The sequence below is a fragment of the Variovorax sp. PAMC28562 genome (assembly GCF_014303735.1).
GTDB lineage: Bacteria > Pseudomonadota > Gammaproteobacteria > Burkholderiales > Burkholderiaceae_C > Variovorax.
On sequence record NZ_CP060296.1, the window covers coordinates 1927467 to 2042809 of the forward strand.

A 115343-nucleotide genomic window follows, 5' to 3' on the forward strand; every position below is an offset into this window, starting at 1 on the left:
CCGAGAATGTGAATGTGCATCGACTGATTTTATGGACGGCGCCCGCAGCGCATCTGCGGGGCTTCTTCGGGGCTTCTTCAAACGGCACTCTCCGGGCAAAATGATTCGATGGACATGTCCAAGCGCGAAATCGCAGCGACCGCGGCCCGCCTCGTCGTCGAGGAGGGGCTGGAGTACGGGCCGGCCAAACGCCGTGCCTTGCGCGAGATGGGTTTGCCGAGCCGGACTTCGCTGCCCAACAACGACGAGGTCGAGGTCGAGGTTCGTGACTACATCCAGCTCTTTTGCGCCGATACGCAGCCCAAAGAGCTCCATGCGTTGCGCATGCTGGCACTGGAGTGGATGGAGCGCATGTCGGCTTTCCGTCCGCACGTAGGTGGTGCGGTGTGGCACGGCACGGCAACGCGCCTTTCGGATATTTATGTCCAGCTTTTCTGCGACGATTCCAAGTCGGCCGAGATCGCGCTGATCGACCATCACGTCGACTACCAGCCCCGCACGGTTACCGGCTTTCACGGCGAGCAAGTCGAGGCGCTCAGCGTGCACGCGTCGAGCCTTGCACTTGGCGAAGACATCGGCGTGCACCTGCTGGTCTACGATCTCGACAACTTGCGCGGCGCACTGAAGCCGGATGCGCAGGGGCGTACGCCGCGTGGCGACGTGACGGGATTGCGGCGCCTCATTGAAAAGGATTCGGGATGAAGACGGATTTGAGCCGGCGACGCTGGCTCTACGGTGGCGTGGCGGTAGTGGCTGCCGGCGCGGGTGTCGGTGGCGCATGGCTCAAACATGATGCCAATGCGGCGAGCACTGCAGGGAGCGTCGACGAGGGCGACCCGGCCTTTTGGTCTCGCAGTTTCACGCGGCCTGAAGGCGGAGAACTCAAACTGGCCGACCTTCGGGGCAAGCCGCTGCTGGTTAATTTCTGGGCGACCTGGTGTCCGCCCTGCGTCGAGGAACTGCCGATGGTCGATCGTTTTTTTCGCGATCATGCGACATCGGGGTGGCAAGTGATCGGATTGGCAATCGATCAGCCAAGTTCAGTGCGCAAGTTTCTCGAAAAGACGCCGGTGAGCTTCCCGGTCGGATTGGCTGGTCTTGAAGGCACCGAACTGGTCAAGCAGTTGGGCAACACGGGCGGTGGGTTGCCCTTCACCTTGGTAGTGCAGGCCGATGGAAAAGTCGCCGCACGGAAAATGGGAAAGCTCGAGCCCGCTGACCTGGAGGCATGGCGGCGTGCATATGTTCACGGTTAGAATGCGGCCGGCCGACGGCGAGCCCGACGCGCTGACGTCGCAAATCGCTGGAATAGACTGACGTAGCTGCCAGTAGTCGGTAATAAGTTGCTATTACACGCACTACACCGATTCCAGGCGAGTTGATTTCCCGAATGACCGGCCCCGCCGGCAATGGAGCCCCATGGACCTGCGCAAACTGAAGACACTGATCGATTTGGTGTCTGAATCCAACATTTCCGAATTAGAGATCACCGAAGCAGAAGGCAAGGTTCGCATCGTCAAAGGCGGTGAACCCGCACCGGTTCAATACGTGCACGCGATGGCAGCACCGTCCGCAGCAGTTGCTCATGCGCCTCCTGCAGCAGCGATTCCTGCGGCGCCAGCGGAAGCAGCGCCAGCTGGCCACGCGATCAAATCTCCGATGGTCGGCACCTTCTACCGCTCGTCCAGCCCGGGTGCCGCCGCTTTCGTGGAAGTCGGCAGCAAAGTGAATGAAGGCGACACCGTCTGCATCATCGAGGCCATGAAGATCCTGAATGAGATCGAAGCCGACAAGTCGGGCACTGTCACGCAGATCCTTGGGGAAAACGGACAGGCAGTCGAGTACGGCCAGCCGCTGTTCATCATCGAGTGACCATGTTCAAGAAGATTCTGGTCGCCAACCGCGGCGAGATCGCGCTGCGTATTCAGCGCGCCTGCAGCGAGATGGGCATCAAGGCCGTCATGGTCTATTCCGAAGCCGATCGCGAGGCCAAGTACGTCAAGCTGGCGCAGGAAGCGGTGTGTATCGGCCCGGCGGCATCGGCGCTGAGCTATCTCAATATGCCGGCCATCATTTCGGCGGCCGAAGTGACCGACGCCGAGGCGATTCATCCGGGCTACGGCTTTTTGAGCGAGAACGCGAACTTTGCCGAACGCGTCGAACAGAGCGGATTTCAGTTCATCGGCCCAACGCCAGAAAACATCCGGACCATGGGTGACAAGGTCATGGCCAAGCAGTCCATGATCAAGGCCGGAGTGCCTTGCGTGCCCGGCTCCGAAGGCGAACTGTCGGACGACGCGGCCACGAACAAGCGCATTGCGCGTGCGGTGGGCTATCCGGTCATCATCAAGGCGTCGGGCGGTGGCGGTGGGCGTGGCATGCGCGTGGTCCATACCGAAGCCGCGCTCATCAATGCCATTCAGATGACCAAGGCCGAGGCGGGTGCTGCTTTCAGCAATCCGGCGGTCTATATGGAGAAGTTTCTCCAGAATCCGCGGCACGTCGAGATCCAGATCCTGGCCGACAAGTACAAAAACGCGGTCTATCTTGGTGAGCGCGACTGCTCGATGCAGCGCCGCCACCAGAAGGTGATTGAAGAGTCGCCGGCACCGGGCATCCCGCGCAAGCTCATCGAGAAGATCGGTGAGCGTTGCGCGGCGGCCTGCAAGAAGATCGGCTATCGCGGCGCCGGCACCTTCGAGTTTCTATATGAAAACGGCGAGTTCTATTTCATTGAAATGAACACGCGGGTGCAGGTCGAGCATCCCGTAACCGAGTTCACTACCGGCATCGACATCGTCAAGACGCAAATCATGGTGGCCGCAGGCGAAAAGCTTCCGTTCACCCAGCGTCAGATCCAGATGCGCGGTCATGCTATCGAGTGCCGCATCAACGCCGAGGACGCGTGGAAGTTCACGCCTTCGCCAGGCCGCATCACGATGTGGCATCCGCCCGGTGGCCCCGGCGTGCGGGTCGATTCGCACGTCTACACGAACTACTTCGTGCCGCCGAACTACGACTCGATGATCGGCAAGATCATCACGTTTGGCGACACGCGCGAGCAGGCCATGGCGCGCATGCGCACGGCCCTCAACGAGACGGTGGTCGAGGGCATCAACACCAACATTCCGCTGCACCGCGAATTGATGGTCGACGCCAAGTTCATGGCGGGCGGCACCAACATCCACTACCTCGAAGAGTGGCTCGCGGCGCACAAGCGCTGAGCCGGCCGGTGACGTCCATGTTCGAGCTGCGTTTGTTGGTCCCTGAAAGTGGTGTCGAGTCGGTCAGCGATGCGCTCGACGTGCTCGATGCGCTCAGCGTGTCTGTTGAAGATGCAGACGCGGCGACCGATGCCGAACAGGCATTGTTCGGTGAACCCGGCATGCCGCCGCCAAAAGAAGGATGGCAGCGCTCCCGCGTGATGGCGCTGTTCCATACCGAGGCGCGAGCGCACGAGGCGGTCGCTGTGCTCACACCGCAGGAATTCTTTGACGGTTGCGAGGTGCTGGGTATCGGCGCAGTACCGGACCAGGATTGGGTGCGCCTCACGCAATCGCAGTTCGCCCCGGTCGAGATCACGCCCGACTTCTGGATCGTGCCGACTTGGCACGAGCCTCCGGCGCAAGCGAGCAAAGTGATCCGACTCGATCCGGGCCTGGCTTTCGGCACCGGCACGCACCCGACCACGCGCATGTGTCTGCGCTGGATCGCGACCCGCGGTGGCCTCGAGGGCCAGCGGGTCCTCGACTACGGCTGCGGCTCCGGCATCCTCGCCATCGGTGCGGCCAAGTACGGCGCGATAGACATCGATGCCGTCGACATCGACGAGGCGGCCGTGACGTCGACCCGGCTCAATGCCGAAGCCAACGGCGTGCAGTTGAAGACCGGATTGCCCGACGCTGTCGATGGTCGCTATCAGACCGTGCTCGCCAACATCCTCGCCACGCCCCTCAAGGTGCTGGCGCCGCTGCTCTGCGAGCGCATGGCGCCGGGTGGCGCGCTGGTGCTCGCAGGCATCCTGGAGCGGCAGGCAGACGAGCTGAAGGCGGCCTACGCGCCGTACGTCGAACTCACGGTCAGCGACAGCGAAGACGGCTGGATCCTGATGACGGCGCGCACCTGAGCTTCCGGTGCGCGGGGTGCGACCCTACAATTCGCGCGACATGAGCCTCGTCACCCGTTGCCCCTCCTGCGCGACCACCTTCAAGGTGGTGAAGGATCAACTGCGGATCTCCGACGGATGGGTGCGCTGCGGTCGTTGCAGCCATGTGTTCGATGCGTCGCTCGACCTGCAAGAGTTGCCTGAGCCCGCAGCTTCTGTGCCTGCAGTGCCTGCAGTGCCCGCGTCGGCGGCGTCCGTGCCATCGCCGCCGCCGCTTTCAGACGATGCGGATTTCTTCGACGACGAGCCTCTGCCGGAGCCCGTCGCATCGGCGCCTGCGCCGCTCGAGATGCCCGAACCCGACTTCGACGACGACGGCGACGACGACGACGTAGATAAAGTCGAGGCAGATGAAGCAGATCAAGGACATGAGTCCGACCTGTCGCGCGAACTGGACCCGTCCGGCGAAGCGCCGGAAGAAGAGCGCCAGCCGTATGTCGTGGCGTATAGCTCGGAGACCGTGTTCGAGGGTCGGCCTATGCCCATGCCAATGCCCGCCGACGAACTCAACCTCTCCGAGCCGGCCCGGAGCGCAGAGCCGGCGCCCTTTAAGCCCTCATTGCATGCGGGTGCCATCGTGCTGCCGCGCACGTTGCCCGGTCTGCCGTCGATCGGGTTGGTGGCGGACGAACCGTGGCCGCAAGTCGTCACGCCGCAGTCCGATAACAACGGCGACGCACCGACGACGAAATCTCCTTTGATCGTGCCGTCGCATCTCAGGGAGCAGGCGGACAACGCGAGCCAGGTGCAGTTTCAGAAGGCGTTGCGACGTGCGCGCGACAAGGCCGCCAAGATCGCGCGTTCGCGCGAAAAGAGTGCTGCCGCGCAGGACTCCAACCCGATGCCGCTGGTTCAGTCCGAAAGCGATGCGATGCCGCTGGTTGTCATGTCGGCGACCGCAGAGAGTGCACCGGTGACCGGCTCCGAAGGCGTCACCTTGCCCGGGCTTCTTCGTGCCGCCTCGGCACCGGCCTTCTGGCGCGGTGTCAAAGGACGCGCATTGCTTGTCGCAGGCATCGTGCTGGGCGTGCTGTTGCTGACGGTGCAGGTCTTGCACCGGGAGCGCGACGCCATCGTTGCGAGACAGCCCGGCATGCGACCGCTGATGAGCGGTGTGTGTGCCATCACCGGTTGCCAACTGTCGGCACTGCGTCAGATCGGGGATATCACGATCGATGGCGCCGCATTTGCCCGCGAGAAGGTCGGCGACGGCTATCGGCTCAGCTTCACCTTGCGCAACGCCGCGTCGGTGCCGCTTGCGATGCCGGCCATCGAACTCTCGCTGCTCGACACGCAGGAGCAGGCGGTGATCCGGCGCGTGTTGCTGCCGGCCGACTTCGGTGCCCCGGCAGAGCTGGCCGCGCGCGGCGAACGCGTGGCGTCGATGCCGCTGGCGCTCGACGCTGCCCAAGCTGCGAGTCTGGCGCCGGTGGCTGGTTACCGTCTGGTGGCTTTTTATCCCTGAAGCGGCCGAGCGGCGCCGACTTCTTTTCTCCTTTTTTCTTTCCCAATAACGGTTTACCCATGGCAGCAGTGATTTGCGGTTCCCTCGCGTTCGACACCATCATGACGTTCGAAGGTCGGTTCGCCGACCAGATCCTTCCTGATCAGTTGCACATCCTCAACGTGTCGTTCCTGGTGCCGGCGCTTCGGCGTGATTTCGGCGGCTGTGCGGGCAACATCGCCTACAGCCTCAACGCACTGGGCGGCACGGCATTGCCGATGGCTACGGTGGGCAGCGACGGCGCCGACTACGTCGCCCGATTCAAGGGTTTGGGCATCGGCACGGAGTTCGTTCGCGAACTCTCCGACACTTACACCGCGCAATGCTTCATCACGACCGACATGGCCAACAACCAGATCACGGCCTTTCATCCTGGCGCAATGCAGCAAGCCCATCTCAACAAGATCGCGGCACGCGATGACATCCGTATCGGCATCATCTCGCCCGATGGGCGTGACGCGATGCTGCAGCATGCAGAGCAGTTCAAACAAGCCGGCATTCCTTTCGTGTTCGATCCGGGCCAGGGGTTGCCGATGTTCAACGGAGACGAGCTGGCACGGTTCATCGAGCAGGCCGACTGGGTCACCGTGAATGACTACGAAGGCAAGATGCTGAGCGACCGCACCGGCTGGAGCGAGGCGGACATCTCGCGTCGCGCGCGCGGGCTGGTGGTCACGCTTGGCGCCGAGGGTTGCGACGTATGGGTCGACGGGCAGAAGGTGCATGTTCCGGCCGTCAAGCCTGAGGCAGTTGTCGACCCCACGGGTTGCGGCGACGCGTGGCGCGGTGCGTTGTTGTTCGGGCTGGAACAAGGGTGGGATCTCACACGGTGTGCAGCGCTGGGCAACCAGATCGGTGCGCTCAAGATCGCGCAACGCGGGCCGCAGAACTACCAGATCGACTTGAAAGCGATCGGCCTCTGAAAGCGCATTCGTCAGAGCTCATTCGCTGAGCGAAAAAAAAGCCCGACACCGTGAGGTGCCGGGCTTTTTGCCTTAAGGCCGCTGACCGACTCAGGGCTTGCTGGCCGTCGGAAACGGCCATGCAGCTTGAGGGTTCAGCGTCGTCTGCGCGGCGGGCGCAGGAGCGGGCGCTACGGCTGCCTTTGCAGGAGCCTTGGCGGCTGCCTTCTTGGCGGGCGCAGGTTTCGCAGCAGGGGCAGGCTTGGCAGCGGGCTTTTTCGCTGCTTTCTTGGCAGCGGTCTTTTTAGCCGCGGCCTTTTTCGCAGGAGCCTTCTTGGCGGGGGCCTTCTTCGCAGCTGCCTTTTTCGCAGGAGCCTTCTTGGCGGCAGCCTTCTTAGCCGGGGCCTTCTTCGCAGCTGCCTTTTTGGCCGGAGCCTTCTTGGCTGCTACTTTTTTAGCCGGGGCCTTCTTTGCTGGAGCCTTCTTGGCAGCGACCTTTTTGGCCGGAGCCTTCTTGGCTGCTACCTTCTTCGCGGCTACCTTCTTGGCGGGAGCCTTCTTAGCAGCCACGACCTTCTTTGCCGGAGCCTTCTTTGCAGCGGCTTTCTTAGCCGGCGCTTTCTTTGCAGTTGCCATTTCTATTTCTCCTTGATCAAGTTGAAAAATCAACCTCTTGAAGCACTTCGCGTCCGCTTGTGAACGTGAAGCGATTCATGGTGTTGGATCAAGCCCAGCACCATGAACACCTGCGCTTTCGTCCGTGCCGCGCTCTATGGCGTGATCGGCGGCGAAAGCAATTCTTGAACTCATTTATTCTTATCGAAAAAAATTCAATCCCACGACAGCGCACCACCCGACTGGTATTCGATGACGCGGGTCTCGAAGAAATTTCGCTCTTTCTTCAGGTCGATCATTTCGCTCATCCAGGGGAACGGATTTTCTTCGTTCGGGAAGAGCGTTTCGAGGCCGATCTGCTGTGCACGCCGGTTGGCGATGTAGCGCAGGTAGCCCTTGAACATGGAGGCGTTCATGCCGAGCACACCACGCGGCATGGTGTCTTCGGCGTACTTGTATTCGAGCTCGACGGCCTTCATGAAGAGGGCCTTGATCTCGGCCTTGAACTCGCTGTTCCAGAGGCCGGGGTTCTCGAGCTTGAGCTGGTTGATCAGGTCGATGCCGAAGTTGCAGTGCATCGACTCGTCGCGCAGGATGTACTGGTACTGCTCGGCGGCGCCGGTCATCTTGTTCTGCCGACCCAGCGCCAGAATCTGCGTGAAGCCGACGTAGAAGAACAAGCCTTCCATCAGGCATGCGAAAACGATGAGCGACTTGAGCAGGGTCTGGTCGGTCTCGTGCGTGCCGGTCTTGAAGAGCGGATCGCTGATGGCTTCGATGAACGGAATCAGGAACTGGTCCTTCTCGCGGATCGAAGGCACTTCGTTGTAGGCGTTGAAGATCTCGCTCTCGTCCAGACCGAGCGACTCGACGATGTACTGGTACGCGTGCGTGTGAATCGCTTCTTCGAAGGCTTGGCGCAGCAAGAACTGGCGGCACTCCGGCGCGGTGATATGCCGATACGTGCCCAGCACGATGTTGTTGGCGGCGAGCGAGTCGGCGGTCACGAAGAAGCCGAGGTTGCGCTTCACGATGCGACGTTCGTCTTCAGTCAGACCGTTCGGGTCTTTCCACAACGCGATGTCTCGCGTCATGTTCACTTCCTGCGGCATCCAGTGATTGGCGCAAGAGGCCAGGTACTTTTCCCACGCCCATTTGTACTTGAAGGGCACGAGCTGGTTGACGTCGGTTTGACCGTTGATGATTCGTTTGTCATCGGCGCGCACGCGGCGAGCGACCGGAGCGGCGGCTGACGCGACAAATGACGCAGCGACCGATGCTGTTGCAGCAGAGATGGCCGGTGCAATTTTCGGCGTCGGAGCCTCCATCGAGCGTGCATTCAATGCGCCGCTTTTCGGTGAGTGCTGCAATCCTTGTTGCATGTCCTTTGGCAAGGAGGGCTTGACTTCTTCGTCCCAGGTCAACATAGAAAAATCCAATGCTCAAATTATCAGAGCAACGATGTAAGTTGGAAAGTGCTCGTTCACATCGCGCTCCATTTATCTCGTCGTTATGTTGCTCACATGCATCGCGTTGTGATGTCAGGCGATGCCGCGAACATCAAACGCGCTTCATTGACATGCTTCGCACGTCGGATCGTCGACACCGCAAAACGCGATGTCGGTTTGCGGCATCGAACTCAACTGCAATTGCGCAGCGAGTGCAGCAGCATCGAGTGCGCTCAAGCCTGATGCACCCGACATGCTCGATGACATGTTCGACGATGCATCGCTGCTCGTGCTGCCTGACGACACAGCATTGAGACGACCGGATTGCACCGTCGATTTTTCAGCGTGCGTCGCGCTCTGCGTGCGGAGGTAGTAGGTCGTCTTCAGGCCACGCAACCATGCGAGTTTGTACGTGTCGTCGAGCTTCTTGCCCGATGCACCGGCCATGTAGATGTTGAGCGACTGCGCCTGGTCGATCCACTTCTGGCGCCTCGAGGCGGCTTCGACCAGCCACGTCGTTTCGACTTCGAAGGCGGTGGCGTAGAGCGCCTTGATGTCTTGCGGCACGCGATCGATCGGACGCAGCGAGCCATCGAAGTGCTTCAGGTCCATGACCATCACGTCGTCCCACAAACCGAGACGCTTCAGGTCGCGCACCAGATAGTGATTGATGACGGTGAACTCGCCCGACAGGTTCGATTTGACCGACAGGTTGCCGAAGCAAGGCTCGATCGATGCGTCGACGCCGATGATGTTCGAGATGGTCGCGGTCGGAGCGATGGCCGTGCAGTTCGAATTGCGCATGCCGTCGGTCTTGATTTTCTGACGCAACGCGTCCCAGTCGAGCGTGGTGGAGCGGTCGACTTCGACGTAGCCGCCACGTGCTTTTTCGAGCAGGTCGAGCGTGTCGATGGGCAGCACGCCCTTGTCCCACAGCGAGCCCTTGTAGCTCGAGTACTTGCCGCGCTCCTTGGCGAGATCGGTCGATGCCCAGTACGCGTGGTAGCAGATGGCCTCCATCGACACGTCTGCAAATTCGACGGCTTCTTGCGAAGCGTACGGAATCCGCAGCTCGTACAGCGCATCCTGGAAGCCCATTACGCCCAGGCCGACCGGACGATGGCGCAAATTGGAGTCACGCGCCTTCTTGACGGCGTAGTAGTTGATGTCGATCACGTTGTCGAGCATGCGCATCGCGGTCGAGATCGTGCGCTTCAGCTTCTCATGGTCGACCTTGCCGTCTTTCAGATGCTGCAGCAGGTTCACCGAACCCAGATTGCAGACAGCGGTCTCGGTGTCGCTGGTGTTGAGCGTGATCTCCGTGCAGAGGTTCGACGAGTGCACGACGCCCGCGTGCTGCTGCGGCGAGCGCACGTTGCACGCGTCCTTGAAGGTGATCCACGGGTGTCCGGTTTCGAACAGCATCGTGAGCATCTTTCTCCACAGGTCGGCGGCCGGCAGCGTGCGGCTCGGCTTGATGTCGCCGCGAGCCGCCCGTTCTTCGTAAGCGACGTAGGCGCGCTCGAAGTCGGCACCGAAGAGGTCGTGCAGGTCGGGCACGTTGTTGGGCGAGAACAGCGTCCAGGTGCCCTTCTCCATCACGCGGCGCATGAACAGGTCGGGGATCCAGTTGGCCGTGTTCATGTCGTGCGTGCGGCGGCGATCGTCGCCGGTGTTCTTGCGCAGTTCCAGGAACTCCTCGATGTCGAGGTGCCAGGTTTCGAGGTAAGTGCAGACCGCGCCCTTGCGCTTGCCGCCCTGATTCACCGCGACGGCGGTGTCGTTGACCACCTTCAGGAAAGGCACGACGCCTTGCGATTCGCCATTGGTGCCCTTGATGTGGCTGCCGAGTGCGCGAACGCGGGTCCAGTCGTTGCCCAGGCCGCCGGCGAACTTCGACAGCAGCGCGTTTTCCTTGATGGATTCGTAGATGCCGTCGAGGTCGTCGGGCACTGTCGTCAGATAGCAGCTCGACAGTTGCGAGCGCAGCGTGCCGGCGTTGAACAGCGTCGGCGTGCTCGACATGAAGTCGAAAGACGACAGCACTTCGTAGAACTCGATAGCGCGCGCTTCGCGGTCGATTTCGCCGAGCGACAGACCCATCGCAACGCGCATGAAGAACGCCTGGGGCAGTTCGATGCGGTCTTTGCGGATGTGCAGGAAGTAGCGGTCGTACAGCGTTTGCAGGCCGAGGTAGTCGAACTGCAGGTCGCGCTCAGCCTTGAGCGCGGCGCCCAGGCGGGGCAAGTCGTACTGCAGCAGCTTCTCGTCGAGCAGTTCGTTGTCGACGCCCTTCTTGATGAACTGCGGAAAGTAGTCGACGTAGGCTTGCGAGCGCTCGACCGGCATCACTTCGCGGCCGAGAATTTCCTTGAAGATCGTGTGCAGCAGCAGGCGCGCGGTGGCGAACGTGTAGTCCGGATCTTTTTCGATCAGCGTGCGGGCTGCCAGGATCGATGCTTTGTAGACCTCGTCGAGCGGCACGCCGTCGTAGAGGTTCCGCATCGTCTCGGCCTGGATCGGTGCCGCAGTGATGCTGTCGCCCAGACCTTCGCAGGCGGACTCGATCAGGCCCTTGAGTTCATTCAGGTCGAGCGCGACACGCTCGCCGCGGTCGAGCACATGGATGACCGGCGCGACCGGGGCGTCTTGCGCACCTTGCTTGGCGCGCTCTTGCGTGCGGCGTTCGCGGTACAGCACATAGGCACGCGCGATTTCATGGTGACCGCCGCGCATCAGGCCGAGTTCGACCGAATCCTGCACGTCTTCGATGTGGAAGGTGCCGCCGCCCGGACGCGAGCGCACCATGGCGCGGACGACCGCTTGCGTAAGGCCGTCGACGGTTTCGCGCACGCTGGCAGACGCCGCGCCTTGCGTGCCGTGCACGGCGAGAAAGGCCTTCATCATCGCGATGGCGATCTTGTTCGGTTCGAACGGGACCACCGCGCCGTTACGGCGAATGATCTGGTAGTGCGCGAGCGCATTGCCGGCGGGCGATCCGGCGGTGTCGCGAGCGCTGCTGGTGGCGTTGGGGCTGCCGTTGGTAGATAGCGCGTTGCGCGATGCGGACGGTGTGTTCTGGGCTGTTTGCATTCGGTCCTCGGTTGGCAATTCTTGTTGGAGACGCGGACATCGGTGGTCGGCGTTCGATTCCGGAGCCATTCAGGCATTTGTTCCAGACGGCACACTATATCTAGGGTCTGAGGGGCCTACAACCACTAGATGTAGTGTTTTCGACGAACTTCAATGTTTGTGAAAAACTGCACATCTTGTCGCTTTGCGGTGTGCGTGGCGTCGTAGATGCCGGGCATGCGGCGTGGTTGCTACCCTACGTTATTCCAACCCAGCAGCCATGCGGTTTTCGGCCGCTTTTGCACCTGCGAACCGCATGGTTGCTGCGATGCGAAAGAGCGCCGCGCGCCATGTTTGCAGTGCGATATCAAGGTCCGATGGCGACCTCGGGAAACATATCTTTTTTCCAACCCGTTGCGTCGCGCAGACGCCGCCATGCGAAGCCTGGCCCCGGGTCTTGTTTGCGTCCGGGTGCAATGTGCTCATGGCCGGCGACGAAGGCGATCGGGTAGTGCTGTGCGATGGCGGGGCAGAGGCCGGCAAGCGCCTCGTATTGCGCGTCTTCGAAGAGCGCACCTTCGAGCCCTTCGAGCTCGATGCCGATCGAATCGTCGTTGCAGTTGGTGCGGCCGCGCCATGCCGATGGACCTGCGTGCCAGGCACGATCGTCGCAACTGACGAACTGCCAGAGTTCGCCGTCGCGCCGCACATAAAAATGCGACGACACCTCGACGCCGCGGATGCTCTTGAAGTACGGGTGTGCGTCCCAGTCGAGGCGATTGGTGAAGAGCTGCTGCACCTCGTCGCCGCCGTATTGCGCAGGTGGCAGGCTGATCGAATGCAGCACGATCAGATCGATCTGCGCGCCGGCAGGGCGTGGGCCGAAGTTCGGCGAATGCAGTTGCCTGGCAAAGCGGTACCAGCCTGTGTTCCACATCGCTGCGCCGTTCGCAATTCCATCCCCCGCACCATCCACGCGAACCCCCTTATTCATCGGTGGCGACGCCATGTCCATCGTCGCCGTTCGGTGTCGCAATGCCGAGACGTGCAATGCGATAGCGGATCTGCCGCAAGCTCAAGCCGAGTCGCGCCGCCGCTGCGGTGCGATTGAATCCGCTTTCATGCAGCGCGCGCACGAGGATCTCGCGCTCCTGTTGATCGAGATAGGTCTGCAGGTCGGACGGCACCGCGGGCGGAGGCGCCTTCGCTTCCTGCGGCATTGGTGTCGCGCTGTTCGAGCCGATGGGGGCGTCGTGCAGATCAGCGGTGCTCGCCACGCGCGCACCACCTGCTGCATCGTTCGCCACATCGGCCGTGTCCGAAGCCGCAGAACTCGTCATCGAAGCCAGGCTCGCCAGTCCGGAATCAGACCCCATCAGATCCAGATGCAGCTCATCGCCATCGTTCAACGCGACGGCGCGGTGCAACAGGTTTTCAAGCTCGCGCACGTTGCCGTTCAGCGGATGCAGCGCGAGCCGGCGCAGCACGTCGGCCGACAGCGTCGGCACCGGCATGCCGGCTTCGTGCGCGATGCGTTCGAGCAGAGCGGTGCACAGCGCCGGCAGATCTTCGCGCCGCTCGCGCAGCGCAGGCACCGCGATCTCGATTACGTTGAGCCGATAGAAAAGGTCTTGCCTAAATCGGCTCGCCAGCACCTCGGCGTGCAGATCCTTGTGCGTCGCGCTGACGATGCGCACATCGACCGCGTCTTCCTGCGTCGAGCCGATCGGCCGCACGTTGCGCTCCTGAATGGCACGCAGCAACTTCGACTGCATGGCGATCGGCAGGTCGCCGATCTCGTCCAGAAACAAGGTGCCGCCACGCGCCGCCTGAAAGTAGCCGTCGCGGTCTTGCGAGGAGCCGGTGTACGAGCCCTTGCGCGCGCCGAAGAACTCCGCCTCCAGCAGGTTCTCCGGAATGGCGCCGCAATTGACCGCGACGAACGGGCCGTCGCTGCGCTGGCTGCAAGCATGCACGGCGCGCGCGACCAGTTCCTTGCCGGTGCCCGACTCGCCGCGCACCAGCACCGGCGCCATGCCGCGCGCGACCTTGGCTATGCGCGACTTGACGATCCGCATCGGTTCCGAATCCCCGACCAGCCGGGCCAACGCGGCCAACCCGCTCGCAGCCACGACCGCCGATTTGCCTGCACCCGTATCGATACTGGCTGCCGTTCGCACCACCTTCACCGGCGACGCATGTTGCTGGACGGCAGAGGCCACGACGGCTCGAAATTGCTTCAGATCGACCGGCTTGGTGAGGTAGTCGAAGGCGCCGGCTTTCAAGGCCTCGACGGCGTTTTCGGCGGAGCCGTAGGCCGTCATGACGACGCATCGCTCGCTGCGCTGGTCGTTCTGGATGCGCTGCAGGATTTCCATCCCGAGCCCATCGGGCAACCGCATGTCGGTGATCACCGCATCGAAGCGCACGGCCGCCAGATGCTGCATCGCCTCGGCTACGCTGCCGGCCGCGTCGACCTTGTAGCCCTCGCGCAGCAGCGTCAGTTCGTAGAGCGTGCGCAGGTCGGGTTCGTCGTCGACCACGAGGATGTGCGCGGGTTGCGCGCTTTGCGCATGCAACGCGGACGCCGTCGACGATGGGGTGGGATTGCTCACCCGCCTATTGTGTCAGCCGCGTTTCGGCCGGTGCAAACGAAACGAAGAAATCGTTGCCTTCAGGCCCGTTCGCGGCAAGCGCGCGACGCTCGTAGCCGATGGTCGCGCCGTGCCGCTCGCACAACTCGCGGCAAATAAAGAGCCCGAGACCGCTGGACCGACTCTCCGATGAAAAGAAGGGTTCGAACAGATGTCGCTGCACTGCCGTCTCCAGCGGTGCGCCGTCGCTCCACACTTGCAGATGCGCCCGGTCGCGGCCATCGGCCAGCGTGCTGACCTGGATCGAGCCATCGCGCTCGCCGGCGTAACGCGCAGCGTTGTCGAGCAGGTTCACCAGGATGCGCCGGAGGTGTTCGACATCGAAGCGCACGTCGCGGCCGCCTGTTGCCAGCATCACCAGCACGCCATTGCGCTTCGACTGGCGCACCCACTCTTCAGTGAGCATGCGCACCGTGGTGTCGAGTTCGACCATGTCGCCGAGCGGTTCGATGCGTTGCTGGCGCGCGCGTGCGACATCGAGCACGTCGTCGACGATGCGTGCGAGGCGCTGCGCGTTGTGCTGCACCATGCTGGTCAACTTGCGGTGCGCGGGGTCGACCAAGTCTTCGGCCAGCAGTCCGCTGGCTTGCGTGATGGCTGCCAGCGGATTGCGGATTTCGTGAGCGACGGCAGCCGACATACGGCCCATCGCGGCCAGCTTTTCGGTGCGGATGCGGGCTTCGAGTTCGCGCAGGTCTTGCAGGAACATCACGCACAGGCTGTCGAAGCCGCGCTCGCTGGGCGGCGTCAGGCGTGTGCGCACGCGCACCTCGCGCGGCGCGCCTTGTACTTGCGCTACCGGTACCTCGTGCGATTGCGGAGCGCGCCGCAAAAATGTCTGAGCTGCCAGTGCCGCCAGCGGTTGCCATGCCGGATGGGTGTCGAGCGGAAAGGGCAGCGCCATGCCAGCCAGCCCTTGCCCAAGGATCTCGTCGGCCGCCGGATTGGCCGCATGCACGCGGCCGAAGCTGTCGATCACCAGCACGCCTTCGGTCAGCGTTTCGATGACCAGATCGTTGACCTGCGCGTGCATTTGCGCCGAACTGCGATTGCGCACCGCCAGTGCCTCTTCGCGCGCCAGCCGGCGCGACAGTTCGTGCGCCAGCAGCGCCACCACGAACAGGCCGGTGCCGGTGAGCGCCGCCTGCACGAAGCGGGTCGACGAATCGGATGGTTGCTGCAACCAGTTCCAGGCCGCGTCTGCCAGCAGGAGCAAGGTCACTGCGGCGGTGGTCCCGAGGCCGACCGATACCGTGCCCAGCACCGCACCCAGCAACACGGGCAGCGCGAACAGCGGTGTGTAGTTGATGCTGCCAATCTGCAGCAACTGCAGCAGCGTGAAGGTCGCGAGATCGATGCCGACGGTCGCGAACCAGGTCGGGCCCATCCCGCGAATCGGCGGCTGGAATCGGGCGTAGCGTGAGCCCAGTAGCGTTGCAACGAGGTACGCGATCGATACCGCGATGGCGGCGCGATGCACCGGCTGGCCGATCGTCAGCGTGATGACCTGCAGCACCAACAGCACGGCCGCGACGAAGTAGCGTGCGGTCATGAAGCCACGCCACAAGCGCAGCAACGCAGAGCTTTCTCGCGTGGCAATTTCGAGGCCGCCCCAGTCAGTTCCCGGTTCGCCGCGGGACCAGAGGAGGGGTGCCATGTCGCTCAACGCGCGCTTTCGGCGGCCCGTCGGTGCGCGACGCTGCAATAGACGCCGTCGGGACCGGCGATGGCGTCCGTGGCAGGCAGGTGCAGCCCGCACTGCGCGCAGCGGAGCATGGCCTGCGGCGCGCCGACGGCCGGCGGCGCTTTCGGTGGGACAGGCCGGGCCTTGCGCGCGGCCTCGCGTTCTTCTTCGCGCTGGCCCTTCCGAAAGAGCCAGATCGCGATGAACAGAACGATAAAAACCAGCAGGTACTTCATGGCGCGCGTCCCAAAACCACTTCGAGCACGAATCGCGAACCTACATAGGCCAGCACCAGCAATGCCGCGCCCGCATAGAGCACCCGACGTGCCTTGCGCCCGCGCCAGCCGAAGCGCGCGCGGCCCGTCAACAGCACGGCGAAACAGAACCAAGCCAAGATGGAGAACACCGTTTTGTGGTCCCACTTCCAGGCACGGCCGTACAAGGTTTCGCTGAAGAGCAAGCCGGCCAGCAGCGTCGCCGAGAGCAGTACGAAGCCCGCGGTAACGAAGCGGAAGGTCAGTCGTTCCAGCGTGAGCAAAGGCACGCCGGCTTGTGCATCGGCGGCCAGCCGAATCTGTTTTTCTGCGCGGCTGATGAGCCATGCGTGCACGACCGCGGCGCCGAACAGTCCATACGACGCGATGCCGAGCGCCAGATGCAATGGGAGCCACGGCGAAGCGGAAACGTGGAGTGGCACGCCGGGGAACAGCACAGCCAGCAAGACAGCGCCGGCACCGAGCACCGCCAGCACCCGGCGCACCGTGAGCTGCGGATACATGCGGCTCTCGATGGCGTAAACCGTCAACACGAGCCAGGCGGTGACGGAAATGGCGGGCGCGAACCCGAAGAGCGGGATGCCGCCGACCAGGCTCCATGCCAATGTGAGCCCGTGCAACAGCCAAGCCAGGCCGAGCAACCAGCGCGTGCCCTGTCGCCCGAGCCGCGATGCGCCGGCGGCGGTCACGGCATAGGCTGCGGCAGCGGCGATGCCCAGTGCCACGCCGAGCGGGGAGGGGCTCGCTAAAATCATGGGCTGAGTTTAGCTGCGCCCCTGCAGCGGCTCGCGCTTCACGGCATCTCCAAGGCATCCCCTCATGGCCACCGCCCTCACAGAAAAATTCTCCCGCCTCGTCAAGCAGATGAGCGGGCAGGCCCGCATCACCGAAGCCAACGTGCAGGACATGCTGCGCGAAGTGCGGATGGCGTTGCTCGAAGCCGACGTCGCGTTGCCGGTGGTGCGTGACTTCGTCGCCCGCGTCAAAGAGAAAGCGCTCGGCCAGGAAGTACTGGGCTCGCTCAAGCCGGGGCAGGCGCTGGTCGGCATCGTCAACCGCGAGCTCACCGCGACCATTGGCCAGGGCGTGTCGGACATCAACCTGGTGGCGCAACCGCCAGCGGTGATCCTGATGGCCGGCCTGCAGGGCGCGGGCAAGACCACCACCGTCGCCAAGCTGGCCAAGCACCTGATCGAAAAGCGCAAGAAGAAAGTGCTGACCGTGTCGGGCGACGTGTACCGGCCGGCCGCCATCGAGCAGCTCAAGATGGTCACCGCCCAGGCTGGCGCCGAATGGTTTCCAAGCACGCCCGACCAGAAGCCGCTCGACATCGCGCGTGCCGCGCTCGACCACGCCAAGCGTCATTTCTTCGATGTGCTGCTGGTCGACACGGCGGGCCGCCTGGCCATCGACGAAGCCCTGATGGCCGAGATCAAGGAACTGCACGCCGCGCTGAATCCGATCGAAACGTTGTTCGTCGTCGACGCTATGCAGGGGCAGGACGCGATCAACACGGCCAAGGCCTTCAAGGACGCGTTGCCGCTGACCGGCATCATCCTGACCAAGACCGACGGCGATTCGCGCGGTGGCGCGGCGCTGTCTGTGCGGCAAGTGACTGGCGTGCCTATCAAGTTCGCCGGCACCAGCGAGAAGATCGATGGGCTCGAGGTGTTCGACGCCGAGCGTTACGCCGGCCGCATTCTCGGCATGGGCGACATCGTGGCGCTGGTCGAGCAGGTGACTGCCGGTGTCGACGTCGCGGCGGCGCAAAAGCTGGCGGCCAAGGTCAAGAGCGGCGCCGGTTTCGACCTCGACGACTTTTTGAGCCAACTGCAGCAGATGAAGCAGATGGGTGGCCTGTCGAGCATCATGGACAAGCTGCCGCAGCAGATGGCCGCCAAGGCGACCGAAGCCGACATGACGCGTGCCGAGCGCGACATCCGCCGCAAGGAAGGCATCATCCAAAGCATGACGCCGCTGGAACGCCGCAAGCCGGAATTGTTGAAAGCCACGCGCAAGCGCCGCATCGCGGCTGGCGCCGGGGTTCAGGTGCAGGAAGTGAACCGCCTGCTCAACGAGTTCGAGCAGATGCAGACCATGATGAAGAAGATGAAGGGCGGCGGCCTCATGAAGATGATGAAGAAGATGGGCGGCATGAAAGGCATGCCAGGGATGGGCGGACCCGGCGGTGGCGGCGGCATGCCGCGCTTCTGAGCACGGTCGAAAAATCGCCGCAGTGCCATAAGACAGGCAACAAAAAAGCCCGCATCGAGCGGGCTTTTTTGCGGGTACGCGACGAACGCGCCATGCAAGGGTCTTAGACCCCAGCCAGCGCCGGACGGGCCAAGCGCACCGCGTGCATCCAGGCACGGCGCAGAACGGCCGGCGAACGTGACTCTTCCGGGATCAGCAGCCAGCCGCGTTCGCGGAGCGAGGTACCGAGTGCGATCTGGCTGGTCAACACGGTGAGCGGGATCGCGAGCAGCAGCGGCAGGCCGACCGGCATCAGCCAGATCAATGCGCTCGGGTCGATCATCGCGATACCGACTGCCAGGGCAGCGATCACCAGCGTCATTGGCGCGAGTTGCGAAGCAGCGGTCTTCCACGGCACGGCATTGGCTTCACGCGGGGGTGACTTCCAGTCGAGCTTGATGCCGGTGAGGGCCACGACGACGAAGAGCGAATGGGCCAGCATGCGCACCGGAGCTTGCACGATCGCGAGGGCACTCTCGAGCACAGTGCTCTTCAGCAGGCCCCGAACGCCACCGTACTGACGTTGCTCACCGCGCATCAGCACAGCGGTGATGCCCAGGATGCGGGGCAGGAACAAGAGACACAGCGTCCACACCCACAGGCCAACGAGTTCGGAAGGCAGCACGTTCCAGGTTGCGACCAGGCTGGAGCCCGAGAGCCAAAGAGCCGTACCCAACGTCAGGAAAGCCAGCCACAGGGGCGCTGAGGCATACGCCATCGTGCCGGTCACGAACATCGCGCGGTGCACCGAGTGGATGCCGGGCTCGGCCATCAGACGGGCGTTTTGCAGGTTGCCCTGGCACCAGCGGCGATCGCGTTGCAGTTCTGCCAGCAGATCTGGCGGTTGTTGTTCATAGCTACCGACCAGGTCGGCGACGAGCCACACGTTGTAGCCGGCACGGCGCATCAGCGCAGCTTCGACGAAGTCGTGCGACATGATGCCGCCGGACATCCCGCCGGTACCCTTGATCGGGGCCAGCGCGCAATGCTTCATGAAAGGCTCGACGCGGATGATGGCGTTGTGGCCCCAGTAGTGCGATTCGCCCAGTTGCCAGAACTGCATGCCCAGCGTGAACAGGCGGCCCGTCACGCGGGAAGCGAATTGTTGAGCGCGGGCATGGAGCGTGACGTGGCCGATGGCCTGCGTCGCGGTCTGGATGATGCCGGCGGTCGGGTTGGCTTCCATCAGCTTGACCATGGAGGTCAGGCAGTCGCCGCTCATCACGGAGTCGGCGTCGAGCACCACCATGTAGCGATAGTCCTTGCCCCAGCGACGGCAGAAGTCGGCGACGTTGCCGGCCTTGCGGTGTGTGCGGCGGGTGCGCAGGCGGTAGTACACCTCCACTTGAGGCTGGTTCGGGCTGGTGGCGAGTGCGGCGCGGAGGTCTTCCCAGGCGGCGCGCTCGGCGGCGGCGGTTTCAGGCGAGTAGCTGTCCGACAGCACGAACACGTCGAACTGCTTCGCATGGCCGGTGGCCGCAACCGATTCGCAAGTGGCGCGCAGGCCAGCGAACACCGTCGACACGTCTTCGTTGCAGATCGGCATGATGATTGCCGTGCGGGCTTCGGGGTTCATCGAATGACCCGCCACTTGCTTGACCGACAAGGAATGCTTGTCGCCCTTGACGGAAACGTAGAAGCCCATGAGCGCGGTCACGAAACCGGTCACGACCCAGCCGGACAGCAAGCCATACAGGCCGATCTGGCCGTACTCGAGCCAGACGTTGTCGTAGTCGGGCTGGATCCGGGCAAACAGCGTTGAAGCGATCACCGTGCTGATCAGCGTCAGCAGCATGAACGCCAGGCGCCGTTGCTTGGCCGCACGCTGCCAGGGTTGCGTCAATTCTGCTTGCTTGTGTTCTTCCGCAGCTTTGCCGACGTCACCAGCGCCGAGCTTGACCAGCGCAGCGGTGCCGAGGCTGTTCCAGAAGCCGCGCCAGGGGCGAGGCGTCATGGAGCCGCGGTTAACCGGCGGTGCAGTCACTGCGTTGGGATGGCGCTCTTCGCGCAGGTCGCTGCGTTGCGTCGCCACCACTTGGGCAGCATCAGCAGCATGCAGAACGTTGCTGTCGGCCAGCACGCGCAATTGGGAGAAATCGTTCGGCTTCATGGATACCTCAAGAGCGTTGCTTGTCGAGGGAAGCGATGTCGCCAATTGCCGGAAAGCGTTTGAATACGCAATCCGGCGCGACACCGTGAGCGGCACTGAAAGCGCCGAGTTGCTGGCTCGCGGCACGGGGCCGTGAGAGGGAAAACTGTGTTTGACGGACGGCGTCGCGCTGCTGGCGCAGTGCGAAAGAGGGACTGTTTTGTGCTGTCATGCATCTACAAGGGCAAACCCTGTGCCAACATGGAAAATTCGTTGTGCACCAACGACTTGCGGGAGATGAGAGCTCTTTTTGGGTTGTTCAAGCCTGCCGCATGCTCGAAAACCCTCGTTTTTGTCGCCGAATCCCGACAGGCCGGCAGACCTGCTAAAAAATCCCCAACAAAATCAACGCTTAAGCCACGTCGCTAGTTTGCGACAGGATCGCCGGGCGTTGGCGACACATCTGCCTTGAAGTGTCCTGGCGTCAGTTCGTGCTTCTGCAGCAATCGGTAGAACTCGGTCCGATTCCGATCCGCCAAACGGGCTGCGTCGGCCACGTTGCCGTCGGTCAGTTTCAGCAAGCCAACCAGGTAATCACGCTCGAAGCGCTGCTTGGCTTCGGCATAGGTCTGAACCTCGACGCTTGGGACGCGGAGCGCCCGCTGGACCAGCGACAGTGGAATCAGCGGCGAACTCGACAACGCGCAGACCTGTTCGACCACGTTGAACAACTGACGCACATTGCCGGGCCAAGACGCCGTCGTGAGCGCCTTCAGCGCTTCCGGCGCGAAACCGGAGAGCCGCTTGCCGTATTTGACCGACAGGCGCTGCAAGAAGTGATTCGCCAGCAGCGGAATGTCTTCGCGGCGTGCACTCAGCGGCGGCAACGTCAACGTCACCACGTTCAGGCGGTAATAAAGGTCTTCCCGAAACTGATGCGCGGCCATCGCCGCATCGAGGTCGCGGTGCGTCGCCGAGATGATGCGCACGTCGACGTCGATCGACTGGCTGGCACCGAGCGGACGCACCGCGCGCTCCTGCAGCACACGGAGCAGCTTGACCTGCAAGGCAGGCGGCATGTCACCGATTTCATCGAGCAGTAGCGTGCCGCCGTCGGCTTGTTGAAACAGGCCCTTGTGGTTGGCCACCGCGTCGGTGAAGGCGCCCTTCATGTGGCCGAACAACTCGCTCTCGAGCAGCGCCTCGGGAATGGCACCGCAATTGACCGCGACGAAAGGCTTGGCAGCACGCGCACTGGCCCGATGAATCGCGCGGGCGAGCAGTTCCTTGCCGGCGCCGCTGTCGCCGCGCAGCAGCACGCTGGCGTCCGACTGGGCGATCATTCGTGCCTCTGCCAGCACTTCTGACATGCGGTTGCTGCGGCTGACGATTTCGGCGCGCCAGCTTTCATCGCCGCCACCCTTGCTGGTTGGCGTGACGGGAGAGCCGAGCGCGAGCGCCTGCGAAATTTTCTCGAGCAGTTCGCGGCTGTCGTAGGGCTTGGTCAGGTAGGTGAACACGCCGCGCGCCGTGGCCTCGACAGCATCGGGAATGGTCCCGTGTGCGGTCAGCAGGATCACCGGCAGCGTCGGATGGCGCTTGCGAATCTCGTCGAACAGCGCCAGGCCGTCGCGCCCCGGCAAGCGCACGTCGCTCAGCACCAGTTGCGGATGTTCGATTTCGAGCTGCGTCAGTGCCGATTCGGCCGACGTCACCGCCGTCACCTGGTAGTTGGACGAGGCCAGCCGCATCGACAGGAGGCGCAGCATGTCCGGGTCGTCGTCGACCACCAGCAGCTTGGCGCCGGTCGGTTTGGCGGGAGGCGCTTCGGTCATGGTGTCAATCAGTCAAGGCGCAGGCTTCGCGCCGTTGCCGGAGTTGCCGGAGTTGGCGGCGGGTGCGGCACCGCCGGCCGGCGTGCCCGAGCCGGTCGGCGCATTGGCGGCAGGGCGCGCAAAGCTGCGTTCGATGGCGCGCAGCGCCTCGATGCGATCGTTGAGCTGGTCGATGCGGCGCTGGGCGTCGCGCAACTGTGCAACCTGGCGATCGCGGTCGTCTTCGACACGGCGCTGTTCGTTGTAGCGCGATGCCAGAGCGCGGGCCAACGGTTGAAGCGGCTTTGCGTCCGATGCGTTGCTGGTCGAAACCCGTTGCAGCAAACCCATGGCGCGGGCGAGATCGGCCGGCACGCGCGTCTGCGCAAGCACCAATGCAACCTGCATCTGCGTCGTGGGCGAATCGCCCGGGTCGCCGATGCGTTGCAGTTCGGTCGATAGCTCGCCGCCGCTCATGCCCCGCACTTTCTCGCTGTACTGCAGCATCGCCGCGACCGGTCCTTGAGTCATGAGCGTGAAGATCGAGGCCGGCTGCGTGGCGGGCGGCGTGGGTTCCACCTCGACCGGCTGCACCGCCGGCGGTGACGGCTGCACCGCGGCATGCGCCGGAGGGCTGACGCTGGCTTCGGCAGCGGGCTGCCTCGGCGCGACGGTACAGCCTGCCAGCCACAGCGGCGTGACCAGCGTCACGGACACCATCAAAGCGGTGGATGACCAGCGGACGATCGAAAACGACATGGGCTTGAGACGGCGCGTGAGAACGTGCAAAACGGAATGCAAGGTGTGAAGTTCGGGCGTGAAGGTACGGGTGAATACCGGCGTGGCGTCAGACGGTCAGCGGCAGCTCGATGCGAAAGCGGGCGCCGGGGCCATCGGGCAGCAGCGAGATGCGACCACCGTGAGCCGCAATGTACTCCTGCACGATCGAAAGTCCGATGCCCGTTCCCTTCACCGCGTGCTCAGGTTGACGCTCGCCCCGGAAGAACGGCTCGAACACGCGGTCGCGATCACCCGGCGCGATGCCGGGGCCGGCGTCGCCGATGTCGATGCGCGCGAATTCCGGCGTGCTCGACACCTCGATGGCGATGGTGCCGCCGCGGCTCGAAAACCGAATGGCGTTCGACAGCAGGTTGGCGATGGCGGTGCCGAGTTTGACCGGGTCGACCGTGATCATGAGCGGCTCGCCGCTCGCCCGCACAGTGAGGCCCTGGCCTTGCCACTGCAGGCGCTGCGAATCGATCTGCTCTTCGATCAGCGGCAACAGCGCGGTCCGCTCGCGCCGCAGTTCGCGTGCCTCGAAGGCCGCTGCGTTGAAGCGGAGCAGGGCTTCGATCTGCCCCTGCAACGCCACTGTGTTTTGTTGCAGGATTTGCGCGACTTCGCGCTGCGCTGGATTAAGCGCGCCGGTCACGCCGTCTTCCAGTAACGACACGCCTTCGCGCAGCGCGGCGAGTGGTGTCTTGAGTTCATGCGAGACGTGCCGCAGGAAGCGTGCCTTGTCGGCGTCGAGTTCGGTCAGCCGCAAGCGCAACCATTCGAGCTGCTGCGATACGCGGCGCACGTCGGCCGGCCCGCGAATGTCGATCGGCACGTCGAGCCGGTTTTCGCCGAGCCCGACGATGGCGCGTTCGAGCCGCTTGAACGGTCGCGCCAGCCACACGCCGAACGCCAGCGCCAGCGACACCGCCAGCACGCTGGCGGCGATGACCTGGCGCATCAGCCGCTTGCGGGCGTTCTCGATGCGCGTCGCCAGCGCGCTGTTTTGCGTTTCGATCAGCAATTGCGCCTGCTGCGCGATGTTGGTGTTGAGCGCATCGAGATCGCGAAACTGTACCGCCATCGAGCTTTCGCGCGTGAGGGCGCTGTCGGGGCTGCCGTTCATGAGGTCGTTGATGACATTGAGCTGCTGACGCCAGGCGTCGGCGGCGGGCACGCCAAGGTCGTTTTGCACCAGCTTGTCGAGCGCGTTATTCGCGTCGTGCTCGGCATCGGTAAAGCGGCGCCGCAGCACCGCGTCGTTGAGCACCAGCGACTGGCGGCCGGCACGCTCCATCGCGGCGCTGCGCTCGGCCAGCGACTGGGCGGCGCCCGACAGCGTGACGGCGCGCGCCGCCGCGTCGCGGCTCTGCGTCATCAACAGGTCGTACTGGAATACCGAGCGCACCGCCACACCCACCAGCAGAGCGGTGATCAGCAAAAACGCAAAGAGCAGCAGCTGCTGGAACGAGCCGCGCGCCGAAGGCAATTTCGCCATCAGGCGGCGAGCACTGCGTGAGCTTCAGGGGTCGGCATCGCGGCCCCCGATTCACGCGTTGCCACCTCGCCACGCAGCGTGTAGGCCAGCGACCGCGTGATGGTCAGGTCGAGCATCTGGCCGACCAGCAACTCGGGCATCTGCAGGCTTCGTGGCGGCGCTTCAAAATTGACGACCCGATTGCACTCGGTGCGTCCCATGAGTTCGTTCGCATCCTTGCGCGACCGGCCTTCGACCAACACCCGCTGCGTGCTGCCCACCATCGCTTCGCCGAAGCGCCGCACATTGCCGTCGATGACGGCCTGAAGCGTTTGCAGCCGCGCCAGCTTGACTGCGTGCGGCGTGTCGTCGTGCAATTGCGCTGCCGGCGTGCCGGGACGCGGGCTGAAGATAAAGCTGAAGCTCGCGTCGAACCGGCAGTCGTCGATCAGCTTCATCGTCTTGGCGAAGTCGTCATCGGTTTCGCCAGGGAAGCCGACGATGAAGTCGCTGCTCAACGCAAGCTCGGGACGGATGGCGCGCAGCTTGCGCACCGTGCTTTTGTATTCCATCGCCGTGTAGCCGCGCTTCATCGCCATCAGGATGCGGTCGCTGCCGTGCTGCACAGGCAGGTGCAGATGCGAGACGAGCTTCGGCACCTTCGCGTAGGCCTCGATCAGCCGCGGCGTGAACTCGTTCGGATGACTGGTCGTGTATCGGATGCGCTCGATGCCCGGGATCTCGGCGATGTATTCGATCAGCAGTGCGAAATCGGCAATCTCGCTGGTGTCACCCATCCTGCCGCGGTAGGCGTTGACGTTCTGGCCCAACAGAGTGACCTCGCGCACGCCCTGGTCGGCCAGCCCGGCGACTTCGACAAGCACGTCGTCGAGTGGCCTGTTCACCTCCTCGCCACGGGTGTAAGGCACCACGCAGTAGCTGCAGTATTTGGAGCAGCCTTCCATGATCGATACGAAGGCGGTGACGCCGTCGACGCGAGCCGGCGGCAGATGGTCGAACTTTTCGATCTCTGGAAAACTGATGTCGACCTGCGGCCGGCCCTGCACCGCGCGCTGGTTCAACAGTTCGGGCAGGCGGTGCAGGGTTTGCGGGCCGAACACGATGTCGACATAGGGCGCGCGCGCGATGATGGCTTCGCCTTCCTGGCTCGCTACGCAACCGCCCACGCCGATCTTCACGCCCTTGGCCTTCAGGTGCTTCACGCGGCCGAGATCGCTGAAGACCTTCTCTTGCGCCTTCTCGCGCACCGAGCAGGTGTTGAAGAGGATGAGGTCGGCTTCATCGACATCCTGGGTTTGCTCGTAACCCTCGGCGGCGTGCAGCACATCGGCCATCTTGTCCGAGTCGTACTCGTTCATCTGGCAACCGAAGGTTTTGATAAAGACTTTTTTGGACATGGAATGCGCGATGCAACCGCTTTGAAGGAGGGAAGCTGAAGACGGATGAGGGCTGAGAGCGCCGCACGGTGGGCGATCGGCGTTCAGCAGCAAGAACAGTAGGGCGGGTAGAGCGGCGCGGGAAGCGCGGGAAGCGCGGCCTGATTCGCCGGCGTTATTCGCCGGCTTTATTCGCCGTACTTGGGCAACCGGTCGAACGGTGTCTTGCCGTCGTCCCGCGGGCCGCTGTTGGCCACGAAAGGCCAAAAATTCAGAAAGGGCTTTTCAGCCGATTCGCGGTCGGCGCGCGCTTCGTCGGGTGTCAGGATCCACACCTGCGACACGAGGTTCGAGGCGTCGCGCGTGTAATTGACCAGCAAGTTCTGGCCGACGATCGCGCCGGGCATCACAAGCATGTTTTGCGCACTGCGAACGCGCGCACCCGGCGACATGCGCTCCAGGTCACCGTCGAGCTTGATTTCAGGCGGATTGAGCACCATGAACTTGCCGCGCAGCGTGCCGATCGGAAAGTTGCGGCCGCCGGCTTCTGCTTCGAACTGGGTCTGTGGCACCGGCACTGCCTGAGCATGCGCATCGACAGTAAAGAGCGCCGCAGCAGGCGCCAGCACAGCGCACAGCGCTATTAAAATGTGAGCATTCAGGGAGTTTTTGCAGCGTTTCATGGGGTACATCCAGAGGCTGTGGGATGCGGAGATTCTAGCGGCGCCGATCTTGCATGTTCCCTGGTGAGATGGTCAGGTCCGTGTGCTGGTTCACATTTCGCCAGACTTATAAAGAAACCTTTTGTGGACGGGTTGCCGGGCCACTGCTCCAATAGCAGGCGCCCTTGCCCATGCCCGCGAACGCCTCCTTTCGACTCTATGAAAACGTCCCCATGAAGAAGAATGCCTCCCGCGCCCTGACCGGTGTGCTCGTCGTCGCCGTCGCAGGGGCAGCCTGGTGGTGGTCGGGATCGCATTCGCGCGACACCGCCGCGAAGGCCGCGGCCACCAGCGTACCCGGCGCAGGCGCGCCGGCCTTGGTCACAGTCGCTGCCGCGCTGAAGCAAACGGTGCCGGTCACGGTGCAAGTCAACGGCAGCGTGGTCTCGCTCAACAGCGTCGATCTGCGGCCCCAAGTCACCAATACGGTGAGCGAGGTGCACGTCAAGGAAGGCCAGTTCGTCAAAGCCGGCCAGTTGCTCTTCACGCTCGACCAGCGGCCGGATCAGGCCAATCTGGCCAAGGCCCGTGCCCAGCAGCAAAAAGACGAGGCGACGATGGCCGACCTGGAGCGCCAGTACAAGCGCAGCCAGGATCTGGTGGCGCAGAACTTCATTGCCAAGAGTGCGGCCGATTCGACGCTGTCGCAGCTCGAAGCCCAGCGCGCGGCGGTCGCGGCCGACCGCGCCGCAGTGCAGTCGGCGCAAGTCGCGCTCGGCTATTCCACGCTGCGAGCGCCCATCGCCGGGCGTATCGGTGCCGTCAACATATACCCGGGCACGCTGGTGCAGCCGGCCGGCACGCTGGTGACGATCACGCAGCTCGACCCGATCGCTGTGAGCTTTCCGGTGCCTGAAGGGCAACTTCAGGATTTGCTGGCCGCCGCCCGCGCGAAGACGAGGGTCGAAGCCGTGGTCAAGGGCCGCAAGGAGCCGCTGGCCGGCGCGCTCAGCTTTGTCGACAACACAGTCGATCCGCTGATCGGCACGGTGCGCGCCAAAGCCGTTTTCGACAACGCCGACCAGGGCCTGTGGCCCGGGCAGTTCGTCGAAACGCGCGTGATCGTGCGCACCCTGCCCGATGCGACAGTGGTCCCTGCCGCGGCCGTCATGATGCTGGCCGAAGGCAATGCGCTGTATGTCGTCAATGCCGATCAGACGGCCACGCGACGCAAGGTGCAGACCATCTACACCTTCGGCACGCAGGTCGTGGTGCGTGGCGTCGAGCCGGGAGAGATGGTCGTCATCGAAGGCAAGCAGAACGTGCGTCCCGGCGGCAAGGTGCGCATCGAAGCAGCGGCTGCACCGGCCGCTGCGCCGGGCCGGTCGCCTGACAAGTCGCCCGATAGGTCATCGCCCGCGTCCTCCGGCTCGGCATCGCCGGCTGCGCTGTCGCCCGCACAAGTCGATCCCAAGGAGAGGGACCGCGCATGAACATTTCCGAGCTGTGCATCCGCCGTCCGGCGATGACGGTGCTGCTGTCGGCCGCGGTGGTGGTCATCGGCATCTTTGCGTACCTCAACATTCCGGTCGCCGCGCTGCCCAGCTACAACACGCCGGTCATCAACGTGTCGGCGCAGTTGCCGGGGGCGAGCCCCGACACGATGGCGTCTTCGGTCGCGCTGCCGCTGGAAAAGCAGTTTTCGACCATTCCCGGCCTGCAGACCATCAGCTCGGTCAACACGCAGGGTGTGACCTCGCTCACGCTCGAGTTCGTCAGCTCCCGCGACATCGATGCCGCGGCGGTGGACGTGCAGGCTGCGCTGTTGCGCGCACAGCGGCAGTTGCCGATCGAGCTCACGCAGATGCCGTCGTACCGCAAGGTGAACCCGGCCGACGCACCCGTGCTGTTCATCGCGCTGGTGTCGCCGTCGATGAACCCGGCGGAGCTCAACGACTACGCCGAGAACCTGATCTCGCCCACCCTCTCGACCATCGACGGCGTGGCGCAGGTCGGCGTGTACGGCCGCAAGGCGTTCGCGGTGCGAATCAAGGCCGACGCGAACCTGCTCAACGCGCGCAACATCACGCTCGACGAGCTGGCGAAGGCGGTGAACTCGGCCAACGCCAACACGCCGGTCGGCGTGCTCGACGGCCCGCGCCAAACGCTGACCATTCAGGCCAACCAGCAGCTCATGAAGGCGGCCGACTTCGCCAAGCTCATCGTCGGTCAACGCGACGGCGCACCGGTGCGGCTCGACGAAGTAGCGACCATCCAAGACAGCTTCGAATCGGTCAAGACGGCCAGCAGCTTCAACGGTCAAAGCTCGATCTCGCTCGCGGTGCAACGCCAGCCCAATGCCAACACCGTGCAGGTGGTCGACGCCGTGCGCGCGCTCATGCCGCGCTTCCGTGCCGAGCTGCCGCAGTCGGTTGAAATCAATCTCGTCAACGACCGCTCGCTGTCGATTCGCGAAGCCGTGCACGACGTGCAGCTCACCCTTATCGGCACCATCCTGCTGGTCGTGCTGGTCATCTTTTTGTTTTTGCATCGCATCGTCGCGACGCTGATTCCGGCGGCGACGATTCCGATCTCGCTGGTCGGCGCGGTCGCCTTGCTCTATGCCTTCGGCTACAGCCTGGACAACGTCTCGCTGCTCGGCATCACGCTGGCGGTCGGGCTGGTGGTCGACGACGCGATCGTGGTGCTCGAAAACATCATGCGATACGTCGAGAAAGGCATGGAGCCTTACGCAGCTGCGTTGCGCGGTGCACGCGAAGTGGGCTTCACCATCGTCTCGATCTCGATCTCGCTGGTGGCGGTGTTCATCCCGGTCTTCTTCATGCCGGGCGTCATAGGCTTGCTGTTTCACGAGTTCGCTGTGGTCGTGGCGCTCGCCGTGCTGGTGTCGGCCATCGTGTCGCTGACACTGGTGCCTATGCTGGCCAGCCGCTTGCTGAAGCAGGTGGCGGTGAAGGAAGGCGTGCTCGATCATGAAGAGCAGCATCCCGAGCCTGGCACCGCCATCGGCCGCGGCTTTGAGCGTGGCTACCAGTGGGTGCACCGCAACTACATGCGCACGCTCGACTGGACTTTGCTGCACCGCCCGGTGATGCTCTGCATCGCCGCATTGACCTTCGTGCTCACCGCGTGGATGTTCGTGACGATTCCCAAAGGCTTCTTCCCCGAGGAAGACATCGGCCAGATCCAGATCACGACCGAAGCGGCCGAAGACATTTCCTTCACCGCAATGAAGGTGCTGCAAGACCGCGTGGCCGAAACGCTGGGCAAAGATCCGAGCGTCGATTACGTCAACTCGTTCGTCGGCGTCGGTGGCCCGACGGCTACTCAGAATTCCGGTCGATTGTTCGCCGTGCTCAAGGCCCGCAGCGAGCGCCCGCCGATGGCACAAGTGCTCGAATCATTGCGAAAACGCTTCCGTGAAATCCCCGGCATCGCCGTGTACATGCGGCCGGTGCAGAACCTGCAACTCGGCGGGCGCCAGAGCAAGGCGCGGTTCCAGTACACGCTGCAAAGTGTGAGCGCTGGCGAGATGAGCGAATGGGCCAACAAGCTCATGGAACGCATGCGCGGCGATGCGGCTTTTCGCGACGTCACCAGCGACTCGCAGAATCGCGGTCTGCAGGCCACGCTCGACATCGATCGCGACAAGGCGGGCGTGCTCGGTGTGTCGGTCGGCGACTTGCGCACCGCCCTCTACAACGCCTATGGCGACCGGCAGATCGGCAGCATCTACAGCGCCAGCAATACCTACCAGGTGATTCTTTCGGCCTCCGACGACGACCGTCAGTTCGAGGACGACATGTCGCGTTTGTCGGTGCGCAATCGCGCCGGTCAGCTGGTGCCGCTGTCGGCGTTTTCAACCGTCAAGCGCACGGTCGGGCCCACCTCGGTCAACCACCAGGGTCAGCTGCAGGCGGTGACGGTGTCGTTCAACCTGGCGCCCAACGTCCCGCTCGGCGATGCCACCAACAAGATCGACCGCTTCACGGCGGAGATCAAGATGCCGCCGTCGATCATCACCAGCTACGGTGGCGATGCGGCGGTGTTCCAGAGTTCGCAGTCGAGCCAGGCCGTGCTGCTCATCCTGGCGGTGCTCGTCATTTACGTGCTGCTCGGAGTGCTGTACGAGAGCTACATCCATCCGCTGACGATTCTGGCCGGGCTGCCTTCAGCGGCAGTCGGCGCCTTGTTGTCGCTCAAGCTGTTCGGTTTCGACCTGACGTTGATCGCGACCATCGGCATCCTGCTGTTGATCGGCATCGTGAAGAAGAACGCCATCATGATGATCGACTTCGCACTCGACGCGCAGCGCAATGAAGGCATGTCGCCGGTCGATGCGATTCGCGAAGCGTGTCGGTTGCGTTTTCGGCCGATTCTGATGACGACGCTGGCCGCCTTGATGGGCGCCTTGCCGTTGGCGCTCGGACTCGGCGCCGGTGCCGAGCTGCGTCAACCGCTGGGCGTCGCAGTGGTCGGCGGGCTGCTGTTCTCCCAGGTGATCACGCTCTACATCACGCCTGCGATCTACCTGGCGCTCGACCGCTACAGCGGCACCGGACCAATGCAGACGCTGCCGGGCGAGGCGGCTCTCAAGCCAGCGCCTGGCGTTGTGGTCTGACGCGGGACCAAGGGCTTTAGAGGCTTGTCGCCATCGCACGCGACGCCGTGCGCTTTGGGTTCGGTATCGCGGTGAGTGCGCCGAAACTGCTGGTGCTCGACTCTGACTTCGCTGCAGGCCTCACCGCCGCCGAGGTCAGGCCGTGCACGGCGCGCATTGTCCAGTCGCCCACCACTTTGAGAAACATTCGCTGCGTGGCCTGCGTGGTCAGGCTGTGGTCCATCTCGCCGATGAAAACGTATTCGACGTGCTTGGCGAACTTCTCGTTGGCAAAGGGGCCGAGCTGGTCAAGATGCCGATCGACCGAATTCAGGGTGCCGGTGTACAGCAGCAGCGTCGGAATGTTGCGCTCGGCCACGATATTCATGCAGTCGACAAAGACCTTTGCTTTGTCTTCAAGCGTGCCCGTGGTGAAGATTTCGCCTTCGATTGCGCCTGGTCCGGCCAGCTTGCGTTTGATCCAACGCACCGTCTTCAGAATCATGATCGGATTGGTTGGCACCACCAGTGCGCGGCGCAGTGCGCGTTCCCACCGTGCACGGCGCCCCGGAAACGCGTAGCCGTCGAACTGAAGCAGCCCCACCACGCGAGGATCGGCGACGGTGGCTTCGAGCGAACTCGGCGCTCCCGAGCACAAGCCCATCAAAATAAAGCGCCTGATGCCGAGCGATTCCTGGACTTGGTCCATGGCCGCCTGGACGTCGAGGACCGCTCGCGCCATGAAGGTTTGGGAGCCGGTCACCGGGCCGCTGTCGCCCAAGCCGGCAAGGTCGAAGCGAATGCTGCTGACGCCAGCACGTGCCAGTTGGCGCGCCAGCTTGACATTGATCCGCCGCGGCCCCACGCGGTGGTTGCCGCCCATGTTGTAGAAGATGCAGGCGACTGGTTGAACGGGCCCATCCACCGGCACCGAAACCATGCCAAGCAACGAACCGTCGCTGCCGAAGAGAACCGGAAATTCTTTGATCTCATTCATTTATTTCTGCCAGTAAACGTTGGATAGCTTCACCGGGAACCACTGGATTCTCAGCATTCGGATCTGTAGTCCAATCCAGGGAGTGACGAAAGCTGGCCACGCGCAGGGGCGCATGGTTGGCGACGGCCGATTGCGCCCACTTGTTCGCCGTGTGGTCGGCCGGATCGGCCAGCATCACCGTGCGGTGTGTTGGCGCCTTGATGGCTTCCGGCACGAGCGAACGGAACTGCTGGCGCAACTCAGGGGATATGGCGACACCGAGGACTTCGTCGGTGTAGGCCTCCGCTTCGTTCTCCAGACGACGGCGCCATGCACGGTCGGGCATGAAGTAAGACCGCTCGAGCGCTTCGACATGCGCGAGTCGCAGGCTTTCCATGTAGCGCGCTCCGTCGAAAATCGGGTCCCACAGGACGAGTCGGTCGGGGTCGCAACGACCACTTCGGTCGGCTATGGCCGCAAGCGTCGCCCCCATCCGGGAGCCGAGCCAGACTACACGTCGGCCGGCTGTATGCCGCCGCAGTTCGTCGTGCGCCGTACAGACGTCGCGCCACCAGCCTTCAATGTCCCCATCCAGGTCGATGCCAGCCGAGTCGCCACTGCCATAAAGGTCGAAGCGCAACACCGCTGCGCCGCCGCGCGCCAGTCGGTCCGACAGCACACGAAAGAAGCGGTGGGTGCGTATGGCTTCCTGCCCGAAAGGCGGGCAGATGAGCACGGCTAAGTCACTGCTTTTTTCGGGAGTGTGATACAGCCCGAAAAGCTGTCGTGACGGTTGCCCGAAGAGCAATGGGATCACGCGAATTCCCTTTCTATCAATGCATTGGTGGGAATCATTTTGGAGGTCGTTTCGACGATCACTTTGGCGAACGCGCAAACAAGGGCGAGACCATGCCGGAACGAGTGAACCCGCAATGTCTCTGTCCTGCCGCCGACCACCATATCGACGTCTTGGGCCTCGAGATTCACGCCTACCTCGAAAGAACGGGTGTCGATACTCAGGCCAAGTCCGAGCGCCTTCGCGCAGGCTTCCTTGCGCGTCCAGCAGGTGAGGAACGCGAGGTCGCGATCCGGGGGGGCCGTAGCCGCCAGGCCTTGTTGCTCAGCAGCAGTGAAGTATTCCGCCGCCAGCGCTGCGGAATAGGACAACGGCCGCAGCACCTCGACGTCGACACCGATCTCCGTAGCGCTGTCGCTGTCGTCGATCGCGATGAGGCCGGCGCCCGCGCTGTGGCTGAGATTGAAGCGGAGCGCCGACGGCGCAGCGAGCGATGGCTTGCCGAATGCGCCGATATCGAATGCCAGGTCGCAAGCGGTCGAGCCCGTCACCGTCGAAAGCGTTTCGCGCAGTGCGACGTGCGCCGCCACGTAGCGGCGACGGTCACGCTCGAAAACGAAGCGCGCCGCGCGGGCGCTTTCATCGCCCGACAAGCACTCATGCGCTTGTGACGCGGCGGCAGCGTCGAGGTCGACGTGCCACAGCCGGCACTCCGCAATCGATGGAAGCTGCGCGATGGTCATGTGCCTCAACGTTTGCGGGACCAGCCGCTGAAAACACGACCCAGCAGGCCACGTTTGGGTTCGTCGTCGTTTGACGTCAAAGCCACTGAATCAAGTGCCGTGCCCGATGCGGTCACAGCCAGTTGTCCGAGGTTTTCAAAGACATAACGACGTGGCTCGATGCGGAAGCCCATGACCTTTTCGGCCTGCGCGATGACGCGCATGGCGAGCAGCGAATCGCCGCCCAGATCGAAGAACGTGTCGCTTGCACGGATGTCGTTGACGTCGATGCCGAGGGCGCTGGCCCAGACCTGTGCGAGATGCGCCTGCTCAGGCAGCAGCAGGTCAGGAGCAGGCCGTGCGCGTGATTCGGCGGCGCGCTGGGCGTCGGCGATCATCGCGGCTGCACTGCTCGGTGCCAGGCGGCGCAGGTATGTCGCGCTGGCCGAACCTTCGGACGAGGCCAGTGACTCCAGCGTGCTGTCCGGGTGTTCCGATACGCGGCGCAGGAGTTCGGCATAGCGTTCGTTGAAAGCGTCCCCGGTCTCGTGGCGGTACACGTCGGCGTTGTAGACGATCGCGCCTTCGAGGCAATCGCCCTTGTCCATCAGCCACATGCCGAGGTCGTCGGTGGCGCCGCGCTGCAACAGGTGCATCTGGCGATAGGCCAGACCACCGATTTCGCGCGGCCGCTCACGTGCATCCTGGAACGAGAAGAGACCTTGGTACAACCCGACGCGTTGCGCACGTTCGGCAAATTCAGGTTCGGTCACGAGGCGTTCGAATGGCACCTCCTGATGATTCATGACCGACAGCAATTCCTGCTTGATGTAGCGCATGAAATCGCCGAAAGGCAACGATCGATCGATCTGGAACGACAGCGGCAGCGTGTTGTTGAAAAAACCCATCACCGATTCGGTCTCGGGCGCTTCTCGGCCTCGCACCGGCGTCGCGATGACGATGGAACGCGTGTCGATCACGTCACTCATCATCAGCACGTAGACGCCGAGCGTGAGCATGCTCAACGTGACGTCCTGGTTGCGACCGATGTCGCGCAGGCGCGATGTCAGCGCCTTGTCGATCTGGATCCAGTGCGTGCCACCTTCGCCGCTCATGCCGGCCTTGCGCGGCATGTCGGTGCGCGGTGCCTTGGGCAACGGCGCGCTCGCAAAGCGCTGCTTCCAGTAGCGCAGGTGCGCATGGAAATCGGGCTGCTGCAGCCAGTGCGCGTACCAATCGGCGTAGTCGCCGTGGTTGATGGGCACCGGCGGCAGGCCGTGCGGGATGCCCTTCGTCATGGCGCCGTAAATCGCGTTCAGCTCGGTCTGCAGGATGTCGAAAGACCAGCCGTCCCAGATCAGGTGGTGCGGCACGAAGACGAACACATGGTCGTCATCCGTCAGCTTGTACAACGCTGCGTTGAAGAGCGGCGCTCGATGGATGTCCATCGGCCGGTCGGCCAGTTCCTGCATGCGTGCGGCCAGCTCGGCCTCACGCTGCTCAGCAGGGATGGCACCCAGGTCGATCACCGGCAGCTCGTAGCCGATGTCGTCGATGATGGTTTCGACCGGCGCGTTCGTTTCCGGGTCGATGCCGATCTGCGTGCGCATTGCGGGCTGGCGACGAATGATCTCGCCGAGCGCTGCTTTGAAGCGGCCCACATCGAGCGCGCCACCCAGGCGGTGCGCCGACGGTGCGTTGTAGACAGGACGGCCCGGGTGCATCTCCTCGATGAAGCGGATGCGCTCCTGCATCGGTGTCAGCGGCGCGCTGCGACGATTTGCGACATGAACGATCGGCTCGCGGCGCGGCGCACCCGAACTGACGATCGCTTCGACCGCTTCGTTCAGTCGTTCCGCCGTCGGCGCTTCGAACAAGGTGCGCAGCGGGATCGTGATGTCGAACTCGCGACTGAGCAAAGTTGCGAGCCGCGCGGCCAGCAACGAATGCCCGCCCAGCGCGAAGAAGTCGTCGCGAATGCCGAGGCCTGGGAGGTTCAAGACCTTTTCCATCACCTCGAGCACGCGGCGTTCGCCGTCGTTGCGTGGCGCCACGCGTTCTGCTGCGTCGTGTTGCGGAGCTTCGGGTTTGGGCAGCGCCTTGCGGTCGACCTTGCCGTTGGGCAACAGCGGCAGGGCGTCGAGCACCACCACGTGCTGCGGCACCATGTATTGCGGCAGGCGGACACGCAGGTTGCGGTCCAGTTCGGCCAGGTCGATCGATGCGCCCGGCGACGTCGCCAGGTAGGCCACCAGACGCACGTCGCCCGGCTGGTCTTCGCGCGTGATGACCACGCTGCGTGCGACGCCGGCGGCCTCGTCGCAGCGCGCTTCGATCTCACCGAGTTCGATGCGGTAGCCGCGGACCTTTACCTGGAAGTCGAAGCGGCCCATGTGTTCGAGCAGGCCGTCGTTGCGCCAGCGACCGCGGTCGCCGGTGCGGTACATCGTGCCCTCGGTGCCGCCGAGCAGATGCGAGACGAACTTTTCCGCCGTCAGTTCGGGCCGGTCGAGGTAGCCGAGCGTCACGCCCTTGCCGCCGATGCAGATTTCACCGGGGATGCCGACGGGGCAGGGCTGGCCTTGCGCATCGACGATCCATACCGTGGTGTTGGCGATCGGCTTGCCGATCGACACGCTGCGGCCGGCCAAGCCTGCCGCAGTCACGCGCCAGAGCGTCGACCACACGGTGGTCTCGGTCGGGCCATACATGTTCCAGACTTCGCCGCAGCGCAGCAGCATTTCTTGCGCGAGGTCGGCAGGCAGGCTCTCGCCACCGACCAGCGCGCGGAAGCCGCGTGGGCCTTGCCATTGCGCATCGACCAGCAAGCGCCACATGCCGGGCGTGGCCTGCATCATGGTTGCGCCGGTGGCGTCGAGGAGTGCGGCCAGCGCGTTGCCGTCCATGGCGGTTTCGCGCGGCACCATCACGACTTCGGCGCCGGCGATCAGCGGCAGCATCAGCTCGAGCACGGCGATGTCGAACGACAGCGTGGTTACGGCGGCGAGCTTGTCGTCAGCCGTGATCGAGGGCTCGCGCCGCATGCTCTGCAAGAAGTTGGCGACCGCGCCGTGCGGCACGCAAACGCCCTTCGGCTTGCCGGTCGAGCCCGACGTGTAGATCACATAGGCCGGGTCTTCAGGCAAGGCGTCTTTGGCGCTCGGCGTCAGCGCCTCGCCCGGCAGATCGAGCCACGAGGTGTCGCTGTCGATCTCGAACAGACGATCGCCTGCATCGGCGCACCACGCGCGCGGCGCGGCTTCGGTTTGCGAGTCGGTCACCAGCAGCGCGAGCTTGGCGTCTTCGGCGTAGTAGTCGAGCCGCGCCTTCGGAAATTCAGGATCGAGCGGGATGTAGGTGGCGCCCGACTTCAGAATGGCCAGTACGGCGACGACCATGTCGGCGCTTCGGTTCAGGCACAAGCCGACGTGCTGGCCGCGCTGCACGCCACGAGCGCGTAGCGCGTGCGCCATGCGGCTGGACCGCTGGTCGAGTTCGGCGTATGTCCACTCCGTCACGCCTGCGCGCAACGCGGCGCGTGTCGGTTGCTGAGCCGCCTGCGCGACGAAGCCTGCGTGCATGAGCGCCGGACCCGACACCGGCGTTGCAGCGGGCTGCAACGCGCGTAGCACAGCCGCTTCGGTCGCCGGCAGCATGTTCATGCGAGCCAGGCCTTGCGAAGGGTCTTGCACCGCCGAGCGCATCAGGCACTCGTACATCGCAAGCCAGCGGCGCACGGTCTGCTCGTCGAACAGGTCGGCGTTGTATTGGGTCTCGACCTGCATGCCGCCGGTGACGGGCGTCACGTTCAGGAACAGCTCGAAGTTTTCGAAGCGGCGCGCCACGCTGCTCGCCTGCGCCTCGAGGCCCGGGAAGGTGCCGTTGCCCGGTGCTGCGTCGCGGTCGACGTTGAAGAGCACGTTGACCAGCGGCAGCCGGCTCGGGTCGCGCGGCACGGGAAGCTTCTTGAGCAACGTGCCATAGGTCAGCGACTGGTGCTCGAAAGCGTCGAGCAGCGCGGTACCGGACTGGCGCACCAGTGCATGGAACGGCAACTGTCCGTCGACTGCCACGCGCATGGGCAGCAAGTTGACGCAGTGCCCGACCAGCGTCGGCATATCGGCGGCCATTTGCCCGGCAGCGGCAATGCCGATGACCAGATCATCTTGTTCGGTCAGGCGGTGCAGCAGTGTGGCGAAGGCGCCGAACATCGTCGCGAACAGGCTGGTGCCCGATGCTGCGCCGACCTTGCGGAGTGCGTCGACGAGTTCGCGGTCGAGCAGGTGATCGATGCGCTGCGAGGTGAAGGTGCGCACCGCAGCGCGCGGATGGTCGACGGGCAATTCGAGCACGGGCAGCGTGCTGCCGCCAAAGCGCGAGAGCCAGTAGTCGACGTGGTCCTGCATCGCAGGGCTGGCCGTTTCGGCCGCTTCCCATGCGGTGTAGTCGGCGTATTGCGCCGCGGCCTCCAGGGCCGGCCCTTCGCCGATTTGTTCGGCATACAGCTGGCCGAGTTCATCGGTGATCACGCCCCACGACCAGCCGTCGCAGACCGCGTGGTGCGCGGTCATCAAGAGCACGTTGTCGATCGGCGAAAGCCGGTACAGCGCTGCGCGGAAAAGTGGACCTTCTTCGAGGGAGAACGGCTCCGTGACTGCGGCGACGCACTCTTCGTCGAGCGACTTCGCCTGCGCCTTGGCATCCAGATGCGCCAGGTCGTGCTCGCTCATCGAGAGCGGAGTAGCTTCGCCGATCAGCAATTGCGTGCCGTCCGGCGAGATCGTTGCCCGCAGTGAGTCGTGACGTGCGATCAGGCTGTCGAGCGTGGCAGCGAGTGCGCGCGTGTCCAGCACACCGCGCAGGCGCAGCTTGACTGCTTCGTTGTACGCCAGCGAGGCCTGCTGGCTCAACTTGTCGCCGAGCCACACTTCGCGCTGCGCTTCGGTGGTCGAGACGATCTGCGCGATCGCGCCGCCTGCAAAGGGATCGAATTCGGCTGCAGCGGATGCGGCTGGTGGGACTTCCATGTCGGGGACTTCCATCACTGCGCTGCTCATGCCTGAATCTTCATGAATTTTCCGTGGGCGGCCGGGTCTGGCACGAACCAGGCGGGCTGGCCGTCTTTGTCGCGGCCGAGGCGTGCGTTGGGCACGGGCGGATGGGCGGCATCGAAGCTCGATTCGGCCGTCACGCGGCGCGGCAGGAACTCCGCCTCCTGCATCTCCGCGACCGATTCCTTGAAGGCCGACTTGATGCGCGCGATGTCTTCGTGCGAATGCGCCGTCGTCATGAAGCACGGGAAATTGTCGAGGATGTGCACGCCGCGGCTGCGCATCATGGCGAACATCAAATCCTGGAACGGGTGGTCTTCGAGCCAGCTGATGCGCCAGAGCGAGGTGAAGTAACGAATCTCGAGCGGCGCGCCGACCTCGCGGCAGAAGGCGGTGAGCTCGTCTGCCATCGCGGCGGTGTGCAGATTGAGCTGCGTCTGCAGGCCTTCGCCCGATTCCTTCAGATGATCGAGCGATGCCTTGCAAGCAGCCAGTGCCAGCGGATGGCGCACGAAGGTGCCGGCGAAGTAGGTGACGCCCACGGTCGGGATCGAGTCGTCGCCGTACTGCCAGGCGCCGCCGTCGAGCGAGTCCATGTACTCGCGCTTGCCGGCGACCACGCCGACCGGGAAGCCGCCGCCGATGACCTTGCCGTAGGAAGCAAGGTCGGCGCGAATGCCGAAGATGGCCTGGCAACCGCCGAGGTGTGAACGGAAGCCGGTAATGACCTCGTCGAAGATCAGGCAGGTCTTCGATTTCTCCGTGATGGCGCGCACCTCGCGCAGGAAGTCGCGCGGCTGGAAGTCGGGGCGACGGCTCTGCACCGGCTCCACCAGCACGGCGGCCAGGTCGTCGGCGTTGTTCCGAATGAATTCGAGTGCTTCGGGCGTGCCGTAGTCGAGCACGCGCACGTCGCCGAACATGCCGCGCATGATTCCCGGCGCGGCAGGCATGCCCTTGGCCTCGCGCCCGGCACGCACCAGCACTTCGTCGAAGGTGCCGTGGTAGGAGCCGGTGAACACTACGACGGTGTTGCGACCCGTCACGGTGCGTGCGATGCGAATGGCGGCCATCACGGCTTCGGAGCCGGTGTTGCACAGTGCTGCACGGTCGTGGCCGGTGAGTTCGCAGATGGTGCGCGACACGTCGGCAGCCAATGGATGCTGCGGGCCGATTTCGTAGCCGAGGTCGAGTTGCTTCCTCACCGCGTCGTTCACGAAGTCGGGCTGCCAGCCGAACAGGTTCATGCCGAAGCCGCTCAGCACGTCGACGTATTGGTTGCCGTCGATGTCCCAGAACTGAGAACCCTTGGAACGCTCGACCACGATCTGATAGACCATTTCCTTGGTCGCCGGACGGAAGCCGTTGACCACACGCGGGTCGGCCATCACAGGCCGGTTGGCTTCGGTGAAAGCCTTGCTCTTGGCGGTGCGCTCGGTGTAGCGGCGGATGAACGACGCCAGCCGTGCCTTTTGCCGGTCGGTCGGCTCCTTGTACTGCGTGTGGATACGGGCGATGGCGCCGAACGCTTTCTTGACGTCGTACTTCATCGTGCCTTCGGTCTCGGCCGATGGCGTTTCAGAAGCGATGGTTGGGACAGGTATCGCAACGACGGGCGCCGCCGCTGCAACCTGCGCCACTGCGGCGGGTGCTGCCGACATGGCTGACATCGCGACCGGCGTGGGCAATGAAGGCGTGGCCGACAACAAGGCCAGCTGTTGCTGCATCAGCTGCATCTGTTGCGCGATGACCTGCTGAACGAGCGTGCCGGTCGCCGAGTCCATGGCGATGGGAGCGACAGGTGCGGCGTACGTCATGGCGACGGACACGGGCTGCGCCACCACCGCAACGGCTGCGACGGGAGCAGGGACCGCAACCGGTGTCGCGATCGGATCGGGCGGTAGCGTGGCGTCGAGGTACGCGGCCAACGAATCGAATGTCCGGTAGCTCTCCATCAACTGCCTGAAGCTTAGATTTGTCTTGAACTGCTTCTTGACCTGGAGGGCGGCCTGCGTGAGCGTTAACGAATCGAAACCCATTTCGACGAAAGGCGTCGAGCCGTCGGCGCCGGCCATGTCGATACCCGAGATGTCCTCGAACAGAGCTTGCAAACCAAGGGTCAGGTTGCTGCGTCGCGGGGGCGCCGTGAGAGCTGTGGAAGCGGCGGTGGTCATGGACGACTCCGGTAAGGCAATTGAAGAAGGAGGAATAGACGGAATGGCGGAAGCAGTGGGCTCGATGTCGACCCAGAAGCGCTTGCGCTCGAAGGGGTAGGTCGGCAACAGCAGACGGTGCTTGCGATTGCGCGTGTCGAGCTGGTCGAGCGCGATGTCGGCACCGAGCGTCCAGAGTCGGCCAGCGGCCAGCCGCCACGCGTCGCGTTCTTTTTCGGGTCGGTCGCCGAGCGAGGACAACGCGGAGGCGGGCAGTGCTTTGCTGGCGTGCTGGCGTACCAGCGTCGCCAGCGTGTTGCGGGGACCGATCTCGACGAACACGGCTTCCGGTATTTGTGCCAGCACCGCTTGCACTGCCGGCGAAAAGCGCACGGTCTCGCGAAGATGACGTGCCCAGTAGTGCGGATCGATGGCTTCCTCGGGCTTCAACAAGGCGCCCGTCAAGGTCGAGTAGATCGGTATCGTGGGCGCCGACAGCACGATGCCGTGCACCAGGGCTTCGAACGGCGCCACAGCCCGATCCATCATGGCGGAGTGGAACGCGTGCGAGGTCTGGAGCAGCTTGGCGGCGACGCCATCTGCTTCGAGTTGTGTGCGCAGGCGTTCGATTTCGTCGGTGGGCCCGGCCACCACGCTGGCGGTCGGTCCGTTGTCGGCGGCCAACGAGAGGCCGGCGGGCAAGCGCGCCTGCATTTGGACGGCTGACAGGCGAACCGAGAGCATCGACCCCGATGGCAAGGCTTGCATCAAAGCGCCGCGCTCCGCGACGAGGCGGGCAGCGTCTTGCAGTCGCATGACGCCGGCCAGCACCGCGGCCACGAACTCGCCCACGCTGTGACCCATCAATGCGACCGGCGTGACCTGCAGCGCCATGAGTTGTCGGGCGAGCGCGTATTCCAGAACGAAGGTGGCCGGCTGCGTAACCGACGTCGGCGCCAGTGCCGCGATGTCGACCGAGAACATGCGTTCGCGCAGATCGAAGGGCAGCACGTCACCGAACGCGGCAAGGCATTCGTCGAACGCGGCGCGGAAAACCGGCTCCGCCGCATACAGGGTGCTGCCCATGCCGGCGTACTGCGCGCCTTGGCCTGGAAACATGAAGACCGGTTGCGGCACGCGGGCGCCTGTCGCGCCGGTGACGTGCATCGGCGCCTCGACCGCGCGCAGAGCCGTCACCGCTTGTGTCGTAGACGATGCCACGACGCAGCCGCGCTGCGCAAACGCCTTTCGACCGACGCGCAGGGTGTGCGCCACGTCGGCGAGCGACAGGCCCGGATGGGCTTCGAGGTGGTCGGCCAATCGGGCACTGGCGGAAGCAAGCGCTGCTGGCGAGCGGGCCGAGAGCACCAGCAACTGCGGCGCATTCGTGGCGTCCGATGGAAGCCGAAGCGGCGCTTCTTCCGCGATCACATGGGCGTTGGTGCCACCGACGCCGAATGAGCTGACGCCCGCCCGGCGGGGCTGATCGCCGCGGGGCCAGGCCTGCAGGCGATCGGCCACGCGGAATGGTGTTGCGCCGAAGTCGATCGCGGGATTCGGCGCATCGAAATGAATCGAAGGCGGAATGCATTCGCCTTGCAGCGCCAGCGCGGTCTTGATCAGGCCGGCCGCCCCCGAAGCCGCGACGATGTGACCGATATTGCTTTTGAGAGAGCCAACGGCGCAGAAACCGGTGTCTGTGGTCTGGGCGCCATAGGCTTTGGTCAGCGCTGCGATCTCGATCGGGTCGCCCATCGGCGTCGCGGTGCCGTGTGCCTCGACATACGAAATGCTGCGCGCGTCGACGCCCGCCGAGGCCAGCGCAGCGGTGATCACGCGGGCCTGACCGTCCACGCTCGGTGCCGTGAAGCTCGCTTTGACGCCGCCATCGTTGTTGACGGCCGTGCCGCGCAGCACGGCGTACACGGTATCGCCATCAGCCAGTGCGGCCGACAGTCGCTTGAGAAGCACCACGGCCGCGCCGTCGCTGAACACGGTGCCTTGGGCCCCGGCGGAAAAGCTGCGCGTGTGGCCGTCGGGCGACAGCATCGCGCCGTCTTCATGAAGATAGCCACTGCGGGGCGGCGAAGTGATGGAAGCGGCACCTGCCAGGGCCATGTCGCAGTCGCCGTTGCGGATCGCAGAAAACGCCTGCGCAATCGCGACCAGGGAGGTCGAGCAGGCTGAATGAACGCTGATGGCGGGGCCGGTCAGGTTGAGCCGGTGCGCCACGCGGGTGGCGATGTAGTCCTTGTCGTTGCCCAGCATTACCTGGAAGTCGCCGACCTGCTCGATCAGGTCCGGACGCGGCATCACATGGCGGTGCAGGTAGGTGCTGCCGTACATGCCGGCAAACACGCCCACGGTGCCGGGCGCATTGTCGGGCGCATAGCCGGCCCGCTCGACGCACTCCCAGCACAGCTCCAGAAAGATGCGTTGCTGCGGGTCCATCAGCGCAGCTTCTTTCGGGTTGATGCCGAAAAAGGCGGCATCGAACATCTCGGTATCGGCGATCACGCCACGCGCCTTGACATAGGCCGGGTCGGTGCGCAGTTCGGCGCTCACGCTCGGGTCCAGCGTGGCGTCGTCGAAAAAGGTGATGGTCTCGCGGCCAGCGCAGAGGTTGTCCCAGAACTGTTCGATGTCGGCCGCGCCGGGGAAGCGTCCCGCCATGCCGATGATGGCGACGGGTTCCAGACCGCTGCCAGTGCGCTCGACACGGGCCCCGGCGACACCGGGTGACACGGCCGCGGGTGCCGTCGGTGCGAGCAACAGTCGAACCAGCGCGCGCGGCGTCGGGTCGGCAAAGAAGTCGGTCACGCCCAGCGTGCGCTGACCCGCGCCCTGCAGCATGACCAGTGCACGGGTCACCAGCAGCGAGGTGCCGCCAAGTTCGAAAAAGTTGTCCGCAAGGCCGGTCTGGTCGATCTCCAGCACTTCGGTGAACACCTGGCACACCCGTTCTTCGAGCGCAGTCGATGGCGCTTGATAAGGCGTCGCGAGCTCGGGGCGTTCGCGCGGGGGCGCAGGCAGAGCGCGGCGATCGAGCTTGCCGTTTTCGGTGATGGGCAACATGGGCAGCTCGACGAAGGCGGCCGGCAGCATGAACTGCGGAAGATCCTTGGCGAGGTGGCTGCGGAGTTCGGACGCCGGAACATGCCCTGCAGCCATCACGACATAAGCCACCAGCCGCGGTTCGCCATCGGCATGGTCGGCGCGAGCCAGCACAGCGCACTCTCTGACGCCCGGATGCCCGAGCAACAGGTTCTCAATCTCGCCGGTCTCGATGCGAAAGCCCCGGATCTTGACCTGATGGTCCATGCGACCCAGGCATTCGATATCCCCATCGGGATGGCGTTTTCCGAGGTCGCCGGAACGGTAGGCGCGCAAGGTTTCGCCAGTGGCCGGGTCGGTCCAGTCGATGAATCGCTGCGCCGTCAGGTCGGGGCGTCGGAGGTAGCCGTTGGTCACGCCGGGACCGCTGACGACGATCTCACCGATGTCGCCATCGGCCACCGGTTGCAACTGTTCGTTCAGCAGGTCGATGCGCAGATCGGGAATCGGGCAGCCGATCATGCTGCCGCGGCGCAGTTCGAGGTCTTGCCAGCTCACCGGACGATAGCTGACGTGGACGGTGGTTTCGGTAATGCCGTACATGTTGACCATGACGGGCGCTGTGTCGCCATGGCGCTCGTACCACGGGCGCAGCATTTCGAAGGAGAGAGGTTCGCCCGCGAAAATCACGTAGCGCAAATGGAGCGCGTCCGGTGCAAGCGCGGCGCGCCGGTCGGCTTCGATCAACGGCCTGAAAGCCGATGGCGTCTGATTCAGGACCGTGACCTGTTCGCGCACCAGCAATGCGAGAAAGTCGTCGGGCGAGCGCGTTGTCAGATAGGGCACCACGACCAGTCGGCCTCCGTAGCTGAGCGATCCCCAGATTTCCCAAACGGACACGTCGAAGGCGTGGGAGTGAAAGAGCGGCCACACGTCTTCGGGCCCGAAGTCGTACCAGGCATCGGTCGCATCGAAAAGCCGGGTGACGTTCAGGTGCGTGACCAGGCAGCCCTTGGGCCGGCCAGTCGAACCCGAGGTGTAGATCACATAGGCCAGCGCATCGGGGTCGGCCGTGCCGACGTTGCTGCTGTCCTCGTTTGCCGCACTGCCGTCGTCCACCAGGAACACCGGCGCCGACGACGCCGGCATGGCGGCCGCACTGGCCGCGGTGGTCAGCATCGCCACCGGTTGCGCGTCACCAACCGTGAAATCGAGCCGCTCCATCGGATATTCGAGATCGATCGGAAGGTAGGCGCTGCCGGATTTCAAGATTGCGAGCAGTCCGACCACCATGTCGATGGAACGCTCCATGCCGATGGCTATCAGTTTGTTGCGACCTGCTCCGGCGCGCTGCAGACGTCGCGCCAGCTGGTTGGAGCGGCTGTTGAGCTCTTCGTAAGTGATCGATACGCCGTTACAAGATACAGCCACCGTCTTCGGGTTCGCCGCCGCGCGCAACGCGATGCGTTGGTGTACCGGTATGAAAGCTGTCATCGAAGGTCCTTTGGCCCCGTCCTGATCAGTGCATAAACAAGATCAGAACCGTTACTCACTTAATTACAAAGCACTCACTCTTGCCCACTGACACCATCCTGCCGAGAGACCAAGTCGGTTACCACCGGCCAAACGACATGTTCAACGGCCTATTTCTTGAGCACGAACGCGGCAACACTTGACGCATTTCGTTTCGATTGGCGTGTTGACAAGGCATCTTGCTTGATGAGATTGTGCGCGCGTTTTTACTTTTTGAATACAAACGACTGACATCGAAACGTCAAATTTTGACGAATTTTCGATAGCAAGGGTCTATTGCTGCGGCAGGCGCAACAGCGCTTTTTGATCGTCTAGACCGTTGCGTCGTCGTTGGGGGCGTCGTTCAGATGCGTTGTGTCGCTCCAGCCCACGAGGATGAAGCCTTCGGCAGTCCAAAGGAGCCGGTTGATGGAGGCGTTGCCCAGCAGCCAGGTACGGGGTGCCTGCAAGCCCTGCCGGGTCGCAGCACGATAGAGAACGTCCATCACGCCGCCGTGCGCGACCAGTACGACCAATTCGCCGGGATGGCGAGCGGCGAGCTCGGCCGCCACTGCAGTGATGCGATCACGAAACACCAGCAGGCTTTCACCACCCTCGGGCGTGAAGGCGGGGTCCCGCTCTCGCCACAGCCGCGCCTGATCGGGCAAGTTTTGCTCGATCTCCGCAAAACTCATACCTTCGAAACATCCGAAAGCGCGCTCTCGCAGCCGAGGCTCCGGCCTTACCTGGAGCCCGAGTGGTCGCGCAATCTCGAGCGCCGTGTTCCAAGCGCGCGCCAAGTCGCTGGCGTAGATCACGTCGATGGCTTCGTCGGCCAGCGCCTGTCCGACGCGACGGGCCTGCCATTCGCCTGTGGCGTTGAGGCCGATGTCGAGTTGCCCCTGAATGCGTGTGCCGACGTTCCATGCGGTTTCGCCATGGCGCACGGCAATGAGTCGCGTGGCCTCTTCCATCCGGAACGATCTAGGGCCGGGCCGGGGCGTTGGCGCCGGGCAAGGCGATGTCTACGCGCCGCTTGCCAATGCTGACTTCCCTGAGATACCAGGAGTTCGCCATCTCCAGGAACGCCGTACCGTAGAGCAACGGGTCGGCAAACGGCGAGAGCGACGCGTCCATCGAAAAACTGCGGACATCGCTGTCGACCACCCAATTGGTGGCACAACCAGACAGCGCGACCAGCATGAGAAGGGCGGCGGGGGTCAACAGAGCGCACCTGGGTCGTCTCACCCGGCTCATGTCTGAATTCCCACGCCTCAAACCTGCACGATTCGCAAAGCCGATTGCGCCAACGACCCCGGCCGCATGGGCAACGCCGGCAAGGTCGGCGCTAGCGCATCGAAGTTCGGCGCGTCGAACGCCTTGTCGCCTTCGTCGTCCGCGACGCCCGTCGCCTTCAATCCCTTGAAATCGTGACGCGTGCCGTCTAGCAAGTGCGACGGCACCACGTTCTGCAGCGCGGTGAACATGTTTTCGACACGGCCGGGATGCTTCTTGTCCCAGTCGCGCAGCATCTCGCCGACCTGCTTGCGCTGCAGGTTTTCCTGGCTGCCGCACAGCGTGCACGGAATGATCGGAAATTCTCGGTGCTGCGCCCAGCGCACCAGATCTTTTTCAGCCACGTAGGCCAGCGGCCGAATGACGATGTGGCGGCCGTCGTCGCTCACTAGCTTGGGCGGCATGCTCTTCAGCTTGCCCGCAAAGAACATGTTGAGGAAGAAGGTCTGAAGCATGTCGTCGCGGTGATGCCCCAACGCGACCTTGGTGGCGCCCAGTTCATCGGCCACGCGATACAGGATGCCGCGCCGCAGCCGGCTGCACAGGCCGCAGGTCGTCTTGCCTTCGGGGATGACACGCTTCACGATGCTGTACGTATCCTGGTTTTCGATATGAAAGGCCACGCCGAGTTCGCTCAGGTACTTGGGCAGCACTTCTTCAGGAAAACCCGGTTGCTTCTGGTCGAGGTTGACGGCGATCAAGTCGAAATGGATCGGCGCGCGGGCTTTCAGCTTCAGCAGGATGTCGAGCATCGCGTAGCTGTCCTTGCCACCCGACACGCACACCATGACCTTGTCGCCTTCTTCGATCATGTTGTAGTCGACTATGGCGCGGCCGACTTCGCGACACAGGCGCTTTTCGAGCTTGTGCGTCTCGCGCTCGATCTTGAGGTTGGCCGATGGCGCGACCTCGTCCGTCCAGACGGCGCTCATGCGTTTTCTGCCATGTTCATTTGCTCCTGAAGACTTCGACGCCCACCGCTTCACAGTCCGGATAGACATCGGGTTTGGCAGTCGACACGCGCGCCGCGTGCACTTTCGGATGCGCCAATATCGCCGCCAGGAGGTCGTCGCACAGGGTCTCCTGCAGATGGATATGGCCTTGTGATACGCGCGCTGCGACGGTGCGGCGGATGAAGTCGTAATCGACCACTTCGTCCAACTCGTCGGCTCTGGGCGTTGAAATTTCCAATGGCACGTACAGGTCGACGTTGATGATTACCCGCTGCTCGGCCTTCTTTTCGAACTCGTGCACGCCAATGTTTATCCAGACCTCGTAGTTCTTCAAAAAGACGCGTCGGCAGGAGAGCAGCAGGGGATCGAGAGCGGCAGTGGTCATGGCGGGGAAGCTTTCAGCAAATCGTCGACGACGAACATGATGTCGCGTTCCAGCGGCACCAGATGCTGGCCGTTGTCGACGCACAGGGTGGTGCCGGTCACGCTCGGCGTGCCGGCCAGAAAAACGCAGGTGCGCGCCACGTCGGCGGGGTCTATCGGCCGACGCATGAGGTTGGCGCGCGCAGCCCGCGCGAAGTTGGTTTCGTCTTGCGGCCCGCTGGTGAACAGAATGCCCGGCGCCACGCCGCACACGCGCACGGCGGGCGCCAGCGCCTGCGCCTGCAGCGACACGGCGCGCTCGAGCGCCAGCTTCGACACGGTGTAGGAGAAGTAGTCGGGGTTCAGGTTGAACACCTTCTGGTCGAGGATGTGGACCACCGACCGATCGGTGCCATCGGCTGGTTGCCGCGCCAGCAGCCGCGCGAAAGACATCGGCGCGATGAGGTTCACGCCGAGTTGCCTGAGCGCGGCGTCCGGCTTGAAATCCAGCGCGGTGTCAGGCTCGAAAGCAGAAGCGTTGTTGACGATGCATGCCAGCGGCGTGTCAGCCGAAATGCGTTCGACCAGCGCCATGCGCGCGTCTTCGTCGTCGATGTCCGCTTCGATGGCCTTGGCGGCAAAGCCTTCATCGCGCAGACTCGCACACAGGGTTTCGGCAGCGTCGCGCGAGGCGCGGTACTGGCACCACACCTGCCATCCGGCCCGCGCGAAGGCTTCGCAGATGGCTGCGCCGAGCCGTCGCCCGCCGCCCGTGACGAGCACGCCGCGTGGTCTTGCTGAAGGGGTCGAAGCGACCATGTCGGCCATCCTGATAAATTTCTCGAATGAATTTGGAACGCGGCGCCGTGCGCGCCAACCCGTTGACCCGGATTATCGATGCCGCGCTGGAGCGCGGCGGTGGCTGGCTGCCCTTCGACCGCTTCATGGCCATGGCCTTGTACGCACCGGGATTGGGCTACTACGCGAACAGCTCCACCAAGTTCGGACAGATGCCGTCGTCGGGCAGCGATTTCGTCACCGCGCCAGAACTGACGCCGATGTTCGGCCGCACTTTGGCCGCACAGGTGGCCGAAGCCTTGAACAAGACCGGTACCGACACGGTGTGGGAGTTCGGCGCTGGCTCCGGCGCGCTAGCGGGGCAGTTGCTGGATGCGCTCGCGGCGCTTGGCGCCAAGGTTGCGCGCTATCGCATCGTCGACCTCTCCGGCACCTTGCGGGCGCGGCAGCAACAGGCGCTGGCAGCGCATGGCGACCGGGTCGAATGGCTCGCTGAGTTACCGGAGACGATGCAAGGCGTTGTCGTCGGCAACGAGGTACTCGACGCGATGCCGGTGCAACTGCTGGCACGCGTGGGCGGCGCGTGGTTCGAGCGTGGGGTCGTCAAGGCGCCGGACGCCGACGGATGGTCGTGGCAAGACCGGCCGACCGAGCTGCGGCCCCCCGTCGAGGTAACCGGGGACCACGACTACCTCACCGAGATCCACCCCCAAGCCGAGGCTTTCATGGCCACGTTGGCCGACCGGCTGACGCAGGGCGCGGCGTTCTTTATCGACTACGGTTTTCCCGAGGCCGAGTACTACCACCCGCAACGCCACATGGGCACCGTGATGTGCCACCGCGCGCACATGGCCGACGGCGATCCGCTGTCGGATGTCGGGCTGAAGGACATCACTGCGCACGTCAACTTCACCGGCATCGCGCTGGCTGGCCAGAACGCCGGGCTCGAAGTGCTCGGCTACTGCAGCCAGGCGAGGTTTCTTTTGAATTGCGGACTGCTGACGCACATGGAGCAGGGCACGCCGGCGCAGCGCGCGATGGCGGCGCATCTGGTGCACGAGCACGAAATGGGTGAGCTCTTCAAGGTCATCGGCTTTGCGGTCGGCGCGCCGTGGGATGCGATGGGTTTCGCGGAGGGCGACCGCACGCATACGCTGTGAGCGCGGTTCAGTGCTGCCGCAGCTTACGCAGTTCGTCTCGTAAGAAGTCGCCCGATTCGCGCATCGCCGCGCCGCCGGCCAGCTTCACCTTGTAGGCGACCTTGGTCATTTCGGAGCGGGTGGCGCAGCGCTCGATGAAGTCTTCGGCGGTGACGATTTCTGCCTTGAAGTGGTCGTACTTGCTGCGCATGTGCGAGGCGGCATCGGTCGCGTTGTACTCACTGCCGTTGCGCACGAAAACCATGTCGGTGGTTTTCTCGACGCGCTGGATCAAGGTCTGGATGACTTTGTCTTCGCTTGGCGACGGCGTGGCACTGGCGACGGCCGCGAGGCCTGTCCACAGGGCCAGTACGCAATAGACGCTTCGACCAAAGATGCGCAACATCGATTTCTTTCGTGAGCCGGAGTGGCTCATCGTTTGTTTGGGAATGGTAGGCGTCGCTCGTCGGCGCTGTCAATCGACGGCCGGTCGGGTTTAATCTGCCGACTGCTTTCAACCAAGCATTTTTCAGACCACCGACGGACGTCCCGAATTGAGCTTCCTCGCCAACGAGCCCCACGATCCACGCGACCCGCTGGCCATCGCCCACGCGCTGGCCGATGCTGCAGCTGCCCACTCGATGCGCTGGTTTCGGATCTCGCTCGACATCATCACCAAGGCCGACGACAGCCCCGTGACGCTGGCCGATCGCGCTGCCGAAACCGCCATGCGCGAAATCCTCGGCGAGCGCTGTCCCGCCGATGGCATCTACGGCGAGGAGCACGGGCCCGAGCGTCTCGACGCCGACCGCATCTGGGTGCTCGATCCGATCGACGGCACGCGCAGCTTCATTACCGGCTCACCGTTGTGGGGCACGCTCGTCGGCGTGCTGCAAGGCGGCCGCGTCGTCTTCGGCATGGTCGATATGCCGGTGCTCGGCGAGCGCTGGATCGGCCAGGCCGGCAGGGGTGCGCAGCGCAATGGCGAGACGGTCGAGGTCAGCAGCTGCAGGGCGATCGACAAGGCCCGCATCGTGACGACGTCGCCGGACATCTTCAACGCCGCCGACTGGCAGGCGTTCGACCGATTGAGCCGGCAGTGCGCCATGCGTCGCTTCGGCGGCGACTGCTACGGCTATGCGCAGCTGGCCGGCGGCACCATCGACCTGGTGGTGGAAACCGGCTTGCAGCCCTACGACTATCTCGGCCCGACCGGGTTGATAGAAGCCGCTGGTGGCGTCGTCACCGACTGGCTCGGCCAGCCCCTCGGCCTCGCGTCCGACGGTCGCGTCATCGCCGCCGCCACGCCTGAATTGCACCGCGCCGCGCTCGGCATCCTGAACGCTCGAAGCCTCGCATGATCCGTTGGCTGATCGTCGTCGTGCTGGCGCTGGTGCTGATGAGCGGGCTCACGCAGTGGCTGCGCAAGTTCGGCTTCGGCCGCTTGCCGGGCGATTTCGAATTCCGTGCGCTTGGACGTGAGTGGCAATTGCCGATCGCCAGCACGGTGCTGCTCAGCATGATCGCGGCGCTCATCGCGCGCTGGATTTGAGTCCGACCTTTGAACATAACCAAGCGATAACCAAGGATCACGACCCGATGAGAGCCTGCGTCGACATCGGCGGCACCAAGGTGGCCGTCAGTCTTTCTCCTTCCGCTGATGTGCCGTTGCTCGGCCGTCGCAGCGAACCCACGGCCCGGACCGGCAACAACGACGCACTCGCGCTGCAAGTCATGCGGCTGATCGATGCGGTCTGTGCCGAGCAGGGCGTCGACCCGGCGTCGGTCAGCCGTGTCGGCGTGTCGACGACCGGCCCGTTCGAACTTCGCGACGGCAAGGTGGAGGTCGCCTCGCCCAACATTTGCGGCGGCATCGCTGGCCCATCAGGCGGCTTGCCCAATCAATGGATGACGGCGTTGCTCGAAGCGCCGCTGGCCCAGCGCTTTGCCTATGTGCGCGTGGAGAACGATGCCGTGTCCGCCCTCGAAGCCGAGCGCCAGTGGGGCGCGCTCAAAGGCATCGACGATTGCGCCTACGTCACCTGGAGCACCGGTATCGGCGTCGGCTTGTGCGTTGGCGGGCGGGTACTGCGCGGCAAGAACGGCAACGCCGGCCACGCCGGCCACAGCTTCGTGGTCGACGACGCCAGCGGCGCGCTGTGCGGCTGCGGCAACGTCGGCGATGTCGAGGCGCTGATCGGCGGCAACTCGATGGCGCGGCGCTTTCAACAATCGCCGGCCGACCTGTTCGCCGCTGCGGCCGCTGGCGAGACACATGCGCTGCACATCGTCGATGCGCAGTGCCGCGTGATGGGCCGCATGCTCTACAACCTGATCGCAACGCTCGATCTGCAGCGCATCAGCCTGGGCGGCAGCGTGTTCTGGAACCACCGCGACTTCCTGCTGCCGCGCCTGCAGTCGGAGATCGCCGGCAAGCTGGTGCCGCTGACGCGCGGAGTGGAACTCGTGCCGGCGGGGCTGGGCGACAAGGTCGGGGATTACGGCGCGCTGGCGCTGCTGGACTGATCTATCTAGAAAATCGGGAGCCACCAAGGAGGCGAGGCAGGCCTCACGTGGTGCGCCTGCGCGTCAGGATGCGCGGCAGTTGCCGAAGTCGCAGCGCACCGCCAGGGTCTGCCCGCTGTTACAGGCCAACGTATAGCGCTCAAAGCCAGGGCCCTTTTCCACCAATGTCGCAAGCGGCATGGCGGCGCAACTGCGGGCCTTGGCAAGCTTTTCGGCGTTGTACGTGTCGACGCCCGTGCGACGGAACGACAGCGCGGGGTTCGGAGCCGGCGGGCGCCAAGTCACGGTAACGGAAGGATCTGCGTTCTCATAGCCGCAGCGAGCCATGTCGGTTGGCGCAGGTGATCGGGCCCAACCGCGCGGGATCTGGGTCGAAGCTCAGCCCTTGCCAGTCGCCTCGTTCAACGCCGCCAGAAAGCTGCGCCGCCACCAGTGGATGTCCTGCTCGCGAATGCGTGCCAGCAACTTCTGGTGCCGCTGCCGACGCTCTTCCAGCGGCATGTGCAGCGCCTGCTGCACCGTCTCTGCCGTGCCGTGCGTGTCGTACGGGTTGACCAGCAGCGCTTCCTTCAGCTGTTCTGCCGCCCCGGCAAAACGCGACAGCACCAGCACGCCGGGATCAGCGGGGTCTTGCGCTGCCACATATTCCTTGGCGACCAGGTTCATGCCATCGCGCAACGGCGTGACCAGCCCGACGGCCGCTGCGCGGCACAGCCCCGGCACGCGCTTGCGCGCCACCATTCGGTGGATGTAGCGCACCGGCATCCAGTCGAGTTCGCCGTAGTCGCCGTTGATGGCACCGCACAGCGATTCGAGCTCGCGCCGGATGTCGGCGTAAGCGTCGACGCTCTCTCGTGTGGGCGAGGCGATCTGGATCAGCGTCGCGCTGCGGCGGTTCTCCGGGTAGTTGGCGAGCAGCTCCCGAAAGCTCCTCACCCGCTGTGGAATGCCTTTGGAGTAATCGAGCCGGTCGATGCCGAGCAAGAGGCGACGGCTCGAGTACTCGCGCTTCATCGTCTCGTACATCTCGCGGCCTTCCTTCGCATGCGTCAGCGCTGCGAACTCGTCCACGTCGATCCCGATGGGGAAGGCGCTGCAGCGCACCGTCTGCCCGAAAGCGCGGTACATGTCGTCGCCCAGCGCCTCGCCGTGCGCTTCGCCGATGACATAGCGCTCGAAGTGCTGGACGTCCTGGTGGGTTTGCAACCCGATCAGATCGAAAGCGAAGAGCGACCGCACGAGCCACTCATGCTGCGGGATGGCCGCCATGATCTCTTGCGGAGGCAGCGGAATGTGCAGGAAGAAGCCCATGCGCTGCTTGCATCCCATGGCGCGCAGTTCAGCCGCCAGCGGAATCAGGTGGTAGTCGTGAATCCAGATGATGTCGTCCGGCTTCAACATCGGCATGACTTTGCGTGCGAACAGCTGGTTGACGCGCCGGTACCCGCCGATGAAGCCGGCGTCGAAATGCGCCAGGTCGAGCCGGTAATGGAACACCGGCCACAGCACATCGTTGCTGTAGCCGAGGTAATAGCTGTCGTGATCCTCGCGGCTGAGATCGATCATCGCGAGCGTGACCGGGCCGGCCTGCTGCTTGTGCACTTCGCCTTCGCCGGCCGTGCCGCCTTCGACGATGTGGCCGCTCCAGCCGAACCAGAGTCCGCCGGTCTGTTGCAACGATTCGCCGAGTGCGACCGCGAGGCCGCCGGCAGCGGGTTTCCGTGGGTCGGCCACGCGATTGGAAATGACGACGAGGCGACCCATCAGCTGGCGTTCTTTGTTGGCTCGGCCAGCAGGTCGCGCGCCTGCACCAGCCACTCGTACACGGCGCGTGGCGAATCGAGTCGATGCAGCGCCTGACTCGGGCCCGAGCCCACCTTGATGGCGACACCGCCGAGCGGCTGCACGATGGCAAAGCCGGTCTCGTCCGTCGTGTCGTCGCCGGCGAAGACGGGCACGCGACCCGCAAACGGCGCCTCCCGCATGAAAGCGGTGATGGCAGTGCCCTTGTTGACGCCGGCTGGCTTCACCTCGAAGACGAATTTGCCGTGCAGCAGTTCGAACTGGGGCTGCCCATTGATAGCGCGCGCCATCGCATCGCGGCATACCGCTTCGAGCTGCGGCGCCATGCGGTAGTGCAGAGCGACCGCGGCATGTTTGCGTTCGACCAGCAGGCCTTCATGAACCCGTGCCAGTTCGTTGGCGGATTCGAGAATCAACGTGAGATCGGGCGCGCGCTGCTCGTCGATATGGCCTTCGGCGCTGCGGCGCTGCACGCCATGCTCGCCAGCCGCTGGCAATCGCAATGGCGCAAGAAAGCGGTCGAGTACATCGATCTGTCGGCCCGACACCACCGCCAGCGCACCGCCGAGCAAGCCGTGCAGGTCGTGCAGCAACGGCACCAGCGCAGGCGGCACTTCGACCGCTTCGGGCGTGTCGGCGATGGCCACGAGCGTGCCGTCGAAATCGAGAAAGAGGGCGGCGTCTGGGGTAAGGCGAGGGGGTAACTGCATCGCCTGTCACCTTAGCAGCAGCAAGGCTGCGGGCGCGTCGGTCAATGCCGCAAATCCCCGAGCAGGCTCCCACGGCAGACGGTGACCGTGCTCAATCGACCGATGCGAGCGCTTCGCCGACGGCGACGATTCGTGCGCGGGCGATGGCCTCACCAATCTGCGGGCCGGTGGCACCTGCCGCCTGCGCCTCTCGGGCGACGACGTCTGTTGCCACGCCAAGCGCGACGGCGAGGGCGTGGTTCAGCCGGTCGCGCGGCGAATAGGGCCGCTCTTCGAGTCCCAGCCGGCCGCGTGCATCGCACTCGCACGCCAGCAGGGCCTGGTCGAAGCGGCCCGGCTTGCGAAAGGCATCGCAGCGCTCCAGCAGCCGCACGACCGAAGCCGCGTTCAGTTCACCGCTGCGGTGAATGTTGCCGTGCTCGCGCGCCACCACATCGGCCAGCTCGCGCAGTTCGACCGGCACCCGCCAGCGGTCGCACACGGCCCGCAGCAATTTGGCGCTGCGCTGTTCGTGGCCGATGTGGCGCGGCAGCACGTCGACCGCTGTCGTGCCTTTGCCGAGGTCGTGCGTGAGGCAGGCGAAGCGCACGGCCAGCGGTGCCTCGAGCCGCGCGCTCATGTCGAGCACCATCATCAAGTGCACGCCGGTGTCGACTTCAGGATGATGTGCGACGGGTTGCGGCACGCCCCACAGGCGATCGACTTCAGGCAGCAGCACGGCGAGCGCGCCGCACTCGCGAAGCACCTCGAACATGCGCGAAGGCGTGCGCTCCATCAGGCCGCGCGCCAGCTCTTGCCAAACCCGTTCGGGCACCAGCGCGTCGACCTCGCCAGCGGAGACCATCTCGCACATCAAGGCCATCGTCTCGGGTGCGATGGTGAAGTCTGAGAAGCGGGCAGCGAAACGGGCCACACGGAGGATGCGCACCGGGTCTTCGCGGAACGCGTCGGTCACGTGCCGCAGCACCTTGTCTCGCAGGTCGCGCTGGCCGTTGAAGGGGTCGACGAGCGCCTCGATGCGGAGATCGGCAAGGTGTGCCGCGTCGGCTTGCCCGGCGGCAAGTGCGATCGCGTTGATCGTCAAATCGCGGCGCGCCAGATCCTGTTCGAGCGTGACGTCGGGCGAGGCGTGTACGACGAAGCCGCGGTAGCCCGGCGCGCTCTTGCGCTCGGTGCGGGCCAGTGCGTACTCCTCGTGCGTTTCGGGGTGCAGAAACACCGGGAAGTCACGGCCGACCGGGATGTAGCGCAACCCCGCCATCTCTTCGGGCGTGCTGCCCACGACCAGCCAGTCGCGGTCGCCGCCGGGCCGGCCGAGCAGAGCATCGCGGATCGCACCGCCGACGAGATAAGTTTGCATCCTGCGAGTTTAGGCAGGCGCTCGCGCCCTCAGCACTCCCTCAGCGCGCAGTACGGTAGGGCTCTTCGAAAGCGAGGAAGTCTTCTTCCACGAGCGCGTCGTCGATCCATGCCTTGACGCCTGGCAGCGCTTGCACGTGCTCGATGTAGTCGGTGACCGATTCGGGCACCGGCAGGCCGTAAGTCTTGATGCGCGAGCCGATCGGCGCGAAGTACGCGTCGGCGATAGTGAAGTGGCCGAACAACATGGGGCCGCCGTGGCGTTCGAGCAGGCCGGTCCACATCTGCACGATGCGGTCGAGGTCGCCCTTGACGGTCGGCTCGTCGCGCATGAGCCTTGCGCCGACTTCGGGCAGCGACGCCTCGATGTTCATGACGCAATGGCCGCGCAGTCCGCCAAAGCCCGAGTGCATTTCGGCGCAGACGCTGCGAGCCCGCGCGCGGTCGTTGGCGAGCCGTGGCCACAGCGCCTTTTCAGGGAAGGTTTCGGCCAGGTATTCGGCGATGGCCAGCGTGTCCCACACCACCAGTTCGCCGTCGACCAGCACCGGCACGCGCGCTGCAGGATTGAGCGCGCCAATGGCGTTCTTGAAATGCGATCCGCGGTCGAATGAATCGAAGCGGACCATGACCTCGTCGAACGGAATGCCGGCCTGCTTCATCAGGACCCAGGGCCGCATCGACCAGGACGAGTAGTTCTTGTTGCCGACGTAGAGTTTGCGCATAAAGCCTTCGGTGGTCATCGATTCAGGGCAGGTCCTTGACTGGCTCCGGCACACGTTCGTCGCGCGGTCCGATGATGCCCAGCCGCGCCTTCAAAGACTGCGGCTGACCGGTCAACAACGCGGCGTAATTCGTGGTGTTGGCCAGTACCTTCTTCACGTAGTCGCGTGTCTCGGTGAAGGGCACGTTCTCGGCCCAGATGGCGGCGTCCATGGTCGGTCCGTTGCGCCAGCTGCGCGGCCGGCCGGGGCCTGCGTTGTAGGCCGCCGCGGCCAGTGCCATCGAGCCGCTGAAGTCATCGAGCGCGAGCTTCAGGTAGTTGGTGCCGATGGTGATGTTGGTGTCGCGGTCGTTGAGCTGGCCAGGCGTGAAGCCGGCCATGCCGATCTTGTTGGCGGTCCACTTGGCGGTGGCCGGCATCACCTGCATCAGGCCCGAGGCGCCGACGCCCGATCGCGCGTCCATGATGAAGCGGCTCTCTTGCCGGATCAGACCGTAAACGTAAGCCGGGTCGAGGCCGATCTCCTGGCTCTTGCGTATCACGGTGTCATGAAACGGCATCGGAAAACGTTGGTCCACATCGATCACGCCCTTGGTGCGCTCGCTGGTGTTGATGCAGCGGTCCCACACCTCGCGTTGGCAGGCCAGGTCTGCGGCTGCCAGCAGCGCGCGGTCGTCCATGCCGCCTTTGTCGTGCAGGTTGGTCGCGTAATTCCACTCGCGGGTGCCTTCGGGGCGAAGGCCCGTTGCGATGGCGTAGAGCGCGCGGTTCAACGCGGGGTTGGCGCGGGCCGCGGCTTTTTCTTCGGGCGTGAGCGGCGATGGACGGGTCGGCACTGCGGCGCGTTGACCGAGCTCTTCGAGCGCCAGCAGTTCGTAAAAGCCACGCGTGCCTGCAATGGTGTTGTAGAGCATGCTGGCCTGGGCCTTGTTCTGCTCGCCCCCCAGGGCAGTAAGCGCACGGGCTTTCCAATAGACCCAGGTCGGATCAAGCTGCGCTTCTTCGCTCATCGCATTGACGGCGATCTGCACGTCTTTCCATTGCGCGTTGCGAAGCGCTGCGCGCACCTTCCATCCGAGCATGTCGTCGGAGAGGTCGCTGTTCTTCGTCACGTTGGCAAAGTAGCTGTTCGCCAGCGGCGAAAGCTTGCTGGCAGCTTGCCGGCCGATCGCGCCCCATAGCCAGTTGCGCTCTTCGGGCGACAACATCGGCCCCCATTTGCTGTCGAGTTGCGCCGCGGCCATTTCCGGATCGGCGATGGCAGTCTTGATGAGCGCCAACACCACCAGTTCCTTGCGCGACTTGGCGGCGACGAAGGCGCGTCCGATCAGGAACTTGGGCGCGCTGGCATTCAGCTCGTCGAACAGCGGCACCGCGTCGGGCGCCACCAGATTGACGGCGTTGCGCGCGGCCTGCGGGCGATTGGCTTCGATCGAGAGCCGAGCTTTCTTCCAGGCGTCGTTCGGCGACATCAAGCGCGCCGAGATCATGCGGTCGGCAGCGGTGAGGCAACCATCGTCGGCGTCGCGCTGGGCCAGCCAGCTCTTGCGAACCAGGTCCGCTTGCTCTTGCGTCGGCGCACCGGTCCGGGCCAGGCTCGACAGGATGGCATAGCAGCGCACCTGCGCGTCGTCGCCCATTCGATAGGAGGGATGCATGCCGGCGACGCCGTCCCAGTCGCGACGTTGCCCGAGCACCAGCAGCCAGTCATTGCGCAACCGGTCTTCTTGATAAGTGCCGGCGTAGCGAGTCAGAAAGTCTTGCACCTCGAGCGGGCTGGCCTCTTGGAGGCGCGCCTTGAGTTCCCAATAAGCAGCCCACGGTTCGAGCGCGCTGCCGCGGGCTTGCGGCAGCAAGGCGGTGAGGCGGCCCTTGTCTCCACGTTGAAACGCCTGCTTCATTTGCAGCATGACGTCGTCGTTGCCGGTTTGGGCGCAAGCCGGTTGCAGCACGGCAGCGAGTGCGAGCACAACGGCCGAACCTGCAACAGAAATCGCGACGGAAGAAGAGGAACGCGGGCGCAAGCGTAGGGGTGCCAAAATGCTTCGAAACTGCATAGCGGGATTATGGACAAAGCACACGATGGAAACGCCGGAGAAAACCGGTCGGAAACGGCTGCATTTCTCAAAGCGCAGTTGCGCGCAGCCTTGATCGAACAACGTCTGGCCTTGCCCGATCGGCTACAGCGCGCCGATCTTTTGCAGCGCGTGATGCGCATCTGGCTGGTCGGAAGGCCCGACACCGTCATCGGCGCCTACTGGCCGATCAAGGGTGAGTTCGACCCGTTGCCGGCACTGCATCGCTGGAAAGAAGACGGCGAACTGCTCGATGAACCGCATCGCCGCCGCATCGGCCTGCCGGTGGTCGACCGTGTGCACAAGACGCTGACTTTTCACTCGTGGTACCCAGGCTGCCCGATGGAAAACGATGCTTACGACATCCCTAAGCCGAAAGACACGGAGATGATCGTGCCGACGCTGCTCTTCGTGCCCTGCCTCGGCTACAGCGCGGGCGGCTATCGGCTGGGTTACGGTGGTGGCTTCTACGACCGCACGCTGGCGACGCTGCAGCCGCGGCCGTTCACGGTGGGACTCGGCTTCACGCAAGGTTTCCTGGACGACCTGGAGCCCGAGGCCCATGACGTGCCGCTCGATGCCATCCTGAACGATAACGGCGTGGTCTGGCCAGTCGGCTGAAGCCGAATCGAAAGCCCCGGCCGACGCTCTAATCGATGTAGTCGACGGTGTCCGGGTCAGGCGCTTCACCGATGACACCGCGCGTCGTGGCGGCCTGCAGCTCCAGCCATTCGCAAAACGCCTTGATCTCCGGACGCATCGCATTGCGTGGCCCGACGATCAGCCAGTAGGCCATCGGTGAGTCCATGCGGTGTTGCGGCAGCACCTCGACGAGATCGCCGTTGGCCAGACTTTCGGAAATGAGCGAGCTGCGCGCCAGCACCAGCCCCTGGCCGGTCAGCGCGGCTTGCACCATCTGGTAGGCGTAGTTGAAGTAGAGCCAGCGCTTGGGTTGCGCGCGGTCGAGCCCGTGTACTTCGAACCAGCGGCGCCAGGTCAGCCATTCGAGGTGCGTGCGGTGCGCATCGCCAGCTTCGATCAGCGCAAAGCGCGCGATGTCTGCGGGCGTCTTGATGGGCGCTCCGCTCTTGATGAGCCAGGGGCTGGCGACCGGTGTCAGCGTTTCGCCAAAAAGCCGTATCGATCCCGCGGGCATGTGGGCGCCCGTGCCATAGCGCAACGCCATGTCGACGTCGGCCACTTCGAGATCGACCGCCGTGTCGCTGGCGTCGATGCGGATGTCGATATCAGGATGGTCGCGCTGAAAGGCTTCGAGCCGGGGGATAAGCCACATCGAGGCGAACGAGGCGAAAGTGGTGAGCGACACGCTTTTGCGTCCCGCGCTTTGCCGGATCTGCCGCACCGCGCCGTCGATGCGCGGCAACGATTGCTGAACCGACAGCAGCAGCTGCGCGCCGGCACTCGTCAGCTCGACGGCGCGTGTATGGCGCAGGAACAGACTCACCCCCACTTCTTCTTCGAGCGCCTGAATTTGCCGGCTCACAGCGGATTGCGTCAGTGCCATCTCTTCGGCGGCGGCACGAAAGTTGAGGTGCCGCGCCACGGCTTCGAAGGCGCGCAGATTGCCTGCCGAAATCGGCCGGGAGCGCAGATGCGTTTGGGAATGCTGCATATCGATTGATGCGAAAACGGAATCAATAGGCTACCGCGTTTTCATTGGACCGCCAACGGAGCAAAGGAGATCATTCATTCCCGAATCGCGCTATTGATGTCAAGGCGCTTCGGCAACACCGTTCAGGAGAACACCATGGCTGCCGCTTACACCACATCTTCGCTTTCGCCTCTGTCGCTGCCGGTTCGGGCCGCCTCGGTTCCGCCGGCGGTGCGCCGCGGCGCCTGGCAGCTTCCGGTCGGTCAGGCAGCCAGTCTCAAGGCAGCGAGCACCAGCGTGTTGCGCGTGCGGCAAGGCCGGGTCTGGGTCACACGCGACGCAACCGACAAGTGGGGCAGCGAGGACGTCGTGCTGGCACCCGGCGAGTCGATGACGGTGAAAGCGGGTCAGCGCATCGTGATGGAGCCATGGGACGGCTTCGGCGCAACGTACACGTGGGACGCTGCCACGACGCTGGCGGGTTGAACCAACGTCGATGCCGTCCAGGGCGATGGTCGGGTCATTCGAGATCGCCTACCTGGCGGCGAGGTCGCGCAGATCGGTTTGATAAGCTCGCAGCCGTTGCACGGCCTTCTGGCGCTGCTCCGGTCGCGTGGCGTTGTGTAGCGTGGCGACGTACCGGCAGCCTTCTTCCAGCATGCCTTGTTGATAGTCGCGCCATGCACCGGGCCGAGGCTCGGCGATGCGGTGCACGTAGGCGTGGATCACCGGTTGTGCGTCTGCGGCCGAGGTGTGCTCGGCATTGAACCTGCGCAGCAACACGAGCGCTTCCTGCTGGCGTTTGCGGCGCTCGGCATCGACCCGCTTCGCATCGAACATCGACTGCGCGGTGAGACGGTTCAAAAGGTCGCGCTGGTCGTTGTCCAGGCGGCCGTAGAAATCCTCGTTCTGTTCCAGAAACTTTTCGTAGCGCTTTTCCTGCTGCTGCGCCGGTGTGCGATCGACCCAGTCTTTCACGTACTCTGCGTCGTTCTTCGCGTACTTACGCGCCAGGGTTTGCAACTGCGCCTCGTTCAGCGTGACGGCGAGCGCCGCGCCCGGCGCTTCCGCCCGTTCGGCTGCTGCGACCAGTCGCGTTCGGACATCGGCCACCAGTTCGCACGCCTGCGCCGACGTGATGTCGTTGGGCGCCAGTGCCTCCGCTTTTTGCAGCACGGCGACGATCTTGGGCAACTCGGTTTCCCGATGCCAGGCGAGCAACGCCGTGAGGTCGTCCTTAGACTTGGGCGTCTGGGCCCCGCTGAAGTCGACATAGCTATCGAGCCACCAGTAGGCGACCTCGGGCAGGTTGTTGTAGGCGAGCTTGATGGCGCTGCAGCCGGTGAGCACGGCGCCGAACGCCAGCGCCGCGATAATTCCGCTCATCCGGGTGCAACGCATTCGGTAAAAAAGACGCATGAATCAGATTCCGCAACAAGAGATCGACGAGCCGGTCGACGTCGTCGTAATGGCGGCCGGCCGCGGCACGCGCATGAAGAGCAGTTTGCCCAAAGTGTTGCACCGTCTGGGTGGGCGCGCGCTGCTCTCGCATGTCATCCAGACGGCCGCGCAAATCGGCGCTCGCAACGTGGTGGTGGTCACAGGCCATGGCGCGGCCGAAGTGGAGCAGGCCATCGGCAGCAGCAACGCCGCGGTGCCGATCCAGTTCGTGCGGCAGGTGCCGCAGCTCGGGACCGGACACGCCGTGCAGCAGGCGATGCCCGTGTTGCCCGACGACGGCACGGTGCTGGTGCTCTCCGGAGACGTGCCGCTGATCGGCGCCGATACGCTGCGCGCATTGCTCGAAACCAGCGCCGGCCGTCGGCTCGCGCTGCTGACGATCGAGTTCGATGACCCGACCGGCTATGGCCGCATCGTGCGCGATATCGATGGCGAGTCGGTGCAGGCGATCGTCGAACACAAGGACGCCGACGAAGAGCAACGCGCCATTCGGGAGGTTTACAGCGGCGTCATGGCCGTACCGGCCCGCCTGTTGAAAGACTGGCTCGCACGGCTGGACAACCGCAACGCGCAGGGCGAGTTCTACTTGACCGATATCGTGAAGCTGGCAGCCATCGACGGTGTGCCGGTGCTGGCGAAACTGACGACCGATGCCTTGCAGGTGGCCGGCGTCAACAGTCCGACGCAGTTGGCTGCGCTTGAGCGGGCCTGGCAATTGCGGCAGGCGTCCACCCTGATGGAAGCCGGCGTGCGGCTGGCCGACCCGGCGCGCTTCGATTTGCGAGGCACGCTGTTCTGCGAGGCCGATGTGGAGATCGACGTCAACTGCGTGTTCGAAGGTGCGGTCTCGCTGGGAGCGGGGGTGCGCGTCGGCGCCAATTGCGTGATCGCCAATGCGCGCATCGACACGGGCGCGGTGATTCATCCCTTCACTCACATCGACGGCGAGAAGACGGGCGTGACGGTGGGCGCCGGCGCGCTGGTCGGACCTTTCGCGCGCTTGCGCCCCGGCGCACGGCTTGGGGCCGACGTGCACATCGGCAATTTCGTCGAGGTCAAGAACTCGACGCTGGCGGCGGGTGCCAAGGCGAATCACCTGGCCTACCTCGGCGATGCGACCGTCGGCGAGCGCGTCAATTTCGGCGCGGGCAGCATCACCGCCAACTACGACGGCGCTAACAAGCACCGGACCATCATCGGCGACGACGTGCACATCGGTAGCAACTGCGTGCTGGTCGCACCCATCACCATTGCCGCGGGCGGCACGGTGGGCGGCGGCTCGACGGTGACCAAATCGACGGAGCCGAATGTGCTGACCGTGTCGCGCGGACGGCAGGTGAGCTTCGGTGACTGGACGCGTCCCAAGAAGGCGCCGAAAGCCTGAGGCTCGGTGCAGTCAGGCCAGCGGCACCTTCGGCTCGAACTTGGCGCGCTTCAGGCTGAAGAACGCCTTCACGTTGCGCACGTTGGCGTCGGCAGAAAAGAGACGCTGCGCCAGCGCAAGGTAGCCGGGCATGTCGCGCGCCGCGACGATCAGCACGAAATCCGGCCCCGGCGACACGCGATAGCACTGCTGAACCGCGTCGTCCGAGACGACGCGCGCCTCGAAAGCATCGAGGGCTTCGGCGCCCTGCCGATCGAGCGAGATCTCGACCACTGCCTGCAAGCCATGTCCCAGTACCGGGGCCAGGCGATCGGGCGACAACAGGGCAATCTGGCGCTCGATGAAGCCGGCCTTGCGCAGGCGCTGCACGCGCCGGAGACATGTGGGTGGCGAGATGTGCGCATCGGCAGCGAGCTGTTGATTGGTCTGCGACGCGTCGCGCTGCAGGGCGTCCAAGAGGCGGAGGTCCAAGGCATCGAGTTCAATTGATTCCATAATATCTAATATTATGGAATAAAAGTTCAATAACTATTGGCATTGAACTTTTATTTCATTTAAAATGAAATTATGGAAACATCAATTTGTAGCAAGCGACTACGATTCCGCTTCTGAATCTACTTTTCAAGGCCTTCCCATGTGCGGCATCGTCGGCGCGGCTTCCCATCGAAACATTGTTCCCATCCTGGTCCAGGGACTGCAGCGGTTGGAGTACCGGGGCTACGACTCCTGCGGCGTCGCGGTGCACGCCAACGGCCTGACGCGGACGCGCACGACATCGCGCGTGGCCGACCTGGTGGTGCAGGTACATGACGACCATGTCGAGGGCCGAACCGGGATCGCGCACACGCGCTGGGCCACGCATGGCGCGCCGGTCGTGCACAACGCCCATCCGCATTTCAGCCATGGTGCGGGCGAAGGCATCGACAGCCCCAAGCCGGCGCGCGTGGCGCTCGTGCACAACGGCATCATCGAAAACCATGATGCATTGCGCGCCGCGTTGCAGGCCCGCGGCTATGTCTTTTCGAGCCAGACCGACACCGAGGTGATCGCGCATCTGATCGACAGTCTTTACGACGGCGATCTGTTCGATGCGGTCAAGTCTGCGGTGTCGCAATTGCAGGGCGCCTATGCCATCGCGGTGATCTGCCGCGACGAGCCGCACCGTGTTGTCGGCGCGCGTGCCGGCTCGCCGCTCATCCTCGGCGTCGGCAAAGACGGAGCCGAGAACTTCCTGGCGAGCGATGCGATGGCGCTGGCCGGCGTGACCGATCAAATCGTCTATCTCGAAGAAGGCGACGTGGTCGATCTGCAGCCGGGCAAATACTGGATCGTGGACCGTGCGCACAAGAGCGTCGGTGCGAGCAAGCGACCGGTTCGCACCGTGCTGGCGCACAGCGGTGCGGTCGAACTCGGCCCGTATCGGCACTACATGCAAAAGGAAATATTCGAGCAGCCGCGCGCCATCGCCGACACGCTCGAAGGTGTCGAAGGCATCGTGCCGGAGCTGTTCGACGGCATCGGCCACGACGGCAAAACCGGCGCCAGCGCGCACCGCGTTTTCAAGGGCATCGACAAGGTGTTGATACTGGCGTGCGGAACCAGCTACTACAGCGGCTGCACTGCCAAGTACTGGCTCGAAGGCATCGCGAAAGTCCCGACCCAGGTCGAGATCGCCAGCGAGTACCGCTATCGCGACTCGGTGCCCGACCCCAAAACGCTGGTCGTGACCATCACGCAATCCGGCGAAACCGCCGACACGTTGGCCGCACTCAAGCACGCGCGCGCTCTGGGCATGGAGCAGACACTGACGATCTGCAACGTCGCGACCAGCGCCATGGTGCGCGAGTGCAAGCTGGCGTACATCACGCGGGCCGGCATCGAGATCGGCGTGGCGTCGACCAAGGCGTTTACGACCCAACTGGCTGGCCTGTTCTTGTTGACGCTCGCACTGGCAAAGGCCAAGGGGCGCCTCACGTCCGACGACGAAGCGCGCTACCTGAAAGAGATGCGGCATCTGCCCGTGGCACTGCAGTCGGTGTTGGCGCTCGAACCGCAAATCATCGCGTGGTCTGAAGACTTCGCACGCAAGGAAAACGCCTTGTTTCTAGGCCGCGGGCCGCACTACCCGATCGCGCTCGAGGGAGCGCTGAAGCTGAAAGAGGTGACCTACATCCACGCCGAGGCCTATGCCGCAGGCGAACTCAAGCACGGCCCGCTCGCGCTGGTGACGAGCGAGATGCCGGTCGTGACGGTCGCACCTAACGACGCGCTGCTCGAAAAGCTCAAGAGCAACCTGCAGGAAGTGCGCGCGCGCGGCGGCGTGCTCTATGTGCTTGCCGATGCCGACACGCGCATCGAGAACAGCGAGGGCCTGCACGTGATCCGCATGCCGGAGCACTACGGTGCGCTGTCGCCTTTGCTGCACGTCGTGCCGCTTCAGCTGCTGGCGTATCACACTGCCTGCGCGCGCGGGACCGATGTCGACAAGCCGCGCAACTTGGCCAAAAGCGTGACGGTAGAGTGACGGACGACGGTCAGAGGCGGGATGGAGCGATGAGAACAATCTGCTGCCGGTGTCGAGTCAGGCCGAGACCGAGATTGCGGCCGGGACCGGCATTGGCGCGAGTCGATATCCGGCTCCGTAGATCGTCTGCAAATGCAGTCCATGGTCCTCGAGTGCAAGTCGACGGCGCATGATGAAGATCTGGTTGTCCAGAATGCGGGTGTTCATCGTTCTCAAGTTCTGGTTGGTCGCTTCGAGCAACTCGAATCGCGTCACGATGCGCCCAAGATTTCGAAACAAGGCGAGCGCCAGGCTGAAATGGTGCTCTTTCAGTTCGACGATTTGTTCGGGTGGCCCTGCGAAGACCACGACTGCGCTGTCGTGCAAAAACGTCCACTCGCCAAAGGTTTCTGCTGCGCTCCGTGCGTTGGTCGTCGGTGGCCGGAACCGGTTCACCCGTGCCAGCATCTCTATCGGCCTGAACGGCTTGATGACGTAGTCGTTGGCACCCACTGTCAGTGCCTCGGCCACTTCGCGCTCCGACCCGCGCACGCTCAGCATGATCACGGGTGACATCGACTGCTGAAAGATGCGTAGCCAGCGAACGATGTTCAGGCTGGTCATTCCTTCGGTCGTCGAATCGAGGATAAGAAGGTCGAACTTCTCGCGGCCCAGTGCGCGACGAAGATCGTCGCCGTTGTAGAAGCGGGAGCAGATTGTCTCGGCGTGCGGAGACAGCACCGAATTTTCCAGAATCGCGACCAGCGACTCCATTTGGACCGGCTCGTCTTCCAGAATCGCTATTCGCATGTTGACCCCGCCACAAACAAAGTAATGATGAAGTAATGATTTCACGCTACCGGCGTCGATTGAAAACGTCCATGCGCTAGCGCACAGAACAGAGTCAGACGTGACCTGGCAGTACATCCGTCGGCTTGTGCAGTTGCGCACGGTTTGCCGTCCGCGTCGTTGCGGCGAGCGAGCCCTCTCCGCAAAGTGCCAACAAGGTCACGCGCAGGCGATGGCGTTTGCAATCCGCAGCGCCGATCATGGGATTCCATCTTCCGGAGCTTTCCATGAACAGCCGCACCCATCGAGTCCGCTACGCACGCACCGCCACGCGCCAGCCGTCGCGTACGGCCCAGATGCTCGCGCGCTGTATTTCTGCGCTTATTGGCGCGCCGGCCAAGGTCGAAAAGCGGGCGCAAGAGCGCTTTGCGGCGCTGGCTCCCGATCAGCGCGTGCGCGAAATGGGTGAGTGGTAGCCGGATCGCTTTTCGCCGCGCAGAGATTTAGTGAGATTCAGTCAGGCGATTCGTCAACAATTGTAAATCGACGAGAGCCGAACATGCGTACAGCGTTGTTTAAGGACGATTCCATCCAAATGAAGCTGTTGGTAAGAGCGCTGGACAGCATCCCGGGAATGACCCGCAACCATCTGCGACCGACAATTGCTCCACGAATTCGGCCTGACCATTCATCCCTTCGCAATTTGAGAAGTGGTCTCACGGGCCTATCTGCCGGACGCAACCAACCAGGGTTTGCAAGACGGGAACAGCCACTTTTTGGATAACTCAATCTTGAAAGTGCGCCGAAAGTTGTCGGTGGTCGAAAAAAGTTTTCAACTGCAGACGGTCTGCGCAAAAGGGGTAGGTCTTTTGATGACGCACATCGGTTTGACGACTGGCGATGATGTCCCTGCATAGGTATTGGGAGGCAATCCGACGCATTTCACGATGCAATGTCGTGCCGCAGTTCTTGCTAGCAGTACTGTTGCCTCTCGTGATCGTTTGGAATGTCGATCCGGTTGCACCGCTTGCGGCGGATGAGATGGTGTACGACTGGGGGATGGCCGCCTTTGCGCCCCCGGCCGAATCCGCCGTCGAGATCATTTCCATCGATGAGGAAAGCCTCAAAAAACTGGGGCCATGGCCTTGGCCGGAATCGGTCCACACAAGATTTCTGCAGCAACTTGCCAAGCAGGCACCCAAGGCGGTTGTGCTCAACTTCAGGCTCGGCGTTCCGGTGCAAGCTGGCGACGACGACGTCGCTCTCGGAAATGCGCTGAGGCTTGCACCCGTCTTTTTGCAGGTTCGCGACGGGCAATCGGCGGCCCTTTTGGACCAGAACGCCAGCCTGCGCTTTCGAACGCGAAGATTTGCGCCAATGGCTCAGGGCATCGGACACGCTAACCTTGCGTCGAAGGGGACGAGCGAGTCGGTGCGCTTCATTCGTCTTTTTTCAGGCAAGCCAGACTCGTTGCTGCCCTATCTGGGTGCGCTGGTCGGTCCGTCACCAGAAGTGCGCCAAGCGGTTGCGAACACCAAGCAGTTGCGCATTGGGGCTCACTTCAGGGGCGGAACAGCGCATTCATCTACACCCTACTTTCAAGTGCTCGAAGGCAACTTTCGCCCCGACCAGTTCAACGGACGCACCGTGCTCGTGGGTCCGTCGCTTGGCTCGGGGATTGGTTTGCCGATGTACGTTGCGGGTGAGATGGGGGCCGTCTTGGTGTCGTCTACCGAGGTGCACGCCAGCTTCATAGACTCGCTTCAGCAAGGTACACAGGTGGCCGTGGCCACGCCGTTCGCGCTGTACGCGTGTCTCGCTCTGTCCATCTGGATTTCTTTTTTCTGGTTTGAAGCAATGTCGAAGGCAGCGCCATTGGTGGGTATCGTGGGCCTCGTTGTCGCGGTTTCAATCAGCATGGGAGCGCTGCGCTTCGTGCGCGTCTGGATACCGCCCTCGCTCTTCGGAATCGGGATCGGGGCTGCCTATGTGCTTTGGACCTGGCAACACATGAACAAGGTGCTCGGCTTTCTCAAGGCGCACATCGTCTCGTTGAGCCAGGTCCCAGCGGGAACCTTCGACTCCGGCGCGCCGCCCAAGTTAGACGGCAGCGACACGATCGATCGCTATATCGGCGCGCTCGATCACGCGATCTTCCGGCTCGTGCGTCTGCAAACGTTCACGCAACAGGGCCTGGAGCGACTCCCCATCGCCATTCTCATCTGCAGATTAGACGGGACTATTTCCCAGCTGAATGCGGCGGCCATGGCGCTGCTTCCAGAGTCTCTGGTCGGCTCACTGGTCAACGAAAGCCTACCGTTGCTCGTCAAGCGCATGACCGTTACTGCAAACGTCCGGCATCCCGGCATGGATGGGCATTGGTCGCAGGCGCTCGGTGGTGAATACGGCACGCCGCAAGGCAAGATCTTTCAAATCGATGCGGCACGCCTGCGCGACCCGCTGAATCAGGCGCCGGGCGCCTGGATCGTTGTGCTTCACGAACTCACGCAGCAGCGGCAGGCTGAACGGGAGCGCGCTGAGTGGCTGAACTTTCTTTGGCATGACCTGCGCAGTCCGCAGATCAATCTCCTGAGCCTGCTGGAACTGTTCGAGATGAAGCCGTCGCGCGTGGGTGTGGCAGAACTGGTGTCGGGCGTCCGGCACGAGGCTGAGCGAACCATGACGCTGGCTCAAAATTTCATCAGCAGCAGCACGTCTGAAGCACGCGACTACCGATTTTCCGTGGCGAGCCTTTCTTCTTTGTTGGTCCAAGGCATCGAGGCACTCGCATCGTCGGCGAAAGCTCGCAATGTCCGCGTGCTGCTGAGTTCGGCGAACGGCCACCCCGACCTCGTTCGCGCGGACGGCGGCATGCTGACCCGGGCCTTCGTCAACGTGCTTGAAAACGCCATCCGGCACAGTCCTTCCGGCGCCACCATCAGGGTGCGATGCATCGTAGAGACAGACCGAGAGGCGGTCGCCACCATTCATGACGAAGGAACCGGCATGTCGGCCGCCCAGCTAGATAACTTGCTTGCCCGCCGAGCCGACCTCGGCGTCAATGTCGAACTGGAAGGGCCCTCGCCATCTGGACAGGAGTTCGAAGTGGAGCCGGCCGATCGCGAGCCGCCACGCGATCCCAACCATGGCTTCGGTTTTGCCATGGTGAGGCAGGTGGTCGCGGCGCATGGGGGCTGGATTTCGGGATGGAGTGTGCCGGGCATCGGCACGACCTTCGCTATCGGATTGCCCCTGGCGAATGCTTAGTTTTCTTGGCAAGCGCAGAAGCCTTAAAGCATGCAGCGTCAACAGTCTGTGCGGTGCCGCACGTAAAGAGACTGAGTCGAACTTTAGTGCGGAACCGAACCGAACGCCCACACAGGCCAACAAATAATTGGGAGAATTATGGGACTGCTGTTGAAAATTTATTCGAGATTCCTGGATGAAAGTTGCGCTACAAGAGCTGAATCACAACCTTTTGCTTTCAGCGCTCCCCGAGTCGGAGCGACAGCGGTGGTTGCCAGAACTGGAGCTCGTTGAATTGCCGCTCGGACATGTGCTGTACGAGTCGAACAGCACGATGACGCACGTCTACTTTCCAACGACGGCGATCGTGTCTCTGCTCTATGTTCTGGAGAACGGTGCTTCGGCCGAAATCGCTGTGGTGGGCAATGAGGGTGTGGTCGGCGTGTCGTTGTTCATGGGCGGTGGTTCTACCCCCAACCGCGCTGTGGTTCAAAGCGCCGGGTTTGGATTCAAGCTCAATGCCCACGCAATGCGGGAGGAGTTCGACAGGGCCGGCCCTGTGCTGCATCTGCTGCTGCGCTACACGATGGCGTTGATCGTCCAGATGTCTCAAACGGCAGTGTGCAATCGCCATCACTCACTTGACCAGCAACTTTGCCGCTGGCTGTTGCTCAGTCTCGACCGGCTCGCGGGCAACGAGTTGTCCATGACGCAGGAACTTATCGCGAACATGCTGGGCGTTCGCCGCGAAGGCGTCAGCGAGAGCGCGCTGAAGCTGCAAAAAGACGGGCTCATCCGCTATTCGCGCGGCCGCATCACGGTGCTCGACCGCCCCGGGCTCGAGCTTCGCACGTGCGAGTGCTATGCAGTCGTCAAGGCCGAGTACGACAGGCTGCTGCCGCTCCTGAAAGACGGGTCTTTCGGTGCCGACTCGGCTGTCAAAAAATAACGCTCGATCAACCGAACAGATTGGCGGGCAGGCCCTCGGCGTCGATCTCGACAGCGAACAGCCCCCCCGCCAGCGGCTCGGCTTCCTGCTGCGCCGGCGTAAGCCCGGTGGCGGCGCTCGTTATAAACAAGGTGCGCATGTCAGCCCCGCCGAAAGCGCAGTCGGTGATGTGCCGCGTCGGCAACGTGACGCGGCACAGCTCGGCGCCGCTCATGGGCTCGTGGCAGCTGACGCAAGCGCCGCCCCAGTGCGCGATCCAGAGTCGGCCCGCTGCATCGGTGGTCATGCCGTCGGGCAGGCCGTCGCCTTTGGCGAAGCGCAGCCATTGGCGCTTGTTCGACACGCTGCCCGTGGCCATATCGAAGTCGTAGGCGTAGATCCGCCCGGTGACGGTGTCGTTGAAATACATCGTCGTGCCATCGGCGGACCAGGTCGGGCCGTTGGTGACGGCAAAGCCCTGGTCGTGACGTGAGCAGTCTCCGCGGCTGTCTTTTTCGTGGAGCTGATAGCGGTACAACGAACCGGTCGGTGCCTCGCAGGCCGCGTCCATCGTGCCGGCCCAGAAGCGACCTCGCGCGTCGCATTTGCCGTCGTTGAATCGATTGCCGATTAACTCCGGCTCGGGCTGATGCAAATATGTCGGGGCGGTATCCGGTAGCGCCGGATCGAACAGCGCAAAGCCCCGGCGCAGCGTGATCAAGAGACCCGGCGCATCGGATCGCTCGGCCAATGCGGAGATCTCTTCATCGAACGTCCAGGTGCTTTGCGCCGCGTCGGCGGGTCGCCAGCGGTGCAACCGAAAGCCGAGGATGTCGACCCAATACAGCGCCTGTTCACGCGGCGACCACACCGCTCCCTCACCCAGCGTCGCCGCGGCGGGCCAGATGCATTCAGGCTCGCCGAGCAGCGTCGGTGCCACACGGGATAAAAGTGCATTGCTCATAGTCGTTGTCTCCGTTTGCTTGACGCGGCAAATCCTAACAAGGCAAATTCGCACCTACGCAAGTCACTCCGGATCGAGCCGCTTTCCGTAGACCGTCAGGCTCGCTGCCTTCAGCGCGTTCATCATGATCTTCGCAGCCGGCGACAGCAGCCGGTCGGTGCGGGTGATGATGCCGAAGGCGTCCATGTGGCAAGGCATTGCCAGTGGCAGCACGGCGACGATGCCGTGCGATGCGTAGTAGCGCGCCACGTCGGTGGCCAGCACCGCGATCATGTCGCTCTGCTGCAGCATGCGCGTGATGAACAGCAGCGCTGCGCTCTCGATCACGTTGATCGGCGGGGGCAAGCCTTCTTCCTGGTACATCAGTTCGAAGCGGTGGCGCAGCACGCTGCCTGCGGGCGGCACGATCCACCCGGCGGACACCACGTCGCGCAGCGTGAGTCCGGCCATGCCGAGCAGCGGATGGCCGGAGCGCACGATGGCGCACACAGGCTCTTCTGTAAGCGCCTCGTAGCGCAGCTTCGATTTGTCGTGCTCCGCAAAAAGACGCGCGACCAGGATGTCGAGCTTGCCGTGCTCCAGTCGGTCGAGCAGCACCGGGCTGGTTTCGATCTCGAGCGCGATGCGCAGATTGGGCTGGTCGCGCTTGACCATTTCTACAGCGGGCGGCAACAGCACCAGGCCGGGCGCTGTAATCGCACCGACGTTCACTTGCCCGAAGCGACCCGCTTTGAGTGCCATCACCTCGTCATGCGCCTGGTTCAGGCTGGCAAGCGCGACTCGCGCATGGCGGATCATGGTTTCCCCGTACCAGGTCGGCCGCATGCCGCGTGGCAGCCGATCGAACAGCGAAACCTCCAGCACTTCCTCCAGATCTTTCAGCAACTTGGACGCTGCCGGCTGCGTCATGTTGAGCACCTGCGCTGCGCGATGGATGTTTCCCTCCTCGGCCAGGGCGACAAGCAACAGAAGCTGCCGCGTCTTGAGTCGCGCACGGATGAACCAGTGCGTGTAATTGGTCATGTTTCTTTGTTGTTGTTTGCGTTGATAGGGGTTTACCTGAATGCGGTTTCCGGTATCGATTGCACCCAATTTTTGATTGGAAAGATATTGGTGAGATTCCCATACTCGCCCCACCTTGAAGCGCACAGATCTTTCGCACGTCACTCATACCGCACGGCAGTACATCAACGGCCGTTGGCAGACCGGCGTGACCACCGGGTCGAGCGAGAACCCGTCCGACACCAGTGAAGTAGTCGCCGAATACGCCCGCGCCGACCGCAGCCAGACCGAGGCGGCCATCCGTGCCGCTGCCGATGCGTTTCCGCACTGGCGCCGCACCACGCCGCAGCGCCGTGCCGACGTGCTCGACCAGATCGGCAGCGAGATCCTGGCGCGCAAAGACCAGCTCGGCCTTTTGCTGGCGCGCGAAGAAGGCAAGACGCTGCCCGAAGCCATTGCGGAGGCCGCACGCGCCGGCCACATCTTCAAGTTCTTCGCCGGCGAGGCATTGCGTGTCGGCGGCGAATCGATGGACTCGGTGCGGCCCGATGTGCTGGTCGACGTCACCCGCGAACCGGTGGGTGTCGTCGGCCTGATCGCGCCCTGGAACTTTCCTTTGGCGATACCCGCATGGAAGATCGCTCCGGCGCTGGCTTACGGCAACACGGTGGTCTTCAAGCCTTCCGAACTGGTACCGGCCTGCGGCTGGGCACTGGCTGAAATCATCGCGCGGGCCACATTGCCGGCCGGCACCTTCAATCTGGTGATGGGCAGCGGGCGGGAGGTCGGGCAGACGATCGTCGAAAGCCCGCTGGTCGATGCGCTGAGCTTCACCGGCTCGGTGGCCACGGGTGAGCGCGTCTTGCAGGCGGCTTCGGCACGACGCGCCAAGGTGCAACTGGAAATGGGCGGCAAGAACCCGCTGGTGGTGCTGGCCGACGCCGATCTCGATCGCGCGGTCGACTGTGCCGTGCAGGGCGCGTACTTCTCGGCTGGGCAACGTTGCACTGCGTCGAGCCGATTGATCGTCGAGGCATCTGTGCACGACGCCTTCGTGGTGCGGCTGCGTCATCGGCTGGCCGCCTTGCACATCGGCCATGCGTTGGAGCGCGGTGTCGACATCGGCCCGGTGGTCAATGGCGAACAGCTCGCTCAAAACCTCGAATGGATGACCATCGCGCGCGACGAAGGCGCCGAGCATGTTTATGGCGGTGAGGCGCTGCAGCGCGCAACGACAGGCCACTTCATGAGCCCGGCGTTGTTCCTCGCCAAACCACAACACCGCGTGGCTCGCGAAGAAATCTTCGGCCCCATTGCCTGCGTGCTGCAGGCCGACGACTACGAGCATGCGCTGCACCTTGCCAACGACACGCCCTTCGGCTTATGTGCCGGCATCTGCACGACGTCCCTCAAGTACGCGATGCATTTCAGGCGGCATGCCGAGGTCGGCATGACGATGGTCAACCTGCCGACGGCGGGGATCGACTTTCATGTTCCTTTCGGCGGACGTAAGGGTTCTAGCTATGGACCCCGCGAGCAGGGCCGCTACGCTGCCGAGTTCTACACGTCGATCAAGACGGGCTACATGATGGCGTGAGTAAGAAAGACTACAAAGCAGCCCGCAACCGACCACGAGAACCGGCAAGGGCCGCGTTCACAAGAGTTTTCGCAGAGCGTTTTTTCACCAAAATCACAGGAGACAAACCATGGCAATCAATCGTCGCACTCTCACCACCGCACTCGGTGCCGCATCGCTCATCGGCATGCTGCCGGTCACCGCGCTGGCGCAGAAGAAACTCGTGCTCGGCTTCGCCCAGGTCGGCGCCGAAAGCGAGTGGCGCACCGCCAACACGGAGTCGATCAAGTCATCGGCCAAGGAAGCGGGCATCGACCTGAAGTTCTCCGACGCCCAGCAAAAGCAAGAGAACCAGATCAAGGCCATTCGCTCGTACATCGCTCAGAAGGTCGACGTCATTGCCTTTTCTCCAGTGGTCGAAACCGGTTGGGACACCGTGCTGATGGAAGCCAAGGCTGCCAAGATTCCGGTGGTGCTGACCGACCGCTCGGTCAACTCGAAGGACGACTCGCTGTACGTCACCTTCATGGGCTCCGACTTCGTCGAAGAAGGACGCAAGGCCGGACGCTGGTTGACCGAAAAAATGAAGGACCAGAAGGGCGACGTGAACATCGTCGAGCTGCAGGGCACTGTGGGTTCGGCCCCGGCCATCGACCGCAAGAAGGGCTTCGAGGAAATCATCAAGGCGGATCCCAAGTTCAAGATCATTCGCTCGCAGACAGGCGATTTCACGCGCGCCAAGGGCAAGGAAGTCATGGAGGCATTCCTCAAGGCCGACGGCAAGAAGATCAACGTGCTGTACGCGCACAACGACGACATGGCGATCGGCGCGATCCAGGCGATCGAAGAAGCTGGCATGAAGCCGGCCACGGACATCGTGATCATCTCGATTGACGCAGTGAAGGGCGCCTTCGAAGCCATGATGGCCGGCAAGCTGAATGTGTCGGTCGAGTGCAGTCCGCTGCTGGGCCCGCAGCTCATGAGCGCCGTCAAAGACATCAAGTCCGGCAAGACGCTGCCCAAGCGCATCGTGACGGTCGAGAGCATCTTCCCGATGGAAGTTGCGGCCGCCGAATTCCCGAAACGCAAGTACTGAAAGCCAGCACAACATGAAACGCATCTTCCTTAAAACACTGCTCGCTTCGGCCGTTGTCGCCACGATCGGCATCGCGCCGCTGGCCTATGCGCAGGACAAAGGTCCCATCGCCATCTCGATGCCGACCAAGTCGTCGGCACGCTGGATCGCCGATGGCGCCAACATGGTCAAGTACTTCAAGGAGAAGGGCTACAAGACCGATCTGCAATACGCCGACGACGACATCCCCAACCAGCTCGCGCAGATCGAGAACATGGTGACCAAGGGCGCGAAGGTGCTGGTGATCGCGGCCATCGACGGCACCACGCTGTCCGACGTGCTGCAAAAGGCGGCCGACAAGGGCGTGAAGATCATCGCGTACGACCGGCTGATCAAGGGTTCCAAGAACGTCGACTACTACGCCACCTTCGACAACTTCCAGGTCGGCGTGCTGCAGGCGCAATCGATCGAGAAGTCGCTCGACCTGAAGGGCGGCAAAGGGCCCTTCAATGTCGAGTTGTTCGGCGGTTCGCCCGACGACAACAACGCCTTCTTTTTCTACAACGGCGCGATGTCGGTGCTGAAGCCCTACATGGACAGCGGCAAGCTGGTCGTGCGGAGCAAGCAGATGGGCATGGACAAGGTCGGAACGCTGCGTTGGGACGGCGCGGTGGCGCAAGCGCGCATGGACAACCTGCTGTCGGCCTACTACACAAAGGACCGTGTCGATGCGGTGCTGTCGCCATACGACGGTTTGTCGATCGGCATCCTGTCGTCGCTGAAGGGCGTCGGCTACGGTTCACCCAAGCAGCCGATGCCGATCGTCACGGGGCAAGACGCAGAGGTGCCGTCGGTCAAGTCGATGATTCGCAAGGAGCAGACATCGACCGTGTTCAAGGACACGCGCGAACTTGCCAAGGTGACTGTCGCCATGGCCGACGCCATGCTCTCGGGCAAGACGCCGGAAGTGAACGACACCAAGACCTACAACAACGGCGTGAAGGTCGTGCCTTCGTATTTGCTGAAGCCGGTGAGCGTCGATATTTCCAACTGGAAACCGGTGTTGATCGACAGCGGCTACTACACCGAGAGCCAGGTCAAGTGAGCGTGCGAGCAAGAACGCGCCCTGGGGCGCAACGGGTTTGACCGACGCCATTCTGGAGATGCGCGGCATCACGAAAACGTTTCCGGGCGTGAATGCGCTCGACAACGTCAACCTCGCGGTGCGCGCAGGCGAGATCCATGCCGTGGTCGGAGAGAACGGGGCCGGCAAGTCGACGCTCATGAAGGTGCTGAGCGGCGTCTACCCGGCCGATTCGTACACCGGCGAAATCCGCTTCGAAGGCGAGCTGCGTCGCTTCAAGGGCATCGCCGACAGCGAGAAGCTCGGCATCATCATCATTCACCAGGAGCTGGCGCTGGTGCCGTTGCTGTCGATCGCCGAGAACATTTTTCTCGGCAACGAAACTGCGCACGGCGGCGTCATCGATTGGTTCGAAGCCTATGCGCGGACGCAGGCGCTGCTCGCGAAGGTCGGGCTCAAGGAGCCACCGACGGCGTTGATCACCAACCTGGGCGTCGGCAAACAGCAACTGGTCGAGATCGCCAAGGCGCTGTCGAAAGAGGTCAAGCTGCTGATCCTCGACGAGCCGACCGCCAGCCTCAATGAAAGCGACAGTGACGCATTGCTGGCGCTGCTGCTCGAACTCAAGGCGCAGGGTATCGCGTCGATTCTGATCTCGCACAAGCTCAACGAAATCGCCAAGGTCGCGGACTCGATCACCGTGTTGCGCGACGGCGCTACGGTCGAGACGATGGACTGCCGTACCGAACCGATCAGCGAAGACCGCATCATCCGCGGCATGGTCGGGCGCGACATGGCGCACCGCTACCCGCAGCGCAATCCGAAGATCGGCGAGACGATCTTCGAAGTCCGCGACTGGCATGTGAACCATGCGCAGCACGCCGACCGCGAAGTCATCAAAGGCGTCGACCTGCATGTGAAGCGTGGTGAGATCGTCGGTATCGCAGGACTCATGGGCTCGGGTCGCACCGAGTTCGCGATGAGCGTGTTCGGTCGCTCCTATGGGCAACGCATTCGCGGCACGGCGTTCATGCATGGCAAGCCGGTCGACCTCGGCACCATCCGCAAGGCGATCGACTGCGGCATTGCCTATGTCACCGAAGACCGCAAGGGACTCGGTCTGGTGCTCGAAGAAGACATCCAGAAGAACGTGAGCCTCGCCAACCTTGCGGCGGTGTCGAGTGCGATGGTGATCGACGACGGGCTGGAGTTCGAAGTCGCGAACAACTACCGCAACGCGCTGAACATCCGCTGCTCGGGCGTCGACCAGCAGGTGGTCAACCTGTCGGGCGGGAACCAGCAAAAAGTGGTGCTGAGCAAATGGCTCTTTGCCAAGCCCGAACTGCTCATCCTCGACGAGCCCACGCGCGGCATCGACGTGGGCGCCAAGTACGAGATTTACACCATCGTCGACCAGCTCGCGAGCGAAGGAAAAGGCATCTTGATGATCTCCTCGGAAATGCCCGAACTGCTCGGCATGTGCGACCGCATCTACGTCATGAACGAAGGGCGCTTCGTGGTCGAGTACACAGCCGCCGAGGCGTCGCAGGAGCGGATCATGCGCGCCATCGTCAACGCCGGGAGTTCCGTTCATGCAGAGTGAAGTGAATACCGTGGAGTCCGCGGTGACTGCCGCGCCCCGCGCGCGGCTGCACGTGGGTTTCATCAAGAACAACCTGCGCGAATACGGCATGCTGATCTCGCTGGTCGCGATCATGGTGCTGTTCCAGGTGCTGACCGATGGCACGCTGATGCGGCCGCTCAACATCACCAACCTGCTGCTGCAGAACAGCTACATCGTCATCATGGCGTTGGGCATGTTGCTGGTGATCGTGGCGGGCCACATCGATTTGTCGGTCGGTTCGGTGTGCGGCTTTATCGGCGCGCTGGCGGCCGTGCTGATGGTCGAGTACCACTGGCACTTCGTGCCGACGACCATCGTGTGCCTGGTCGCCGGTGGCGCGATCGGCGCGGCGCAGGGGTGGTTCGTGGCGTTCTTTCGTATCCCGTCGTTCATCGTCACGCTGGCGGGCATGCTGGTCTTCAAGGGGCTGTCGCTGGCGCTGCTCGAAGGCCAATCTGTCGGCCCTTTCCCGGTCGAGTTCCAGCGGCTGAGTTCAGGCTTTATTCCCGACGTGTTCGGCGGTGAAGAGCTGCGCACGACATCTGTCGTGCTCGGCGCCATCGCCGCGGCCGCGTTGCTGTTCTTCAAGCTGCGCGGCCGTGCCAAGCTGGCGAAGTACGGAATGGACCAGGAGCCCTACGCCTTCTTCCTCGTCAAGAACGTTTTCTTTGCCGGCGTCATTCTGTTTTTGAGCTACCTGCTGGCGTCGTACCGGGGCTTGCCCAACGTGCTGATCGTGATGGCGGTGCTGATCGTCGCCTACGACTTCGTCACCAACCGCACCACCATCGGCCGGCGCATCTACGCGCTGGGCGGCAACGAGAAGGCGGCGCGGCTGTCGGGCATCAAGACGCAGCGGCTGGCGTTTCTCACCTTCGTCAACATGGGCGTACTGGCCGCGCTGGCCGGGCTGGTGTTCGCGGCACGGCTCAATACCGCGACGCCCAAGGCCGGGCTGGGCTTCGAGCTCGACGTGATCGCCGCGTGCTTCATTGGCGGCGCGTCGGCCTCGGGCGGCGTCGGCAAGGTCATGGGGGCGGTCATCGGTGCCTTCGTCATGGGCGTGATGAACAACGGTATGTCGATTCTCGGTGTCGGCATCGACTACCAGCAGGTGATCAAGGGCCTGGTGCTGCTGGCGGCCGTGTTCATCGACGTTTACAACAAGAACAAGTGAGCCGCAACCCGTGAGTACGACCGCGCCGGTGCTGGAGCTCTCCGGCATCCACAAGGAATTTGCAGGCATCAGCGTGTTGCGCGATGTGCAACTGAAGCTCTATCCCGGCGAGATCCACGCGCTGATGGGCCAGAACGGCGCCGGGAAATCGACCCTTATCAAGGTGTTGACGGGCGTACTCGCATCCAGCGGCGGCGAGATGCGGCTGGCCGGCGAAACCATCCGGCCGGGCTCACCGCTGGAGGCACAGCAGCTCGGCATCAGCACGGTCTACCAGGAGGTGAACCTTTGCCCGAATCTGTCGGTGGCCGAGAACGTGTTCGCCGGGCGCTATCCGCGTTGCGGCATGACGCAAGGGTGGCGCATCGACTGGGCCGCGGTGAACCGGGAGGCGCAGCAACTGTTGGCGCGCATCGGGCTCGACATCGACGTGACGCGGCTGCTGTCGAGCTATCCGGTGGCGGTGCAACAGCTCGTCGCGATCGCCCGTGCGCTCGGGGTGTCGGCCAAGGTGCTGATCCTCGACGAGCCGACATCGAGCCTCGACGACGACGAAGTGAACAAGCTGTTCGACGTGTTGCGGCGTCTGCGCGACGAAGGGCTTGCGATTCTTTTCGTCACCCACTTTCTGAACCAGGTGTATGCCGTGTCGGACCGCATCACCGTGCTGCGCAACGGCGGCTGGGTCGGCGAATGGCGCGCGGCTGATCTCGGCCCGCAGGCGCTCATTGCCGCCATGCTCGGCCGCGAACTGGCAGCGCAATCGGCGCGGCCGACGGCGCTGCCGGCCTTCGATGAATCGGCGACAGCGCTGCTGCAGGCCGAGGGCCTGGGGCAAGCCGGTCAGTTGCAGGCGACCGACTTGCGCGTGCGGGCCGGCGAGGTGGTGGGCGTGGCCGGGCTGCTCGGTGCCGGCCGGACCGAGCTCGCGCGCCTGCTGTTCGGGCTGGAGACGCCCGACCGTGGCGTGCTGAAGATCGACGGTCGCAGCGTCACGTTTTCAAACCCGGCCGATGCCATTCGCGAAGGACTGGCGCTGTGCCCCGAAGAGCGCAAGACCGACGGCATCGTCGCCGAGCTTTCGCTGCGCGAGAACATCGCGCTCGCGTTGCAGGCGCGACTCGGTGTCCGGCGCTTTCTCTCTCTGGCCGAGCAGACCGCGTTGGCGGAACGCTTCGTCACCTCGCTGGGCATCAAGGCCGCGAGCGTCGAGACGCCCATCGGCTTGCTGTCGGGCGGCAACCAGCAGAAGGCGATGATCGCGCGCTGGCTTGCGACCGAGCCGCGCCTCCTCATCCTCGACGAGCCGACGCGAGGCGTCGACGTCGCCGCCAAGCAGGAGATCATGGAACAGATGTTGCAACTCGCCAAAGCAGGAATGGCTGTGATCTTCATCTCCTCCGAAATGAGCGAGGTGGTGCGCGTGGCGCATCGCATCGTGGTGCTGCGCGACCGCCGCAAGGTCGGTGAGCTGCCGGGCGGCAGCACCGAAGACGAGGTCTACGAAATGATCGCGGCCGAGCATGTCTGAAGTGTCTGACGCACTCCCTTCGGCCGGCAACTTCGCCGTCGTCATGCGGCATCGGCTCGCGTGGCCGGTGATCACGCTGCTTCTCCTGCTCGCGCTCAACACCGCATTCAATGCCAGCTTTTTGCACATCGAAGTGCGTGGCGGCCATCTCTACGGCAGCCTGATCGACATCCTCAACCGCGCGGCGCCGCTGATGCTGGTGTCGCTCGGCATGACGCTGGTGATCGCGACGCGTGGCATCGACATTTCAGTGGGTGCCGTGGTGGCGATCGCCGCGGCGGTGGCGGGCTGGATGATCGGTGGCTCGGTTGCGGGCAACGTCGCGCGCTTTCCGATGTCGCTCGCTATCGTCGCGGCCGTTGCGCTGGCGCTGGTGTGCGGCGTATGGAACGGCTTGCTGGTCGCCAAGGTCGGCATGCAGCCGATCATCGCGACACTGATTCTGATGGTGGCGGGGCGCGGCATTGCGCAGCTCATCACCGGTGGGCAGATCATCACCATCTACTACACGCCGTATTTCTTTCTGGGCAGTGGCTATCTGCTCGGCCTGCCCTTCTCGCTTTTCATCGCGGCGGCGGTGTTCGTGTTGCTGTACCTGGCGATCACGCGGACGGCGCTCGGGCTCTTCATTCAGGCGGTCGGCATCAACCCGACGGCGGCGCGCGTGGCCGGCATCCAGTCGCGCCGGCTCGTCGTCGGCGCCTATGCGTTCTGCGGCTTGTGCGCGGGCATCGCGGGTCTCCTGATCAGCTCCAACGTCAAGAGCGCCGATGGCAACAACGCCGGGCAGTTGCTGGAGCTCGACGCGATCCTCGCGGTCACGCTCGGCGGCACCGCGCTCACAGGCGGGCGCTTCAGCCTGGTCGGCAGCGTGATCGGCGCGTTGATTATCCAGACGCTGACGTACGCCATCTATTCGCTCGGCGTGCCACCTGAGATCAACCTGGTGGTGAAGGCGGTCGTGGTGTTCTTGGTGATGCTGATGCAGTCGCCGGAATTTCGTGGGCAGGTGCGGGCCCTGGCGGTACGCGCGCCGCGCGGGGAGGTGCGCGCATGAGTGCTGTCATCGCGCCGCCGGGGAATTCGTCCTCACCCCGACCGACTCCTGCCAGCGGGCGAGGGGGCAAGAAATTGAACCCTAAATACTGGCCCCTCGCTGCGACCGTCTCATTGTTCGTCTTGATGGCGACGCTTGGCTCGGTGCTCTACGACGGCTTCTTCTCGGCGCAGGTCTTCTTCAATCTGCTGATCGACAACGCGTTTTTGATCATCGTCGCGGTCGGCATGACCTTCGTGATCCTGTCGGGCGGCATCGACTTGTCGGTCGGCTCGGTCATCGCGCTCACCACGATGGTGTCGGCCACGCTGGTCGAAAAGCACGGCTGGAGTCCGTGGGTCGTCATCCCGCTGGTGCTGCTCATGGGAACCGCGTTCGGCGCGTTCATGGGCGTCTTGATCGAGCGCTTCAGGCTGCAGCCTTTCATCGTCACGCTGGCTGGGATGTTTCTGGCGCGCGGCCTGTGCTATCTCATCAGCATCGACTCGATCAGCATCACCAACCCGTTCTACGAGGCCGTGTCGCAGGCGCGCATTCCGGTGTGGGGCGATGCGTCGCTGTCGATCAGCGCGGTGATTGCCATCGTGGTGGTGCTGGTCGCGATATTCGTCGCCCATTGCACGCCGTTCGGTCGCGCCGTGTATGCCATTGGTGGCAGCGAGCACTCGGCCATGTTGATGGGCTTGCCAGTGCGCTCCACCCTGGTCGGCGTGTACACGCTGTCGGGCTTTTGCTCGGCGCTGGCGGGCGTGGTGTTCACCTTCTACATGCTGTCGGGCTACGGCCTGCATGCGGTCGGCCTGGAGCTGGACGCCATCGCTGCCGTCGTCATCGGCGGCACGCTGCTCACGGGCGGCGTGGGCTACGTGGCGGGTACGCTCTTCGGCGTGCTGATGCTCGGCATCATTCAGACGCTGATCTCGTTCGACGGGACGTTGAGCTCGTGGTGGACGCGCATCGTCGTTGGTGCGCTGCTGTTTGCCTTCTGCCTGCTGCAGCGCTTCTTCAGCGCGCGCGCCCCGCGCCGCTGATCACTGCATCATCAGATCAGCGGATCGGCGTGACCGTTTCTCGGATCACACCGCCGCCCAGCACGCTGCCTTCGATCTCGGTTTGTCCCGTACCGCGCACGCGCGCTTCGCAGGCACTGCGTTCCATGGGCGGTTGCAGGCTGCAGCGTGCCAGCGCGTTTTGTAAATAGTCAGGTGCGCCTGTCAGCTGGCCTTGGGCCGCAGCCTGGCGCGCTGCACCAGCCTCGCGGATGCACGCGGCGCGGTCTTGCTGGATATGACCGCACACAGCGAGTTCTTCCCGGTAAGTGCTGGCGCTGCCCGCAGCGTAGCCATCCGACTGATGTCGCGGCCCGGCGGCCGAAGCGACCCCGGCAAAGGCAATGCCCCCGGCGGCGAGGAGGACCGCCAGTGTCGACCGAATAGCTGAGTTTTTCATGGTGATGGCTCCTTCAGAAAACTAGGGAGGTACCAAGGATCACTTGGCGGGAGTGGTCGTCACGGTTTCGCGGATGACGCCGCCGCCCATCACGCTGCCGCTGGTGGAGGTCGAGGTGTCGCCGGCGCCGCCCTGAATGCGCGCCATGCAGTCAGCCTGGTCGGCTGCGGGCTGAAGCTTGCAACGCTCCATCGTGTTCGCGCTGTTGCCGGCAGGGCCGGCGGTCGTGAGCCCGGCACGACCGGCTTCCTGGCGCGCCGCACCGGCTTCGCGCAGGCAGGCGGCTTTGTCCTGCTGAACGCCATCGCATGTGGCCTTCTCGCTTTCCATGCGAGCCGCGGTACCGGGTGCCGCAGCCTGCTGCGCCCAGGCGGCGGGCGCGACGCCTAGCGTGACGACTGCGAAGAGTGCGCCGGCGGCCAGATGGTGCGCGAACGGAAGTACGAGAGATTTGTTGTTCATGAAAGAGGTCCTTATGGTCGCTTTGAACTGTCATGCCGGAAGCGCCCCCTGGGTGTGGGACTGCACAGCCTTTACAGGCGCTCCACGAGCCCGCGCGCTGCAGGATTTTTCCTACAAATCTCTCGAATGGAACGGCACGAGCCATCGCTCGCAGCCATGCAGGCCCGATCGGTGGCGCGCGATGTCAGCGGCACTTATCCGGCAGCGATCCGCATCGCAAGGTGCGCCAAGGCCTCTTCGACCTGGTCCACCAAAATCAACGACAAATCGCCCGGCTGCAAACGCGCCAGCGCCGTGTCGATGGCGATGAACTCGCCGCGGATCTCGTCGATGAGTTGCGTCCGCGATGCGCCCTGCAGACCTTGCCGCAGCAGTGCCATGACTTCGCCATCGGCCCGTCCACGCTGCGCTGCGTCCTGGTACAGGATCACTTCATCGAACGCTTGCCCGAGGATGGCGGTCTGGTCGCGGATGTCGCTGTCGCGCCGGTCGCCGGCACCGCTGATGACCACTGAGCGCTTGTTGGCCGGCATGGTGTCGACGGCGGACACCAGTGCGCGCATGGCGTCGGTGTTGTGGCCGTAGTCGGCGATGACGGTGGCACCGCGATAGTCCATCACGTTGAAGCGCCCGGGCACGCCGGCTGCGTCGTTCATGAAGCTCGCAACGCCGCTGCGGATGGTGCCCCAGTCGAGGCCGACGGCCCAGCCTGCGGCCACTGCCGCCATCACGTTGTCGACCTGAAAGCTGATCGTGCCGCCACGGGTGATCGGCACGTCGCGCAGTGGAATGCGCTCGCGCCACGAACCTTCAGCGGCGATCAGGGTGTCCTGGTCGACGTAGACGGTCCGCTTGCCTTGCGCGCGGTGCGTTGCCATCACCGGGTGCTGCCGGTCGGCGGCAAAGAAGATCACGCTGCCGGGGCAGCCTGCGGCCATGGCGGCGACGTTCGGGTCGGCGGCATTGAGCACCGCATACCCGTCGTAAGCCACGTTGCGGACGATCACGCGCTTGAGCACGGCGAGGTCTTCGACCGTGGTGATGTAGTTGAGGCCCAGGTGATCCCCGCTGCCGATGTTGGTCACCACTGCGACCTGGCAGCGGTCGAAGCCGAGGCCTTCTCGCAGCACGCCACCGCGCGCGACCTCGAACACAGCCGCATCGACCTCGGGGTGCATCAGCACGTTGCGCGCGCTTTTCGGGCCGCTGCAATCGCCGCTGTCGATCTGCCGGCCATCGACCCACACGCCGTCGGTGTTGGTCATGCCGGTGCGCAGTCCGCTCGATGCGAGCAGATGGTTGATGAGGCGCGCCGTCGTCGTCTTGCCGTTGGTGCCGGTGACTGCGACCACCGGGATGCGGCCGGTGTCGCCGGGTGCATAGAGGGTGTCCATGATGGCCTCGCCGACCGCGCGGCCGCGGCCGAACGAGGGGGAGATGTGCATGCGCAGGCCGGGCGCGGCGTTGACTTCGACGACGCCGCCGTGTTGTTCTTCGAGCGGCCGCAGCACGCTCTCGCAGACCATGTCGACGCCGCAGATGTCGAGGCCGACCATTTGCGCCGCATCGACCGCGCGCGCTGCGATTTCGGGGTGCACGGTGTCGGTCACGTCGGTGGCGGTGCCGCCCGTGGAGAGATTCGCGTTGTTACGGAGCACGACCCGCTGACCTCGTTTCGGCACGCTTTCGGGCGTCAGGCCCTGCGATTCGAGACGCCCGATGGCGATGCCGTCGAGCTGGATCTTGGTGAGCGAGGTCGAATGGCCTTCGCCACGGCGCGGGTCGAGGTTGACGGTGTCGACCAGCTGCCGCACGGTGCAGGTGCCGTCGCCGATCACCTGCGGCGGATCGCGTCGCGCCGCGGCGATGAGCTTGTCGCCGACGACCAGCAGGCGGAAGTCGAAGCCGGGCAAGAACTTCTCGACCATGACCTCGCCGTAGACAGCGGCCGAGTCGTAGGCGGCTGTGAGTTGCTCGCGCGTGGTGATGTTGACCGTCACGCCCTTGCCCTGGTTGCCGTCTTGCGGCTTTACCACCACCGGCAGGCCGATGTCCATCGATGCGGCCCAGCCGTCGTCGGCGCTCGTCACCGGCCGACCCAGCGGCACGGGCACGCCAGCGGCGTTGAGCAATTGCTTGGTGAGTTCCTTGTCTTGCGCAATCGACTCGGCCACGCCGCTCGTGCTGTCGATCTCTGCCGCCTGGATGCGTCGCTGCTTGGCGCCCCAGCCGAACTGCACCAGACTGCCGCGCGTGAGGCGTCGATACGGAATGCCGCGCGCGACGGCTGCATCGACGATCGAGCCGGTGCTCGGGCCGAGGCGTTCGGATTCGTCTTCTTCGCGCAATTCAGCGATGGCCGCATCTGCGTCGAAGGTGGTGTCGTGCAACGCCGCATTGATAAGTTGCTCGGCCAGTTGAATGGCGCGTCGGCCTACCGACTCTTCGCCGTACTGCACCGTCACTTGATAAATGCCCGCTTCCGCCGTCGGCTGGGTGTGGCCGAAGTTGACCGCACAGCCGGCTTGCGCCTGCAGTGCCAACGCGGCGTTTTCAAGCACGTGTGCAAGGGCCAGCGGCTGGCCAAGCACGATCGGATGCAGCTCGCCGATGGTCGGAAACAGCGAGCGAAGGCGCGCGTCGAAACCGGAGAGCCGTTCCACGGCGTTCTCGTCGCCGGTGCACGAAACGATCGCCTCGATGGCGGTGTGTCGGCTCCAGAGGTTGGGGCCGCGCAGGGCGCGAATGCGTGTGACTTCCATGCCGGCTCTTCAGGAAAATTGTTGAAAGGACGACGAGGCGTGCAGTGCCGAAGGAGACGGCGCCGTCTGAGAAAGTTGCAGCGATGCGAGCGCCGCCTGCAGGTCGGCTTCGAAGGCCTCGACACCGGCACCGATCAGGTTCAGTGGTATGCCGAGCGCCCAGCCGGCCGCGACCGCCGCCAGCAAGCTGTCGATGCTCACACCCGCATGGGTCGCGCTCCAGATCGTGAGGCGCCCGAGGCCCGGCAAGAACGATTCACTGCTGCCGTTGGCCAGCACCACGCGGTCTTGCCGTACCAGAACGGCTTTGCCGCCGCTGGCCTGGTGCGTCGTCAGTGTCGCTGCGTGCGCGTCGGTCGAATACAGAATGACCACGCCATCGCACAACGGCGCTAGCCCGGCAACGCGGTCATCGGCGGCGTTCAGCACGGCGGTGCCTTCGGGCAGCACCACGTCGACTTGGGTGCGCAGCACCTTCACCAGCTGGTCGCTCTCCGTGATGTCGAACTCGGCGAGCGCGGCAGCGCCTTCCAGATCGGTCACGATGCCGACTTCGCAGCGGTCGTAGGCCAAGCCGTCGCGCAGGATGGTCTCGGCACCGTTCTCGATGACGACGGCCTGCACCGCACGGTTGACCAGCAGGCGATGGCCTGCGCCCCAATTGGCGCTGTTGCGCGCATCGACGCGGCGGCGTTCCAGAAAGAGGCCGTCGCGGCAAGCGAGCCCGGTGTACCGGCCGCCGAGGCCGATGAGCCATGCCACCAAGCGCGCCAGCACAGCGGTGTCCTGCGAGCCGGCGATGCCCACGATTGGAATCCGGCCTGAGGCTTCATCCGGGAAGAGGTGATCGCAAATCGCACGGCCGACCGGCCGTGGCGAACCGACCGCAGGCTTCAGGTGCATCAGCAAGCCCGGGCCGGCATTCACTTCGACAATGGCGCCGCCTTGCGCTGCCAGCGGCCGGCCGATGTCTTGCGCCACCAGGTCGATGCCGGCGATGTCGAGCCCGACGACGCGGGCCGCGAGCACGGCTGCGTGAGCGACTTCAGGGTGGACCTGATCGGTGCAGTCGACACCGAGGTTGCCGTTGCGCTGGATGGTGACCACGCGGCCGGCCTCGGGCACCGAGGTGCCGTCGAGCTTCTGGCGTTGCAGCTCGAGCTGCAGCTTGGCGTCGGTCGGCAGGTCGATCAGGTCGAGTGGAAATTCTTCTTCGGCGCCGCGGCGAGGGTCGCTGTTGAGTTGCTTTTCAATGAGGTCGGCGACAGCGGTGTTGCCGTCGCCCGTCACGGTGATGATCTCGCCACGGGCCGCTGCCACGACCTGGCCGCCGACCACCAGCAGGCGGTGTTCGCTGCCACGGATGAAGCGCTCGACCATCACGTCGCTGCCCTCGGGCTCGGCGACGGCGTAAGCGCCCATGACTTCTTCGCGCGTGTTGAGTTCGAGCGAGACGCCGCGGCCGTGGTTGGCGTCGGACGGCTTGACGACCACCGGCAGGCCCATGCTCTCGGCAACGTCCCAGGCTTCTTCGGCACTGTCGACCACTTCGCCTTCAGGCACCGGCACGCCGCAGCTCGCGAGAAGCGACTTGGTGAGTTCCTTGTCGCTGGCAATCGATTCGCCGATGGCGCTGGTGTAGTCGGTCTCGGCAGTCCAGATGCGGCGCTGGCTGGCGCCGTAGCCGAGCTGTACCAGGTTGCCGCTGTTCAGGCGCATGTGCGGAATGCCGCGGTCGGTGGCGGCGCCGACGATGCACGCGGTGCTCGGGCCGAGGTAGCAGTCTTCGACCTGGCCCTTGACCACGTCGACCGCTCGCTGCACGTCGGCCGTACCGAAAGGATCGTCGTTGATCGCGCTCATCAGCAGGCGATGGCCTTCTGCCAAGGCGGCACGCGCAACTTGCTCGTCGCGTGCCCGGAACACCATGCGGTACACGCCGTGCTCGGAAGTGCTGCGGGTCTGGCCGAACCCGGTCGGCATGCCGGCGAGGTTGAGCAGTTCGATGACGACGTGTTCGAGCACATGGCCCGACCACGTGCCTTCGTTGAGCCGGGAAATAAATCCGCCGCGCTCACCGACGCCGCAATGGTGCTCGATGAGTGCCGGCAGCAGGGTCGTCAGCCGCCCGGTGAAGCCGTCGATGGTGTTCGACGGAAAATCTTCCAGCCGGCCGAGATCGAGCCAAACTTCCAGCACCGGCCGATAAGTCCAGATGTTGGGGCCGCGCAAATAGTTGATGCGCAGGAGTCGGATGTCGTCGAAACGGGTCATGGGAACGTTCGATGTGCTTTTCTAAATGATTTGGCAGGGCACCGCGGCGCGCTCAGGCGTGCTCATGGCGATCGGTCAAAATCGGCGCCCACCGCGCGCCACGGCGGGTCCCCCGGGGCTCGGCGGGCCTGCAGCAGGCGAGAGTCAAATAAACACAATGCAACATCACGATCCAGTGGGTACCCGGCAGAGAGAATTAGAGGCGGTCTCAGACGCGCTGAAAAGCCGACTCACCTCCGCGGAAAACGTTCTGGCGACGCTCGCGGTTGACCTCGACAACGAACTTCGGTTTTCGTCCGGGCTCGTCGCGCTGACAGATCATCGCCTGCTGGCGCGAGACGCCGCCGGCGCGTGGCGCGAGTGGCCACTTTCGGAACCCGGAATCGCGCTGCATCTGATCGACCATGCGGGCATTGGCACGCTCGAGTTGCAGGGTGCGCAGGGCCAGCTGGCACGCTGGCATTACACGCTCGAGCAGCAGGCTTCGGCGCTCAGGCTGTTGAAGCTTTTCGGGCAGCGGATGGCTGTTGCTGTTGACCCGAATGCAGGCGCTGCTGCAATCGCCGGGCTGGCCGACGCCGATGAACTTCCCGAGGCAGTCGAGGCGCAGGCGCCGCCGTCGACATGGGTGCTGCTGCGGCTGGGCCGCTTCGCCAAGCCCTATCGCAAACAATTGATCACCGGCTTCCTGCTCACGCTGGCGTCGACCGCTGCCACGCTGGTGCCACCCTATCTGACCATCCCGTTGATGGACGACATCCTGATTCCGTTCCAGAACGGGCAGCAGATAGCCATCGCAAAGGTTGTGCTTTTTCTTGGGGCACTCTTGCTTTCGGCATTGGCTGGATGGGCGTTGGGCTGGGCGCGCACCTACCTGCTGGCACTCGTGTCGGAGCGCATCGGCGCCGACTTGCGCACGACGACGTACGAGCATCTGCTGACATTGCCGCTCGACTACTTCGGTGGCAAACGCACTGGCGACCTGATGTCGCGCATCGGCTCCGAGACCGACCGCATCAATGTTTTTCTTTCGTTGCACGCGCTCGACTTCGTGACCGACGTGCTGATGATCGCGATGACCGCGGTGATCCTGTTTTCGATCAATCCGTTGCTGGCGCTCGTCACGCTGGTACCGCTGCCCTTCATCGCCTGGATGATCCATGTGGTGCGCGATCGCCTGCGCACCGGCTTCGAGAAAATCGACCGCGTGTGGAGCGAAGTGACCAACGTGCTGGCCGACACCATTCCGGGCATTCGCGTGGTCAAGGCCTTCGCGCAGGAAAAGCGCGAGGCCGATCGCTTCCATGCCGCCAATGCGTACAACCTGCAAGTGAACGACAAGCTGAACAAGACGTGGTCGCTGTTCACGCCCAGCGTGTCGCTGCTCACCGAGATCGGCCTGCTCGTGGTCTGGGGCTTCGGTATCTGGCAGGTGGCGCGCGGGCGCATCACGGTCGGTGTGCTGACCGCCTTCATCGCCTATATCGGCCGCTTCTACACGCGGCTCGATTCGATGAGCCGCATCGTCTCGGTCACGCAAAAAGCGGCGGCCGGTGCCAAGCGCATCTTCGACATCCTCGACCATGTGAGCAACGTGCCGGAGCCGGCGAACCCGGTCAAGGTGCAGCGCATTACCGGACGTATCGAGATGAAGGACGTGGGCTTTCGATACGGCTCGCGTGTGGTCATTCGCAACCTCGACCTGGTGATCGAGCCCGGCGAAATGATCGGCCTCGTCGGCCACAGCGGCTCGGGCAAGAGCACGCTGGTCAACCTGATCTGCCGCTTCTACGACGTGACCGATGGCGCCATCCTGGTCGACGGCACCGACATCCGGCGCTTCGCAGTCACCGACTACCGGAGACATGTCGGGCTGGTGCTGCAGGAGCCGTTTCTGTTTTTCGGCACCATCGCGCAGAACATCGCCTACGGCAAGCCCGACGCCACGCGTGAAGAGGTCGTGGCTGCCGCACGCGCGGCCCACGCGCACGACTTCATCCTGCGGCTCGCGCACGGCTACGACTCGCTGGTCGGCGAGCGCGGGCAAGGCCTGTCGGGCGGTGAGCGACAGCGCATCAGCATCGCCCGCGCGCTCTTGATCGACCCGCGTATCCTGATCCTCGACGAGGCCACATCGGCGGTCGACACCGAGACGGAGAAAGAGATTCAGCGGGCACTGGACAACCTGGTGAAAGGACGTACGACCATCGCCATCGCGCATCGGTTGTCTACGTTGCGCAAGGCCGACCGGCTGGTCGTGATGGACCGCGGCGAGGTCGTCGAGGTCGGGCCGCACGACGCGTTGATGGAAAAGCAGGGCGCCTATTGGCGGCTCTACCAGGCGCAATTGCGGCAGGCGGACGAAGAGGCGAGCGATGGCGCGGTGAGCGAGCGCGCTGCGGTGCAATTGGCGCTCGGCACGCACGCGGCACATCCGGCGGGGCTGCAATGAACACGACGACAACGCGAATGAAGATGGACATCGAACGCGACACCTTTGGGCGACTCGTGCTGATCGACGCTGACGGCGTGCGCCACATCGGCATCGTGCCGGTACGCGCCTTTCCGCTCAGTGCGCCGGACGCCGGCGTGTCCCTGGTGGGTAGCGACGGCAAGGAAGTGCTGTGGCTCGACCGGCTCGATGATGTGCCTCCAGAGGCGCTCGCTTTGCTGGCGCAAGACTTGGCGGTGCGCGACTTCGCGCCGACGCTGCAGCAACTGCATGCGGTGTCGAGCTTCGGTGTGCCGAGCACATGGACCGTCAGCACCGACCGCGGCAAGACCAGTTTCGTGCTGAAAGCCGAAGAAGACATTCGCCGGCTCGACGGCGGCGCATTGCTGATCGCCAGCGCGCATGGCGTGCAGTTCCGCATTCCCGATGCGAAGGCGCTGGACCGTGCTTCGCGCAAGTTGCTCGAGCGCTTTCTTTAGTTCGCTGTAGTCAAAGACCAGATCAATCTGCGGAGTAAAACCGCGCCGATCGACACCGGCCCAAATGGATACTAGTTGTAATGTAAGTCTTTTGTTGTAACATCACGCCAACACAAAGCACTCAAATGCAATCCGGATAGAGCGGGGCGCAGTAGGCAGTTCGTTAGCGAAACATCGTTTCGCGCTGCCTTGCTTTCAACCCGGAGGTTTCGATGTTCAGCTTCTCCGCCACGCCTCGTTCGCGCGGATCGTACAAAGGGTCATAGGCGTGAATCTCAGCACTTTCGCCATTATTTTTGCGGGTGTGCTGCTGAATTCGGCAGCCCAGCTGATGCTCAAGGCAGGCGCCCGCGCGATCGGTTCAGTGTCCATGGCAAGTATCGGATCGATAGTCGATGCCGCGTGGAGCGCTGCCTTGCAGCCTTGGATACTGGTAGGTCTGACCTGCTATTTCATCAGTGCCGGACTGTGGGTCGTTGCATTGACGCGAGTCGATGTCACAGTCGCATACCCCATGCTCTCGATGGGATACGTCATCGCAGCGGTCCTCGCATGGCATTTTTTCGGTGAGGCATTAACTACGCAACGCTTGCTCGGGATCGCAATCATCCTGGTCGGCGTGGTTGTTCTCGGCCGGGGTTGAGATGGCATCGAGCATCACTCTCGCGGTCTCGCCCCAGCCGCTCTACGTCGATCTCGACGGTACATTGATCGCCACCGATCTGCTGCACGAATCATTGCTGCAGTTGGTGCGCTCAGCACCGGGTTCGTTGCTCAGCCTCCCATGGTGGCTCGTGCACGGGAAATCCGCTTTCAAGCGAAAAGTCGCACTGCACGTTGACATCGATGTCGTCACGCTGCCATATCGCCCCGCTGTTCTGGAATTGATTCGTAACGCACGTGTGGCCGGACGCCGGGTGGTGCTCGCCACTGCCAGCGACGCCGAATTCGCGCGCAAGGTCGCAGACCATTTGGGTCTGTTCGATGCCGTTCTGGCTTCGGACGGCCTTATCAACATGCGCGGCGCGGCCAAGCTGAAGGCCATTCAAGATGATGCCGAAGGTGAGCCGTTCTGCTACGCAGGTGACAGCACCGCGGATCTGGACGTGTGGAGTGGTGCCGCCGCCGCGGTTGTCGTAAGCCGCTCGCGTTCTTTGGTACAGCATGCCGCCCGGTTGACAAAGGTCGATGCAGTCATCGAACCTCCGGCTACCTCCTTGCGGCGCTACCTCTATGGAATGCGGCTGCATCAATGGCTTAAAAACGTGCTGGTGTTTTTGCCGCTGATGCCAGTGCTGCACGCCCTCAGCAGCGCGCTGCTGCTCAACGGCGTCTTTGCCTTTTTTGCTTTTGGGCTGGCTGCATCTGCGGTCTATATCGTCAATGATTTGCTCGATTTACAGTCTGATCGACTGCACCATCGCAAACGGTCACGACCGTTTGCGGCCGGCGAGATCTCGGTGCTCCGCGGCCTTGCGCTGGCGACTGGGCTTGCCTTGGCGTCGCTTGCGTTTTCGTTGCTCTTTCTCCCGAAAGTTTTTCTGTGGGTGCTGCTCTTCTATGTCGCACTGACCACCGCTTATTCCCTGTTTTTGAAGCGTCGTGCGGTGGTCGATGTCTTTTCGCTGGCCGGCCTCTACACAGTCCGGGTCGCGGCGGGAACTGCGGCAACCGGGCAGCCACTGTCGTTCTGGATTTTGTCGTTCTCGCTTTTCATATTCCTGAGTCTTGCATTGGCCAAGCGCTACGTCGAACTGACGACCGGATCGCCGGATGCACTGGAGCGAATGACGCGTGATCGCGGCTATCAACCTGGCGACGTTACTTTCGTGCTCAGCGCAGGCGTCGCGGCAGGGCAAATGTCGGCGCTGTTGCTCAGCTTGTATTTGCAGGACTCGCAGATGTCGGAGAGATACGTCAATCCTGTTTACCTATGGGCATTGATTCCGGTTTTCTTGTTCTGGGTCATGCGCATCTGGCTTAAGGCGATTCGTGGCGCGCTGCACGACGACCCGGTGGTTTTTGCCGCGCGTGACTGGGTCAGCCGACTTGCCGTCGGCATGGCTGCAGTTGTCCTATACCTAGCCGGTTGAGCTTCAAACACAATTTCCTTTCGCAAAGATTTGAATAAGCAATGAACAATATCAATACGGCGTACAGGCGCAGTTCTGCAACGGGCAGGGAAAGCGTGCTGATCGTGCTGGCAGTCGTACTTTTGTTGACGATGCTTCATTTGCACTACCCGTTCAACGAAGACCAGGCGCTTTTCATGTACGCGGCGCGCGAGATGGCCGATGGCGCACAGATGTACCGCGAGTTCTGGGATATGAAGCAGCCTGGGATCTATTGGTGGTACCTGGCGGTCGGATCGATCTTCAGCTTCGATGCAGTCGGCCTGCGCTGGATGGATGTTCTCTGGTCTCTCTGTGTTGCCGGCGTTCTGTGGGCGGCTGTGCGACAGCGAGGCGCACTCGCAGCCGTCCTTGCGCCGTGCTTCGGTTTCGCGAGTTTCTACGGTCGGGCTTCCATCAACCAGTTTTCACAGGTCGAATGGATTGTGGGCGGCCCCATCGCGATCGTGCTGTGGTGCGTCGGTGGCGAGTCGAAGCCAGGCAAAGAACGCGCGACGGCAGGGCGCTACGCGATTGCCGGCGCGATGCTTGCAATCGTTGCGTTGTTCAAAACCATGCTGGTTATTCTGCCCATGGCCGTGATCGTGACGGCAATCGCCCACGCCAGGTGGAAAGACAGGATTGATGGAGGTAGTTTGATCAGGTGGCGAGTGGCACCGATGGTCGCGGGTTGCTTCCTTACGTTGTTGCCGGTGGTGATCTGGATGCAACTCAATGGCACCTTGACCGAGGCGCTCTGGACGGCATTCGTGTATCCCGGGATCGCAGTGCGAGAGTACGAGCACAACACCGTACTCAGGCTCCTGGGTTCGACGCGCTGGTTCCTTATCGGCACGGTTGCGTTGGTTCCCTGGGCCGCATGGGCTGCCTTCAACGGGTTGCGGCATCGGTCGCGCCTGGAGTTGCTCTGTACCGCGTGGTGTGCAGGGGCGATGATCGTCATCCCCTTGCAGGTGCTTTCATTCTGGGACTATCACTTCGACCTGCTTTTCCTGCCACTCGGCGTACTCGCAGCACTGGGCTTTGTCGATGCACTGTACCGTCTTGGTTCCACGAAGAACCTGCACTATCGACAAGCCGCCATTGCGCTGATGATCATCAGCGCACTGATTAATTTCGGATGGCCATTGGGCCGAAAAGTAGTGAAGGTGTTTGCTGCGATGCCCTTTACTGCGGCCAGTCAGAGCGCGTTGGACAATTCGCTCGATGCTCGGTTGTCAGAGTACAAAGAGTCCGTGGAGGCTGTGAGAGGCATTGCCGGCGAGCAGGACCGTATCGTTGTCTGGGGTGATGCGAGGATGCATTTCATGCTGCAACGTCGACCGGTGATTGAAATCAATGGCTCAACGTTTTATCTTGCTCGCCAGTTGGAACAGGTAGTCAGCGAGATTCGGGAGAAAAAGCCGAAGCTCATTTATCTGAGCAAAGAGAGAGACCGTATGACCTATCACGGGGGCGGCATATTACCGATAACGATCAAGGAGATGTACGAGCCGGCATACGACAACCGTTTTGGTACATGGTATCGACTCCGAAGTAGCGCCATTGTCAAAACAACTTCCTGAAGCAGACTAGTCGAAAGCCTGCACTGAGCCGGGTATGTCGAAACGGCACAACCTGCGTGACTGCGAAAATCAGGCCAGCCGGCCACGAGGCGTGGCGCGCAGTCGACGTGCCATGCACGGCGCCGATCGCCCACCATACCTTTCACGAACATGCCGCTCCACACCACCGCACTCGTCCTCTTTTCCGGCGGCCAGGACTCGACGACTTGCCTCGCCGACGCGCTTTCGAAGTACCAACGGGTCGAGACACTCGGTTTCGACTACGGCCAGCGCCACCGCATCGAGCTCGACATGCGCGGCAGTATTCTGGCGAAACTGCGCGAGTGCTTTCCGCGCTGGGCATCGCGGCTCGGCGAAGACCATTTGCTGACGATCGACGCGCTGGCTCAGCTCGGAGGCTCGTCGCTCACCGAAGAGGTCGCTTTCGCGATGCAGGCCGACGGCTTGCCAAACACGTTCGTGCCCGGCCGCAACCTGCTGTTCCTCACGCTCGCCGGTGCGCTGGCCTACCGGCGCGGACTCCAAGTGATCGTCACCGGAGTTTGCGAAACCGACTTTTCCGGCTACCCCGATTGCCGCGACGACACCATGAAGGCGATGCAACTGGCCCTGTCGCTCGGCCTGGAGCGGCGCCTGGTCATCGAGACGCCGTTGATGTGGATCAACAAGGCCGAGACTTGGCAAATGGCCGAGCGTCTCGGCGGCTTGCCGCTGGTCGAACTCATCGTCGAAGAGACGCACACCTGCTACCTCGGCGACCGCACGCACCGGCACGCCTGGGGTTATGGCTGCGGCACCTGCCCGGCGTGCGTGCTTCGAAAGAACGGGTGGGAGCGCTACGTCGTCCGTGACTGAGCAGTCGACGAGCTCACGCGGCAGCGCCGGCTGGGCTTCCCGCATCGGTGCTCAATCGGTAGCGCGCTTTGCCTTCCGATCCAGTGCCCTCAGCTTCCGGCACCAGCGTCCAGCGCTGCTTGTGGTGATCGCCTACGGAAGGTCGATGAGCGATCGACACCATGGCGCCACCCGCTGCCTGCACCGTGGCCGCTAGCCGCTTGTACAACACGGCCTCTGCCTCGGCATCGAGCGCGCTCGTGGCCTCATCGGCGAACAGCCATGCCGGTTTCTTGAGCAGCACGCGCGCGATGGCGAGGCGTTGTTGCTCGCCGCCGGAGAGCTTCTGGCTCCAGGCGTCGCTGTCGTCCAGCCGCTTTGCGAGCTCGGGCAGCAGCGCGTCATTCAACGCCTGGCGCAATGCGTCGTCGTCGTAGTCGGAGGCGGGGTTCGGGTAGGTCAGCGCATCGCGCAAACTGCCATCCGGCACATACGGCCGCTGCGGAATGAACATCGTGTTGGTTGGCACGTGCACGGTGCCGACGGCAAAAGGCCAGATGCCGGCGAAGGCGCGGAACAGCGTCGACTTTCCGCTGCCCGACGGGCCCTGCAGCAGCACGCTTTCGCCGGGCTGCACGGTCAACGCGGTGTGGTGCAACAGCTTGGTGCCGTCGGGCAATGCCAGGTCGAGGTTGTCGGTGTGCAGGCGCGAGCCGGGCTGGCGCGCGACCGCTGCCTGCGTTTCTGCGTGCGCGCGCATGGCGTCGTCGAAGGTGGAGAGCCGGTCGGCGGTGGCGCGCCAAACTGCGACCCGATCGTAGTTGTCGACAAACCATGAGAGCGAATCCTGCACCGTGCTGAAGGTCCGTGAAATCTGCATCAGCTCGCCGAACTGGATCGCACCACTGAAGAAGCGGGGCGCCGCCAGAAAGAACGGAAACACCACGGACAACTGGCCGAACGATGCGGTGAACGCCACCAGGTTCTTCTGTTGCTTGATGAGCGAGAGGTAGTTGCGCAGCACACTGGAGAAGCGCGTGTCGAGCTGGCCGTGCTCGACCTTTTCACCGCGATCGAGCGCGATCGCTTCGCTGTTCTCGCGCACCCGGATCAGGTGATGCCGGAAGTCGGCTTCGAAGCGCTGCTGACGGAAGTTGAGGCCGATGAGCGGCCGCCCGATGTAATGCGTGATGGTCGTGCCGACGGCGCAGTAGATCACCGCGACCCAGACCATGTAACCCGGCACCGAGAAGCTTTGCCCGCCCAGCGTGAACGCCAGCGGACCCGACAGGCCCCACAGAATGCCGATGAAGGTGACCAGCGTCACGACCGAGTTCAGGATGCCCATCGACAGCGTCACCGTGTAGTCGGTGAAGAGCTGCATGTCTTCCTGGATACGCTGGTCTGGGTTGTCGGGGTTGGCAGTTTGCGCGCCATCGACCGTGTTCCGAGCCGAATATCGCGCGAGCTCGAGCCGGTAGAAGGTGTGGTTGGCGAGCCAGCGCGTCATGTAGCTGCGCGTCATCCAAGCGCGCCACCGCACCTGCAGGAGTTGAGTCAAATAGAACTTGAGGACAGCGACCAGGATGCCGGCCATCGCGATGTAGGTGAAGCGCAGCAGCTGCGTCCAGAACACCGGCTGGTTCTTGGCCTGCAGCGCGTCGTAGAACACGCGGCTCCAGTCGTTGATGAGCACCGTCACGTAGACAGTGCCGAGGTTCAGCGCGACGACACCGATCAACAGGCCCCAGGCCTTCCACTTTTCTTCGGAGCGAAAGTAAGGCGCCGACAGCCGCCCTATGCGCCGCAGCGTCTGCAGGAAAGACCGAGAAGGCTCCGCGAGCGACGTTGCGGGAAGAGTGGAAGAAGCAGAAGACATCGAACCGCCATCATCGTGAAGCGCGTCGGTACGCGCGGTGCGGGCATCCTAGCGCCGTGCCTCGCGCCAAAGTTAAGCGGCGCTGAAGCGCAGTGCTTCAGTCGGGCTTGTCTTCGGCCTTCGGCTTTGGCAGAACGGGCGTCGAGCCCGGCGCCAGCAAGCCGGTGCGCGTGTAAGTCATCAGCTTGTCGCGCGTGTCGATGATGTCGAGGTTGCGCATGGTCAACTGACCGATGCGGTCGCGCGGCGAGAAAGCGCCCTCTACCTTTTCCATGCTCAGGCGCTCGGGCTTGTAGGTGAGGTTCGGCGAATCGGTGTTCAGCAGCGAGTAGTCGTTGCCGCGGCGCAGTTCCAGTGTCACTTCACCGGTGATCGCGCTGGCAATCCAGCGCTGCGCCGTCTCGCGCAGCATGATCGCCTGCGGGTCGAACCAGCGGCCCTGGTAGAGCAGGCGGCCGAGTTTCAGGCCGTTCATGCGGTACTGCTCGATGGTGTCCTCGTTGTGGATGCCCGTCACCAGTCGCTCGTAGGCGATGAAGAGCAAGGCCAGGCCGGGTGCCTCGTAGATGCCGCGGCTCTTGGCTTCGATGATGCGGTTTTCGATCTGGTCGCTCATGCCCAAACCGTGGCGGCCGCCGATGCGATTCGCTTCGAGCAGCAACGACACCGGGTCGGCGTAGCTCACGCCGTTGAGCGCCACCGGCATGCCTTCTTCGAAGCGCACCGTGACCTCCTCGGTCTTGACCTCGACGGTCTCTTTCCAGAAGGCCACGCCCATGATCGGATTGACGATCTTCATGCCGCTCGACAAGTGCTCCAGGTCTTTGGCCTCGTGCGTCGCACCCAGCATGTTGGAGTCGGTCGAGTAGGCCTTTTCGGCCGACATCTTGTAGCCGAAACCGTGCTGCGTCATGAAGGCCGACATCTCGGCACGGCCGCCCAGCTCGTCGATGAACAACTGGTCGAGCCACGGCTTGTAGATCTTGAGCGACGGATTGGTGAGCAGACCGTAGCGGTAGAAACGCTCGATGTCGTTGCCCTTGTAGGTGCTGCCATCGCCCCAGATGTTGACGTCGTCTTCCTTCATGGCCGCGACCAGCATCGTGCCGGTGACTGCACGGCCGATGGGCGTCGTGTTGAAGTAGGTGACGCCGGCGGTCGAAATGTGGAAGGCACCGGCCTGCAGCGCGGCGATGCCTTCGTTGACCAGCTGCGTGCGGCAGTCGACGAGCCGGGCCTGGATCGCGCCGTACTCCATCGCCTTGCGCGGGATCTCTTCGTAGTCCGGCTCGTCGGGTTGGCCCAGGTTGGCCGTGTACGCATAGGGGAGGGCACCCTTTTGCTTCATCCAGAGCAAGGCGGCACTGGTGTCGAGGCCGCCGGAAAAGGCGATGCCGACTTTTTGGCCGGCGGGGATGTCTTGGAGGATGGTGGACATGGGCAACGTGGGGCAGAAGGTGGGCTCAGGGTGCCGTAGCACGCGGAAAGAGGAAAACCGAACGCGTTATTTTCGGCGGTTTTTCAGTGCGGATTGCTGATGCCGCTCGACACGTGGCCAGACGGCACATGGCGTGCCGCCGCGTCGACGTGGCCGGTCTGGTCGTCGAAGAAGAAATCGGGTTCGAACTCGCGCAGGAACTCGCCCTTGGGCAGGCCACCGAGGAACATCGCTTCGTCGACGCGGATGTTCCATTTCATGAGCGTACGAATGGCGCGCTCGTGGGCCGGCGCGCTGCGCGCCGTCACCAGCGCAGTGCGAATGCGCATGTCGACATTTCCGGCGTGTTGCAAGCGATGCAGCGCGGCCAGCAATGGTTTGAACGGGCCTTCGGGCAAGGGCAGCTCGGCCTTGCTGGATTCGTGCGCCTGGAACGCATCGAGCCCCTGGCTCTGGAACACGCGCTCGGCCTCGTCGCTGAACAGCACCGCGTCGCCGTCGAAAGCGATGCGCACTTCGTCCGGGTAGGCGTCGCTCGCCTTGACCGATTCGACCAACACGCGCGCCGCCGGGAAGCCGGCGTTCAGCGCTTCGCGCACGTCCTGTGCATTCACCGACAAAAACAGATGCGCGCGCAAAGGTCGCAGGTAGCCGAAGGGCGGCCGGCCCTGAGTGAACACGCCGCGCTGCAGCTTGATGTCGGCGGCCACGCTCGACTTGAAGATGCGCATGCCCGACACCGGATCGTTGCGCGACAGGATCACGACTTCGACGCGCTGCACGCCGTCGTCGTTGAAGCGCAGAAGCTTGCGCACCAGCGAGTACGCGATGCCGGGTTGGGCCGGCACGTCGAGCCGCTCGAACTGCAGCTTCATGTAGCCCTCGGGATCGCCCGAATCGAACAGCCGGTTTTCTTCTTCGAGATTGAAGAGTGCGCGGGAAGAAATGGCGACGACGAGCTTGTCGTCCAGGGTGACGGCCATGGGTTGTCGCTTGCTACTTGACGAACTGGTTGAGCTGAATGATCGGCATCAGCACCGCCAGCACGATGAGCATGACGACGCCGCCCATCGCGACGATCAGCAGTGGCTCCAGGATGGTCGCCAGATGCATCGCGCGCCGTTGGACCTCGGCGCCGAGCTGGTTGGCGGCGCGCTGCAGCATCAGCGGCAGCGTGCCGGTTTGCTCGCCGAGCCGCGCGAACATCGAGACGATGCCGGGAAAGCGTTTCTTTTGCGCCAGCGCCGAAGCCAGCGGCGCGCCTTCGCGCACCAGCACCAGGGCATCGAGCGCATCGGCGCGCATGGCGGTGTTGCTCAGCGTTTCGGAAGCGGCCTGCAGCGCTTTCAGGATCGGCACGCCGGCCGTCGTGAGCATGGCCAGCGTGCTGGCAAAGCGCGCCGCGTTGTACTGACGCGCGAGCTTGCCGACCAATGGAAGGTTGAGCCACGCGGCATCGAACTTTTCGCGGAAGGCCGCGCGGGCTAAAGCGAGCCGTGCGCTGAACACGATGAAGGCGATCGCCACCAGCATGGCCCAGCCATAGTTCCGAACGAACGCGCTCAGGCCCAGCATCGCGACGGTCAAAAACGGCAACGCGCGCTTGGTTCCGGCGAACACATTGGCGACTTGCGGCACCACGTAGCTGACCAGAAAGATCACGATCGCAATCGCTACCAGCGTGACGATGGCCGGGTACAGCGCCGCGCCGACCAGCTTTTGCCGCAACGCCATGCTTTGTTCAAGGTCGTCGGCAAGTCGCTCCAGCACCATGCCCAGGTTGCCGCTCTGCTCGCCGGCGCTGATCACCGCGGTGTAGATCGGCGAGAACTCGTGAGGATGCTGCGACAGGGCGCGTCCGAAGGGCGAGCCGCCGTTGACTTCGGCCCGCAGCGAGGCCAGCAGATTGCGCTGTCGTTCGCTTTCGGCCTCGTCAGTCAGCGCGGTGAGGGCGCGTTCCAGCGGCAGGCCGGAAGAGATCAATCCTGCAAGTTGCCGCGTCCAGATGGCCAGGGCGGTGGAATTGAAGATGCGCCCGCCTGCCAGTGCGCGGCGCCAGCCGCTGGACGATGGTGCATCGGCCCCGCCACTGCCGACGGAGGTGACGGTCAGCGGGATGAGCGATTGCGCGCGGAGCAGGCCGCGGGCGCTGCGGGCGGTGTCGGCCTCGAGCACGCCTTTGCGGGCTAGGCCTTGTTGGTCTATGGCTTCGAAGGAATAGGCAGGCATGAGCGGATAGGTGGCGAGGGTTCGCTGGTTCGCATTGTCAGTGTTTGCAGGCGGCACGGGTCGTACCCGGCGAGACGCCTCAGTCTCGCGTCACCCGCAACAGTTCTGCCCGCGACGTCACCCCGGCCTGCACCAGTCGCTCCCCGTCCTCGCGCATCGACCGCAAGCCGCCGCGCTCGGCAGCGACGAAGAGCTGGCTCTCGGACGCGCGGCTGTGAATCAGCGACTGCACTGTTTCGTCGGCGACCAGCAGTTCGAAGATACCGGTGCGGCCCTGGTAGCCGGTTTGGCCGCAAGCTTCGCAGCCGGCGCCGGTGCACACGGTGCAGACCTTTCGCACCAGTCGTTGCGCCAGCACGCCGAGCAACGACGAGCTGAGCAGGAACGGTTCGACGCCCATGTCGGTCAGCCGCGTCACCGCACTCACCGAATCGTTGGTGTGCAAAGTCGCCAGCACCAGGTGTCCTGTGAGCGACGCCTGGATCGCGATCTGCGCAGTCTCGAAATCGCGAATCTCGCCGATCATGATCACGTCGGGGTCTTGCCGGAGGATCGCGCGCAAGGCCTTGGCAAAAGTCAGTTCGATCTTGGCGTTGACCTGCGTTTGCCCGATGCCTGTCAGCTCGTACTCGATGGGGTCTTCGACCGTCATGATGTTGCTGCGGCCGGCGTCGAGTCGGCCGAGTGCGGCGTACAGCGTCGTGGTCTTGCCTGAGCCGGTCGGTCCCGTCACCAGGATGATCCCGTGCGGCTGGCCGATGAGCTGCTCGAAGCGCGCCAGCGTGCCGCCCTGCATGCCGACAGCCTCTAGCGTGAGCTTGCTTTCGGTCTTGTCTAGCAGCCGCAGCACAGCGCGTTCGCCGTGCGCCGAGGGCAGCGTCGACACGCGCACGTCGACTGCACGGGTGCCGATGCGCAGGCTGATGCGGCCATCTTGAGGCAGGCGCTTTTCGGCGATGTCGAGGTCCGCCATGATCTTCAGCCGCGATATCAGCGCCGCATGCAGCGCGCGATTGGGCTGCACCACTTCGCGCAGCGTGCCGTCGATGCGAAAGCGGACCGACGAGGTGCGCTCGTACGGCTCGATGTGGATGTCGCTGGCGCCGTCGCGCGCGGCCTGCGTCAACAGCGCGTTAAGCATGCGAATGATGGGCGCGTCGCCCGCGCTTTCAAGCAAGTCTTCGACCGCCGGGAGCTCCTGCATCATTCTCGACAGGTCGGCGTCGCCCTGCACTTCGCTCACGACTGCGGCGGCGTTCGATTCGCCTTGCGCATAGGCAGCGCTGATGCGTTGCGCCAGCTGGCCGGCCGGGAGGGCTTCGAAGGTCTTGATGGCGTACTTGCGCATCACCTCGCCGACAGCACTGCGCGGTGGCGCCTGCGGCATCCACAAGGTGTAAGCGCCGTCGTCGGCCTCTTCGAGCAGCAGTTGCTGGCCGCGAGCGAACGCGTAGGGCAGGGGGTAGCGCATCAGGAGGCCAATTTATCTCAGGGCAATTCGCGTGTGCTCGTCGGATCCGCGGTCGGCGGCAGGGCACCGCGCAAGGGGCTGGGTGCAACCGGCTTGAAGCTCTCGTTCACCAGCGGTGGAGGTATCAGGCGGGTGCCTTCTATGCGGGTGTTGCCCAGCTTCGACGGTGGCAGTTCGGGCAGCAAAGGTGCCTCGCTCACACCGCGCAGCGCGAGGTTGCTTTCCGGCTGGATCGCGATCTGTTGCGCACGGATCGCGTCGTAGCGGTCGTAGGCAAAGGCTTCGCTGGCAGCGCCGTCGCGAATCACGACCGGTCGCAGAAAGATCATCAGGTTGGTCTTGTTGCGCGAGCGGGTTTCGCTCTTGAACAGGTTGCCGATGATCGGAATGTCGCCGGCCAGCGGCACTTTTTCGTTCGAGCGCGAGTAGTCGTCCTGCAGCAGGCCGCCCAACATGACGATGCTGCCGTCTTCGACCAGCACGTTGGATTCGATCGAACGCTTGTTGGTGGTCGGGCCATTGATGTCGGTGCGAGTGGCCGGATCGACGTTCGACACTTCCTGAAAGATCGCCAGCTTGACGGTGCCGTTCTCGTTGATCTGCGGCCGCACGCGCAATGTCAGGCCGACGTCCTTGCGCTCGACCGTGGTGAACGGGTTGATCGTCGAAGTGTTGCCGTTGGTGCTCGCGTATTGACCCGTCACGAAAGGTACGTTTTGGCCGATCACGATCTTGGCTTCCTCGTTGTCGAGTGTCAGCAGGTTGGGCGTGGACAGCGTGTTGCCTTCGCCGTTGCTTTCAAGAAAGCGCGCCAGAAAGCCGAGCACGTACTTTCCATTGATCTTGTGGCCGATGCCGAAGTTGATGCCGGTAGAAGGCCGCGTTGCCGCGTTCTTGGTGGCGATGCCTACGGCCAGGTCGATGATGTTTTGACCGCCCAGGCTCGAGTTGGTGCCGAGCACCCCGACGTTTTCTCCGCTGCCGCCCAGCGCGCTCTGCCATTGCACGCCAAACTCCGCCGCCTTGGTGGCGCTCACTTCGATGATCAGGCTTTCGATCATGACCTGTGCGCGGCGACTGTCGAGCTTGTCGACGACCGCACGAATCTGTCGGTATTGCGGCTCTGCCGCTGTGATGATCAGCGAATTGGTCGACGGATCGGCCTGGATCTGGCCGCCGGTCGACGGCTGGTTGGTGTTGTTGAGCGGCGTGTTGGCGGCCGACGTGCCGGCCTGGGTGGGCTGCACCTGCGACACCGGTTGAATGCCCGTCGCGTTGGGAAACGACGCACCCGCAGCACTGCCGCCGCGCGCTTCGGTCGACAGCGCAGCCCGCAGCGTGGCGGCCAACTTCACCGCGTCTGAGTTCTTGAGGTAGATGACGTAGATGTTGCCAGCTGCACCGTTGCCGCTGTCGATGGGCGCGCGGTCGAGCTTGTCGACCAGCGTGCGAACAAGCTGCGCGCGCGCCGGATTCGCGGCCCGCACGATGATGGCATTGCTGCGCGGTTCGGCCAGCAGCGTGGTGCGAAACGACGCGTCGACCGTGCCGGGCGCCGTACCTTGCGAGCCGGTGCCTTCGAGCAGTCGCGTGACCAGGGGCACCAGGTCGGTGGCGACCGAATGCTTGAGCGGAATGATGTCGACATCACCGGCGTTCGGCACGTCGAGTGCGGCCACGATGCGCGCCAGGCGGCGCATGTTCTCGGCATAGTCGGTAATGACCAGCGAGTTGTTGCCTGGGTTCACATTGATCGTGTTGTTGGGCGCGATGAGCGGGCGCAGCACCGGCAGCAGGTTGGCCGCCGACTCGTAGTTGAGCTTGAAGACCTGCGTGACGATCTGGTTGCCAGAGAGCGTCGAGGTGGCGCTGGTCGACGTTGTCACCGCGCTGCTTTGCAGTTTGGCGTCGGCTTCGGGAACGATCTTGTAGAGGCCGTCGGCCTGCACGATCGCAAAGCCCTGCAGTCGCAGTGCGGCAGCGAACTGGTTGAAGGCGGCGGCCGGCGAGATCGGCCGATCGGTTTGCAGATTGATGGTGCCCTTGACGCGCGGGTCGACCACCACGTCGCGGCCGGTGACGACGGCCAGCGTGCGCGCTACCGATTCGATTTCGGCGTTGTTGAAGTTGAGCGTGATCGGCTCGCCGCGGCGCGGGCCCGCGACGTCTTGCGCGAACGCTGATGGAATGCAAGCCGCTATCAAAATCTGTGCCGCGAGTGCGACCAGACCGATGCGAACGCCATGCGAAGACAAGTGCTTCATGGTCAACCCAAAGTGATGAGCGAACGCGCGCCGCTGCGCCGTCCGATGATGTTCAAAAGATTCGAAAGCGCGTCTTCGCGGCCGGCGGCGGCACTGGCCTCGCCGTCGAAGCGAAACGCCTTGCCGTTCCAGCGGCCGCTGCCGCTCAATTGCAGACTGCCTTCACGCGTGGTGAGCAGCAACGTCGGTGCCGGACCGCCGTCGAGCAGCAACTGGTAGCTGCCCATCGGCCGCAGTGTCGAGAGGCTGGATGAAATGTCGGTGGCCGCCAGCGTGGCGCGGCCAGCCATCGCGAGTCGAGGGCCGTCCCAGCGCATCGACCAGGCGCGGGTTGTCAGGTCGAGCACGCCTTCGGGCTTGAGCGTGTTCCAGGGCGCGCCGAAGCCGCTCAGAAGCGCCGCGGGCCAGCGCGACTGGCCGTCTTGCCAGTCGACCTGCACGCCGTTGGCATGCGGCGCGGCAGTGAAGCGCAACGACTGCGCGGCGCAACAAGGAATGTCGAGCGCACCGGCGATGGCGTTCCAGCGCGGCCGCAGCGTCCACGCCAGCGTGCCTGGCAGCGAGATCGACTCCGCCCCGCCGCCACCGCTGGAAAACACCACGCCGGCCGTGCCGTTCCACACCGTGCCGCGTGGGTTGACCAACTCGAGGTGCCCGTTGCTCCACTGCGCCAGGCTGGCGGCCAGCCAGCGGGCCGGTGCGAACAGCGCGAGGGCCATCGCAATGCCCAGCACCGAACCCAGAAGCGCCCAGCGCCATCCGATGACGGAGGTCTCTGGCGCGAGGATGGAGCGGGGGCGGGTGGCCATGGTGTTGGACGATGCGATCAAAGACGCAATCAGCGTGCCGGAAGGCTCATGACCAGGGTGCCGTCCCAGCGGACTCTGGCTGCTTCTGCAGCCGCGGCTGCAGAAGCAGCAGCGTTGGGCGATCCGGTCTGGCCGAAAGCTCCCGGCGTGGCGCCACCGCCGCCGGGTGCGCGTGTCAGATGCGCTTCTCGCGGCACGGCGCGTGCGTTGCTGCGAGCCTGGCCAAACCATTGCGCCAGACCTTCGGCGGGCGCAGCGCGGACCTGCACGGTAACGCCTTCGTTGGCACCGGCAGTCTGCAGTTGTGCGTTGGCACCGAGGCTTTGGCGGACCGAAGTTTCGAGCGCACGCAACGCGTCGTCCCGGTTGGAACGGGGCTGCGACTGGAGCGCTCGCGCTTGCGTTTGCAAGGTCGTCATTTGCTGCAGTTGAGCGTCGAGCTGTGCGTGTTCCGCGGGCGCAGAGGCTAGCGTTCGCAGTGCCGGCGCCAGCGCCACCCACCAAAGCAGCGCCAGCGCGACGACCGTCGCCGCGATGATCACCAGCCGTTGCTCGCGCGGCGGAAGGTCTGGCCACCAGGCTTGCCAGCGTTCGTTGAGGGAATCGAACCACGTCATCGGGCCGCCTCCGCTTGCACCAGCAGCAAGTCGCCTTCGAGCCGGGCGCTGTAGCCTCGTGCCGAGAGCGTGGTCGCCAAGCCGTTTTCGTCGCTCGGCTGCAAGCCCAGGCCGCGCAGCCGGAGTTGTCCGGCGCTGTAGTCGATCGCCGTGGGCACGCGACCCGGCGGCAGGCTGGCTGCCAGTGCTCCGAGCATTGGTTCGAGGTCGGCGCCGGCCACACCGCCGGTTGCCTGCTGCAGTGCGGAGACTTCGCGCGCCATTTGCAGCGGCGCATCGACCACCAGTTGCACCGAGGGAAAGGTTTGAGTCAGCACCGTGCGTACCGCGCTGCGCTTGGCATCCAGCGCGCTGCGTTCTTTCCAGGCCCAGGCATTGAGGCCGAAGAGCTGCGCCATCACAAGCACTACGGCGCCCCATCGGGCAGCTCGCCAGCGCGGTGCACGCAGAAGCGCCTGCGTGATCGATGCGAGCTTTTTGCTGGCGCGCGCGCGGCCGGTCGAGGCGAGGTCGAACTGGGCCAAGTCCCACGGCGAGTTGCTGGCCTGCATCCAGCGCTCGGCGGGCTTGACGATCGGCACGCGGCGATTGAAAAGGCCATCGGCCAACTCCGCGACGCCGGGTTCGGCCAGCAACGCGGCGCTCTCCGGCAAGGGCCCGATCAACGCGAGGCTGGCGCTGTCGAGCGGCAGCACCGACACCCCAGCCGTATCGCAGACGGTGAGTTGCGCCGCGCCGGGTTCGCCGGTTGCAACCAGCATGGCTGCTGCGCCGACCGGCTGCGGGGTGAATTCAGGAATGATGCGGGCGATGCGCCGGTTGGCGGCTTCTAGCGCCTGCACCCAGCTGCGCAGCCAGATGCGGTTGCAGGCGGCGACCCAGACCGAGCCGCCCGCGCGCGCGCCGGGCTCCAGCGCGAAGTGGAGAAGCTCGGGCTCGTCGAGCAGCCGGTCTTCGAGCAGGCCGTTGAGCACCGAGCGCAGCCGTACAGCGCCACTCAGGCTGCCCGGTGGCAGGGTGAGCTGGTGCCACGACAACATCGAGGCCGGCACGCACAGCGTCACTTCATCGCTGGACGGCAGCAGCGCGGGGAGTGCGCTGCCCTGCGCACGCAGCCGCCGCCCGTCATTCGACCACGCCGCCCACGCCAGTTCAGCGCTGGCCGCGGCGGGTGACAGGGGAGCAACAACCAGTAACTGAGGCATGAATCGGCGTTTGAATCAGGGCGTCTATTGTAGGAGTCGACTGATGGATATCGCTACGAATTTGATAGCGCCGCCGGCAACCATGACGGGCGGTCCAGCTTTTTTTAACTGAGAAAGGTGACAGTGACCGCAGTGTTCATGGTTTGCCGGCCACAGCCGTGGCGCCGGCGCCACGTTCGCGCCATACCAGCTTCACTTCGACGCCATCTCGCTGGAGCAAGGAATGCTCTTCGACATAGGTGCGGTCGATTCGCAGACGGCCTTCGACTTCGAAAAACCGGGTGCCGACGTCGAACTCCGTATCCTTGAGCTCTGCAGCAACTTGCGGCACCACAGTCCCTGCGTCCGCCACGGTTTTGAACGGGGTCCGCGTACGCTGCGCTACCAACCGCTTGGCGCCGGCCAAGTCGAGCGTGGGGACGCTCGCGAACAGCGCCTCGGCTGCGGCGGTATTGAGGTTGAGCCGCGTGCCGACCGGCAGGATCGTCACATAGGGCGAAATCGCGGTCACGGTCGATGGCGACAGGCCAAGCCATACGAGTTGGCCTGTGCGTTGCGGTAAAAGCGGGCCGTTGGGATCGCTGGTGCCGGTTGCACCTGTGGTGCTCGCGGTGCCACCGCTCGCTGCGGTCGTTCCGGCGCTCCCCGTGCTGCCTGCGACGTTGGCCGTCGCAATGGCTGCCGTCGCGGCCGCCGCGCCTTGCGTCGTATTGGCGCCGGCAGCCGTCGCCGAAATTGTGGCGGGCGCTGCACGTTGCAGGTTGGCGGTGAGCACCCCTACCTCTTGTGCCGGCAGTCCGAGCAGCTCGAACAGCTTTGAAAATGCCGCGACCGACGCCGGGACCGGCTTGCCGCCCGACACCAGGTTCATCACGTTGAGCTTCGATTGCGCATCGATGATTCGGCCCGACAAAAAGGCGTCGGGCAGCCCTTCGAGCGCATCGCTTGCAATGTTCTTGTCGTCTGCCAGAAAGCTCGAAAGCCGCGCTTCCTCCAGCGGCACCGCCCACGGTTCGGCGAGCGAGTCGGGGCCACCTGCACGCGCGTCTTCTCGCAGAATGAGGCGCGACCAGTCGAGCGCGCCGATCAATACCCACGCCGCCTGCACCCGGCTGCGTTCGGCGGCTTCGACTTCGGTGGCGCGCCATTGCTGCCAGAGTGCGGCGGCAGCGAAAGTTGCGACCAGCGTCACGGTGAGCATCGCCGCCAGCAGCGCGGCCCCGCGTTGGCGAACCAGCGAGAACGATGCGTGGCGCGAGGCCGAAGTCGAACGGGTTTTCATGACTTGGGCACGTTCGCGGTCGGACGAACCCAGTCGCGCACCAGCTGGCCCGCCAGTGCCGGGCCGGGCGGCAAGTCGAGCACCAGCCGGACGCCGTCGGGCACCGGGTTCTCGGTGCCCAGCGCTTCGCTGGTCACCGCTGCGGTCCACAGGTTGTCGCGAAAGTAAGCGATCTGCCAGTTCTGCAATGGCATCAGCGCCACATCGGCACCACGGGCATCGCTGCCGCCGCCTTGTGCCCAAGTGGCCGCACGATCCCACGCCAACTGCCACTCCGTGCGCGTCACGAAGGGGGCGGATTGCCAACGACGCCAGCGCTGGACGCCATCGGTGTCGCCGCGCACCGTCCATGCGACCACGTACACCACGGGCTGTGCCTGATCGGGGCCGCGCCGCGTCAGCCGCAGGGTGCGGCCGTCCCAGTCGATCGGATGCGTTTGCGACAGCGCGATCGTTGCGTCGAGATCGGCGCTCCATTGCGACAGCGTGGTCTGCAGTGTGAGCACGGCGTCGCCGCGCGCGCGGTTTTGTTCGTGCGCGCGGCTCATGCCGTCGAGGCCACGCCAGCTCATGATCGCGAGCAACGCCATCACCGCGATGGCGACCATCAGCTCGATGAGCGTGAAGCCTGCGGCGGAAGGTTTGCGCATCAGTACCTCCCGACCACGGTGGACACCCGAAGCACCGTGGCTTCGGTCGCGTCGCGCACCTGCACGTCGACGCGCCTGAAGTTGGGGTTGAGCGTTTGCGTGGTCGAAACCGTCATGCCGAAACTGGTGTTGGCCTGGGTGCACACGGAGCCGGCCTCGCCGACGGGCGGCATCACGCGGGCGAGCCGTGCCTTGACGAGTTCGTTCTCTACGCAAAGCTGAGCCAGCAACACGTCGGATTGCCGTTGCGCATTGCGAGTCAAGGCCATGGTGGCTTGGGTGCCCGCGGCCAGTGCGATGGCGACGATGGCGAGTGCGACCAGCACTTCGATCAGGGTGAAGCCGCGAGAGCTTCCGTTCGATCGACATGACCTCATGGCGCGCTCACCGAGAAAGGGCGTAGCCCGTCGGTCGCGATGCGCAGCGTGCGCGCCGGTGGACCATCGGCCGTCAACAAAAGCTGTTGCGCCGCAATGATCGGATCAGGCCCCAGCAGCAAGGCGACCGCGGCGGTGCCATCGGTCGCGACCGGTTGCGCGTGCATGCCGGTGCTCATCCAGCTGGTCGGCAAGGCGCCCGGCGGCAACCCGTCGAACACGAATGCTTCCGGGCCATTGGGCGTCGGTCGGAAGCGCACTGCGGTGCCACTGGAACGTGACTGCGCGCGCGCCGATTCGAGCAAGGCCGCAAGCCGTTCGGCTTCGCGGTCGAGCGTGGCCTGGCCCGAATCGCGAAGCGCCAGACCGACACCGGCTGTCGCCAGCGCGATGATCGCGATGACGACGATGAGTTCGAGCAAGGTGAAGCCGGTCGCGCGCAGACCGGATCGCTGGCAGCCGATTTGGCCGTCAGCGCCGCCGTAGCCGCTGTGCAGGTTGCGGCTGTAGCGGCCGCAGCGGCTATTGCCAACTGCCGATGTCGGCATTCTTGCCTTCGCCACCGGGCTGGCCATCGGCACCGAGCGAGAGCACATCGATTTCGCCCTTGATGCCCGGGTTCATGTACTGGTAGGAGCGGCCCCACGGGTCGTTGGGCAGCTTCTCGACATACGGCTTCCAGTTGGGCGCGGCAGGCCCCGCCGTGGGCCTCACCAGCAGCGCCTGCAGCCCTTGTTCGGCCGTCGGGTAGCGCTGGTTGTCCAGGCGATACAGCTTGAGCGCCTGCATCAGGTTGTTGACATCGGTCTTGGCCGCCGTGACGCGCGCATCGTCGGCCCGCTCGATCACGTTCGGCACTATCAGCGCCGCCAGCACGCCGATGATGACCAGCACCACCATCAACTCGATCAGCGTGAATGCACGCTGCAAGAACTGCTGCCGACGGCGCTGCAGATGTCGCACGAAGGAACGGGGTGAGCGGGTCAAAAAGGTCATGAGCAATGATAATGCGGCCCCATGGCACTTCCCTACGCTCCCGCCCGTTGGCCCTCCGCGACCGCTACCGTGGTGTTGTGGGGCGCCGCTGCCGCAAGCATCGTTTTCTGGGGCCTGCGACTCACGGCGCCGGCCGATGCAGCGCCGCCGCCAGCGGTCGGTGGGCCGGCCATTGTCGCGGTCGATTCGACGACCTTGTCGCGCTTTCTCGGCGGCGTGTCGACCGACCCGGTGGTTACCTCAACCCCCGATGCGGCGAGCCGTTTCGCGCTGCTCGGCGTCGTGGCCGACACCGATGGTCAGGGCGTGGCGCTGATTGCGGTCGATGGCAAGCCGCCTCGGCCGTTCCGCGTCGGTGGCAGCGTGGGTGGCCGCTCAGCCGGGGGTTATGTGCTGCAGTCAGTCGGCCCGCGCGCGGCAACGTTAGGCGCAGCCGGTACCGCTGCGCCAGCCTTCACGCTGCAGATGCCGACGCGCCCGCTCGCCGTGCTGTTGCCGCCGCAAGTGCTCTCGTTGCCAGACGCGAACTGAGCGCTTCCGCGTCTGCTTTCAAGCCTTCAGGAACAGCCGATAGACCGGGTTGGCGGTTTCGTCGACATACGGATAACCGAGTGTTTCGAGAAATTCGCTAAAGGCGCCATGGTCGGCCGCGGGTACCTGGAGCCCGACCAGAATTCGGCCGTAGTCTGCGCCCTGGTTGCGGTAGTGAAACAGGCTGATGTTCCAGTTCGGCCGCATCAGGCTCAAGAACTTCAACAGAGCGCCCGGCCGCTCCGGGAACACGAAGCGCAGCAGTCGTTCTTCATGCGCGAGCCCTGTCCGGCCGCCGACCATGTGGCGAATGTGCTCCTTGGCCAACTCGTCGTGCGTGAGATCGATCGTGCCGAACCCGTGCGCGACGAAGGTGTCGGCAATCGTCTTCGATTCGCCACGCGTCGAGGTCGTGAGGCCGACGAACACATGCGCCTCGCTGGCGTCGCTGATGCGGTAGTTGAACTCGGTGACGTTGCGTGATGCACCCGGCACCTCGCCCACCAGTTCGCAGAAGCGGCGAAAGCTGCCGCGCTCTTCAGGAATGGTGACGGCGAAAAGTGCTTCGCGTTCTTCGCCGACTTCGGCCCGTTCCGCGACGAAGCGCAAGCGGTCGAAGTTCATGTTGGCGCCGCACAGGATCACTGCGTAGGTTTCGCCGCGCGTGCCGTGCGTTTCCACGTACTGCTTGACGGCGGCCACGGCCAATGCGCCCGCTGGCTCGACGATGCTGCGCGTGTCGATGAACACGTCCTTGATGCCGGCGCACACGGCATCGGTGTCGACCGTCATGAACTCGTCGACCAGGTCAGCAGCGATGCGAAAAGTCTCTTCGCCGACCAGCTTGACGGCCGTCCCATCGGAGAACAAGCCCACATCGACGAGCGTCACGCGTCGTTTGGCTGCGACCGATTGCATCATCGCGTCGGAGTCGCTCATTTGCACGCCGATGACCTTGATCTCGGGTCGAACGGCCTTGATGTAGTTGGCCACGCCGGAGATCAAGCCGCCGCCGCCGATGGCGACGAACACCGCATCGAGTCGACCCTGATGTTGGCGCAGGATTTCCATGGCGATGGTGCCCTGGCCGGCAATGACATCGGGGTCATCGAACGGATGGACGAAAGTCAGGCCCTGTGCCGTTTGCAGTTCGAGCGCATGTGCATAGGCGTCGGAGTAGCTGTCGCCGTGCAGATGCACTTCACCGCCCAGCGCGCGCACTGCGTTTACCTTGAGTTCGGGCGTGGTAACCGGCATCACCACCACCGCGCGTGCGCCGAGTTTTTGCGCGCCCAGCGCCACGCCTTGCGCATGGTTACCGGCCGAAGCGCAGATCACGCCGTTCGCCAACTGTTGGGCGCTCAGGTGCGCCATCTTGTTGTACGCGCCGCGCAGCTTGAAGCTGAACACGGGTTGCTGGTCTTCGCGCTTGAGCAGAACCGTATTGCCGAGGCGAGCGCTCAACGCCTTGGCAGGTTCCAGCGCGGATTCGACCGCCACGTCGTACACGCGCGCCGTCAGGATCTTCTTCAGATAGTCGGCGGGAGTGAGCGAGGTGGGCATGGGGCCGCGATCATAGTGCGCCCAAGAAAAAAGCCCCGGGTCTTGCGACTCGGGGCTAAATCCACCAATTGGAAGGGTGGAGGAGACAACCGGTGCTTCCTTGCGGAGGCGATGAAATAAAGTATATCGACAGTTTGTTGCATTGCAACAAGCGACCGACGCTTTTCGCATACACAAACCAACTTGCAGTGTGATTTTTTTGCCTGCGACCCCGACCTTATGGAGCTACGACGATGGAATGCACAGTGAGCTGGACTGGAAATGCCGGCACGCAATCGGCAATGGGCTTTGTCGCAGAAACCGGCAGTGGCCACGTTTTGACAATGGACGGCGCAGTGGACGAGACGAAACCTGAAAACGGTGGGCGCAATCAGGCGCCGCGTCCGATGGAAACGCTTTTGGCCGGCACCGGTGGTTGTACTGCGTATGACGTGGTAATGATCTTGAAGCGCGGGCGCCACAAGGTCGAGCGTTGCAGCGTCAAGCTGACCAGCACGCGGGCTGAGAAGGATCCCAAAGTGTTCACAACGATCCATATGCACTTCACCGTCGCCGGCAAAGGCATCCCAGCCTCTGCGGTCGAGCGTGCCATCGCGCTAAGCCACGACACTTATTGCTCTGCGACCATCATGCTTGGCAAGACGGCTGAGATCACGACCAGTTTCGACCTGATCGAGACTTGATCGGCTTAATCCTGCTCATATGCGATGCGCGACGGTCGTCATCACCCGTGATACGAGCTTCATCATTGCCTTGGCCGGCGCGGGCAGTTCCTTAGCGCCGGCGCTCCATGCCTCTGCTGCGTGGCGCGCTTCGTCCATCTTCATTTGCACGATCACTGCGCGCGATTCGCGATCAGCTGCCGGCAGACGGTCCAGATGGCCGTCGAGATGCGCCTCGACCTGCTTTTCCGTCTCTGCGACGAAGCCCAGACTCCAGCGATCGCCCAGGCGGCCCGCCAACAATCCCAGCCCGAAAGCGCCCGCATACCAGAGCGGATTGAGCAGCGACGGGCGCGCGCCCAATGCCTCCAGCCGCTCATGCGTCCAGGACAGGTGGTCGGTTTCCTCGCGAGCGGCGTGCAGGAAGTGATCGCGCAGACTTTTGTCCTTGGTGACGGCGGCCTGTGCCGTGTACAGCGCCTGAGCGCAGACCTCGCCGACATGGTTCACTCGCATCAGCGCGCCGGCT

95 protein-coding genes (2 of these 95 cut by a window edge) are annotated in these 115343 nt (G+C 63.9%); 37 read left to right on the plus strand and 58 right to left on the minus strand.

What is annotated here, in order from left to right:
* Positions 1-20, minus strand: the beginning of a protein-coding gene (gene mpl / locus H7F36_RS09175) for a UDP-N-acetylmuramate:L-alanyl-gamma-D-glutamyl-meso-diaminopimelate ligase (RefSeq protein ID WP_187054374.1). It extends 1408 nt beyond the left edge of the window; only the first 20 of its 1428 coding nucleotides appear in the window; its start codon is at positions 18-20; the stop codon falls past the left edge of the window.
* Between the two features lie 88 nt (positions 21-108).
* Here mpl and H7F36_RS09180 point away from each other — a divergent pair, with 88 nt between their 5' ends.
* From H7F36_RS09180 to H7F36_RS09210, 7 genes are all read left to right on the plus strand, one after another.
* Positions 109-702 (plus strand): hypothetical protein, encoded by a 594-nt coding sequence (locus H7F36_RS09180; RefSeq protein ID WP_187054375.1) that lies wholly within the window; start codon positions 109-111, stop codon positions 700-702.
* Positions 699-1256, plus strand: coding sequence for a TlpA family protein disulfide reductase (locus H7F36_RS09185; protein WP_187054376.1), 558 nt, complete (start codon positions 699-701; stop codon positions 1254-1256). Before H7F36_RS09180 ends, H7F36_RS09185 begins: the two co-directional genes overlap by 4 nt.
* Positions 1257-1419: 163 nt before the next feature.
* Positions 1420-1872: an acetyl-CoA carboxylase biotin carboxyl carrier protein gene (gene accB / locus H7F36_RS09190; protein ID WP_187054377.1), complete on the plus strand. Its 453-nt coding sequence runs from the start codon at positions 1420-1422 to the stop codon at positions 1870-1872.
* 2 nt (positions 1873-1874) lie between these two features.
* Positions 1875-3224: an acetyl-CoA carboxylase biotin carboxylase subunit gene (gene accC / locus H7F36_RS09195; protein ID WP_187054378.1), complete on the plus strand. Its 1350-nt coding sequence runs from the start codon at positions 1875-1877 to the stop codon at positions 3222-3224.
* A gap of 17 nt (positions 3225-3241) precedes the next feature.
* The gene (gene prmA / locus H7F36_RS09200) at positions 3242-4126 is read left to right on the plus strand and encodes a 50S ribosomal protein L11 methyltransferase (protein ID WP_187054379.1); all 885 of its coding nucleotides are present in this window, start codon (positions 3242-3244) and stop codon (positions 4124-4126) included.
* A 40-nt stretch (positions 4127-4166) separates the two neighbouring features.
* Positions 4167-5630 carry a zinc-ribbon and DUF3426 domain-containing protein gene (locus tag H7F36_RS09205; RefSeq protein WP_187054380.1) on the plus strand — a complete coding sequence of 488 codons (1464 nt, stop codon included), beginning with the start codon at positions 4167-4169 and terminating at the stop codon, positions 5628-5630.
* A gap of 59 nt (positions 5631-5689) precedes the next feature.
* Positions 5690-6592, plus strand: coding sequence for a carbohydrate kinase family protein (locus H7F36_RS09210; RefSeq protein WP_187054381.1), 903 nt, complete (start codon positions 5690-5692; stop codon positions 6590-6592).
* Between the two features lie 90 nt (positions 6593-6682).
* On the opposite strand, the gene H7F36_RS09215 is transcribed toward H7F36_RS09210, so the two are convergent.
* The 8 genes from H7F36_RS09215 to H7F36_RS09250 form a co-directional block, all read right to left on the minus strand.
* On the minus strand, positions 6683-7207 hold the full coding sequence (locus H7F36_RS09215) for a histone H1-like DNA-binding protein (protein WP_187054382.1): 525 nt from the start codon (positions 7205-7207) through the stop codon (positions 6683-6685).
* Positions 7208-7401: 194 nt separating this feature from the next.
* Positions 7402-8613 carry a ribonucleotide-diphosphate reductase subunit beta gene (locus H7F36_RS09220; protein ID WP_187054383.1) on the minus strand — a complete coding sequence of 404 codons (1212 nt, stop codon included), beginning with the start codon at positions 8611-8613 and terminating at the stop codon, positions 7402-7404.
* 144 nt (positions 8614-8757) lie between these two features.
* On the minus strand, positions 8758-11727 hold the full coding sequence (locus tag H7F36_RS09225) for a ribonucleoside-diphosphate reductase subunit alpha (protein WP_187054384.1): 2970 nt from the start codon (positions 11725-11727) through the stop codon (positions 8758-8760).
* A gap of 346 nt (positions 11728-12073) precedes the next feature.
* Entirely contained in the window at positions 12074-12700 is a 627-nt protein-coding gene (gene ampD, locus H7F36_RS09230; protein ID WP_187054385.1) for a 1,6-anhydro-N-acetylmuramyl-L-alanine amidase AmpD, read from the minus strand.
* Positions 12693-14321: a sigma-54-dependent transcriptional regulator gene (locus tag H7F36_RS09235; RefSeq protein ID WP_261802549.1), complete on the minus strand. Its 1629-nt coding sequence runs from the start codon at positions 14319-14321 to the stop codon at positions 12693-12695. The genes ampD and H7F36_RS09235 overlap by 8 nt, the downstream gene beginning before the upstream one ends.
* Positions 14322-14325: 4 nt before the next feature.
* Positions 14326-16017, minus strand: coding sequence for a sensor histidine kinase (locus H7F36_RS09240; RefSeq protein ID WP_187054386.1), 1692 nt, complete (start codon positions 16015-16017; stop codon positions 14326-14328).
* A 5-nt stretch (positions 16018-16022) separates the two neighbouring features.
* Positions 16023-16280: a PP0621 family protein gene (locus tag H7F36_RS09245; protein ID WP_187054387.1), complete on the minus strand. Its 258-nt coding sequence runs from the start codon at positions 16278-16280 to the stop codon at positions 16023-16025.
* Entirely contained in the window at positions 16277-17074 is a 798-nt protein-coding gene (locus tag H7F36_RS09250; RefSeq protein WP_187054388.1) for an inner membrane protein YpjD, read from the minus strand. Before H7F36_RS09250 ends, H7F36_RS09245 begins: the two co-directional genes overlap by 4 nt.
* A gap of 64 nt (positions 17075-17138) precedes the next feature.
* On the opposite strand from H7F36_RS09250, the gene ffh reads away from it, so the two are divergent.
* The gene (gene ffh, locus H7F36_RS09255; RefSeq protein WP_187054389.1) at positions 17139-18533 is read left to right on the plus strand and encodes a signal recognition particle protein; all 1395 of its coding nucleotides are present in this window, start codon (positions 17139-17141) and stop codon (positions 18531-18533) included.
* 103 nt (positions 18534-18636) lie between these two features.
* Here ffh and mdoH read toward each other — a convergent pair whose 3' ends face one another.
* The 6 genes from mdoH to H7F36_RS09285 all read right to left on the minus strand — a co-directional run bounded on the left by mdoH (position 18637) and on the right by H7F36_RS09285 (position 26809).
* Positions 18637-20682, minus strand: a complete 2046-nt coding sequence (gene mdoH, locus H7F36_RS09260; protein ID WP_187054390.1) for a glucans biosynthesis glucosyltransferase MdoH — start codon at positions 20680-20682, stop codon at positions 18637-18639.
* Positions 20683-21086: 404 nt separating this feature from the next.
* Positions 21087-22496, minus strand: a complete 1410-nt coding sequence (locus H7F36_RS09265) for a sigma 54-interacting transcriptional regulator (protein WP_187054391.1) — start codon at positions 22494-22496, stop codon at positions 21087-21089.
* A 12-nt stretch (positions 22497-22508) separates the two neighbouring features.
* Positions 22509-23234 (minus strand): hypothetical protein, encoded by a 726-nt coding sequence (locus H7F36_RS09270; RefSeq protein ID WP_261802550.1) that lies wholly within the window; start codon positions 23232-23234, stop codon positions 22509-22511.
* Positions 23235-23322: 88 nt separating this feature from the next.
* A complete protein-coding gene (locus tag H7F36_RS09275) occupies positions 23323-24750 on the minus strand; it encodes a sensor histidine kinase (RefSeq protein WP_187054392.1) in 1428 nt (475 codons plus the stop codon).
* Positions 24750-26147, minus strand: a complete 1398-nt coding sequence (gene miaB, locus H7F36_RS09280; protein ID WP_187054393.1) for a tRNA (N6-isopentenyl adenosine(37)-C2)-methylthiotransferase MiaB — start codon at positions 26145-26147, stop codon at positions 24750-24752. The genes H7F36_RS09275 and miaB overlap by 1 nt, the downstream gene beginning before the upstream one ends.
* Positions 26148-26314: 167 nt before the next feature.
* Positions 26315-26809 (minus strand): hypothetical protein, encoded by a 495-nt coding sequence (locus H7F36_RS09285; protein WP_187054394.1) that lies wholly within the window; start codon positions 26807-26809, stop codon positions 26315-26317.
* Between the two features lie 212 nt (positions 26810-27021).
* On the opposite strand from H7F36_RS09285, the gene H7F36_RS09290 reads away from it, so the two are divergent.
* On the plus strand, positions 27022-28281 hold the full coding sequence (locus tag H7F36_RS09290; RefSeq protein ID WP_187054395.1) for an efflux RND transporter periplasmic adaptor subunit: 1260 nt from the start codon (positions 27022-27024) through the stop codon (positions 28279-28281).
* Positions 28278-31430: an efflux RND transporter permease subunit gene (locus tag H7F36_RS09295; protein WP_187054396.1), complete on the plus strand. Its 3153-nt coding sequence runs from the start codon at positions 28278-28280 to the stop codon at positions 31428-31430. The genes H7F36_RS09290 and H7F36_RS09295 overlap by 4 nt, the downstream gene beginning before the upstream one ends.
* Positions 31431-31446: 16 nt before the next feature.
* Here the strand turns inward: H7F36_RS09295 and H7F36_RS09300 are convergent, their stop codons facing one another.
* The 10 genes from H7F36_RS09300 to H7F36_RS09345 form a co-directional block, all read right to left on the minus strand.
* Positions 31447-32406, minus strand: coding sequence for an alpha/beta fold hydrolase (locus tag H7F36_RS09300; protein ID WP_187054397.1), 960 nt, complete (start codon positions 32404-32406; stop codon positions 31447-31449).
* Positions 32399-33202, minus strand: a complete 804-nt coding sequence (locus H7F36_RS09305; protein WP_187054398.1) for an alpha/beta fold hydrolase — start codon at positions 33200-33202, stop codon at positions 32399-32401. The genes H7F36_RS09300 and H7F36_RS09305 overlap by 8 nt, the downstream gene beginning before the upstream one ends.
* Entirely contained in the window at positions 33199-33924 is a 726-nt protein-coding gene (locus tag H7F36_RS09310; RefSeq protein ID WP_187054399.1) for a 4'-phosphopantetheinyl transferase family protein, read from the minus strand. Before H7F36_RS09310 ends, H7F36_RS09305 begins: the two co-directional genes overlap by 4 nt.
* Before the next feature lie 5 nt (positions 33925-33929).
* On the minus strand, positions 33930-38960 hold the full coding sequence (locus H7F36_RS09315; RefSeq protein WP_261802551.1) for a non-ribosomal peptide synthetase: 5031 nt from the start codon (positions 38958-38960) through the stop codon (positions 33930-33932).
* On the minus strand, positions 38957-45655 hold the full coding sequence (locus tag H7F36_RS09320) for a polyketide synthase (RefSeq protein WP_187054400.1): 6699 nt from the start codon (positions 45653-45655) through the stop codon (positions 38957-38959). The genes H7F36_RS09315 and H7F36_RS09320 overlap by 4 nt, the downstream gene beginning before the upstream one ends.
* Positions 45656-46005: 350 nt before the next feature.
* Complete coding sequence (locus tag H7F36_RS09325; protein WP_187054401.1) at positions 46006-46647, minus strand: histidine phosphatase family protein; 642 nt, start codon at positions 46645-46647, stop codon at positions 46006-46008.
* 10 nt (positions 46648-46657) lie between these two features.
* Entirely contained in the window at positions 46658-46876 is a 219-nt protein-coding gene (locus H7F36_RS09330) for a hypothetical protein (protein WP_187054402.1), read from the minus strand.
* A gap of 71 nt (positions 46877-46947) precedes the next feature.
* A complete protein-coding gene (gene ttcA / locus H7F36_RS09335) occupies positions 46948-47901 on the minus strand; it encodes a tRNA 2-thiocytidine(32) synthetase TtcA (RefSeq protein WP_187054403.1) in 954 nt (317 codons plus the stop codon).
* A gap of 16 nt (positions 47902-47917) precedes the next feature.
* A complete protein-coding gene (locus H7F36_RS09340) occupies positions 47918-48307 on the minus strand; it encodes a dihydroneopterin aldolase (protein WP_187054404.1) in 390 nt (129 codons plus the stop codon).
* Positions 48304-49104, minus strand: a complete 801-nt coding sequence (locus H7F36_RS09345; RefSeq protein ID WP_187054405.1) for an SDR family oxidoreductase — start codon at positions 49102-49104, stop codon at positions 48304-48306. Before H7F36_RS09345 ends, H7F36_RS09340 begins: the two co-directional genes overlap by 4 nt.
* A 125-nt stretch (positions 49105-49229) precedes the next feature.
* Between H7F36_RS09345 and H7F36_RS09350 the strand changes: the two genes are divergently transcribed.
* Complete coding sequence (locus H7F36_RS09350; protein ID WP_261802629.1) at positions 49230-50243, plus strand: class I SAM-dependent methyltransferase; 1014 nt, start codon at positions 49230-49232, stop codon at positions 50241-50243.
* A 7-nt stretch (positions 50244-50250) separates the two neighbouring features.
* Here H7F36_RS09350 and H7F36_RS09355 read toward each other — a convergent pair whose 3' ends face one another.
* The gene (locus H7F36_RS09355) at positions 50251-50628 is read right to left on the minus strand and encodes a DUF5329 family protein (RefSeq protein WP_187054407.1); all 378 of its coding nucleotides are present in this window, start codon (positions 50626-50628) and stop codon (positions 50251-50253) included.
* Between the two features lie 148 nt (positions 50629-50776).
* On the opposite strand from H7F36_RS09355, the gene hisN reads away from it, so the two are divergent.
* From hisN to H7F36_RS09370, 3 genes are read left to right on the plus strand one after another with little or no spacing between them, the layout of a single operon-like run.
* Positions 50777-51583 (plus strand): histidinol-phosphatase, encoded by an 807-nt coding sequence (gene hisN, locus H7F36_RS09360; RefSeq protein WP_261802553.1) that lies wholly within the window; start codon positions 50777-50779, stop codon positions 51581-51583.
* Positions 51580-51774 (plus strand): DUF2905 domain-containing protein, encoded by a 195-nt coding sequence (locus tag H7F36_RS09365; protein WP_187054408.1) that lies wholly within the window; start codon positions 51580-51582, stop codon positions 51772-51774. The genes hisN and H7F36_RS09365 overlap by 4 nt, the downstream gene beginning before the upstream one ends.
* Before the next feature lie 47 nt (positions 51775-51821).
* Positions 51822-52748, plus strand: a complete 927-nt coding sequence (locus H7F36_RS09370) for an ROK family protein (protein ID WP_187054409.1) — start codon at positions 51822-51824, stop codon at positions 52746-52748.
* Positions 52749-52811: 63 nt separating this feature from the next.
* Here the strand turns inward: H7F36_RS09370 and H7F36_RS09375 are convergent, their stop codons facing one another.
* The 6 genes from H7F36_RS09375 to H7F36_RS09400 all read right to left on the minus strand — a co-directional run bounded on the left by H7F36_RS09375 (position 52812) and on the right by H7F36_RS09400 (position 59401).
* The gene (locus tag H7F36_RS09375; protein ID WP_187054410.1) at positions 52812-53075 is read right to left on the minus strand and encodes a hypothetical protein; all 264 of its coding nucleotides are present in this window, start codon (positions 53073-53075) and stop codon (positions 52812-52814) included.
* 51 nt (positions 53076-53126) lie between these two features.
* Positions 53127-54512, minus strand: a complete 1386-nt coding sequence (gene otsA / locus H7F36_RS09380; protein WP_187054411.1) for an alpha,alpha-trehalose-phosphate synthase (UDP-forming) — start codon at positions 54510-54512, stop codon at positions 53127-53129.
* Positions 54512-55261, minus strand: a complete 750-nt coding sequence (gene otsB, locus H7F36_RS09385; RefSeq protein WP_187054412.1) for a trehalose-phosphatase — start codon at positions 55259-55261, stop codon at positions 54512-54514. Before otsB ends, otsA begins: the two co-directional genes overlap by 1 nt.
* Before the next feature lie 91 nt (positions 55262-55352).
* Positions 55353-56621 (minus strand): multifunctional CCA addition/repair protein, encoded by a 1269-nt coding sequence (locus H7F36_RS09390; protein ID WP_187054413.1) that lies wholly within the window; start codon positions 56619-56621, stop codon positions 55353-55355.
* 40 nt (positions 56622-56661) lie between these two features.
* Positions 56662-57345 (minus strand): glutathione S-transferase family protein, encoded by a 684-nt coding sequence (locus H7F36_RS09395; protein WP_187054414.1) that lies wholly within the window; start codon positions 57343-57345, stop codon positions 56662-56664.
* 22 nt (positions 57346-57367) lie between these two features.
* On the minus strand, positions 57368-59401 hold the full coding sequence (locus H7F36_RS09400) for a lytic transglycosylase domain-containing protein (RefSeq protein ID WP_187054415.1): 2034 nt from the start codon (positions 59399-59401) through the stop codon (positions 57368-57370).
* Positions 59402-59410: 9 nt separating this feature from the next.
* On the opposite strand from H7F36_RS09400, the gene H7F36_RS09405 reads away from it, so the two are divergent.
* Positions 59411-60040 carry a 5-formyltetrahydrofolate cyclo-ligase gene (locus tag H7F36_RS09405; RefSeq protein ID WP_187054416.1) on the plus strand — a complete coding sequence of 210 codons (630 nt, stop codon included), beginning with the start codon at positions 59411-59413 and terminating at the stop codon, positions 60038-60040.
* A gap of 28 nt (positions 60041-60068) precedes the next feature.
* On the opposite strand, the gene H7F36_RS09410 is transcribed toward H7F36_RS09405, so the two are convergent.
* Positions 60069-61052, minus strand: a complete 984-nt coding sequence (locus tag H7F36_RS09410; RefSeq protein WP_187054417.1) for a LysR substrate-binding domain-containing protein — start codon at positions 61050-61052, stop codon at positions 60069-60071.
* A 135-nt stretch (positions 61053-61187) separates the two neighbouring features.
* Between H7F36_RS09410 and H7F36_RS09415 the strand changes: the two genes are divergently transcribed.
* Positions 61188-61517: a DUF2917 domain-containing protein gene (locus H7F36_RS09415; protein WP_187054418.1), complete on the plus strand. Its 330-nt coding sequence runs from the start codon at positions 61188-61190 to the stop codon at positions 61515-61517.
* Positions 61518-61565: 48 nt separating this feature from the next.
* Here the strand turns inward: H7F36_RS09415 and H7F36_RS09420 are convergent, their stop codons facing one another.
* On the minus strand, positions 61566-62417 hold the full coding sequence (locus H7F36_RS09420; RefSeq protein WP_261802556.1) for a DUF6279 family lipoprotein: 852 nt from the start codon (positions 62415-62417) through the stop codon (positions 61566-61568).
* A 31-nt stretch (positions 62418-62448) separates the two neighbouring features.
* Here H7F36_RS09420 and glmU point away from each other — a divergent pair, with 31 nt between their 5' ends.
* A complete protein-coding gene (glmU, locus tag H7F36_RS09425; protein WP_187054419.1) occupies positions 62449-63876 on the plus strand; it encodes a bifunctional UDP-N-acetylglucosamine diphosphorylase/glucosamine-1-phosphate N-acetyltransferase GlmU in 1428 nt (475 codons plus the stop codon).
* A gap of 12 nt (positions 63877-63888) precedes the next feature.
* Here the strand turns inward: glmU and H7F36_RS09430 are convergent, their stop codons facing one another.
* Positions 63889-64371, minus strand: coding sequence for an Lrp/AsnC family transcriptional regulator (locus H7F36_RS09430; protein ID WP_187054885.1), 483 nt, complete (start codon positions 64369-64371; stop codon positions 63889-63891).
* 139 nt (positions 64372-64510) lie between these two features.
* Between H7F36_RS09430 and glmS the strand changes: the two genes are divergently transcribed.
* The gene (gene glmS / locus H7F36_RS09435) at positions 64511-66400 is read left to right on the plus strand and encodes a glutamine--fructose-6-phosphate transaminase (isomerizing) (RefSeq protein ID WP_187054420.1); all 1890 of its coding nucleotides are present in this window, start codon (positions 64511-64513) and stop codon (positions 66398-66400) included.
* 57 nt (positions 66401-66457) lie between these two features.
* Here glmS and H7F36_RS09440 read toward each other — a convergent pair whose 3' ends face one another.
* Positions 66458-67189: a response regulator transcription factor gene (locus H7F36_RS09440; RefSeq protein WP_187054421.1), complete on the minus strand. Its 732-nt coding sequence runs from the start codon at positions 67187-67189 to the stop codon at positions 66458-66460.
* A gap of 266 nt (positions 67190-67455) precedes the next feature.
* Here H7F36_RS09440 and H7F36_RS09445 point away from each other — a divergent pair, with 266 nt between their 5' ends.
* The 3 genes from H7F36_RS09445 to H7F36_RS09455 all read left to right on the plus strand — a co-directional run bounded on the left by H7F36_RS09445 (position 67456) and on the right by H7F36_RS09455 (position 71363).
* Positions 67456-67644: a hypothetical protein gene (locus H7F36_RS09445; protein WP_187054422.1), complete on the plus strand. Its 189-nt coding sequence runs from the start codon at positions 67456-67458 to the stop codon at positions 67642-67644.
* Between the two features lie 481 nt (positions 67645-68125).
* Positions 68126-70435, plus strand: a complete 2310-nt coding sequence (locus H7F36_RS09450) for a CHASE2 domain-containing protein (RefSeq protein ID WP_187054423.1) — start codon at positions 68126-68128, stop codon at positions 70433-70435.
* A gap of 175 nt (positions 70436-70610) precedes the next feature.
* Positions 70611-71363: a Crp/Fnr family transcriptional regulator gene (locus H7F36_RS09455; RefSeq protein ID WP_187054424.1), complete on the plus strand. Its 753-nt coding sequence runs from the start codon at positions 70611-70613 to the stop codon at positions 71361-71363.
* A gap of 7 nt (positions 71364-71370) precedes the next feature.
* Here H7F36_RS09455 and H7F36_RS09460 read toward each other — a convergent pair whose 3' ends face one another.
* Positions 71371-72306, minus strand: coding sequence for an SMP-30/gluconolactonase/LRE family protein (locus H7F36_RS09460; RefSeq protein ID WP_187054425.1), 936 nt, complete (start codon positions 72304-72306; stop codon positions 71371-71373).
* 63 nt (positions 72307-72369) lie between these two features.
* Positions 72370-73329, minus strand: a complete 960-nt coding sequence (locus tag H7F36_RS09465; RefSeq protein ID WP_187054426.1) for a LysR family transcriptional regulator — start codon at positions 73327-73329, stop codon at positions 72370-72372.
* Between the two features lie 115 nt (positions 73330-73444).
* Here H7F36_RS09465 and H7F36_RS09470 point away from each other — a divergent pair, with 115 nt between their 5' ends.
* From H7F36_RS09470 to yjfF, 8 genes are all read left to right on the plus strand, one after another.
* Positions 73445-74905, plus strand: a complete 1461-nt coding sequence (locus tag H7F36_RS09470; RefSeq protein ID WP_222620452.1) for an aldehyde dehydrogenase family protein — start codon at positions 73445-73447, stop codon at positions 74903-74905.
* A gap of 109 nt (positions 74906-75014) precedes the next feature.
* Positions 75015-75980 (plus strand): ABC transporter substrate-binding protein, encoded by a 966-nt coding sequence (locus tag H7F36_RS09475; RefSeq protein ID WP_187054427.1) that lies wholly within the window; start codon positions 75015-75017, stop codon positions 75978-75980.
* 13 nt (positions 75981-75993) lie between these two features.
* Positions 75994-77064 (plus strand): multiple monosaccharide ABC transporter substrate-binding protein, encoded by a 1071-nt coding sequence (gene chvE / locus H7F36_RS09480; RefSeq protein ID WP_187054428.1) that lies wholly within the window; start codon positions 75994-75996, stop codon positions 77062-77064.
* Between the two features lie 58 nt (positions 77065-77122).
* Positions 77123-78646: a multiple monosaccharide ABC transporter ATP-binding protein gene (gene mmsA, locus H7F36_RS09485; protein ID WP_187054887.1), complete on the plus strand. Its 1524-nt coding sequence runs from the start codon at positions 77123-77125 to the stop codon at positions 78644-78646.
* Positions 78636-79844: a multiple monosaccharide ABC transporter permease gene (gene mmsB, locus H7F36_RS09490; RefSeq protein WP_187054429.1), complete on the plus strand. Its 1209-nt coding sequence runs from the start codon at positions 78636-78638 to the stop codon at positions 79842-79844. The genes mmsA and mmsB overlap by 11 nt, the downstream gene beginning before the upstream one ends.
* A gap of 10 nt (positions 79845-79854) precedes the next feature.
* A complete protein-coding gene (locus tag H7F36_RS09495) occupies positions 79855-81375 on the plus strand; it encodes a sugar ABC transporter ATP-binding protein (RefSeq protein ID WP_187054430.1) in 1521 nt (506 codons plus the stop codon).
* Positions 81368-82432 (plus strand): ABC transporter permease, encoded by a 1065-nt coding sequence (locus H7F36_RS09500; RefSeq protein ID WP_187054431.1) that lies wholly within the window; start codon positions 81368-81370, stop codon positions 82430-82432. The genes H7F36_RS09495 and H7F36_RS09500 overlap by 8 nt, the downstream gene beginning before the upstream one ends.
* Entirely contained in the window at positions 82429-83463 is a 1035-nt protein-coding gene (gene yjfF / locus H7F36_RS09505; RefSeq protein ID WP_187054432.1) for a galactofuranose ABC transporter, permease protein YjfF, read from the plus strand. The genes H7F36_RS09500 and yjfF overlap by 4 nt, the downstream gene beginning before the upstream one ends.
* A gap of 16 nt (positions 83464-83479) precedes the next feature.
* Here the strand turns inward: yjfF and H7F36_RS09510 are convergent, their stop codons facing one another.
* From H7F36_RS09510 to cphA (H7F36_RS09525), 4 genes are all read right to left on the minus strand, one after another.
* Positions 83480-83881 (minus strand): hypothetical protein, encoded by a 402-nt coding sequence (locus tag H7F36_RS09510; protein WP_187054433.1) that lies wholly within the window; start codon positions 83879-83881, stop codon positions 83480-83482.
* Positions 83882-83920: 39 nt separating this feature from the next.
* Complete coding sequence (locus H7F36_RS09515; RefSeq protein WP_261802558.1) at positions 83921-84343, minus strand: hypothetical protein; 423 nt, start codon at positions 84341-84343, stop codon at positions 83921-83923.
* A 194-nt stretch (positions 84344-84537) separates the two neighbouring features.
* Positions 84538-87105, minus strand: coding sequence for a cyanophycin synthetase (gene cphA / locus H7F36_RS09520; RefSeq protein WP_187054434.1), 2568 nt, complete (start codon positions 87103-87105; stop codon positions 84538-84540).
* Between the two features lie 9 nt (positions 87106-87114).
* The gene (cphA, locus tag H7F36_RS09525) at positions 87115-89379 is read right to left on the minus strand and encodes a cyanophycin synthetase (RefSeq protein ID WP_187054435.1); all 2265 of its coding nucleotides are present in this window, start codon (positions 89377-89379) and stop codon (positions 87115-87117) included.
* Between the two features lie 157 nt (positions 89380-89536).
* Between cphA (H7F36_RS09525) and H7F36_RS09530 the strand changes: the two genes are divergently transcribed.
* The 6 genes from H7F36_RS09530 (at position 89537) to queC (ending at position 96862) form a co-directional block, all read left to right on the plus strand.
* On the plus strand, positions 89537-91831 hold the full coding sequence (locus H7F36_RS09530; RefSeq protein ID WP_187054436.1) for an ABC transporter ATP-binding protein: 2295 nt from the start codon (positions 89537-89539) through the stop codon (positions 91829-91831).
* Positions 91828-92310 (plus strand): DUF1854 domain-containing protein, encoded by a 483-nt coding sequence (locus H7F36_RS09535; RefSeq protein WP_187054437.1) that lies wholly within the window; start codon positions 91828-91830, stop codon positions 92308-92310. Before H7F36_RS09530 ends, H7F36_RS09535 begins: the two co-directional genes overlap by 4 nt.
* A gap of 268 nt (positions 92311-92578) precedes the next feature.
* On the plus strand, positions 92579-92953 hold the full coding sequence (locus tag H7F36_RS09540) for an EamA family transporter (RefSeq protein WP_187054438.1): 375 nt from the start codon (positions 92579-92581) through the stop codon (positions 92951-92953).
* A 1-nt stretch (position 92954) separates the two neighbouring features.
* On the plus strand, positions 92955-94403 hold the full coding sequence (locus tag H7F36_RS09545) for a UbiA family prenyltransferase (RefSeq protein WP_187054439.1): 1449 nt from the start codon (positions 92955-92957) through the stop codon (positions 94401-94403).
* A gap of 41 nt (positions 94404-94444) precedes the next feature.
* The gene (locus H7F36_RS09550) at positions 94445-96007 is read left to right on the plus strand and encodes a hypothetical protein (RefSeq protein WP_187054440.1); all 1563 of its coding nucleotides are present in this window, start codon (positions 94445-94447) and stop codon (positions 96005-96007) included.
* Positions 96008-96157: 150 nt separating this feature from the next.
* A complete protein-coding gene (gene queC, locus H7F36_RS09555) occupies positions 96158-96862 on the plus strand; it encodes a 7-cyano-7-deazaguanine synthase QueC (RefSeq protein ID WP_187054441.1) in 705 nt (234 codons plus the stop codon).
* Positions 96863-96875: 13 nt separating this feature from the next.
* Here the strand turns inward: queC and H7F36_RS09560 are convergent, their stop codons facing one another.
* The 14 genes from H7F36_RS09560 to gspG form a co-directional block, all read right to left on the minus strand.
* Positions 96876-98720 carry an ABC transporter ATP-binding protein/permease gene (locus tag H7F36_RS09560; protein ID WP_187054442.1) on the minus strand — a complete coding sequence of 615 codons (1845 nt, stop codon included), beginning with the start codon at positions 98718-98720 and terminating at the stop codon, positions 96876-96878.
* 97 nt (positions 98721-98817) lie between these two features.
* Entirely contained in the window at positions 98818-100158 is a 1341-nt protein-coding gene (gene argG, locus H7F36_RS09565; protein WP_187054443.1) for an argininosuccinate synthase, read from the minus strand.
* Positions 100159-100241: 83 nt separating this feature from the next.
* The gene (locus H7F36_RS09570) at positions 100242-101141 is read right to left on the minus strand and encodes a 5'-nucleotidase (protein WP_187054444.1); all 900 of its coding nucleotides are present in this window, start codon (positions 101139-101141) and stop codon (positions 100242-100244) included.
* A gap of 13 nt (positions 101142-101154) precedes the next feature.
* Complete coding sequence (gene gspF / locus H7F36_RS09575; RefSeq protein WP_187054445.1) at positions 101155-102387, minus strand: type II secretion system inner membrane protein GspF; 1233 nt, start codon at positions 102385-102387, stop codon at positions 101155-101157.
* 79 nt (positions 102388-102466) lie between these two features.
* Complete coding sequence (locus tag H7F36_RS09580) at positions 102467-103858, minus strand: GspE/PulE family protein (protein WP_187054446.1); 1392 nt, start codon at positions 103856-103858, stop codon at positions 102467-102469.
* 17 nt (positions 103859-103875) lie between these two features.
* Positions 103876-106122: a type II secretion system secretin GspD gene (gspD, locus tag H7F36_RS09585; RefSeq protein ID WP_187054447.1), complete on the minus strand. Its 2247-nt coding sequence runs from the start codon at positions 106120-106122 to the stop codon at positions 103876-103878.
* A 2-nt stretch (positions 106123-106124) separates the two neighbouring features.
* Positions 106125-106931: a type II secretion system protein N gene (gspN, locus tag H7F36_RS09590; protein ID WP_187054448.1), complete on the minus strand. Its 807-nt coding sequence runs from the start codon at positions 106929-106931 to the stop codon at positions 106125-106127.
* 29 nt (positions 106932-106960) lie between these two features.
* Entirely contained in the window at positions 106961-107548 is a 588-nt protein-coding gene (gspM, locus tag H7F36_RS09595) for a type II secretion system protein GspM (RefSeq protein ID WP_187054449.1), read from the minus strand.
* Positions 107545-108753, minus strand: coding sequence for a type II secretion system protein GspL (gene gspL / locus H7F36_RS09600; protein WP_187054450.1), 1209 nt, complete (start codon positions 108751-108753; stop codon positions 107545-107547). Before gspL ends, gspM begins: the two co-directional genes overlap by 4 nt.
* 136 nt (positions 108754-108889) lie before the next feature.
* Positions 108890-110035 (minus strand): type II secretion system minor pseudopilin GspK, encoded by a 1146-nt coding sequence (gspK, locus tag H7F36_RS09605; protein WP_187054451.1) that lies wholly within the window; start codon positions 110033-110035, stop codon positions 108890-108892.
* Positions 110032-110685 carry a type II secretion system protein J gene (locus H7F36_RS09610; protein WP_187054452.1) on the minus strand — a complete coding sequence of 218 codons (654 nt, stop codon included), beginning with the start codon at positions 110683-110685 and terminating at the stop codon, positions 110032-110034. The genes gspK and H7F36_RS09610 overlap by 4 nt, the downstream gene beginning before the upstream one ends.
* On the minus strand, positions 110685-111062 hold the full coding sequence (gene gspI, locus H7F36_RS09615; RefSeq protein WP_187054453.1) for a type II secretion system minor pseudopilin GspI: 378 nt from the start codon (positions 111060-111062) through the stop codon (positions 110685-110687). Before gspI ends, H7F36_RS09610 begins: the two co-directional genes overlap by 1 nt.
* Positions 111059-111610: a Tfp pilus assembly protein FimT/FimU gene (locus tag H7F36_RS09620; RefSeq protein ID WP_187054454.1), complete on the minus strand. Its 552-nt coding sequence runs from the start codon at positions 111608-111610 to the stop codon at positions 111059-111061. The genes gspI and H7F36_RS09620 overlap by 4 nt, the downstream gene beginning before the upstream one ends.
* Positions 111585-111962: a type II secretion system major pseudopilin GspG gene (gspG, locus tag H7F36_RS09625; RefSeq protein WP_261802630.1), complete on the minus strand. Its 378-nt coding sequence runs from the start codon at positions 111960-111962 to the stop codon at positions 111585-111587. Before gspG ends, H7F36_RS09620 begins: the two co-directional genes overlap by 26 nt.
* Before the next feature lie 117 nt (positions 111963-112079).
* Between gspG and H7F36_RS09630 the strand changes: the two genes are divergently transcribed.
* Positions 112080-112589, plus strand: coding sequence for a hypothetical protein (locus H7F36_RS09630; RefSeq protein ID WP_187054455.1), 510 nt, complete (start codon positions 112080-112082; stop codon positions 112587-112589).
* Positions 112590-112607: 18 nt separating this feature from the next.
* Here the strand turns inward: H7F36_RS09630 and ilvA are convergent, their stop codons facing one another.
* Entirely contained in the window at positions 112608-114152 is a 1545-nt protein-coding gene (gene ilvA, locus H7F36_RS09635; protein ID WP_187054456.1) for a threonine ammonia-lyase, biosynthetic, read from the minus strand.
* Between the two features lie 233 nt (positions 114153-114385).
* Between ilvA and H7F36_RS09640 the strand changes: the two genes are divergently transcribed.
* Positions 114386-114835 (plus strand): OsmC family protein, encoded by a 450-nt coding sequence (locus tag H7F36_RS09640; protein WP_187054457.1) that lies wholly within the window; start codon positions 114386-114388, stop codon positions 114833-114835.
* A gap of 15 nt (positions 114836-114850) precedes the next feature.
* Here H7F36_RS09640 and coq7 read toward each other — a convergent pair whose 3' ends face one another.
* A protein-coding gene (gene coq7, locus H7F36_RS09645) for a 2-polyprenyl-3-methyl-6-methoxy-1,4-benzoquinone monooxygenase (RefSeq protein WP_187054458.1) crosses the window boundary here: on the minus strand, positions 114851-115343 show its 3' portion. 146 nt of this gene lie beyond the right edge of the window; the window shows 493 of its 639 coding nt (coding positions 147-639); the start codon falls outside the window, past its right edge; its stop codon occupies positions 114851-114853.

Excerpts from the sequence above, each read along its gene's own strand:
- H7F36_RS09270 (WP_261802550.1), bottom strand. The coding sequence starts at position 23,234 with ATGTCGTTTTCGATCGTCCGCTGGTCATCCACCGCTTTGATGGTGTCC.
- chvE (WP_187054428.1), top strand. The coding sequence starts at position 75,994 with ATGAAACGCATCTTCCTTAAAACACTGCTCGCTTCGGCCGTTGTCGCC.
- accB (WP_187054377.1), top strand. The coding sequence starts at position 1,420 with ATGGACCTGCGCAAACTGAAGACACTGATCGATTTGGTGTCTGAATCC.
- H7F36_RS09245 (WP_187054387.1), bottom strand. The coding sequence starts at position 16,280 with ATGAAGTACCTGCTGGTTTTTATCGTTCTGTTCATCGCGATCTGGCTC.
- gspK (WP_187054451.1), bottom strand. The coding sequence starts at position 110,035 with ATGAAAACCCGTTCGACTTCGGCCTCGCGCCACGCATCGTTCTCGCTG.
- H7F36_RS09510 (WP_187054433.1), bottom strand. The coding sequence starts at position 83,881 with ATGAAAAACTCAGCTATTCGGTCGACACTGGCGGTCCTCCTCGCCGCC.
- H7F36_RS09580 (WP_187054446.1), bottom strand. The coding sequence starts at position 103,858 with ATGCGCTACCCCCTGCCCTACGCGTTCGCTCGCGGCCAGCAACTGCTG.
- otsB (WP_187054412.1), bottom strand. The coding sequence starts at position 55,261 with ATGCAGTTACCCCCTCGCCTTACCCCAGACGCCGCCCTCTTTCTCGAT.
- H7F36_RS09395 (WP_187054414.1), bottom strand. The coding sequence starts at position 57,345 with ATGCGCAAACTCTACGTCGGCAACAAGAACTACTCGTCCTGGTCGATG.
- H7F36_RS09310 (WP_187054399.1), bottom strand. The coding sequence starts at position 33,924 with ATGACCATCGCGCAGCTTCCATCGATTGCGGAGTGCCGGCTGTGGCAC.
- H7F36_RS09220 (WP_187054383.1), bottom strand. The coding sequence starts at position 8,613 with ATGTTGACCTGGGACGAAGAAGTCAAGCCCTCCTTGCCAAAGGACATG.
- H7F36_RS09620 (WP_187054454.1), bottom strand. The coding sequence starts at position 111,610 with ATGCCGACATCGGCAGTTGGCAATAGCCGCTGCGGCCGCTACAGCCGC.
- H7F36_RS09610 (WP_187054452.1), bottom strand. The coding sequence starts at position 110,685 with ATGCGCAAACCTTCCGCCGCAGGCTTCACGCTCATCGAGCTGATGGTC.
- H7F36_RS09550 (WP_187054440.1), top strand. The coding sequence starts at position 94,445 with ATGAACAATATCAATACGGCGTACAGGCGCAGTTCTGCAACGGGCAGG.
- ttcA (WP_187054403.1), bottom strand. The coding sequence starts at position 47,901 with ATGAGCGCCGTCTGGACGGACGAGGTCGCGCCATCGGCCAACCTCAAG.
- H7F36_RS09205 (WP_187054380.1), top strand. The coding sequence starts at position 4,167 with ATGAGCCTCGTCACCCGTTGCCCCTCCTGCGCGACCACCTTCAAGGTG.
- ffh (WP_187054389.1), top strand. The coding sequence starts at position 17,139 with ATGGCCACCGCCCTCACAGAAAAATTCTCCCGCCTCGTCAAGCAGATG.
- H7F36_RS09465 (WP_187054426.1), bottom strand. The coding sequence starts at position 73,329 with ATGACCAATTACACGCACTGGTTCATCCGTGCGCGACTCAAGACGCGG.
- H7F36_RS09460 (WP_187054425.1), bottom strand. The coding sequence starts at position 72,306 with ATGAGCAATGCACTTTTATCCCGTGTGGCACCGACGCTGCTCGGCGAG.
- gspI (WP_187054453.1), bottom strand. The coding sequence starts at position 111,062 with ATGAGGTCATGTCGATCGAACGGAAGCTCTCGCGGCTTCACCCTGATC.
- H7F36_RS09355 (WP_187054407.1), bottom strand. The coding sequence starts at position 50,628 with ATGTTGCGCATCTTTGGTCGAAGCGTCTATTGCGTACTGGCCCTGTGG.
- H7F36_RS09215 (WP_187054382.1), bottom strand. The coding sequence starts at position 7,207 with ATGGCAACTGCAAAGAAAGCGCCGGCTAAGAAAGCCGCTGCAAAGAAG.
- glmS (WP_187054420.1), top strand. The coding sequence starts at position 64,511 with ATGTGCGGCATCGTCGGCGCGGCTTCCCATCGAAACATTGTTCCCATC.
- H7F36_RS09340 (WP_187054404.1), bottom strand. The coding sequence starts at position 48,307 with ATGACCACTGCCGCTCTCGATCCCCTGCTGCTCTCCTGCCGACGCGTC.
- H7F36_RS09350 (WP_261802629.1), top strand. The coding sequence starts at position 49,230 with ATGGCCATGGCCTTGTACGCACCGGGATTGGGCTACTACGCGAACAGC.
- H7F36_RS09295 (WP_187054396.1), top strand. The coding sequence starts at position 28,278 with ATGAACATTTCCGAGCTGTGCATCCGCCGTCCGGCGATGACGGTGCTG.
- miaB (WP_187054393.1), bottom strand. The coding sequence starts at position 26,147 with ATGTCCAAAAAAGTCTTTATCAAAACCTTCGGTTGCCAGATGAACGAG.
- H7F36_RS09420 (WP_261802556.1), bottom strand. The coding sequence starts at position 62,417 with ATGAGCGGAATTATCGCGGCGCTGGCGTTCGGCGCCGTGCTCACCGGC.
- H7F36_RS09185 (WP_187054376.1), top strand. The coding sequence starts at position 699 with ATGAAGACGGATTTGAGCCGGCGACGCTGGCTCTACGGTGGCGTGGCG.
- H7F36_RS09250 (WP_187054388.1), bottom strand. The coding sequence starts at position 17,074 with ATGATTTTAGCGAGCCCCTCCCCGCTCGGCGTGGCACTGGGCATCGCC.
- H7F36_RS09290 (WP_187054395.1), top strand. The coding sequence starts at position 27,022 with ATGAAGAAGAATGCCTCCCGCGCCCTGACCGGTGTGCTCGTCGTCGCC.
- H7F36_RS09535 (WP_187054437.1), top strand. The coding sequence starts at position 91,828 with ATGAACACGACGACAACGCGAATGAAGATGGACATCGAACGCGACACC.
- H7F36_RS09285 (WP_187054394.1), bottom strand. The coding sequence starts at position 26,809 with ATGAAACGCTGCAAAAACTCCCTGAATGCTCACATTTTAATAGCGCTG.
- H7F36_RS09440 (WP_187054421.1), bottom strand. The coding sequence starts at position 67,189 with ATGCGAATAGCGATTCTGGAAGACGAGCCGGTCCAAATGGAGTCGCTG.
- H7F36_RS09500 (WP_187054431.1), top strand. The coding sequence starts at position 81,368 with ATGTCTGAAGTGTCTGACGCACTCCCTTCGGCCGGCAACTTCGCCGTC.
- mdoH (WP_187054390.1), bottom strand. The coding sequence starts at position 20,682 with ATGAAGCCGAACGATTTCTCCCAATTGCGCGTGCTGGCCGACAGCAAC.
- yjfF (WP_187054432.1), top strand. The coding sequence starts at position 82,429 with ATGAGTGCTGTCATCGCGCCGCCGGGGAATTCGTCCTCACCCCGACCG.
- ampD (WP_187054385.1), bottom strand. The coding sequence starts at position 12,700 with ATGAATAAGGGGGTTCGCGTGGATGGTGCGGGGGATGGAATTGCGAAC.
- ilvA (WP_187054456.1), bottom strand. The coding sequence starts at position 114,152 with ATGCCCACCTCGCTCACTCCCGCCGACTATCTGAAGAAGATCCTGACG.
- H7F36_RS09530 (WP_187054436.1), top strand. The coding sequence starts at position 89,537 with ATGCAACATCACGATCCAGTGGGTACCCGGCAGAGAGAATTAGAGGCG.
- gspL (WP_187054450.1), bottom strand. The coding sequence starts at position 108,753 with ATGCCTCAGTTACTGGTTGTTGCTCCCCTGTCACCCGCCGCGGCCAGC.
- mmsA (WP_187054887.1), top strand. The coding sequence starts at position 77,123 with ATGCGCGGCATCACGAAAACGTTTCCGGGCGTGAATGCGCTCGACAAC.
- gspG (WP_261802630.1), bottom strand. The coding sequence starts at position 111,962 with ATGGTGGTGCTGGTCATCATCGGCGTGCTGGCGGCGCTGATAGTGCCG.
- gspM (WP_187054449.1), bottom strand. The coding sequence starts at position 107,548 with ATGACGTGGTTCGATTCCCTCAACGAACGCTGGCAAGCCTGGTGGCCA.
- H7F36_RS09370 (WP_187054409.1), top strand. The coding sequence starts at position 51,822 with ATGAGAGCCTGCGTCGACATCGGCGGCACCAAGGTGGCCGTCAGTCTT.
- H7F36_RS09410 (WP_187054417.1), bottom strand. The coding sequence starts at position 61,052 with ATGCAGCATTCCCAAACGCATCTGCGCTCCCGGCCGATTTCGGCAGGC.
- H7F36_RS09325 (WP_187054401.1), bottom strand. The coding sequence starts at position 46,647 with ATGGAAGAGGCCACGCGACTCATTGCCGTGCGCCATGGCGAAACCGCA.
- H7F36_RS09345 (WP_187054405.1), bottom strand. The coding sequence starts at position 49,104 with ATGGTCGCTTCGACCCCTTCAGCAAGACCACGCGGCGTGCTCGTCACG.
- H7F36_RS09300 (WP_187054397.1), bottom strand. The coding sequence starts at position 32,406 with ATGAATGAGATCAAAGAATTTCCGGTTCTCTTCGGCAGCGACGGTTCG.
- otsA (WP_187054411.1), bottom strand. The coding sequence starts at position 54,512 with ATGGGTCGCCTCGTCGTCATTTCCAATCGCGTGGCCGACCCACGGAAA.
- H7F36_RS09415 (WP_187054418.1), top strand. The coding sequence starts at position 61,188 with ATGGCTGCCGCTTACACCACATCTTCGCTTTCGCCTCTGTCGCTGCCG.
- H7F36_RS09365 (WP_187054408.1), top strand. The coding sequence starts at position 51,580 with ATGATCCGTTGGCTGATCGTCGTCGTGCTGGCGCTGGTGCTGATGAGC.
- cphA (WP_187054435.1), bottom strand. The coding sequence starts at position 89,379 with ATGACCCGTTTCGACGACATCCGACTCCTGCGCATCAACTATTTGCGC.
- H7F36_RS09390 (WP_187054413.1), bottom strand. The coding sequence starts at position 56,621 with ATGCAAACTTATCTCGTCGGCGGTGCGATCCGCGATGCTCTGCTCGGC.
- mmsB (WP_187054429.1), top strand. The coding sequence starts at position 78,636 with ATGCAGAGTGAAGTGAATACCGTGGAGTCCGCGGTGACTGCCGCGCCC.
- H7F36_RS09430 (WP_187054885.1), bottom strand. The coding sequence starts at position 64,371 with ATGGAATCAATTGAACTCGATGCCTTGGACCTCCGCCTCTTGGACGCC.
- H7F36_RS09455 (WP_187054424.1), top strand. The coding sequence starts at position 70,611 with ATGAAAGTTGCGCTACAAGAGCTGAATCACAACCTTTTGCTTTCAGCG.
- cphA (WP_187054434.1), bottom strand. The coding sequence starts at position 87,105 with ATGGAAGTCACACGCATTCGCGCCCTGCGCGGCCCCAACCTCTGGAGC.
- H7F36_RS09640 (WP_187054457.1), top strand. The coding sequence starts at position 114,386 with ATGGAATGCACAGTGAGCTGGACTGGAAATGCCGGCACGCAATCGGCA.
- H7F36_RS09265 (WP_187054391.1), bottom strand. The coding sequence starts at position 22,496 with ATGACCGAAGCGCCTCCCGCCAAACCGACCGGCGCCAAGCTGCTGGTG.
- H7F36_RS09210 (WP_187054381.1), top strand. The coding sequence starts at position 5,690 with ATGGCAGCAGTGATTTGCGGTTCCCTCGCGTTCGACACCATCATGACG.
- argG (WP_187054443.1), bottom strand. The coding sequence starts at position 100,158 with ATGTCCACCATCCTCCAAGACATCCCCGCCGGCCAAAAAGTCGGCATC.
- H7F36_RS09445 (WP_187054422.1), top strand. The coding sequence starts at position 67,456 with ATGAACAGCCGCACCCATCGAGTCCGCTACGCACGCACCGCCACGCGC.
- H7F36_RS09405 (WP_187054416.1), top strand. The coding sequence starts at position 59,411 with ATGGACAAAGCACACGATGGAAACGCCGGAGAAAACCGGTCGGAAACG.
- gspF (WP_187054445.1), bottom strand. The coding sequence starts at position 102,387 with ATGCCTGCCTATTCCTTCGAAGCCATAGACCAACAAGGCCTAGCCCGC.
- H7F36_RS09240 (WP_187054386.1), bottom strand. The coding sequence starts at position 16,017 with ATGGCACCCCTCCTCTGGTCCCGCGGCGAACCGGGAACTGACTGGGGC.
- H7F36_RS09545 (WP_187054439.1), top strand. The coding sequence starts at position 92,955 with ATGGCATCGAGCATCACTCTCGCGGTCTCGCCCCAGCCGCTCTACGTC.
- H7F36_RS09630 (WP_187054455.1), top strand. The coding sequence starts at position 112,080 with ATGGCACTTCCCTACGCTCCCGCCCGTTGGCCCTCCGCGACCGCTACC.
- H7F36_RS09180 (WP_187054375.1), top strand. The coding sequence starts at position 109 with ATGGACATGTCCAAGCGCGAAATCGCAGCGACCGCGGCCCGCCTCGTC.
- H7F36_RS09275 (WP_187054392.1), bottom strand. The coding sequence starts at position 24,750 with ATGGCGAAATTGCCTTCGGCGCGCGGCTCGTTCCAGCAGCTGCTGCTC.
- accC (WP_187054378.1), top strand. The coding sequence starts at position 1,875 with ATGTTCAAGAAGATTCTGGTCGCCAACCGCGGCGAGATCGCGCTGCGT.
- H7F36_RS09515 (WP_261802558.1), bottom strand. The coding sequence starts at position 84,343 with ATGAACAACAAATCTCTCGTACTTCCGTTCGCGCACCATCTGGCCGCC.
- H7F36_RS09570 (WP_187054444.1), bottom strand. The coding sequence starts at position 101,141 with ATGGCCGTCACCCTGGACGACAAGCTCGTCGTCGCCATTTCTTCCCGC.
- H7F36_RS09315 (WP_261802551.1), bottom strand. The coding sequence starts at position 38,960 with ATGAGCAGCGCAGTGATGGAAGTCCCCGACATGGAAGTCCCACCAGCC.
- H7F36_RS09560 (WP_187054442.1), bottom strand. The coding sequence starts at position 98,720 with ATGTCTTCTGCTTCTTCCACTCTTCCCGCAACGTCGCTCGCGGAGCCT.
- queC (WP_187054441.1), top strand. The coding sequence starts at position 96,158 with ATGCCGCTCCACACCACCGCACTCGTCCTCTTTTCCGGCGGCCAGGAC.
- H7F36_RS09330 (WP_187054402.1), bottom strand. The coding sequence starts at position 46,876 with ATGCTGGTCGCGCTGTCTGGTTGTGCCACCAATTGGGTGGTCGACAGC.
- H7F36_RS09320 (WP_187054400.1), bottom strand. The coding sequence starts at position 45,655 with ATGACAGCTTTCATACCGGTACACCAACGCATCGCGTTGCGCGCGGCG.
- gspD (WP_187054447.1), bottom strand. The coding sequence starts at position 106,122 with ATGAAGCACTTGTCTTCGCATGGCGTTCGCATCGGTCTGGTCGCACTC.
- H7F36_RS09475 (WP_187054427.1), top strand. The coding sequence starts at position 75,015 with ATGGCAATCAATCGTCGCACTCTCACCACCGCACTCGGTGCCGCATCG.
- glmU (WP_187054419.1), top strand. The coding sequence starts at position 62,449 with ATGAATCAGATTCCGCAACAAGAGATCGACGAGCCGGTCGACGTCGTC.
- H7F36_RS09225 (WP_187054384.1), bottom strand. The coding sequence starts at position 11,727 with ATGCAAACAGCCCAGAACACACCGTCCGCATCGCGCAACGCGCTATCT.
- prmA (WP_187054379.1), top strand. The coding sequence starts at position 3,242 with ATGTTCGAGCTGCGTTTGTTGGTCCCTGAAAGTGGTGTCGAGTCGGTC.
- gspN (WP_187054448.1), bottom strand. The coding sequence starts at position 106,931 with ATGGCCACCCGCCCCCGCTCCATCCTCGCGCCAGAGACCTCCGTCATC.
- H7F36_RS09375 (WP_187054410.1), bottom strand. The coding sequence starts at position 53,075 with ATGGCTCGCTGCGGCTATGAGAACGCAGATCCTTCCGTTACCGTGACT.
- H7F36_RS09400 (WP_187054415.1), bottom strand. The coding sequence starts at position 59,401 with ATGCAGTTTCGAAGCATTTTGGCACCCCTACGCTTGCGCCCGCGTTCC.